Genomic DNA, 111447 nt, shown 5'->3' on the forward strand with positions numbered 1-111447 from the left:
CGGACCCGGCCGTCAAGGAGGCTCGCAGCGAGCCGTGCGTCGGGGAGGGTGTGCCGGACCGACTCGTGGGTAGGCTCAGTCGCCATGGAGCACCAGGTGTACGTCCCGGCCCCGGCCTCGCGGCTCAGGGAGGCGCTGGCCGACCCCGCGCGGGTCGCCCGGGCAGTCCCCGGCCTCCAGCAGGACGCGGGCGCCGACCCCGGCACCGGCCGCCTCAAGGTCCGCATCGGCAGCCACTCGATCACCTACCGGGGCTCCCTGCGCGTGACCGCCCACGACGACGGTTCCTACGCGGTCGACGGCGACGCCACCGAGGCCCGCGGCACCGGCACGGTGAAGCTGGCGCTGACCTTCCGCCTCGCGGAGACGGGCGAGGGGTGCACCGTCACGGTGACCGGTACGGCCTCCGCCGACGGGCGGGTCGCCGAGCTGCCGGCGGAGGCGGTTCAGGCGGCGGCGACGAGGCTGCTGAGCCGTTTCGCGGAGGGGCTGGGGGAGGCGCCCGCCGCCGAACCGGCCTCGATCTTCGAGACGGAGGTCCCGCCGCCGTCCCTGGCACCAGAGCCGGAACCGGTGGAGGAACCGGTGAGCGAGCCGGTGGTGGAGCCGCTGCCCGAGATCTTCGCCGAGGCGGCGCACGCGCGCCGGACGATGATCGGCCGCAGCGCGGAGGAGGTGGACCACGCGCCGCCGCGGGGGCGGTACGCGCCGGTCCCGGCGCCGCAGACGGTGGCCGGGAGCTCGGCGTTGCGATGGGCCGCACCGGCGGCGGCGCTGGCGCTGGCGTCCGCGATCGTGGTGACGAGGGCGTTGCGGCGCCGGCGGTGAGCTGTAAGGGGGGCGACTGCAGCGCCCCGTATGGGGCGCTGGGGGTACCCCCAGCCGAAGGCTGGGGGAGGAACTGCGCGAGCAACCCCCACCCACCCGCACCCGAAACCCGACGCCCTCCCCCAGTACTGTCATCCCGTGAGTAACGAAGACATCACGCTGACCGCAGGCGACGCCACCCTCCACCTGCACCCCGGCAACGGCGGCCGGATCGCCGGACTCCAGGTCGGATCCCTCGAACTCCTCCGGCAAGGCGACCGTTTCGGCTGCTTCCCGATGGTTCCCTGGTGCGGCCGGATCCGGGACGGCCGTTTCCTCGACGGCGCCAACGTCGTCCAGATGCCCCTCAACTCCCCGCCGCACGCCATCCACGGCACCGCCCGCGACGGCGCCTGGCGCACCGCGCGGGTCTCGGCGAGCGAGGCCGTGATCACGCGCGAACTCGGCGACCCCTGGCCGCACCCCGCGCGCGTCGCCCACGTCGTGCAGCTCGCCGAGGACTCGCTGACGCTGACCATGTCCGTGGAGACGTACGACGACTCCTTCCCGGCCCAGATCGGCTGGCACCCCTGGTTCAACCGGAACCTCGGCGGCCAGGACGCCCAGGACGTCCGGGTGGACTTCACCCCGGCCTGGCAGGAGGAGCGCGGCGCGGACCACCTGCCCACCGGCAACCGCATCGACCCGAAGCCCGGCCCCTGGGACGACTGCTTCGGCATGCCCGACGGTGTCGACGTCACCCTCACCTGGCCGGGGCAGCTGGAGCTGAAGGTCGCCAGCCGCGAACAGTGGGTCGTCGTCTACGACGAGCAGGCGGAGGCCGTCTGCGTGGAGCCGCAGACCGGACCGCCGAACGGGCTCAACACGCTGCCGAAGCTCGTCACCCCGCTGGAACCGCTGGAAGCCACGACCACCTGGACGTGGACGCGCCTCTAAGCTGGTCGGCATGACGGACGTACGCGCTGAGCTGCTGCAACAGATCAAGGACAAGGCCGTGGTGCACGGCAGGGTGACCCTGTCGTCGGGCAAGGAGGCCGACTACTACATCGACCTTCGCCGGATCACCCTGGACGGCGAGGCCGCGCCGCTGGTCGGTCAGGTCATGCTCGACCTGACCGCCGAGCTCGACTTCGAGGCCGTCGGCGGGCTCACCCTGGGCGCGGACCCGGTGGCCACGGCCATGCTGCACGCCTCCCATGCGCGCGGGAAGACGCTGGACGCCTTCGTGGTCCGCAAGGCGGGCAAGGCGCACGGCCTGCAGCGCCGTATCGAGGGAGCCGAGGTCAAGGGCCGCCGCGTGCTGGCCGTCGAGGACACCTCCACCACCGGCGGCTCCGTGCTGACCGCCGTGGAGGCCCTGCGCGAGGCCGGCGCGGAGGTCGTCGCCGTCGCCACCATCGTGGACCGGGCGACCGGGGCGGCCGAGGCGGTCGCCGAGCAGGCGGACGTGCCGTACCTGTTCGCCTTCTCGAAGGATGAACTGGGTCTGGACTGACACCGGGTTGACGACTGGGATTGACGACCGGGATTGACCCGGACTTGACCGACGCGTGGAGCATCGGTTCATGTCTGGAAAGATGGGGACGACGATGACGTCGCCCCCAAGGTCTAGGTCAGGGCCGTAAGAAAACAGCAGTACGCCGACCCGCACACTCAAGGAGCGGACAGATGCCCATCGCAACCCCCGAGGTCTACAACGAGATGCTCGACCGGGCGAAGGCAGGCAAGTTCGCCTACCCGGCCATCAACGTCACCTCGACCCAGACCCTGCACGCGGCGCTGCGCGGCTTCGCGGAGGCGGAGAGCGACGGCATCGTCCAGATCTCGACCGGCGGTGCCGAGTTCCTGGGCGGCCAGTACAAGAAGGACATGGTCTCCGGCTCGGTCGCGCTCGCCGAGTTCGCGCACGTCGTCGCCGAGAAGTACCCGGTGAACGTCGCGCTGCACACCGACCACTGCCCGAAGGACAAGCTCGACGGGTACGTGCGTCCGCTGCTCGCGATCTCCGAGGAGCGGGTGAAGAACGGCCGTAACCCGCTCTTCCAGTCGCACATGTGGGACGGCTCCGCCGAGACCCTCGCCGACAACCTGGCCATCGCGCAGGAGCTCCTGGAGCAGGCCCGCCGCGCCAACATCATCCTTGAGGTCGAGATCACCCCGACCGGTGGCGAGGAGGACGGCGTCTCCCACGAGATCAACGACTCCCTCTACACGACGGTCGACGACGCGATCCGTACCGCCGAGGCGCTGGGCCTCGGTGAGAAGGGCCGCTACCTGCTCGCCGCCTCCTTCGGCAACGTGCACGGCGTGTACAAGCCGGGCAACGTCGTGCTCCGCCCCGACCTGCTCAAGGAGCTGGCCGACGGCGTGGCCGCCAAGTTCGGCAAGCAGTCGCCGTTCGACTTCGTCTTCCACGGCGGCTCCGGCTCCACCGAGCAGGAGATCCGCACCGCGCTGGAGAACGGCGTCGTGAAGATGAACCTCGACACGGACACCCAGTACGCCTTCACCCGTCCGGTCGCCGACCACATGTTCAAGAACTACGACGGCGTCCTGAAGGTCGACGGCGAGGTCGGCTCCAAGAAGACCTACGACCCGCGCACCTGGGGCAAGCTGGCCGAGGCCGGCATGGCCGCGCGCGTCGTCGAGGCCACGCAGAACCTGCGCTCGGCGGGCAACAAGATCAAGTAAGCCGCATTACGGTCAGGACCCGGCGTTCGTCTGTCTACGGCGCCGGGTCCGCTGTATACCTGGAACCATGCCCGACGTCCGGATCGCCTCAGCCCAGGGCAAATGGATCCTGATCACCACGGTCCTCGGCTCCAGCATGGCGCTGCTGGACTCCACAGTCGTCAACGTCGCCCTGCCCCGCATCGGCGACGACCTGGGCGCGAGCCTGTCCGCGCTCCAGTGGACGATCAACGCGTACATGCTGACGCTGGCCGGCCTGATCCTGCTCGGCGGCTCGCTCGGCGACCAGTACGGCCGCCGGAAGATCTTCGTGATCGGGGTCGTCTGGTTCGCGGCCGCGTCCCTGATGTGCGGCCTGGCCCCCACCGACGCCGTACTGATCGGCGCCCGCGCCCTCCAGGGCATCGGCGGCGCCCTCCTCACCCCCGGCTCCCTGGCCCTCATCCAGGCCTCCTTCCACCCCGACGACCGGGCCCGCGCGGTCGGCCTGTGGTCCGGCTTCGGCGGCATCGGCGCGGCCATCGGACCGTTCCTGGGCGGCTGGCTGGTGGACGGGCCGGGCTGGCGCTGGGTCTTCCTCCTCAACGTCCCGCTGGCGCTGCTCTGCGTCCCCATCGCGCTGCGGCACGTCCCCGAGTCCGCCGACGGCCGGGTCCACGGCCGCTTCGACGCCCTCGGTGCGGTGCTGGGCGCGCTCGCGCTCGGCCTGGTGACGTTCGCGCTGATCGAGGCCGGGACCACCTCGCTGCTCGCCATCGCGGGCGTCGCGGCCGGCGTGGCCTTCGTGTACGTCGAGAAGCGCCGCCAGGACCCGATGCTCCCGCTGGACATCTTCGCGTCCCGCCAGTTCACGGCACTGAACATCGTCACCCTGTGCGTGTACGGCGCGTTCGGCGGCTACTTCTTCCTCACCGCGCTCCAACTCCAGGTGGTGGCGGGCTACTCTGCGCTGGCCGCGGGCACGGCCCTGCTCCCGACGACGGCCCTGATGCTCCTGTTCTCCGCCCGCTCGGGCGCCCTGGCCGACCGCATCGGCCCCCGCATCCCCCTCACGGTGGGCCCGCTGCTGTGCGCCACCGCGATGCTCCTGATGCTGCGCGTCGGCGAACACGCGAACTACCTGACCGACGTCCTCCCGGCGGTCCTGGTCCAGGGCGTCGGCATGGTCACCCTGGTGGCCCCGCTCACCGCCTCCGTCCTCGCCTCCGTGGACACGGCCCGGGCGGGCATCGCCAGCGGCATCAACAACGCGGCGGCCCGCGCCGCCAGCCTGATCGCGGTGGCGGCGCTGCCGCTGCTCGCGGGGATGGGCCCGGAGGCCTACCGGTCGCCCTCGGCGTTCGACGCGGCGTTCGACCGGGCCATGCCCATCTGCGCCGGTGTCCTGGTGGTCGGCGCGGCCCTGGCCTTCGCCCTGGTCCGCAGGCCGGCCCCGGGCTGCGTACGCCCGGAGTGCCGTACCCACGGGAACGTGACATCGCCGCCGATCGAGGCGAAGGGCCGCTAGAGGCTGGAGGCTACTGCCGGCGGCGGAGCAGGGCGGTCCGCAGGTCGTGCTCGGTGATCTGGTCGGCGGGCCGGTGGAGTGTCCAGCGGTGAGCCTCGCCGCCGTCCATGGGCACTACCTCGACGACGGTTTCCAGCGGTGGGCGGCCGCGTGCGGCACAGCCGAGTTGGCGGATCACGACGGCGGTGTCGTCGTCCAGGCCGAGCAGGACGCGCACGGTGTCCCTCAGCTCGCGCAGACGCGGGCTCGGCCAGGCGCTCCCTGGGCGTGGTTCCAGGCGCCGGGGAGGTGACCCTTGTCGTCCGGCCGCGGCCGCGGTCGTCCCGGCCGGCTGCCAGGCCGCGAGGAGCACCAGCGTGCCGGTTTCGGCGAGGAGACCGAGGCCGGCCTGCGGCGCGGGCTGCAGACCGTGTTCGGTGAACCCGAACACGCCGACCGTGCGCGAGGCCGCGAAGCCGCCGAGGGCGCCGAGTGCGACGGCGGCCGCGGCGGCCCTCAGCAGCAGGGGCGGCGGCCCCGCCGCGAGCAGGGCGGCGAGGGCGAAGGAGGCACTGGCCTGGAGGAGGAACAGGGGGCCGATGACGTGGACGAAGCGGTACCCGTCGACGTAGAGCTGGGCGTGGACGTATCCGCCGACGGCGAGGGTTCCGGCGGTCGCCCACCGCAGGGCGGGGGCCAGGAGTCGTCGGTTGTTCATGCCAGCCTCTGATCCTTGATGGCCAGTTCGCGGTCGCCCTGCCGGTAGCCGACGCTGCGGATGCCGAGTGCGTCCTTGAGCTGCCGGGCGGGGACGACCTGCGGGGTGGGGGCGGGGGCACGGCCCGGTCTGGGCAGCGGGTAGGCGGTGGTGGTGGCCGAGTGGAAGGTGATGTTGCCCTCGGTCTTGGTGAACAGCTGGTGGACGTGCCCGTTGAGACAGGTCACGGAGGAGAAGCGGCGCAGCAGGGCGATGACCTTGAGGGCGTCGTCGGTGCTCCAGCCCCACTGCGGGTACATGGCGAACAGCGGGATGTGACTGAAGACCACGACGGGGGTGTCCGAGGACAGGCCGGCGAGGTCCTTGCGGACGAAGTCGATCTGGCTGTTGCCGAGGTGGCCGAGCTTCTCCAGGCTCAGGGTGTTGACCAGGGCGATGAAGTGCACGCCGTGGGTGTCGAAGCTGTACCAGCCGTCGCCGAGCGTGCCCGTGCCGAAGGTCCGCCGGTAGGCGCGGCCCGCGTCGCCGATGGAGTCGTGCTCGCCCGGTACGGTGAAGACCCGGTCTGTCTTCAATCCGGACATCATGTGCTTGACCTGGTCGAACTGCCCGGCCATGGACAGGTGGGTCAGGTCGCCGCTGTGCATGACGAAGTCAGGCCTGAATCCGAGCGAGTTGACCTGGTTGACCGCTTCGGTGAAGGAGCCGGCCACGTCCGTGTTCGCCGGGCCCTGGAACCCGATGTGGCTGTCGGAGACCTGCACGAACCGCAGCGTGCCGCTTCCCGCGTCGTCGGTACCGGTGGCGGCCTCGGCGGTGGAGCCCCGGGGGTCGGCGATGTGGCTGATCACCTCTCCACCGGCCACGGTCAGCACCACCGCGCCGCCGAACCACCCGGCGTGCCGCATGAGTTGGCGACGCGTCATGCCGTGTTCCCGGTCGGCCTCGTGTGCCTGCGCTCCGTCGTGGCTGTCGTGGCTGTCGTAGTAGTCGTCGTAGTCGGTCATCGGGTCACCTCGACGGTGGCGGTCATGAACGGATGGATCGTGCAGAGGTAGGCGTAGGTGCCGGGTTCGGTGAACGTGTGGCTGTAGGTGCCGTGGGTGGCCAGGGCGGGGGAGTGCAACGGGCCGCCCGATCCGGTGCTGGTGACGGTGTGGGCGTCGGTGTCCTGGTTGGTCCAGGTCACCGTCGTACCCACCGGCACCTTCAGCGTGGCCGGCGAGAACGCGAAGTTCTTGATCGCGACGGCGGTCCCGGCCACCGGCGTGCCCGTGCCCGGGTGGCTTGAGGGCATGTTCATGCCGGGCATCGGGGACGCGCTGGGACGGCCGGGCGCGACGGCATCGGCTCCGATGGCCGAGGAGTGCGGTGACCGGCCGCATGAGGTGAGGAGCCCCAGCGTGCCGGCGGTGGCGAGGGCGGCGAGGGCCAGCCCGGCCGCGGCGCGTGAGCGTCGGCCTGGTGCGTGGAAGTTCGGGTGCTGTGTCTCGGTCACGTCCGATCAGTCCTTTGCCGTGTGGGGGGTCGATGAGGAACTGCGCGTGAGTCGGTTCCTGTCCGGCTCCACGGACGGCGAGGGCCCTGCGGTTCGGCACATATGCACTTTTATTGGACTTCTTGGCGGTGACACGGGGTGCCGCCTGTACCGCGCCGTGCGTTACAGGACAAAGAACTGCATGTGCGCGATGATCGACTTATGCCCCGGAGTTTCCGAAAGCGTGACCAAAGGGTTGATCCGGATCGCTCCGCGCGCCGTGTCTCCAGTAGAGGAACGCTTTCGACCGCGGACGAGGAGCTGCTGCGCACCCTGTACGCGGAGCACGCAGGGCCCCTGTTCCACTACGTGCTGCGACTGACATCAGGAGATCGGCAATGGGCGGAGGATGTGGTGCAGGAGACGCTGCTGCGGGCGTGGCAGCACCCCGCCGCGTTCGAGCCCGCACGCGGCCCGGCCCGGGCCTGGCTGTGCACGGTCGCCCGGCATCTGGTCATCGACGCCCACCGGGCCCGGCGGGCCAGGCCGGCCGAGACCGGTGGCGAGGCGCTGGAGCGCGCCGCCGAGCAGACACCGGGCGAGGACGAGATCGAGCAGGCACTGCAGAGCTGGGCGGTTACCGACGCCCTCCGGGCGCTGTCCCCGGATCACCGCGCGGTGCTGCTGGAGACCTACTACCGGGGGCGGACCATGGCGGAGGCCGCACAGGTGCTGGGCATTCCGCTGGGCACCGTGAAGTCACGGACGTACTACGCCTTGCACGCCCTGCGGCTGGCGCTCCAGGAGCGGGGGATCGAGCCATGACGGTGGGGTGCGGGAGGTGGCGACCGTGAGTGCGGAGCACGAGGCCCTCCGGCTGGCGCTGGGCGGATACGTCCTGGGCACACTGCCCGCGGCTGAGATGGAACAGATGCGCGTCCACCTCACGGAATGCGACGAGTGCCGGGCCGAACACGTCCGGCTGGCGGGACTGCCCGCGCTGCTGGCGACGGTGACCGAGGCCGAGGCCGAGGCGGCGGGCCGGACGATGCCGACGGCCGACGGCGACCTGGCCGACCGGCTGGTGGCCCAGGCGGCCGAGAGTACGCGGGTCTCCTCACCCGCACCGCCTGTGGCGGCGGCACCGCCACAGCCGGGTGTGCTGGAGAGCCTGCTGCAGCGGGCCGCGGCCCGGCGGCGCAGGAGCCGGCGTCTGCAACTGGCCGGTGCCGCCGCCTCCCTGACGTTCGTCGCGGCGGCGGTCGGCGGCACGTGGCTGGCGACTGTCGGATCCGTGAGCAGTCAGGCGACGCCGCCGGGGGCGACCGCGCCGACTGCCTGGCGCACGTTCTCCGGAAGCGATACCGCCACCGGCGTCTCCGCCTCGGTGCAGGTCTACCCCTCCGCCTGGGGCAGTGTCCTACAGGTCCACGCCAAGGGGGCGCCCGCCGGAATCACCTGCCGGCTCCAGGCCGTTGGGCCCGGCGGCGCCAGGGCGGACGGCGCCACCTGGCGGGCGGGCGCATACCCGCCCGGCACCACGGTCCCGGGTGCGGTCGCCATGTCCCCGGGGGACATCCAGCACTTCGAGATCCTCGCGGGCGACGGCCAGAAGCTGGTCACCATCGGATCGTGAGGCATTCCCCGATCGTGAGGCGTTCCCCGATCGTGCCGGGTTGTCCGCTGCCGGTGCTCTCCCGCGCCTGTGCCGGAGCTCGCGAGAATCATCACAAAAGGTGCGAACGGCTCGAACCATCGGGTGCGTGCCGTCCGTGGAACTGAATGAGCACGCCCACGCAGGACCGGTACAGCCGCCCCGACGCTTCGGCGGTCTCCCTCATCCCGGTCTCCGCACCTTCACGGAAGAGCCAGAAGACCATGTTCGTGACCGATTCGCCCCGCCCGAGTTCCCTGCCCGGCGAGCCCTGCCGCTACCAGGCGCTGCTCACCCTGCCCGCGCAGGAGGCACACGTCTCCGCCGCCCGCCACTTCGCGGCCGATCTGCTGGAGACCTGGAGCGTGCCCGCGAGCGAGCGGGACTCCGCCGTTCTCATCGTCGACGAACTCGCCGCCAACGCCGCCCAGTACGGCCGTGAGCACATGACCCTGTCGCTCGTCCTCGACCACGGCACTCTGCACATCGGGGTCACCGACTCCGGCATGACGGTCGAGCGCCGTCGCCGCGACACCGCTCCCGACGAACACGGCCGCGGCACCGGCATCGTCCAGTACCTCGCCCAGTCGACCGAGGTCCACCAGACCCGCGGCGGCCGCGAGGTCCGCGCCTGCCTGAGGTGTTCGGCATGACCGGCCCGGGCGAGCCGCGACGCCGGGGCGGACGACCCCGCGAGTGGGCCTTCGCGACCCACAAGCCGTGCCCCGTCGACGGCTGCCCGGGACCGGCCAGGGTTCCCATGCGGTCTACGGCGCATCCATCGGCCCTCGATCACGGCGAGCCCGGCGATCACGGCGAGCCCTGCGATCCCGGCCACGACACGGTGCCGTGCCGACGCTGCGGCACCGGTCCCCGCGCCTACGCGGATGCGCCCGATCTGCGCCGCGAGATGCACCGGCTGCTCGCGCTCGGGGCCGAACGCGACGGCCGCCGGGCCGGGCCGGTCACCGGCGCCACGGTCGACGCGACGGCCGCCGAACGGGCCTGGCTGCTGCGCAGGGCTGCCCTCATGGACCGGATGGCCCTGGGCGGCGGCTCCGGCCCGGCCGCGGCCGCCGCGGAAACCGCCGAGCGACTTGTCCGGTACGACCGCCGCCATCCCGACCTGGTGGCCGGCCCGTACCACCCCGACGCGATCACGCTCGCCCGCAGGCGCTCGCTCTACGTCCGCCAGGAGTACGCCGCCTGGACGGCCGCCGGGTGCCCCGGAACCTGAACCGCCCCCTGCTATCCGTGCAGCTCGGTGTACGCCTCCGCGCTGCTGTCCTTCAGGAACTGCCAGCAGCGCTCGTTCTCGTCCTTCTCGCCGATCTCACCGGCGGCGCGGGCGAGCGCGGCGAGGCAGCGCAGGAAGCCCCGGTTGGCCCGGTGCTCCCAGGGAACGGGGCCGTGCCCCTTCCACCCGGCGCGGCGCAGGGCGTCCAGCCCGCGGTGGTAGCCGGTGCGCGCGTAGGCGTACGACTCGACGACCGCGCCGCGCTCGAACGCCTCGTCGGCGAGCAGTGCCCAGGCCAGCGAGAAGGTCGGGAACTTCGCCGCGACCTCGACGGGAGCCAGCGACTCCTCGCCCAGCAGGCGGTACGCCTCTTCGTTCTCCGGCAGATACGTCGGCTCCGGGCCGCCGAGCAGGTTCGTGTGCGTCGTCATGGCGCAAGTCTGCCACCGCCGGGAGCCTCACCCCGCGTCCCGCCGGCTTCCGGAGGGCCGTCCCGGGGGAGGGTGTGGTCCGTCCGGCGGCGGGCGGCCTTGCCGTTTCCGGGTTACGTTGCGGAAGATGCCAGTGGGGACCGGGGCCCCCGTGTCGGCATCGGCAGGGGCGGACCGCTACCCGGAGTACAAAACAGGAGACAGCGATGTCCCAAGAGGCTCTCGAAAACCACGAGCCCGAGACCCCGCATCTCGACTTCGCCGGCACGACGCCGTACGAGGACTACGTCAAGGCGGACGTGCTCACCCACCTCCAGCACACCCTCTCCGACGATCCCGGAGAGATGGTCTTCCTGGTCACGACCCAGGTGATGGAGCTGTGGTTCACCGTCATCGTCCACGAGTGGGAGACGGCCGCGGCGGCGCTGCGCGGTGACGACATCCCCACCGCGATCGCCGCGCTGAAGCGTTCCACCCGCGAGCTGGAGGCGCTGAACGCCTCCTGGAAGCCGCTCGGCCAGCTCACCCCGGCGCAGTTCAACTCCTACCGTTCCGCCCTCGGCGAGGGCTCCGGCTTCCAGTCGGCGATGTACCGGCGGATGGAGTTCCTGCTCGGCGAGAAGTCCGCGTCCATGCTCGTCCCGCACCGCGGCGCCCCCCGTGTGCACGCGGAACTGGAGAAGGCGCTGCACGAGCCGAGCCTGTACGACGAGGTGGTGCGGCTGCTGGGGCGGCGGGGGTATCCGATCCCGGACGCGGTGCTGGTGGAACGTGACATATCACTGCCCTATACACCTTCCGCCGCCGTCGAGGCCGCCTGGACCGCCGTCTACTCCGGCGCCGAGGACGCCGACCTCGCCCGCCTCGGCGAGGCGCTGACCGACGTCGCCGAGCTCGTCTGGCGCTGGCGCAACGACCACCTGGTCGCCACCCGCCGCGCGATGGGCGCCAAGGCCGGCACCGGCGGCTCGGCCGGGGTCGCCTGGCTGGAGAAGCGCGCCCGCAAGAACGTCTTCCCGGAGCTGTGGACGGCGAGGTCCCATGTCTGACGCGGCCCTGCGGGCGGAGAAGCTCGACGCGTCGGACGACCTGGCCGGGCTCCGCTCCCGCTTCGTCCTCGACGACGTCGTCTACCTGGACGGCAATTCGCTGGGCGCCCTGCCCGCACACGTCCCCGGCCGCGTCGAGGACGTCGTCCGGCGGCAGTGGGGCGAGCTGCGGATCCGGTCCTGGGACGAGAGCGGCTGGTGGACGGCGCCGGAGCGGATCGGCGACCGGATCGCCCCGCTGGTCGGCGCGGCGGCCGGTCAGATCGTGGTCGGCGACTCGACAAGTGTCAACGTGTTCAAGGCACTTGTGGGCGCGGTACGGCTGGCGGGGGAGGGCCGCGACGAGATCCTGGTCGACGCGACGACCTTCCCCACGGACGGCTACATCGCCGAGTCGGCGGCCCGGCTGACCGGCTGCACCCTGCGCCCGCTCACGCCCGCCGAGGTCCCCGCGGCGCTCGGCGACCGTACCGCCGCCGTACTCCTCAACCACGTCGACTACCGCACCGGACGCCTCCACGACCTGCCCTCCCGCACCGCCGAGATCCACGCGGCCGGGGCCGTGTCCGTCTGGGACCTGTGCCACAGCGCGGGCGCGCTGCCGGTGGGCCTCGACGAGCACGGCGTCGACCTGGCGGTCGGCTGCACCTACAAGTACCTGAACGGCGGACCGGGCTCACCGGCGTACCTGTATGTACGACGGGAGTTGCAGGACCGCTTCGACTCCCCGCTCCCCGGCTGGAACTCCCATGCGGAGCCCTTCGGGATGCGCCCGGCGTACGAACCGGCGGCCGGGGCGGTACGCGGTCGCGTCGGCACCCCGGACATCCTCTCCATGCTCGCCCTGGAGGCGGCGCTGGAGGTGTGGGAGGGGGTGCCGGTGACGGCCGTACGGGCCAAGTCGCTCGCCCTGACGGACTTCTTCCTGGAGTGCGTCGAGGCGTACGTCCCGGCGGGCCGCGTCGAGTGCGTGACCCCGGTGGCCCACGAAGAGCGCGGCAGCCAGATCGCGCTGCGCTGTTCCGATGCCGGGGACGTCATGAAACGGCTGATCGAGCGGGGCGTGGTCGGCGACTTCCGGCACCCGGACGTGCTCCGCTTCGGCTTCACCCCGCTGTACGTCGGCTTCGCGGACGCGGAGCGGGCGGCGCGGGTGCTGGGAGAGGTGCTGCGGGAGGTGGCGGGAACGGCCCTCGCCTAGCGACATGACGACATAGTCATCCCCGGACAGGGGTCGGGACGGTACAGAACCGAGCAATCCTCACCGTGCGTGACATCGGCGTGTCCCCGCACGTCACGGGCCTGGTACCGTCCCGGCCAACGGCCGATTTCCCTACCTGGTCCGCCAACACCTCCCCCAGTGCCGAAAGCCTGGGAGGTGCCCCCATCGTCGCTGAGAGGTTGGAGCATGCCGGACGACGACGCAGCAGCCCGGGCCGCCGCCGAGGAGGAGTCGGCCTTCTCGCACCCGCACGTCGCGCCCGACGCCACGGCCGCCTACGGCGACCATCCCGACCAGGTGATCGACTTCTACGCCCCGCGTACCGAGGAGCCGCTGGTCCCGCTGGTGGTGGTCCTGCACGGGGGCGCGTGGCGTGCGCCGTACGACCGCGGCCACATCACCCCGTTCGCCGACTACCTGGCCCGGCGCGGTTTCGCGGTGGCCAACGTGGAGTACCGGCGCGGCGCGACGCTCCCCGCGCAGGGCGGCACGGCCCCGGTGGCAGGCCGCTGGCCGGACACCTTCGACGACGTGGCGGCGGCGCTGGACGCCCTGCCGGCCCTGGTCCGCGAGGCGGTACCGCGGGCGGACCTGCGCCGTACGGTCCTCTGCGGCCACTCGGCGGGCGGCCACCTGGCGCTGTGGGCGGCGGCACGGCACGTCCTCCCGGCGGACGCCAAGTGGCGCATCGCCGGCCCCGCACTCCTGCGGGGTGTCGTGGCCCTGGCCCCCATCGCGGACTTCGCGATGGCCGAGAAGCTGGACGTCTGCGGCAACGCGGCCCTCCAACTCCTCGGCGGCGAGGAGAAGTTCGCCGACCGCCAGCCCTACGCCGACCCGGCGCTCCTCCTCCCGACCGGCATCGCGACCACCCTGGTCCAGGGCCGCACGGACGTGGTCGTCCCGCAGGCGGTCGCCGAGTCCTACGCGGATGCGGCGGCCAAGGCGGGCGAGGTGGTGGGCCTGACGCTCCTGGAGGAGGTCGGCCACTTCCCCCTCATCGACCCGGCGGCGGACGCCTGCGCGGTGGTGGCGGAGGAGATCGCCCAACTGGCCTGGTGAGCCCAACTGGTCTGGTGAGCCCGACTGGCCTGGTGAGCCCGAATGGCCCGGTGAGAGCCCGCCCCCGAGTTGTCCCCGCATACCCGTAGTACCTGAGAGCTACCTCTCAGGTGAGCTCTCGGGCGGGACGCGAACGACACGATCCGCTCCGTAATTTCCCGATCAGAGCAGCCCGACGGCCGGGCGAACTGAGCGGGGGGACCGACCATGACGGCGGCGACGGGGGAGCGGCACGGGCAGGGGCCGAGGCAGGAGCAGGAGCAGGGACACAGGCCGGGTCGGAGGCATGGGCGGGGAAGGCTGCGCCGCACCCTTCTCGCCACCCTGCTCACCGCCGCCGTCGTCCTCCCCCTGTCCGCGGCCACCCGGCCCGAGATTCCCGCCCCGTCGCCCGCCGCTCTCCCTGCCCGCCTCACCCCGGCCGGCCTCGCCACCGCCTACCAGGCCAACCGCGAGAACGCCGCCGCGGCCGCCCGCATGGCCGCCGCCGACGGCGATCTCTCCCGCGCCGCCGCCGACCACGCCCTCGCGTCCCCCTCCCGTCACCTCCTCCGCTTCGACGCCCGAGGCGACGGCCAGGTCACCGAGGTCTTCGGCGACCTGGCGCACGCGACCCGCGTCGCCGTCCTGGTCCCCGGCTCGGACACCACTCTCGACACCTACGCCCGCTTCCACACGGCGGCCGAGTCCCTGTACCGACGCCTTACCCGCGAAACCCACGGGACCCACGGGACCCGCGCAACCCACGAGACCCACGCGCGGCGACGCACCCGGATCGCCGTCGTCGCCTGGCTCGGCTACCGGACCCCCGCCACGGTCAGCACCGCGGTCCTCACCCCGGGCCGGGCCGGCCAAGCCGCCCCCCACCTGCGCGAGTTCCTCCGCGAACTGCGCACCCTCACCGCACCCGGGCCGGCGACCGTCGCTCTCCTCTGCCACTCCTACGGCACGGTGGTCTGCGCCCGCGCCGCCCCCGCCCTCACCGGCCTCGGCGTCGCCGACATCGCCCTGGTCGGCAGTCCCGGCACCGGCGCCGACTCGGCCGCGGCCCTGCACACCTCCGCCCGCGTCTGGGCGGCCCGGGGAGCGGACGACTGGATAGCCGAGGTCCCGCACGTCCGCGCCGGCCTCTTCGGCACGACCGTCGGCTTCGGCACCGACCCCGTGTCCCCGGCCTTCGGCGCCCGCGTCTTCGCGGCGGGCCCCGGCGGCCACAGCGACTACTTCACCCCGGGCTCGGCCTCCCTGGCCAACCTCGCCCGGATCGTCCTCGGCGAGACAACGGAGGTCACCCGTGCGTAAGCCGCCGACACCCCGCCTCCCCGACCGCATACGCCAACGCCACCTCACGCACCGCATACGACACCGCACACAAAACAGCACACAAGACAGCACACGAAACCGCATACGACACCGCGTGCGAGACCTCACCCACCGCGTCGACACGGCCACCCCGCCCGGCCGGGACCGCGCCGTGGACGCCCTGCGCGCGGTCGCGGTCCTCGGCGTGGTCCTGGGCCACTGGCTGGTCACGGCACTGGTGGCGGACGGCGGCGAACTGCACACCAGCAGCCCCCTCCAGCACCTGCCGTGGCTGGCCCCGATCTCCTGGCTCTTCCAGACCCTCGCCCTGTTCTTCCTGGTCGGCGGCCACGTCGCCACCCGCAGCTATGCCACCGCCCAGGCCGAGGGCACCCCCTACCACCGCTGGCTGACGGCCCGTCTGTCCCGCCTGTTCACGCCGGTCGCCGGGCTCCTCGCCCTCTGGACGATCGTGACCACCGCCCTCCTCCTGTCCGGCACCGACTTCACCACCGTCCACACCCTCGCCAAACTCGCCCTGTCCCCTCTCTGGTTCCTCGTGGTCTTCGCGGTGCTGACGGCGGCGACCCCGCTCGTCGCCCGGCTCAACCCGCTGTGGCCGCTGGCCGTCGTCCTTCATGTGGACCTCCTCCGTTTCGGCTTCGACGCCCCGTCCGGCGTCGGCTGGGTGAACCTGGCGGCCGGCTGGCTGGTGCCGTACTCCCTGGGCGCCGCCTGGACCCGCGGCGAACTGGACCGCCCGCGCGCCGGGTGGGTCCTGCTCATCGGCGGTACGGCGGCGACGGCCGGCCTCGTCGCGTGGGCGGGTTACCCGGCGTCGATGGTCGGCGTCCCCGGCGCGTCCGTCTCCAATCTCGACCCGCCCACCCTGGCCGTCGTCACCTTCGGCCTGGCCCAGTGCGGCCTGGCCCTGCTGCTGCGCGAGCGGCTGCGTCGTACGATGCGCCGCCCCCTGGCCTGGGCGGCGGTGGCCTTCGTGAACCTCTCCGCGATGACGATCTTCCTGTGGCACCAGACGGCCCTGATGGCGACCACGGCCACCGGCCTCCTGCTCGGCCGCCTCCCCGGCCTCCACACACCCCCGGACGACCTCGCCTGGGTCGCGGCCCGCCTGCTCTGGCTGCCGGTCTTCGCCCTGACGCTCACCGTCTGCTGGGCGGCATTCCACACCTACGAGCGCGGCCGCCCCCGGATCCGCTCGCGCGTGGTCCGAAGCCACCCCTCGTCCGATCGGGCGACACCGACGGGAGCCCGCCATGTCTAGGCTGATCGCTGTGACGGAGACGGGGACCCGGCGGCCGGAGTGGATCGGGATCGGCCGCGTGCTGCGCTGGCTGCGGATGCTCCGCGACGACCTGTGCACCGTCCGCGTCGACCCGCTGCCCCCCTCCGTATGGCTGCGCTGGCTGCCGCACGGCGTGCTGTGCCTGGCGGCGCTCGGCATCACGCTCGGCGGCGTCGCCCAGCTCCAGGACGACGGGCATCTCGGTGCCGGTCTCGCCTTTCCGCTCGGGCTCGCGCAGGGCGGCGCCGTGCTCCTCGCGATGTGGCGGCCCGTGCCGGCCTGGTGGACGTCGGTGGGGGCCATGCTGGTGGGCGCCGTCGCGCTGCACGGCGAGCTGGGCAGGACACCGGAGGTTCTTTTCAGCTGGCCCTGGCCCGTGGCCGGGATCATCGCGCAGCTGCTGGTCCTGCTGCTGCTCGCACTGCGGGTCCGGGCCCGGGTGGCCGTCGAGGCACTGGCCGTGACGGCACTGCTCACCTGGCTCCTCGACGGCGTCTGGGGTGCGCCGCCGCACGAGTCCACCTCGGTGGTCACCGTCGTCCTGGCCACGATCGTCGTGGCGCTCGGCACCGCGCTGCGCGGCCGCCGCGAGGCCCGCGCGGAACTCGCCCGCCAGGCCTCGCTCACCGGGGAGGAGCGGGCCCGGCGCACCCTGCTGGAGGAGCGCAGCCGGATCGCGCGCGAACTGCACGACGTGGTCGCCCACCACATGTCGGTGATCTCCATCCAGGCGCAGGTCGCCCCGCACCTGGTGGAGAACCCGCCGGACGAGCTGCGCGAGAACCTCGACGGCATCCGGCACAACGCGCTGGAGGCGCTGACCGAACTGCGCAGAGTGCTGGGCGTCCTGCGCTCCGAGAGCCCCGACGAGGACGCGTCCGACGCCCCCGGCACCGGCCCGCACAGTCCGCAGCCCACCCTGGACCGGCTGGAGACGCTGGTCGAGAACACCAGGGCGGCCGGTCTGACCGTCACCACCCGGATCAACGGCGCGCGGCGCCCGATGCAGTCGGGCGTGGAGCTGTCGGCGTACCGGATCGTGCAGGAGGCGCTGAGCAACGTCCTGCGGCACGCGCCGGGAGCGACCGCCCATGTCGAGATCGAGTACATCCCCTACGGACTCCTGCTGTCCGTCGCGAACTCCCGGCCGACCCGGCCCGCGCCGCCGTCGCCGGGCGCCGGGCACGGACTGCTCGGCATGCGGGAGCGGGCCGCGATGCTCGGCGGGTCGCTGACGGCGGGCCCCCGGGCGGACGGCGGCTACCGGATCTTCGCGGAACTCCCGGCCACCGCGCCCGGCCTGGTATCCGGCCGGACCGCGGATCCCACCACCGGCACCACCCGTGCCCTCGACCCTAAGGACGACCGCGCATGACGACCAGCACCGGCAGCCCCATCCGCGTGGTCATCGCCGACGACCAGCAGATGGTCCGGCAGGGCTTCACCGTGCTGCTGAACGCCCAGCCCGGCATCGAGGTGGTCGGCCAGGCGGTGGACGGCCTGGACGCGGTGGCCAAGGTCGCCGAACTCACCCCGGACGTCGTCCTGATGGACATCCGCATGCCCGAACTGGGCGGCATCGAGGCCACCCGCCGGATCGTCGGTGCACACCCGCACATCAAGGTGCTGGTGCTCACCACCTTCGACCTGGACGAGTACGTGTACGAGGCGTTGCGTTCCGGCGCGTCCGGGTTCCTGCTCAAGGACGCGTCCGCGGACAAACTGGCGGAGGCGGTGCGGGTGGTGGCCGCCGGCGACGCACTGCTCGCGCCCGGCATCACCCGGCGGCTGATCACCCAGTTCTCCCAGCTGGACGGGGGCGGGGTACGCGCCCCGCTGAAGGCGCGGGTCGGCGAGCTGACCGAGCGCGAGACGGAGGTCCTCGCACTGATCGCGCAGGGCCTGTCGAACGCGGAGATCGCCGAACGGCTGGTCGTCGCCGAGCAGACCGTGAAGACGCACGTGGGCCGCATCCTGGTGAAGCTCGGCCTCAGGGACCGCACCCAGGCCGCCGTGTTCGCGTACGAGTCCGGGCTGGTACGGCCCTCCGGCTACTGACCGGCCTCCCGCTCAGCCCCGTAGTACCTGAGAGGGATGCCCACGGACCCTTCTCACTGGTGACGACGGTGACCCCGTCCTGCGCCTACGGTCGTGTACGTGACCGAGACGCCCCACACGCAGCCGATGCCGCCGGAGTCGCCGGACGGCGCGTTCGAGCCGTACAAGCCGCGCAGTCCGGAGTTCCGGGCGGCGATGGACGCCCTGCGCGGACTGCGGCAGGACCTGTTCCACGATGCCTTCGCCTACCGGCCGCTGCCCCCGGCGAGCACCGACGGCCCCCTCGCCCGCCGTCTCCCCGGCCGGCTGCGGGAGTACGCGGCCTGGGCGCCGCGCGCCCTGATCGGCGCGGGCGGCCTGATCGCGATGCTCATCGCCTCCGACAGCGACGTCATCGGCGCGGCGAGCAACCTGGGTCTTGGACTGCTCGCCCTGGTCCCGGTCCTGCTGACCATGGTGCGGCCCGTCGGCGCGTTCTGGCTGTCGATGGCGGCGACCCCGGTCGCGGCCGTCCTGGGAAGCGACTGGGACAGCGAGTGGCCCTGGCTGCCCGGCAGTTTCGCCTGCCACCTGTTCGTGCTCACCATCGTGGCGATACGCACCAGGCCGCGCACGGCGGCCTGGATGTGGGTGCTGACGGCGGTGTACGCCGTCATGGCGGAGACGGGCTTCCGCAGCGGCCACTACTTCGGCTCCGACACCATGGAGCTGCTGTTCCTGTCCGCGCTGTCCCTGCTGGGCGTGACTGTCTGGCACATACGCCGCGCGGCCCGGCAGGAGGTGACCGCCCAGCAGACGGTGACCGCGCACGAGCGGTCCCGGCGCACCCTCCTGGAGGAGCGCACGACGATCGCCCGCGAACTGCACGACGTGGTGGCCCACCACATGTCCGTGGTCGCCATCCAGGCGGAGGCCGCCCCCTACCGTGTCGAGAACCCGCCGCCGGAGCTGGAGAAGGCGTTCGTCACGATCCGGGAGAACGCGGTGGCGGCGCTCACCGAACTGCGCCGCGTGCTGGGCGTGGTCCGCGCGGAGGACTACGAGGCGCCGGACGCCCCGCAGCCCACCCTCGCAGACCTGGACGCCCTGCTCGACAACGTGCGGGAGGCGGGCCTCGCCGTCGACAAGGTGGTGACCGGTGCGGTCCGTGAACTCCCGCAGGGCGTGGAGCTGTCGGCGTACCGGATCGTCCAGGAGGCGCTGAGCAACACCCTGCGCCATGCGCCGGGAGCGGACGCCCGCGTCGAGATCGGCTATGTCATCGGCGGCCTGGGCCTGCGCGTGGTCAACGGCCCGCCGCCGCGGCCCGCCCTCGTCAAACCGTCCCCCGGCGCCGGCCACGGCATCACGGGCATGCGGGAGCGGGTCTCCATGCTGAACGGAGAGATGACGGCGACCCCGACGCCCGAGGGGGGCTACGAGGTGACGGTCTTCCTCCCCGTCGCCACCACCCCCGAAGGTGACGCATGACCATCGACACCATCCGCGTACTGATCGCCGACGACCAGATGATGGTGCGCGAGGGCTTCTCGGTCCTGCTGAACGCGATGCCGGACATCGAGGTCGTAGGCGAGGCGGTCAACGGCCGTCAGGCGGTGGACCGGGTCCGGGAACTCGCCCCCGACGTGGTCCTGATGGACATCCGCATGCCCGAGCTGAACGGCATCGAGGCGACCCGGGAGATAGTCGCCGCCGACACCTCGTCCAAGGTCCTGGTCCTGACCACCTTCGACCTCGACGAGTACGTCTACCAGGCCCTGCGCGCCGGAGCCTCCGGCTTCCTCCTCAAGGACGCCTCGGCCCGCCAACTCGCCGACGGTGTCCGGGTGGTGGCCGCCGGCGAGGCCCTCCTGGCCCCCTCGGTCACCAGGCGCCTGATCACGGAGTTCTCCAGACTCTCCGACACCCCGCGCCTGATGCCCACGGCCCACGCGGCCTACGGCGGCCTCACCGACCGCGAGACCGAGGTCCTGGTCCTCATCGCCCAGGGCCTGTCCAACGCGGAGATGGCGGAGCGCCTGGTGGTGGCCGAGTCGACTGTGAAGACCCATGTCAGCCGGATCCTGGTGAAGCTGGGCCTGCGGGACCGTACCCAGGCGGCGGTGTTCGCGTACGAGGCGCGGCTGGTGACGCCGGGGTAGCACAGGAAGCGCACATGCCATGCGCACAGTCGTTGTTGCGATTCGATCGCGGGCGGTACAGGTGTGGATACGGAGTGCTCAAGTTGTGTTTGGATGGTGAAGAAATCGGGCCAGGTGGCTGGTTTCAGCCGTCCCCCACTCCCGCCGTCCCCGTTTCGCGCGAAGAAAGTTGCCGCGATGACTGCTGACGTGTCCGAATTCCACTACGGCCTGATCACCCCGATAGCCGCTTATCTGATGGCATGCCTGGGCGCCGTGCTGGCCCTGCGCTGCACGACCCGTTCGATCGGCCGCGGCCGTGGAGAGAAACGATTCGGCTGGCTCGTCCTGGGTGCGGTGTCCCTCGGTTGCGGCATCTGGACCATGCACTTCATCGCGATGATCGGCTTCAGCGTGGACGGTGCCCTGGTCAGCTACGACGCCGGCCGGACGGTGCTGAGCCTCGTCGTCTGCATCGCGGTGGTCGCCGGCGGTGTCTTCCTGGTCGGCTTCCGGGGTTCGGGCCCCGTCACACTCGGCACCGCGGGCGTCCTCACCGGTCTCGGCGTCGCCGCGATGCACTACCTCGGCATGACCGCGGTGAACACCGGCGGCACCGTGCACTACGACACCGCGGTCGTCGTCCTCTCCGTGGTGATCGCCGTGGTCGCCGCGACCGCCGCGCTCTGGGCGGCGGTGTCGATCAGCGCGGTCTGGGCGACCGTCGGCGCCAGCCTGGTGATGGGCGCGGCCGTCGCGACCATGCACTACACCGGCATGGCCGCGGTGAGCGTCCACGTCGCCCAGGCACAGACGGGCGGCCAGCCCTCGACAAGCCTGCTCGCCTTCCTCCTGGTCATGCTGGCCGGCCCGGTGGCGGCCCTGATCCTGGCGGCGGCGATCGTCATGTTCGACCCGGAGGTCGTGGGCGGCCAACGCGACCGGACCGCCCCGGAAACCCTCGCCCCCACCGGTCGGCCCTGGCCTCCCGCCGACCGCCCGCAGCAGTCCCTGGCTGACCGGCGGTTCATGTCCTGACACCGAGCAGCGCTCAGAGTCCGGCGTCACCACCGGCGAAGCGCACCGGTGACACGAGAGCGATACGGATCAGGCCGGGTTCGGGGGAGGAGCGTCGTAGACATACGTGACGGTGAGCGCGGGGCGGACGCCGGTGCCCTCCAGCCGCGTCGTGTAGATCTTCATGCCCCCGACGGCACTCTGTGCTCGGCGGCCGAGTTCCGGGTTCTTCTCGAGTTCGGCTCGCAGTGCCTCGACGGCCGGCCGTCGCTCACCGGCCGCTTTCCCGGGTCTTGCGGATTCCGGCGACGGCCGCGGCAATGGCTGTGTCGAAGTCGGGGTCCTGGCGTGCGACGACGCGGCCGCGGAACTCCTCCACGACGCGGACCACCCCGGAGAGATCCGCGGGGTCGGCATGGTTGATCTCGCGCGCCAGCTCGGCCTCGAAGTCGTCGGTGTCGCCGGGAAAGCCGTAGCCCATGGTGAGTGCGGCACGGAGTTCCCCGATGGTGCGCATGGGGGGGAGCTGGGGCTGACCGGGCGCTTCCGGTTGGCTGGTCATGGCGTCGGCTCCGTTTCGCGATGTGACCTTCACCGTACCCGGCCGATTCCGTGAGCGGCGGAAGTCGGCAGGCGTCTCACACCGCGACAAGGTCGCACCACACGTACTTGCCCCGGTTCCCGAACCGAGACAGCGGCTGCCACCCCCACAGGTCGGAGCAGGCGCGGACGAGAGTGAGCCCTCTGCCGCCGTCCTCTTCGTCACCCTCGGCGGGCACCTCCAACTCGCCGGGAAAGACGGGAGGCTCGGGATCCGCGTCCCACGCGCCGACCCGCAGTACCCCGCCCGACCAGCGCACCCGCAGCGCCACCGGGCCCTTCGTGTGCCGTACAGCGTTGGTGAGCAGCTCGGTCGCGAGCAGTTCCGCCGTGTCGGCCAGCCTGATCAGGCCGTGCATGGTGAGGATCAGCCGCAGGGTACGGCGGCAGACCGGGACGGCTCGGGGGTCGTTGGGGACGTAGAGGGAGTACTCCCAGGAGTCGCTTTCGGGCATGCGTGAACTCCGTTCGAGGGGTGGGGGTGTGAGCACCGGCCGGTGGCATTGCCGCAGCCGCCGCGGCAGGGCGGAGCGGTGCGCTTCCGGGGGTCCGGGGTTCCGCAGCGTGTGCGTCGCGTCACCGACGGTATTTCCTAGTCTTAGGAAAGTGTAACCCGCTGCCGTATTCTGACCCTCGAACGAGGTGCGTCCACGGGGGAGTTGGAGTGAGGAGGCCCGGTTGCCGCCGAAGAGGCATCTCACGGCCCGACGGGTGAGGCTGGGCGCTGAACTGCGCAAACTGCGCGAGGCGACGGGTATGACGGCCAAGGAGGCGGCCGGGTTGCTGGAGTCCGACGCCGTCCAGATGAGCCAGATCGAGTCCGGCACCGTCGGCGTGAGCGCCAAGCGCGTGCGCCGCCTCGCAGCCAACTACGCCTGCACTGACGAGCCCTTGATCGAGGCGCTGGTTGCGATGGCGACCGATCGCACACGCGGCTGGTGGGAGGAGTACCGGGACGTCCTTCCCCAGGCGTTTCTGGACGGCGCCGAGGTCGAGCACCATGCGGCGTACCTGCGCGAGGTCGTGATCCATTACGTCCCGGGGCTGCTGCAGACCGCCGACTACGCCCGTGCGGTGTTCGGCTACACGAATCCGGGGCTGTCCGAGGAAGAGGTGGCGCTCCGGGCGGAGCTCCGAATGCAGCGCCGTGCTGTCATCGAACGCGATGACCCGACCCCGTACGAGACGATCGTCCACGAGTTCGGCCTGCGGGTGCACGTGTCCGACCGGCAGGCGTCGCTGACTCAACTCCGCTTCATCCTGGACAAGATCGAGGCGGGGCAGGCGACCGTGCGTGTCATTCCCGTCGAGCGCGAACACTTCGCGGGTGCCGGGGCCTCGATGCTGTATCTGGGCGGTCCGGTGCATCAGTTGGACACGGCACTCAGGGATGCCCCCACAGGCGTGCGGTACATCGACGAGCAGCCGCGACTGGAGCAGCTTCGTACGCTCTTCCGTAGGGTGCAGTCCGCGTCGCTGGATCCCACCGCGTCGCGCGACTTCATCCACCGACTGGTCAAGGAACTGCGATGAACTGGCGGAAGTCCACGTACTCCGGCGGAGGCGACGGCGACGCCTGTGTCCAGATCGCCACCTCCCCCACCCGCATAGCCATCCGCGACTCCAAAGCCCCCACCCGAGCCACCCTCACCTTCCCCGCCCCCGCCTTCGCCGCCCTCGTCGGGCATCTCAAGGCCGCCTCGGGCGGGTGAGCAGGTTCGGCAGGGCGCTCAGGGTCATGCCGGTCGCGCCGATCCACAGCGTGGCTGTCGCTCCGAAAAGCGTGCCCGAGGTGCCGCCGAGGAGGCCGCCCAGGGGGATGCCGCCCCAGGAGACGAAGCGGGCGGTCGCGCTCATCCGGCCCAGGAGCCGGTCCGGCGTCAGCGTCTGCTGCACGCTCGACTGGGCCACCACGCGGACGACCCCGCCCAGGGAGAGCGCCGCCAGTCCGGCCGCGGCCACGGTCACGCTCCAGCCGGGCCGGGCCAGCGGCATCAGCGCGGTCGGCGGGCACGTGGCCAGCGGGGCGAGCCAGATGACCGGTCCGGGGCCGAGCCGCCGCGCGGCCCCGGTCGCCAGCAGTGCGCCCAGCAGGGCACCGCACCCCATCCCCGACAGGACCAGGCCGATGCCGAAGGGCGATAGCCCGATCACCCGCTCCAGGTAGACCAGCAGCATGGCCTGGTACAGGACCAGGAAGAGGTTGAACATCGCGTCCCCGAGGACGATGGCACGCAGGGCGGCATGCCCGAGAACGAACCGCAGGCCCTCCTTGATGTCCCGCCCCAGCCGGGGGTGTTCGCCCGCCGCGGGCCGCTCTTCCGGCCTGCGGATGCCGGTCGCGAGCAGACCCGACAGGGCCATCCCCAGCGAACTCGCCAGCAGCGTCGCGGGGGCGCCGGCCAGCCCGATCAGCGGCCCCGCCACCGCCGGCCCGCCGATGCTGGTCACCGAGCGGACCGCCGAGAGCCGCGCGTTGCCCTCGACGAGACGGGCGCGGCCCACCAGGTGGGGCAGGTAACTGACGTGGGCGACGTCGAAGAAGACGGTCAGCACGCCGTGGACCAGGGCGACGGCACAGAGCCACCAGAAGGCGAGGCGGCCCGCCCACCAGGCCACCGGCACCGTCAGCAGGACCAGCGCCCGGGCGAGGTCGGCGGCGATCAGCACCGGCCGTTTCCGCATCCGGTCCACCCAGGCGCCCGCCGGCAGCCCGACCAGGAGCGAGCCGGCCGTGGTCGCCGCGGTCAGCAGCCCGACCCGGAACGCGGAGGCGTCCAGGGCCGTGATCGCGACCAGCGGAAACGCCAGGAAGAGGACGCGGTCGCCGAATTGACCGAGGGCGGTGGCGGTGAGGAGGCGGCGGAAGTCCGGGTCGTGCAGCAGCCCGGGCCGGGCGGACACTAGCGGTCCACTTCGAACTCGTAGACGACCTCTCGGCGGGTGTCCGGGATGACCATGTCCGCGGTCTCCACCGGACGGCCGTCGGTGTCGTAGATGGTCCGCTCGATCCGGAGGACGAGGTCGCCGGCGCCGATGCCGAGCAGGTTCGCCTGCGCCCGGGTGGCGCGGGCCGGGCGGGGCAGCTCGACCACCGTCGCGACCTCCACGCCGATGGACCGCATCCGCGCGACGACCCCCTGGCCGGCCAGCGGTCCCCGCTCGGGCAGTACGACCGGGGTGCCGCCCGTGAGGGCCAACGGCTCCCAGGACTCGGAGAGCTGGACGGGCCGGCCGTCGGCGAGGAACTCGTAGTGCGTGCGGACACAGGGGGCCCCGGGGGTGACGGCCAGCCGTTCGGCGATGTGCCGGGGGGCCGGGACCCGTACCTCGCTGTGTGCGTCCCAGGCGCCCGCCCGGCCCCGCTCCGTGCGGGCGGCGAGCGAGCGTTCGCGGCGCCGGGAGCGGACCATCCGCAGCCGCTCGCGCGGTGGGCGGACGTAGGTGCCCGAGCCCGCCCGGCCTTCCAGGAACCCCTCGGCGATCAGCAGGTCCACCGCCCGCTGCACGACGTTGCGCCCGACGCCGTACTCCTCGGCGAGCCGCGCCCGGGACGGCAGCCGCTCGCCGAGCCGCCACTCACCCGCGGCGAGCCGCGCGCGCAGCGCCTCGGCCGTGGCCAGATACGGCGCTTCCCGGGGCATAGGCGGCCTCCGCTCTGTGGTCCCGGACAGGTTCCGGGTTCGGAGTCGGCAAGCTACTGCCCCCGCCGAAAGCTGCTGGAGCAGAAACACGCTCCGTCGATCATCCCGGGCCCGGTGAAACCGCTCCGCCGATCGGGTGAAGGGCCTGCTCGCAGCCTGTTGCCGGGCCGGGCGCCCCCGCTACACCAAAGATCATGATCAAGCACCTGGAGCGCGGCCTCGCCGTGCTCGCGCTGACCGCTGTCCCCCTCCTCGTCACCGCCCTGCCCGTCCAGGCGACCGCGGTGCCGCAGTACTTCCAGATCACCACGCACCTCAACGGCAAGTGCCTCGCCTCCAACGGCGACAACGTCGAGGTGCAGACCTGCAACGCCGGTACCGGCAACCAACTCTGGTACTGGTCGGGCAAGAAGCTCGTCAACGGCGCCGAGCAGCACTGTCTCGACGTGAAGAACGGCGAGGTCAACGCCGCCGCCCAGGTGGTCGGCGACTGCCACGGGCTGGCCAACCAGCGCTGGTACAAGGACGGCGACCGGCTGCGCACCGAGGTCAACAACCAGTGCCTGAGCATCCAGAACAGCGGTGACCCGAGCGAGCACGCGGGTATCAACCTCCGCAACTGCGGCCCGTACGCCTGGCAGTACTGGACCCTGCCCAGCGCCTGAGCGCTGAGACACCCCTGGTCAGGAGAGGGACCGGCGGTCTAACGTCCGTCCATGGCAGCCTTCGACCCCTGGGACCCGGACTTCCTGGCCGACCCGTACCCCGCGTATGCCGAGCTCCGCGCCCGGGGCCGGGTGCGGTACTTCGAGCCCACGAACCAGTGGCTGGTTCCGCACCACGCCGACGTCTCGGCGCTGCTGCGGGACCGGCGGCTGGGGCGGACGTACCAGCACCGGTTCACGCACGAGGACTTCGGGCGGACCGAGCCCGCGCCGGAGCACGAGCCGTTCCACACGCTCAACGACCACGGCATGCTGGACCTCGAACCGCCGGACCACACCCGCATCCGCCGCCTGGTGTCGAAGGCGTTCACCCCGCGCACGGTCGAGCGGCTCAAGCCGTACGTGGCCCGGCTCGCCGGAGAACTCGTCGACGGGCTGGTGCGCAGCGGCGGCGGCGACCTGCTCGCCGACGTCGCCGAGCCCCTTCCCGTCGCCGTCATCGCCGAGATGCTGGGCATCCCGGAGGCGGACCGCGCGCCACTGCGCCCCTGGTCGGCGGACATCTGCGGAATGTACGAGCTGAACCCGTCCGAGGACACGGCCGCGAAGGCGGTCCGGGCCTCCGTGGAGTTCTCCGACTACCTGCGGGAGCTGATCGCCGAGCGGCGCAAGGAACCCGGCGACGACCTGATCTCCGGGCTCATCGAGGCGCACGACGAGGGCGACCGGCTCACCGAGCAGGAGATGATCTCCACCGCCGTGCTGCTCCTCAACGCCGGTCACGAGGCGACCGTCAACGCCACGGTCAACGGCTGGTACGCCCTCTTCCGCAACCCCGCCCAGCTCGCCGCCCTGCGCGCCGACCACTCCCTGGTCCCCACCGCGATCGAGGAGCTGATGCGCTACGACACCCCGCTCCAGCTCTTCGAACGCTGGGTGCTGGACGAGATCGAGATCGACGGCACGACCATCCCCCGGGGCGCGGAGATCGCCATGCTCTTCGGCTCCGCCAACCATGACCCCGACGTGTTCGACAGCCCTGAGCGACTCGACCTGACCCGCCGCGACAACCCGCACATCTCCTTCAGCGCCGGCATCCACTACTGCATCGGCGCCCCGCTGGCCCGCATCGAACTGGCGGCTTCCATGACGGCACTGCTGGAACGGGCGCCGACCCTGACCCTGGCGGCGGAACCGGGGCGGAAGCCGAACTTTGTGATCCGGGGGCTGGAGGGGTTGAGTGTCGGTGTGGAGTGATCACCCGTTCGGCTGATCACTGACCGATTCCCGTGGTCGGTCGTGAGTGACGAGTCAAGCTGGTGCCTGCCTGCGAAGGGAGGCACCATCACGGTTATGGCAGAGCGCACCTCGTCTCAGATGTCGGTAGACGTGTTCGATCGAATCGCGGAATTCGCCGAGCGTGTGGACGACACCGTCAGGCTCGAATTCATCGACGGACGGATCGGGGTCAAGAAGGCGACGAACGGCGACCACGGCTCGATCATCATGTGGTTGATCCGCCAGTGCATGCAGGCTCGGCCGGAGCTTGACCTCAACCCGACGCAGGGTCTGAAAGTGGAGGCGTACCGTCGGGGCCGGGCCCGCCCCGATGGTGCCCTCGCACCCGTGGGCCACTTCGCAGGGCAGGATGACTGGGCCGAAACCCGTGGGGTGTTGATGGTCGTCGAGGTGACGTCGTACGACTCGGACACCCACAACCGGGACCGGGTCGAGAAACCCCGCGCCTACGCCGAGGCAGGTATCCCGGTCTACTTGCTCATCGACCGCGACAACCTCACGGTCCTCGTGCACAGCAACCCCGACCTTGAGGACGGATACCGGGACATCCACGTGGTGAAGCTCGGCGGCAAGGTCACCCTCCCCGATCCCGTCGGCATCGAACTCGACACCGAGGAGCTCAAGCAGTACGTCGGCTGAGAGGCCGCCGTCAGCCGGTGAGATCCCGTCTCCGCAGCCCCACCAGCCCCACCCCCGCCAGCACCACCGCCAGCCCGGTCAGTGTCACCACCGGCCCCCATTCCATCCCCCCGCCCGGCAGCTTCGGCAGGTGGCCGAAGGGGGAGAGGTCCAGGACGAGCTGGGGGGCGTTCAGGGCCGGGCCCACCCAGCCGATCAGGAGGACCGCCACGGCCACGCCCCAGGCGGCCGGGGCCAGGCGGGGTGTGACGCCGTACAGGAGCAGCGTCAGGCCGCCGATCACCCACACCGCCGGGAGCTGCACCAGGCACGCGCCCAGGATCGGGCCCACCTGCCTGCCGTAGCCGACGGCGAAGCCCGCCCCGGCGAGGAGCATGATCAGGGCGGCGCCGGCGAAGGCGATCGTCAGGTGGCCGGCCGCCCAGCGCAGGCGGCTCACCGGGCCGGCGAGGAGGGGTTCGGCGCGGCCCGAGGTCTCCTCGCCGTTGAGGCGGAGGACCGACGCGACGACGTACAGCGCGGCGACCAGCCCCAGCATCCCGACCATCGAGGCGAGGAACGCGTCCGTCAGCCCGCTCTGGCCGCCCATCCGCTCGAAGATCTCACGGGCGTTGGCGTTGTCGCCGACCAGGTCGGCCGCGCCCTCCGTCAGGCCGCCGTAGACCACGCCGGCCAGGAAGAAGCCGAGCGACCAGCCGAGCACACCGCCCCGCTGGAGCCGCCAGGCGAGCGCGGCGGCGGAGCCGAGGCGGCCGGCGGCCGGGCCGGGGCGGGCCGGGAAGAAGCTCATGCCGAGGTCCCGGCGCCCGGCCAGGGCATAGGCCGCTGCGGCCTGCACCAGCACCGCCGCCGCGAAGAGCAGGAGCACCCACCAGCGTTCGGCGGCGAACGGGCGCAGGTTCTCCAGCCAGCCGAGCGGGGAGAGCCACGTCCACGGGGAGGAGCCTTCGCTCGTCGCCGAGTCGCCCGCGGCGCGGAGCACGAAGGCCGCGCCCAGGACCGCCGACGTCAGGCCCCTCGCCAGGCGGGCGCTCTCCGTGAGCTGGGCGACGATCGCCGCCGTCGTGGCGAAGACCATGCCGGTCGCGCCCAGGCCGAGGCCGAAGGAGAGCGCACCCGCCGTGCCCTGACCCGCCAGGCCCGCGGTGATGAGCAGGGCGAGTACGGCGTTCGCGACCGCCGCCGCCAGCAGGGCCGCGGTCAGGGACGCCCGGCGGCCCACCGCGCCCGACGCCACGAGTTCCGCGCGGCCGGCCTCCTCCTCGTCACGGGTGTGGCGTACGACGACGAGCAGGCTGGTCACGGCCGCGAGGAGCCCGGCGTACACGCCCACCCGCCACGCCGTCAGGCCGCCGAGCGAGGTGTCGTGGAGCGGGCCGATCAGGGCGCGGTAGGAGGCGTTGGTCTGCAACTGGCGTACCAGGTCGGTGCGTTCGGCGGCCGTGCCGTACAGGCTCTTCAGGGTGTTCGGCATGGAGAGGACCATCAGCGCGTTCACCGCGATCCACACCGGGGTGGTCACGCGGTCGCGGCGGAGCGCGAAGCGCAGCAGGGTGCCGGTGCCGGCGAGGGTGCTCATCGGGTGGCCGCCTCGTCCTGGTAGTGGCGCAGGAAGAGTTCCTCCAGGGTCGGGGGCGTGGAGGTGAGGGAGCGGACACCGGTCTCGGCGAGCGAGCGGAGTACGGCGGTGAGCTGGTCGGTGTCCACCTGGAGGCGGATCCGCCGGCCCTGGACGTCGAGGCCGTGGACGCCGGGCAGGTGCGCCAACCCGTTGGGCGGACCGGCGAGTTCGGCGGTCACGCTGGTCCGGGTGAGGTGGCGCAGGTCGGCGAGGGAGCCGGACTCGACGGTCCGGCCGGCCCGGATGATGCTGACGCGGTCGCAGAGTTCCTCGACCTCGCTGAGGATGTGCGAGGAGAGCAGGACCGTACGGCCCCGGTCCCGCTCCTCCTCCACGCAGCGCTGGAAGACCTCCTCCATCAGGGGGTCGAGGCCGGAGGTCGGCTCGTCGAGGATCAGCAGGTCGACGTCGGAGGCGAAGGCGGCCACCAGGGCGACCTTCTGCCGGTTGCCCTTGCTGTACGTGCGGCCCTTTTTCGTCGGGTCGAGTTCGAAGCGGTCGAGCAGGTCGGCGCGGCGGGTCCTGTCCAGGCCTCCGCGCAGGCGGCCGTAGAGGTCGATGACCTCGCCGCCGGAGAGGTTGCGCCAGAGGGTCACGTCGCCGGGGACGTAGGCGATCCGGCGGTGCACCTCCACGGCGTCCTTCCAGGGGTCGTGGCCGAGGATCTGGGCGGCGCCCGAGTCGGCGCGCAGCAGGCCGAGCAGGACCCGGATCGTGGTCGACTTCCCGGCGCCGTTGGGGCCGAGGAAGCCGTGCACCTCACCGGCCTCGACGGCCAGGTCGAGGCCGTCCAGGGCGTGGGTGCGGCCGAAGGACTTGTGGAGCCCGGCGACCGTGATTGCCTTCGTCATGGTTCAGAACGTACGCTGTCTTCAGAAAATTGTGAAGTTAAGGAAGTGTAGAAACTCCCGCTAGGCTGGTGAACATGACTACGGATGCGATGGGGCGCGATCAGGAGGCCGTCTCGAAGTTCGTCGAGAGCTTCGCGGCGCAGCTCGTCGAGGCCGGGATGCAGCGCATGCCGGCCCGGATCTTCGCGGCCCTGTTGTCGTCCGACTCGGGTGCCCTGACCTCGGCGGAACTGGGGGAGCAGTTGCAGGTCAGCCCGGCGGCGGTGTCCGGCGGGGTGCGCTATCTGGCCCAGCAGCACATGGTCGCGCGCGAGCGGGAGCCGGGCTCCCGGCGGGAGCGGTACCGGGTGCACAGCAACCAGTGGTACGAGGCCCTCACCAGCCGGGAGGCCGTGATCAAGCGGTGGGAGGGGGCGTTGCGGGAGGGCGTGAGCAGCCTCGGCCCCGACACCCCGGCGGGGCGGCGGATGGCGGAGACCCTGGCGTTCTTCGAGTTCGTCGACGACGAGATCGGGAAGATGATGGAGCGCTGGCGGATCCATCGCGATCAGCTCTTCGGCGAGGCGTGACGCCTCGCCGAAGACCGCTGAACCTGCCTACATCACGCCCGGTTCCGGCGCCTGACCAGGAGGACCAGCCCGCCGCCGAGCAGCAGCGCTGCCGCGCCGGCGGCAACGGCCACGGGTACGGTGCCGCTGCTGCCGGTGGAGGCGAGGGAACCGGAGCCGCCGGCCGCGGAGACCGTCTGTGTCCGGGGGGTGTTGCCGTCGGTGCCGGCGGCGGCCGTCGCCGACGGCGACGCGGAGGCGCTCGGCGTCGGAGTGGTCCCGCCCTCGACCTCGACCGTGACGGCCGCGGTGTCGTTGCCGTGCGTGTGGTCGAACGTCATGGTGTTGCCGTAGGCCGTGGTCGCGCGGGCCTCACCGGTGGTGGTCGCGGCGTTCGCGCGGATCCGCAGACCGAACTCGAAGGAGCGGGTGTCCCCGACGGTGAACTCGTTCGGGCTCGACTGGCAGATGTACTGCGCCGCGCCCGGCGTCTGCTCGCCGGTACCGGACTTCGCCTCGTCGTTCCACACGCTGCAGTGGGCGGGGATCTCCTCCGCCTTGGTGCCGGTGGGGACGGTCACCAAGAGCGCCGGCTGGTCGTCGCTGGCGTTGTAGCCGACCCAGCCCGGCCCCTCGTTGCTCAGGGAGACGGTCACGTGCACCAGGTCGCCCGGTGCGCCCTTCGCGGTGGCGCCGCCCGCGACCATGTCGGCGGTGTTGTCGGCGTCGATGTTCTGCCGGTCGATCGCCGTGCCGCCGGTCGCGGCGTCCCCGGCGGCGACGAGGGAGAGCACGGGACCGTCCCCCGGCTTCGGTGCGCTACCGGACAGGGGCAGGGCCTCGTGGCTGAAGTACTCGAACAGGGCCTGATCCGTCACGTCCAGCCCGACCGGCTGGTCCACCCGGTAGCTCTTGCCGGGCTCGACGACCGTGTCGAACGTGCACAGCGCCTGCTCCGTCAGGAAGTAGTCGTCCGCGCTGTCCTTGGAGTACACGCAGTTGGAGTAGTGCTTCGCGTACGAGAGCCCGATGGTGGTGCGCATCCGCAGCTGGACCCCGTCGGCGGCCAGGGTGCCGACGTTGCTGATCGTGACCGGGGTGTCGATCGTGGACCCTGGCTTGTCGCCCTTGCGGGCCGCCAGTTTGTTGACCTTCAGGTCGGTGGTGCCCACGGTCACCTTCGCCGTGGTGGAGACCACGGTGCCGTTGGCGGACGTGCCGCTGAGGGTCACCGTGCCGGTGGTGCCGAGCGGGGTGCCGGGCTTGGCGCTCAGGCCGATGAGCGAGCCGGCCGCCGCGCCCTCGGGGACGTCACGGGTGGGCCAGGTGTAGATGTGGTCGGCGGGCACGGGCGAGTCCGTGGTGACCCAGCCGATGACATTGCTCAGGTCCGCGCTGATGGTGACGTCCTTGGCGGTGCCGGGGCCGTCGTTGTGCAGGCCCCAGTTCACCATCGTCGGGTCGCCCGTCGTCGGCGGCAGGGGCAGTCCCAGGGTGTCGTCCTGGAGCTGGATGTGCACCACCGGGCCGTCGGCGGCCTGGGCGGACGTGACGGGCAGCCATGCGGCGACCGCGGCCGCGAAGACTGTCAGCGCGACCCCGATTCGGTCCCGGCGGTTGGTCATGGTGGTCCCCTCCCGGCGGGGCGGACCTCGCCCCTGCCACACCACTGAGACACCTGATGAATGCCAATGGTTGTCCGGGAGTTCACCATGCGGTCGGTTCGAGCCGGTCGGTTCGAACCGGTCGGCGGCCTCCCGCGCCTACCGCTCCCGCGTCTCCTCCAGCACCGTCCGCCCCAGCAGCGCATACCGCTCCGGTGCCCGGTGCTTGAGGTACTGCGCGTAGCCGATGCCCGTCGCCGCCACCAGTGCCACCAGCCACGGCGTCGCCTTCAGCAGCAGTGAGCCGGACTCGGTGCCGGCCGCGACGCCCATGTTGGACACCAACAGGACGACCACGGCGAGCATCGCGACGCCACCGATGAGCGGGGCGGCGAAGGTCTTGAACCAGTGCCGGCTCTCGGGGTGGTTCTTGCGGAAGTAGACCAGCACCGCGAACGAGCAGACCGCCTGCACGACCAGGATCGCCATCGTGCCGAGGATGGCGAGGAGGACGTAGAGGGCGTTGTACGGGTCCTTGCCCGCGATCCAGAACGCGGCGATCAGGACGGCGGAGATCACCGTCTGGACCAGGCCCGCGACGTGCGGGGAGCCGTGCCTGTGGTGGGTGCGGCCGATGGTGTTCTGCAGCTTCGGCAGGACGCCCTCGCGGCCCAGCGCGTACATGTAGCGGGCGGCGCAGTTGTGGAAGGCCATGCCGCAGGCCAGCGAGCCGGTGATCATCAGCCACTGCATGAGGACGACCGCCCAGTGGCCGACGTAGTGCTCGGTCGGGTTGAAGAAGAGCGCGAGGGGGTTCGCGGAGGAGGCTGCCTTCACGGCTTCCGTCTCGCCGTTGCCGGTGATGGCCATCCAGGAGACGAAGACGTAGAAGACACCGACGCCGAGGACCGAGATCATCGTCGCCTTGGGGATGATCTTCTTCGGGTCGCGGGACTCCTCGCCGTACATCGCCGTCGACTCGAAGCCGACCCAGGACCAGAAGGCGAAGAACAGGCCGAGACCGGCCGAGGTGCCCTTGAAGGCGTTGACCGGGTTGACCGGGCCGAAGGTGAAGCCGTGCGGGCCGCCGCCGTGCAGGGCGACCGAGATCGCCATCGCCGCGAGGACGGTCACCTCGGTGCCGAGGAGGACGACGAGCAGCTTCTCGGCGACGCTGACGCCGAACCAGGTGCCGGTCGCGTTGATCGCGAGCATCAGGATCGCGAACGCCCACCACGGGACGTCCAGGCCGGTCTGGTCCTTGAGCGTCGTGTTGGCGAAGACCGAGAAGATGCCGATCAGCGCCGGTTCGAAGACGGCGTACGCGAAGGTGGCGAGCAGCCCCGAGGCCAGGCCCGCGGTGCGGCCGAGACCGTAGGAGATGAAGCCGTAGAAGGCGCCCGTCGAGGTGATGTGCTTCGCCATCGACGTGAAGCCGACGGAAAAGATTGCCAGGACGACCATTGCGACGAGATAGCTCGCCGGGGCGCCGATGCCGTTGCCCGACGACACCATGAAGGGCACGTTGCCGGTCATCGCGGTGATCGGCGCGGCGGTCGCGACGGCCATGAAGACCACCCCGAGCAGGCCGATCGCGTTCGGCTTGAGCCGGTGGACCGCGCCCTCGCCGCCTGATTCCGTCGCCGGGGCGACTCCCTCGTCCACTGCCATCGGGGTGGCCCCTCTCCTGCTGTTCGCTGGCTGTACCGGACCGGAACTCTGTAGGCCGAATGAGTCCGTTGAGGGTCTCGGTGCGTTAAATGTTTGTCAACCAGACCTTTAGAAATCTGACGCAATCTGTCGGCAACACCCGGCTCGTACGGTCGCCGCCATGAGCACGTACACGGCCACCCTCGGTGGCGAACGCCACCGCTTCGGCTCCCTGGCCCGCCTGCTGGCCGCCGCGAGCCCCGAACGCTCCGGCGACCGGCTGGCCGGCCTCGCCGCCGCGAGCGCGCGGGAACGGGTCGCGGCCCGCTGGGCGCTGGCGGAAGTGCCGCTCGCCACCTTCCTGACCGAGCCGGTGATCCCGTACGAGGACGACGACGTGACCCGGCTGATCCTGGACACGCACGACACGGCCGCCTTCGCGCCCGTCGCCGGGTTGACGGTCGGTGAGTTCCGCGAGTGGCTGCTGGCCGCGGACACCGGGGCGCTGGCCGCGGTGGCGCCGGGGATCACACCGGAGATGGCCGCCGCCGTGTCCAAGCTGATGGGGAACGCGGACCTGGTCGCCGTCGCCCGCAAGGTCCGGGTGGTCACCGCGTTCCGCTCGACGATCGGCCTGCCGGGGCGGCTCGCGACGCGGTTGCAGCCCAACCACCCCACCGACGACCCGGCCGGCGTGGCGGCCGCCCTCCTCGACGGCCTCCTCCTCGGCTCCGGCGACGCGGTCATCGGCATCAACCCGGCGACCGACAGCCCGAAGGCGGTCCGCGACCTGCTGGACCTCCTGGACGGCGTGCTCACCCGCTACGCCATCCCCACCCAGTCCTGCGTGCTCTGCCACGTCACGACCAGCGTGGACCTCATGGAGCGCGGCGCCCCGGTCGACCTGGTCTTCCAGTCCATCGCCGGCACCCAGGCCGCGAACGCCTCCTTCGGCGTGACCCTCGGCCTGCTCGACGAGGCCTACGAGGCGGCGCTCGCGCTCGGCCGCGGAACCGTCGGCGACAACGTCATGTACTTCGAGACCGGGCAGGGCAGCGCCCTGTCGGCGGACGCGCACCACGGGGTGGACCAGCAGACGGTGGAGGCGAGGGCGTACGCCGTGGCCCGCCGCTACCGGCCCCTCCTGGTGAACACCGTCGTCGGCTTCATCGGCCCCGAGTACCTCTACGACGGCCGGCAGATCCTCCGGGCCGCCCTGGAGGACCACTTCTGCGGCAAGCTCCTCGGCCTGCCCATGGGCCTGGACATCTGCTACACGAACCACGCCGACGCCGATGACGACGACATCGCCACCATGCTGACCATGCTCGCCGTCGCGGGCGCGTCCTTCGTGATCTGCACGCCGGGCGGCGACGACATCATGCTCAACTACCAGTCGGCCTCCTACCACGACGCGTTGTACCTGCGCGAGGTGCTGGGCCTGCGCCCGGCACCGGAGTTCGAGGCGTGGCTGGAGTCGATCGGCCTGCTGGCCGAGGACGGCGGCGTACGCGAGGTCGGCGGCCACCCGTTGGCGGCGATCGGAAGGGAACTGGCCGCATGACCGAGGTGACGACGCCCACCGGACTCGACGAACTCTGGCCGCTGCTGCGCCGCCACACCCAGGCCCGGATCGGCCTCGGCCGCTCCGGCTCCGCCCTGCCCACCCGGCACCGCCTGGGCCTCCAGTCCGCGCACGCGGCGGCCCGGGACGCGGTGCACTCGCCGTTCGAGCCGGACACCGTGACGGCCGGGCTGCCGGGGATGCCGACGGTACGGGTGCGCAGCGCGGCCGGTGACCGGCTGACGTATCTCCAGCGGCCCGACCTGGGGCGCCGCCTCGACCCCGTGGACCGCGCCCACCTCCCGACCGGCGACTGGGACGTCGTCTTCGTCGTCGCCGACGGGCTGTCCAGCCGGGCCGTGCACGAGCACGCGGCGGCGGTGGTCCGGGCGACGGCGGCGCGGCTCACGGGGTGGAGCGTCGCGCCCGTGGTGCTGGCGGAGCAGGCCCGGGTGGCCCTCGGCGACGACATCGCGTCGGCGATGGGCACACCGATGACGGTCGTCCTCATCGGCGAACGCCCCGGCATGTCGGCAGCGGACTCTCTGGGCGCGTACCTGACGTACCGCCCGGTCCCGGGCGTGACGACGGACGCGGACCGGAACTGTTTGAGCAACATCCGCCCGCCGCGAGGCCTCGCGTATGAGGCGGCGGCGGGGAAGCTGGCGGGGCTGATGGGGAGGGGGCGGGAGCTGGGGCGGACGGGGGTGGAGCTGAAGGACGAAAGCGATCACGGAGAGGTGACGGGTCGGATACTCTGAGTGGTGTCTGGTCTGCATCACGGGGAGGGCGCATCATGACGTTGATGACTGTGCGACCGACGATAAGCGGCACTGAGCCCGACAGCTTCGAGGATCGGCTGGACATCCTCGACGAGTTGGATGTGCCCGGCTACAGGGCTGAGATCGTCAGGGGGAGCATCGTCTCGTCGCCGTGGTCGAAGTCCTATTACGAGGACGTCATGGAGCTGGTCTGTGATCAGCTGCGGTCGCATCTCCCCGACGGACAGCGCATCAGCATCGGCCCGTTTCTCTACGTCTTCCCAGCAGAGGAACGCGCATACGGACCGGATATCCACGTAGCGCCCCGACGAATCTCCCAGACGACCAGTAACCGCCGGGACGGCGAGGCCCTGCTCCTGGCGTGTGAGCTGACATCCACGTCCACCCGAGACGACGATCTGACGGACAAGGTCATCGTCTATGGGAGGGCCGGGGTTCCTGTCTACCTGGTTCTCGACATGCAGGAGGAGCAGGCCACAGTCTTCTCGACCCCCTCCGCCAAGGGATACGAGTCGCACTGCACGGTGCCGTTCGGCGGGAAGCTGCCCATCCCCTCCCCCTTCGACTGCACCCTCGACACCACAGGCTTCCACGCCCCCACTAAGACGCCCCCGGCACCGTAAGCCCCCATCCCCCCTCCACCACCCGCCAGGTCCGCCGCCGTACCGGCCCCGCCAGGCCGCCGTCGGCCCGGTAGCGGAAGTCCGCCCCCGCCACCGTCACCGTCCGGCCCAGGGCCCGTACCGGGGTGGCCTCCGCGCCCACCGACAGCGGCCGTACCTCCACCTCGGCCAGTCCGTCGGGCCCGCCCGGGGCCACCGAGACGCCCTCCACCGGCTGGTCCAGGTCCACCACGGTCTCCCCGTCGACCTCCACCCGCAGCCGTGCGGGCGGACCGGGCACCGCCGGGACCGGGGCCGGGCGCGCGGACAGGGAGCGTACGAGGTGCTGGTACGGCCGCAGCCACCCCCGGGCCGGCACCGGTTCCGGGGCCTTGGCCGCCGCAATCGCCAGCGGCGGGATCCGCAGCGCGCCCAGCACCACCCCGTCGCTGTCGTCGACGAGGAGGTCCATCCGGCGCTCCACCCCGTCCAGGACCGCCCGGGCCGCCGCCACCGCACCGGCGGGCACCCCCAGCGCGTGCGTGACGCCCAGCGCGCCCCCGACCGGGACCATGGACAGCACGCAGTCGGCCAGCTCCCGCCTGCGGTGCAGGAGGGTCACCGCACGGATCAGGGCGCCGTCGTCGCCCACGACCACCGGCCGCCGCGAGCCCCTGCGGGACAGCACGCGGGCGAATTCCTCGGGCCCGTCAGGCATGCACACCTTCGCGGCCGCACCCGCGCTGAGCACGTCTTTCGCGATCCGGACGGATTCGCCGTCCGTTTCCCACGCCGCCGGATCGATGATCACCAGCAGCTGATCGGACCTCGCGAATGTCGCCACCTCGGTCGTGCCTCGCTTCCTCGGGTAGCATCACTGTGCAAGAGCCCCTTGCGCTATTGCGCCAGGGGCTTCGTCTATTCCGGGGCATCCGGTCCGACGGTTGTGCGGCCAACGACGGTCGCGGTGGTACGCGGCGACGAACCTTACGCGTACGCCCCTGACCTTGGACATGCCCCGCCCGGAAGGGGTGTACGCGCGTGCCCGCACTTGTGCTGCTCGGTGCTCAGTGGGGTGACGAAGGCAAGGGAAAGGCGACGGACCTGCTAGGCGGCTCCGTCGACTATGTGGTGCGCTACCAGGGCGGCAACAACGCCGGTCACACGGTTGTCGTCGGCGACCAGAAGTATGCGCTCCATCTCCTCCCTTCCGGAATCCTCTCGCCCACGTGTGTCCCGGTCATCGGCAACGGTGTCGTCGTCGACCCGTCGGTCCTGCTCTCCGAGCTGAGCGGTCTGAACGAGCGTGGCGTAGACACGTCCAAGCTCCTCATCAGCGGTAACGCGCACATCATCACGCCGTATCACGTGACCGTCGACAAGGTGACGGAACGCTTCCTCGGGAAGCGGAAGATCGGTACGACGGGGCGCGGTATCGGCCCGACCTACGCCGACAAGATCAACCGGGTCGGCATCCGGGTCCAGGACCTGTACGACGAGTCGATCCTGACCCAGAAGGTCGAGGCGGCCCTCGACGTCAAGAACCAGATGCTCACCAAGCTCTACAACCGGCGCGCCATCGCCGTGGAGCAGGTCGTCGAGGAGCTGCTGGGCTACGCGGAGAAGCTCGCTCCGTTCGTCGCCGACACGGTTCTGGTCCTCAACCAGGCACTGGAGGACGACAAGGTCGTGCTCTTCGAGGGCGGCCAGGGCACGCTCCTCGACATCGACCACGGCACGTATCCGTTCGTGACGTCCTCGAACCCGACCGCGGGTGGTGCCTGCACCGGCTCCGGCGTCGGCCCGACGAAGATCACTCGTGTCATCGGCATCCTCAAGGCGTACACGACCCGCGTCGGCGCCGGCCCGTTCCCGACCGAGCTCTTCGACGAGGACGGCGACGCGCTGCGCCGGATCGGCGGCGAGCGGGGCGTGACGACCGGCCGGGACCGCCGCTGCGGCTGGTTCGACGCGGTCATCGCCCGCTACGCGACCCGCGTGAACGGTCTGACCGACTTCTTCCTCACCAAGCTCGACGTGCTGACCGGCTGGGAGCAGATCCCGGTCTGCGTCGCGTACGAGATCGACGGCAAGCGGGTCGAGGAACTCCCGTACTCCCAGACCGACTTCCACCACGCGAAGCCGGTCTACGAGACGCTGCCCGGCTGGTCCGAGGACATCACCAAGGCCAAGTCCTTCGCGGACCTGCCGAAGAACGCGCAGAACTACGTCAAGGCGCTGGAGGAGATGTCCGGCGCCCCGATCTCCGCGATCGGCGTGGGCCCCGGCCGGGACGAGACGATCGAGATCAACTCGTTCCTGTAGGGCCGCGGTTGGACGACGCACTTGGGCCGGTCTTGGCAATCCTTGACCGGCCCTTGGGCTTTCCGTGGTTACGCCGGTAACGGGCGACGGTCAGCATCTACGCGGGTAGCCCGCCGCCTCCCGCATGCCACACCCGTCCTCTCCGCCATTCCAGGAGCCCTGAATGCCCGTCAATCCCATGAACCGCCGTGAGTTCGTGCAGAAGTCGGCCGTCACCGGCGCTGCCGTGGCCGTCGCGGGAACGGTCGGTACCGGCAGCGCCGAGGCCGCCGAGGCCGGCCACGGCCACGCCAAGCCGCCGAAGGCGCCCAAGACCTGGAGCTTCTCCATCCTGGGCACCACCGACCTGCACAGCCACGTCTTCAACTGGGACTACTACACCAACGCCGCCCCGGTGGACTCCAAGGGCAACACCTACGGCATCGCGCGCATCGCCACCCTGGTGAAGAACATCCGCAAGGAGAAGGGCGCGGACCGGGTCCTCCTCGTCGACGCCGGCGACATCATCCAGGGCACCTCCCTCGCCTCCTACTTCGCGAGCGTCGACCCGATCACCGGCAAGGACGGCAAGCGCGGCCCCAAGCACCCCATGGCGATCGCCATGAACGAGATGCGCTACGACGCGGCGGCCCTCGGCAACCACGAGTTCAACTACGGCATCGAGACGATCCGCACCTTCGAGAAGCAGTGCGACTTCCCGCTGCTCGGTGCCAACGCCCTGGACGCCAAGACGCTGCGGCCCGCCTTCCGGCCCTACACCGTCAAGCACATCAAGGTCCCGCACGGCCCGGACATCAAGGTCGGCATCCTCGGTCTCACCAACCCGGGCATCGCCCTGTGGGACAAGGACAACGTCTCCGGGAAGATGGCCTTCACGGGCCTGGTCGAGCAGGCGAAGAAGTACGTGCCGCGGCTGCGTGCCCTCGGCTGTGACGTCGTCTTCCTCACCGACCACTCGGGCCTGGACGGCTCGACCTCGTGGGGCGACGAACTCCCCTACGTGGAGAACGCGTCGAACCTGGTCGCCGAGCAGGTCCCCGGCATCGACGCGATCCTCGTCGGCCACACCCACGTCGACGTCCCGACGTACACGGTGAAGAACGCGGAGACCGGCGAGGAAGTCCTCCTCTCCGAGCCGTACTGCTACGGCTACCGCCTCTCCCGCTTCGACTTCGAGCTGGAGCTGGTGAACCACTCCTGGAAGATCACCAAGAAGACCGCCACCACCCTGAACAGCAACACGGTCGCCGAGGACCCGCGGATCACCGAACTCCTCACCGCCGACCACCAGCTGGTCGTCAAGTACGTCAACACGGCGATCGGCACCAGCACCCAGGCGATGACGACGGCGGAGGCCTGCTGGAAGGACGTCCCCGCCATCGACTTCATCCAGCAGGTCCAGATGGACGCGGTGAAGGCCGGGCTCTCGGCGGCCGACGCCGCGCTCCCGCTGATCTCGGTGGCCGCGTGCTTCAGCCGTACGGCCACCATCCCGGCCGGTGACGTCACGATCCGCGACGTCGCGGGCCTGTACGTCTACGAGAACACCCTGTACGGCAAGAAGCTCACCGGTGCCCAGCTCAAGGACTACCTGGAGTACGCGGCGAAGTACTACCACCAGGTCCCGGCCGGCACGAAGGTGGACACCGCCACCCTCACCAACGCCAACAGCTTCTGGGACTACATGTACGACATGGCGGCCGGCGTCGACTACGAGATCGACATCGCGGCGGCCGAGGGCTCGCGCATCAAGAACCTCACCTACAACGGCACCGCGGTCGCCGACGACCAGGTCTTCGTCGTCGCCGTCAACAACTACCGCGCCAACGGCGGCTCCGGCTACCCGCACATCGCCGCCGCGGAGATCGCCTACAGCTCCACCAACCAGGTCCGGGACCTGATGGTCGCCTACGCCACGGCCAAGGGCACCATCGACCCGGCGGCCTTCGCGGCCACCAACTGGAAGCTGACGCAGGGCGGCACGCCCGTCTTCTAGTACCTCACAGCTCCACGTGTGGTGGCCCCACCCCTCGGGTGGGGCCACCACTTTTTCTTTTTCCCGGACAGGAGAGACCTGTCGATTTCATTTGTGGATTTCATTGTTTCTGTGAATCCTGAAAATCTTGCACCGACTGTAATCCGAAACTGCTATTCGGCCGGGTTTTCGCATTGAGTGTCAACAATGTTGTTGGTAGCGTCCGCCGTGCGTTCCCCAGATCTCCCGACCAGGCCAACGGGTGTGCCCGTATGGCTAGTTCGGCATGCCGAAGGAGTAGTTCGTGAGCAAAGAGAGAACCCGTCTGGTCCGCTCCAGGCGGACTCGTAGGGCCGTACTCGGAGCCGCCACCGCCCTGGTTCTTGTCGGTGGTGGATTCGCCGTGGCAAATGCGGCCACGGCCGGCAGTGAGAAATCCGCCGCAGGTGTCCAGCGCCCGGTCGACAAGCAGGCCAAGGGCACCGCGGCCGTGGTCAGCGCCGCCAACGCCTTCCTGAACACCCTGACGTCCGACCAGCAGGCCTCGACCCTGCTGGACCTCACCCAGACGAACGCGACCGCCTGGTCGAACCTGCCCTGTGGCGGGACCTGCCGCCCCGGCATCCAGTTCAGCACCCTGTCGGACGACCAGCTGGCCGCCGCCGAGCACGTGCTGAAGCTGGCCCTGGGCACCGGCAAGGACACCGGCTACGAGCACGTCCTGCAGACCCTCAAGGCCGACGACGTGCTCGCCTCGGCCGAGAGCACCAGCTCCGCCTCCGCCGGCCCGACGGACGCGCCCACGGCGACCGATTCGGCCTCCGCCACGCCCACCGACTCGGCCTCCGCCACCGCCACCGACTCGGCGTCCGCCGCCGCCCCGACCGGCGCCCCGCCCTCCGGCGGCACCGGTGGCGGCCCCGGCGGGTTCTCGTACGGCAGCGGCTACTACTACCTGGCGTTCCTCGGCACCCCGTCCAAGACCGGCACCTGGCAGCTGCACTTCGGCGGCCACCACCTCGCCGTGAACATCACGTACAAGGACGGCAAGGTCTCCGGCGCCAGCCCCTTCTTCACCGGCGTCGAGCCGACGAGCTGGACCGCGGACGACGGCACGACGTACGCGCCGCTGGCGAAGTTCCGCGACGGCCTGCTGAAGCTGACCGGCAGCCTGAGCACCTCGCAGCTGGCCGAGGCCAAGCTGTCGGAGTCGTTCAGCGACGTACTGCTCGGCCCCGGCAAGGACGGCGACTTCCCGGAGACCAAGGAAGGCATCAAGGCCGGCGAGCTGTCGCCGAAGCAGAAGAAGCTGGTCCTGGCGGCGATCCACCCGTGGATCGCGGACGTGGACGACGCCACCGCCGACCGGCTGATGAAGACGTACGCGAAGGAACTCGACCAGACCTACGTCGCCTACTCCGGCGGCACCGGCCTGGACACCCAGGGCGACTACGTGCGCATCGACGGTCCCAGCGTGTGGGTCGAGTTCGTCTGCCAGAACGGTGTCGTGTTCCAGAACCAGATCCACTACCACACCGTGTACCGCGACCACACCCGCGACTACGGGAACGAGTTCTCCTTCTCATGACCGGACCGCGAAACTGGCTGACCACCGCCCTGACACGCCTGGTTGCCGGGATCGCGATCGTGGTGCCGGCGGCGCTCCTGCTCGGGGCGTCGCCGGCCGCCGCGCATCCGATGCCGCACTCGGTGGTGCAGCTGGACGTGTACCGGTCCTCGGTGTCCGCGCGCCTGGAACTGCCCGTCTCCGACTTCTCCCGGGCCGGCGGCATCGACCTGGACGACGTCACCGGCAAGGCCGTCCCGGCCGCGCGGGCGAAGACGATCCGCACCTACCTGACCGAGCACATCCACCCGACCACGACCGGCGGCAAGGCCTGGCAGGTCGGCATCGGCGCGATGCACCTGACCGCCACCCAGCAGACGTCCACCGGCCCGTACCGGGAACTGGTCGTCGCCGCGGTCCTCACCCCGCCCGCCAGCGCCGACGTACGCCACTTCACCTTCCACTACGACGTGATCGTCCACCAGGTCGTCACCCACGTCACCCTCGTGACGGTCCGCCAGGACTGGGCGAACGGGCAGGTCGACGGCAAGGGCACCACCCAGGTCGGCACGATCGAACTCGACATCCGGCACATGAAGGTCCCGGCCCTCAAGGTCGACCTCGGCGCGGGCAGCGCCTGGCGCGGCTTCGTCGCGATGGTCGAACTGGGCGGCAACCACATCCTCACCGGCACGGATCACCTGCTGTTCCTGCTGATCCTGCTCCTCCCGGCCCCCCTCGCCGCGACCGGCGGCCGCTGGACCGGCCTGGTGGGCCCCCGCAAGGCACTGGCCCGGATCGGCGGCATCACCCTCGCCTTCACCGCGGGCCACTCGGTCGCCCTGGCCGCCACCGCCCTGGGCCGCCTGCAGATCCCGTCCTGGCCCGTGGAGGCGTTCATCGCCGCGAGCATCCTGGTCGGCGCGATCCACGCGATCCGCCCGCTCTTCCCCGGGCGGGAAGCGGTCGTGGCCGGCGTCTTCGGCCTGGGCCACGGCATGGCGTTCTCGTTCGTACTCGCCGAAATGCACCTGTCCACCGGCCAGTTGGTCACCAGCCTCCTCGGCTTCAACCTCGGCATCGAACTGGTCCAGCTGCTGCTGGTCTGCCTCGCGCTGCCCTCGCTCCTGGTCCTGGCCCGGCTGCGTATCCAGCCCGTTCTCCGGCTGACCGGCGCGGTGCTCACCGGCGTCGCGGCCCTCGGCTGGCTGGTCGACCGCCTCGGCCTGCCCAACCCGGTCGCCCGCGCGGCCGACAGCGCGGGCTCCCACACCACGCTGCTGCTGATCGTCCTGACGCCGGCCGCGCTCACCAGCACGGCGTGGTCCCTGGCCGCCCGCATACGCAGCGCACCGCGGGGCGGACTCAGGCCGCCCCGATGGCGTGCAACCCCGGACCGGTCATGAGCCTGCGCAGGGCGGCCTCCGCCGCCGGGTCCGCCGGGGTGACGGCGATCAGACACTGGTCCGAGTCGTCGAGGGTGGCCAGCGTGTCGTAGCAGAGGGCCAGTTCGCCGACGACCGGATGCCGGACGCGTTTACGGCCGTGGGCGCGGCGCCGCACCGTGTGGTCGTCCCACCAGGCGGCGAACTCCGGGCTGCGGTCCCGCAGTTCGGCGATCACCTCGCGGAGCCGGGCATCGTCCGGGTGGCGGGCCAGGTTCGCCCGCAGGTTGCCGACGGTCTCGCGGGCCACCCGCGCCCAGTCCAGCTGGATCACGCGCATCTCCGGCTCCAGGAACAGCACTCGTGCGGTGTTGCCGGTGAGTTCCCCGGCGGTGCCGAAGTCCGTGCCGAGCAGGGCCGTCGCGGCGGCGTTGTGGGCCAGCACGTCGAAGCGGAAGTCGACGACGTAGGCGGGGATCAACGGCATGCCCGCCAGCAGTACGCGCAGTGAGTCGCCGACCGGGGCGGACAGGTGCCGGGACATCGGGGTCTCGTCCCGCGCGATCAGGTGCAGATGGTGCCGCTCGGACGGTGACAGCCGCAACGCCCGGGCCACCGCGTCCAGCACGGCGGCGCCCGGCGTGCCGACCCGGCCCTGCTCCAGCCTGATGTACCAGTCGATGCTGACGGCGGCGAGCTGAGCCACCTCCTGCCGCCGCAGCCCCGGCGTCCGCCGCCGGCCCGCGTCCGGCAGCCCGACGTCCCCGGGCCGCAGCCGCGCCCGCATGACGCGCAGGAACTCCGCCAGTTCCGCGCGCTGAGGTGACCGCCGACTCGCCATACCCCTCATGATCCTGACCCCGGCCGCGCCCTGTCGACCCCGGACCCTGGTATCCCGAATGCCAGCAACCGGAGAGCCTTCCTGCCAGTGCCCCGCTCCTTGATCGTGGAGTCACCGCAGACACCTCACTCCACTCAGGAGGGCACCATGAGAACGTCGTTCCGCACCGCCGCCGCACTGACCGCGGTCGTCGCCGCCGTCACCACCGGCGTGACCACGGCCACCGCCGACACCCACACCGGCCGCGCGGACGACGGTGGTTACGGCTACACCAAGGTCCGCAAGGGCGTCCCCGACTCCGCCGCCCACTTCAAGGTCACCAGCCCCGACGTCCGCAACGGCGGCGCCTTCCCGGCCGACGCCTACGCCGACTCCTTCGGCTGCTCCGGCGCCAACCAGCAGATACGGCTGTCCTGGCACGGCGCCCCGAAGGACACCCGCAGCTACGCGGTCACCATGTTCGACCCCGACGCTCCCACCGGCTCCGGCTTCTGGCACTGGCTGACCTGGGACATCCCCGCCACCAGCACCGAACTGGGCTCTGCCCTGCCGACCGGCGCGGTGGCCGGCACGAACGACGCCGGCCAGACCGGTTACACGGGCCCCTGCCCGCCGAGCGGCGACATCACCCACCACTACCGCATCACGGTCTACGCCCTGGACACGGCCGGCCTGCAACTGCCCGCGGCGACCCCCGCCGCGGTCACCCGCTTCACCATGTCGACCCACGTGATCGGCACGGCGACCATCACGGCGACGGCGCGCAGGTCCTAGCGCCGCGCTCTTCGAAGAAGGACGCCCGCTGGGGAACCCTCACAGCGGCGCGGGGATACCCGGCCGCCTCAGGCAGGTGCTCGGCGCCCTCGCCAGGCGTCGGGGCCTCCACGGCCTGAGCCCCGTGACCCCGGCACGCTCCGGGCCGCCGACCTCATGGTGCGAGCCACGACCACCTGCTCGTATCGTGAAAAGACAGCGAGCAGCGGGGCGAGCAAGGAAGATCATGGCTGGACCGGCGGTCGACTACGCGGCGGTGTTCCAGGCCCTTCCCGGGGCCGCGGCGCTGGTGACCCCGCAGCTGATCTTCGCGGACGCCAACGCGGAGTTCCTGCGCCTCCGGGGCCTCCCCCGCGAGCAGGTGATCGGGCGCTTCCTGCCCGAGGACAATCCCGAGAACGTCTCCGCCGAGCCTCTCCTGCTCAGGGTTCTGGCGTCACTGCGCCGGGCGGCGGCCACCGGTGAGCGCAGTGTCGTGGCGCTGCAGCGCGTCGACATGGAGGACCCCGACCAGCCCGGGGTGTGGCACGAGCGGTATTTCAACGTGACCAACATTCCCGTGTTCGGAGCCGACGGGCGGGTGACGCTGCTGTTGCACCGGCTGGAGGACGTCACCGAGCTCATCCGCGCCCGTGAGGTCGCGCTGACCTTGCAGGAAGCCATGCTGCCCGCCCCTCGCCGGGTCGGCAGGCACCCGGCGGCCGTCCGCTACCGGCCGGCCGCCGAAGCCCTCAACGTGGCCGGCGACTGGTACGACCTGGTCGACCTGCCCGGCGATCGCATCGCCGTCGCCGTCGGCGACGTCGTCGGCCACGGTCTGCCCGCGGCCGGTGTCATGGGGCAACTGCGCAGCGCCCTCACCGCCGCCTCCCTCGTCCCCGAAGGCCCCGCCCGCGCCCTGGAGGTCCTCGGGCAGTACGCCCGCACCGTCGACGGCGCCGAGAACACCACCGTGGCCACGGCATTCATCGACTGGGAGAGCGGCACCATCACCTACAGCTGCGCCGGCCACCCCCCACCGCTACTCCTGCAGCCGGACGGGACCGTCGAGTTCCTGGACCAGGCCACCGACCCGCCACTGGCCGCCCGCCCTCAGCACGGCCCCCGGACCCAGGCCGTCGCGGCCTTCCGCGAGGGCGCGGTCCTCGTGCTCTACACCGACGGCCTGATCGAACGCCGCGGCGAGGACATCGACAAGGGCCTCGCCCGGCTCGCCGACTCCCTGGTCCGCCACCGGACCACCCCATGCGAAGCTCTCGCCGACGCCGTGCTCACCGACCTGCTCCCACCCGGTGACGCCACCGACGACACCGCCCTGGTCATCGTGCGCCTGTGAACCTTCGGTCAGGGGGCCGAGGCGTCACCCGCCAGGAAGGCGGCCCAGGAGGCCGGGGAGAGCCGCGCCTGACGACGGTTCCCCGAGCTCAGAGCCGCGTGGCGGCTCGGACCAGCCCGGCGACGGCCCGGGAGCGGCTGTGCGGCGGCCACGCGATCACGGTGGTGACCGGCGGCGCGTCCACCACCGGTACGGCGGCCAGATCCTCGCGCAACTGGGACCGGACGGACTCCGGCACGACACAGCAGGCGCGGCCCAGCGCGATCAGCTGGTACAGCTGGGCCTGGTCCCGGACCTCCGGACCGGGCCCCTCCGGGTACCTGCCGTCGCGGCCTCGCCAGCGCGCCAGGGGCAGGCCGGCCAGCTCGGTGGCCCCGGCCGTCCGCACCTGCTCGCGGACGGCGAGAGGATGCCCGGCCGGCACCACCAGCACCTGGCCCTCCGTCAGCAGTTCCTCGGTGTCGAAGCCCGCCGCGGAGTCGAACGGCAGATGCAGCAGCGCCACGTCGGCCCGTCCGTCGCGCAGCATCCGCTCCTGCTCGCCGACCCCGCACAGCAGCAGATCGACGGTGACCGCGCCCGGTTCGGCGGCGTAGGCGTCGAGCATCTTCGCCAGCAGTTCGCCGGACGCGCCCGCCTTCGTGGCCAGCACCACGCCCGGCCGGCCGGACGCGGCGAGCGCCGCGCGCCGGGTGCGCTGCTCGGCGGCCGCCACCGCGTCCAGCACCGCCCGCGCCTCCCGCAGCAGCACCGAACCGGCCTCGGTCAGGGTGACCGCACGGCTGGTGCGTTCCAGCAGCGTCGCCCCGAGCCGCCGTTCCAGCCGGCTGATCGCCCGCGACAGCGGCGGCTGCGCCATCCCGAGCCGCTGGGCCGCCCGCCCGAAGTGCAGCTCCTCGGCGACGGCCACGAAGTACCGCAACTCCCGCGTCTCCACATCCCTATTTTACTGACCCGGCCGGTATCGATACCCGTGCGGTATCGATGCCTACCCGATCGGTGTTGGCCTCCCCGACCCGGTCCCGGACAGGATCGAAACATGACCGAACAGCAGAAGACCGCGCTGGTCACCGGCGCGAACAAGGGGATCGGGTACGAGATCGCGGCCGGCCTCGGCGCCCTCGGCTGGCGCGTCGGAGTCGGCGCCCGGGACGAGGAACGCCGGGAGACCGCCGTGGCCAAGCTGCGGGCGGCCGGTGTCGACGCGTTCGGCGTACCGCTCGACGTCACCGACGACGCGAGCGTGCAGGCTGCCACCGCGCTGGTCGAGGACCGCGCCGGACACCTCGACGCACTCGTCAACAACGCCGGCATCACCGGCGGCATGGCACAGACGCCGACCACCGCCGACCTCGCGACGGTACGGGAGGCCGTCGAGACCAACGTCATCGGCGTCATCCGCGTCACCAACGCGATGCTGCCGCTGCTGCGCCGCTCGCCGTCCCCGCGGATCGTCAACGTCTCCAGCAGCGTCGGCTCCCTCACCCGGCAGACCGCGCCCGGCGCCGAAATGGGCCCGATCGCCCTCGCCTACTCACCGTCCAAGACGTTCCTCAACGGCGTCACCGTCCAGTACGCCAGGGAACTCCACGGCACGAACATCCTGATCAACCTCGCCTGCCCCGGCTACTGCGCCACCGACCTCAACGGCTTCCGGGGCCACCGCACCCCGCAGCAGGGCGCGGCGACCGCGATCCGCCTCGCCACCCTGCCCGACGACGGCCCGACCGGCCGCTTCTTCGACGACGACGGGGAGGTGCCCTGGTGACTCACCCCGGTTGAGCAGCTGTACTCAGGCGGGGACACGCGGCCGGGCCCGCGGTCGCCCTGTTCACCGTCTTCGGCTGAGCGTTGTCGAGTGCGGCGCCGTTGGGGCTGGTCGCGCCCACGCGGCGGAGCCGCATATTGATACAGCCCCGCGCCCCTTACGGGGCGTTGTGCCCCAGGAAGGCGGCCCAGGAGGCCGGGGAGACGGTGAGGTGGGGGCCGTCGGGGCCGGTTTTGGAGTCGCGGATGTGGATGGTGTGGGGGCAGGGGGATATTTCGAGGCACTGCCCGGTGGCGCTGCTGTAGGAGGACTTGCGCCAGGTGTAGGCGGTTTCGAGGCACTGGCCGCCACTGTCATCGCTGTAGCTCGACTTGAACCACCGCAGGGTGCTGGTCATGTCCGGTCTTCTCCCGCCAACTTCCGGATGAGGCTTAGTGAGTCATCCGAACTCAGGGCCTGCGTTCGGATCTTTGCATACCGGTGGGTGAGGCGAGCGACCTTCGTTGGATCGCTGACCAGGAGACTTTCCTCCTCGATCTCCAGGTAGACCACGTCGTGGTGTTCCTTGGTTTTCACCAGGACCATGTTGCCGCGTGCTCCTGCGTGGCCGACCCTCAACCCCCGCTCCATCGGCAGCACTTGGATGCTCACATTGTCCCTCTCCGCGTCCTCCGCGAGCGAGCGCAATTGGCCGTGCAGCACCTCCCAGTCGCCGAACGGCCTCCGCAGTACCGACTCCTCCAGGATGAGCTCGATCATGGCCGTCGGATCCACCCGGTCGAACAGCGCCCGCCGTGCCACCCGCGCCTCGACCAGTTCCTCCACCTTCTCCTCCGGCAGCTTCGGGAAGCCGCCGCCGATCAACGCCCGCGCGTACTCCGGTGTCTGGAACAGACCGTCGACCACGAACGTCTGGTACGACGACAGCGTCACCGCCTCCTGCTCCACCAGCGCGAAGTTCTTGAACTGAGGCGGATACTTGTCCAGCAGCACGAACCTGCGTGCCTTCTCGAAGATCCCCAGCCCGCCGCCGATCGCCTCCTCCAGCTTGGCGAGCATCTTGTCGCTGGCGGGCTGTGATCCCGTCTCCATCGCGCTGATCGCGGACCCGGTGTAGCCGATGCGCTTCCCCAACTCCTCTTGCGTCAACTCCTGTTGCTCGCGGAAGGCCTTCGCGAGGGCGGCCAGGAGCTGTGCCGTGCTGCCCGCCTCCGCCTTGTTCTCAGCCCGCGCCATTGCGGTCACCCCCGAACTCAACCGAACTCAAACGGTCACAACCACCGGACCCCGAATTCCCAGAGTTTGCGGCTCTTGACTCAGAGTTATGGAGAAGGTAGCCGCAGGTGCCGAAACTGATCCCATGAACTCGCAAATCGACCCCTTAAACCTCGGCTGGCTCCCCGCCTCCGGCGTGCAACTTCGCAAAGCCGGTGTGCAGTTCGACGCCGTGCGGGTGGACGACGGGGAGTGGGGGCGGCGGCTCGCCGACCGGCTCGCGGAGCTGACCGGGGGAGACCCCGGTCCCGTCATCGAGGTCGCCAGTGGGCGGCGGTGTGTGTACTTCCTGGTCCCGGCCGGGAGCACGGACCACCTGCCCTGGCCTGCGCAGGTGACCAGGCTGACCGCCGTTCCGGCTCGGGTGTCGTACATCCCGATTCCCGCGCTGGACGACATGACCTGGCCGTTGTCGTGGCGCTACCGGCCGACCGCGCACGGCCGTTTCGTGCACACGCGACTGCTGCGCTCCGCGCTTCACTCGCCGGAGTGAAAATCGTCAACACAGCGCCGGGAAAAAGGGATTCTGGCTTGCGTCCGCCGCTTTGCGGGGCCCTAAAGTCACGATCAACAGATTGCCCCCGCGGTGCGCCAACACCCGGGGGCTCGACACCAGGAGACAGCCCTCCGATGCGCGTTCATCGTATGGCGCCCATGCGCGCCTTCGCAGCCCTTGCCCGCTCCCGTTTCGGGGACCGACGCCTGTCCTGGGGAGCGGTAGGCGTACTGACGTACCTCCTGGGGCTGCCGAACGGCGCCTGGATCACGGAGCGCATCCTCGCGGCACAGCGCGGGGAAGGGTGCATGTCGATCGTCGCCTCCCTGCGTGAGCTGGAGGAACGGCGTTATCTGCGGCGGGTGGTGTCGCGGGACCCGGTGACCCGGCAGTACTCGACGGTCTGCGAGGTGTTCGAGAGGCCGTACGAATCCGCGACACCGGCGGGTGAAATGCAAAAAGTTCGCCTCGTGGCGGCTTAGGAAGCAGAGAAAGAGACGCAGTGACTGTCTTGCTTGAACGGCCCGAGACGGTATACCGGAGGTATACTTGCGTCATGGCTGACACCACCGTCAAGGTCGACCCCGCTGTCCGTGACCGCCTCATGGTGCTCGCCCGGGAGCGCGGGATGACCATGCGTGATCTGATCGCCGAGCTCGCGGGGGCCACGCCCACGCAGGAAGAGCTGCGCAAGCGCTACGAGGAGACGAAGGCGTACTGCGAGACGCACTTCGGGGTGACCTTCACCGACGAGGAGCACGACCGGGTGGAGAAGATCTGGCAGGACCTTGAGGCCGGTCGGCCGGTGGGCAGCCTGTGAGCGCGATGAGGACCGGTTCCACCGGTGTCGTCTTCGACGAGTCCGCCCTGCTGGCCCTGGACTCGGGGAACTCACTGGCCTCCCACTTCGTGGCGAACACAGAGCATGGGTCGACCCGGCACGTCTACGTCCCCGCGCTCTGTCTGGCCGCCGCCGACGGTATGCGCAAGGGGCTCGCGGAGCATGTCGGTGCGCTTCCGGCCGTCGAGATCGTGGAGTTGGACTTCGCGGGTGCCTCCACGGTCGGCGCGCTGCTGCGTGACGGCGTGGAGTGGCGGCTCGGGCACGCGGTCCACTTGTCCCGGCCCACACTTGACTGGCCCGACGGTCGTCATGTCGTGACTGTCGAACCCGACCGCTACGCCGACATGCCCCTCGTGCGCACCATCAGGCTGCCGCAACAGAGCTGATTCCGGCTCGTACACCCCAAGGCTCCGGACCGAGGACGGTCCGGAGCCTTTTTCACTCACACAGAGATGAATACGCGGCGCATGGCCGGATCAGTGGTGCGTGACGGCCTACCAGCCGCCGCGACCGCAGTCGGAACCGAGGTCGGTGATCTGCGCGCCCGGGCTGCCCTCGCCGTTGATGAGGTTGCTGAGGGCCCCGTTGAGGATGCCCACCTCGCCGAGGACGTCGAGGTTCAGGTCGTGGGACCGGCAGCCACCGCCACCGCCGCCGCCGTACCCGTGCTGCTGCGCCGGCAGGGCGGTGGCCGGGACGGCGCCCATGAAGCCGACGCCACCGATGATGGCGATCACGGCGGCCGCCTTGTGAAGCTTGCGCATGTTCTCCTCCTTGAGCCGAATGGGAGCGCGGTGGTCATACGATCTGATAAGCGCTCATTTCGGAGACTAGATCGACATCTCCCACCGCGCTCTTCGGAGGAGCCATCCGGGGACACCGGCATCCGGGTGACCGGTCGTCACCATGACCTGTCGTCAGCGTGACCCCCTGTCAGCGTGATCGGCCGTCAGCTGAAGACGATCATCGAACCCTGGGCCAGGCTGCGGGTCGCCGCCGCGTGCAGACCCAGCCATACGTGCCGTTCCCGTGCGAACGGGCTCGGGTCGTAGGGCGCCGGGACCGCCGGTTCCTCCAAGTCGGTGGGGGCGGCCGGGGGTTGGGGCGGGGCCGGGGGGTTCGCCGGGTCGATGCCGATCGACGGGGCGACGTACTCCAGCTCGCGCAGCAGGGCGTGGGAGGAGCCCAGCGGACCGCCGCTGGCGAGGAGTTCGTCACTGGAGAGCGGTCGCGGGAAGTCGACCGGGACATAGGCGCCCGCGTGGTCGTAGTGCCAGACCAGGTGGGACTGCTGGGCCGTCGACTCGAACATCTCCAGGAGCTGCTCGTAGTCGCCGCCGAGGTCGTCCACGGGGGAGACGGGCAGACCGCAGACCTGGAGGAGGTAGGCGCGGCGCAGGAAGTGGAGTGCGTCGTAGTCGAAGCCGGCCACGGGTGCGACCTCGCCGGACAGGCCCGGCATGTACTGGTACACCGGCACCGGGGGCAGCCCGGCCTCGGCGAGCACCTTGTTGTATTGCGCGAGTTCCTCGGCGAACGGATTGTCGGGGGTGTGGCACAACACGTCGACGAGCGGTACCAGCCAGAGGTCACAGGCCAAAGAGGGCTCCTAGTATCAGCGCGTTCACAGCAAGTGCTCAGCCAGGTGGTCAGGGAAGAGTAATCCGTGCGGCGCCGGTCAGCTCCCCTCGTGCAGGTCCCATACCCAGACCCCACCGGTCCACTTACCGGGTTTTCCGGTCAGGGCCTCCACCGCCTGTCGTAGTTTCTCGCCATTGGGTTGCGGGGCGACCACCAGGGCCCCCGCCTTCCAGTACGCGAAGTCCTTCTTGGCCTGCGCCCGCCAGTTCTTGCCGATCACCGGCACCTTCCCGGTGTAGCGGACGTCCCGCAGCATGCTGGAGGTGTAGCGCGGGACGGCGCCGTAGATGCCGATGCGGTCCGCGCCGTAGGGGCCGTTGAAGTATCCGCCGGGGAGCTTGAAGCCGAGGTGGGCGCTGGTCTGCCAGTGCAGGGCCTCCGCGTAGCCGGGGTCCGGGAGCGGGAGGGGGACGAGGGACTCGCCCTTGCCCAGGTACGACTTCCACATCCCGCTGCTGATGAACTCCGGGACCGCCTCCCGCTGCTCGGACTTGAGCGGGGCGGGGACGATCGGGAGCAGGGCCAGGGCGACGGCCAGCAGGCCGAAGTACTGGGCGCCGATGCGGCGGGTGGCGAGGATCTTCTCCAGGGCCAGCGCGAACAGGATGCCCAGCGCGGGGGCGCAGATCATCGCGACCCGGCCCTCGATGACGGACTCGAAGAGCGGGAACTTCCGCACCAGCGCCCAGGGCCCCGGATACACCGTCTCCGTCAGCGGGATGCGGATCTTCGGGCCCATGGACAGCACGGCCGCCGCCACGGACGTGAACGCCAGCGCCCTGACCAGCGGCCGCTCCCACAGTCGTACGACGATCCCGAAGGCGACCAGGACCAGCGGCCAGCCGTAGAAGGCGTTCTGCTCGGTGGGGTTGAGGGAGAGCTCGTTGGCGCGGCCCGCGTTGCCGTAGAGCAGCGAGCGTTCGGCGAAGGCGAGCAGGGAGAGGGGGCTGTTTCCGGCGTTGTCGCCGTGCAGGACGCTGTGGTAGCTCTGCGGGCCCGTGAACTGCCAGTGGAGCGGGAAGGCGACGAGGGGCAGGCTGATCGCCCCGGCGATCAGCAGGCCCTTGCCCAGCGGGCGCCAGGCCACCCTCGCCACCTGTGGCCGTACGACCGCGTAGGCGAGGGCGAACAACGTCATCCCCAGCGCCGCCAGCAGGAACGGCTCCTCGCCCAGGAAGACCTGGTACGCCGCCATCAGCCCGAGCACGATCCCGTCCCGTCGCACCCGGGAGCCGGTGGCGAGGCGCAGGGCCCGGTCGATGATCAGCGGGATCATGAACAGGATCACGAAGTTGGGGTGCGCGTTGGCGTGGCTGACCATCGGTGGCGCGAAGGCCGCGAGGGCCGCGCCGACGAAGGCGGCACCCCGGTGCCGTACCACCCGCTTCACGATCAGCCAGTACCAGGCGACGGCGGTCGCGGCGAGCCCCAGTGCCATGCAGACGGAGAGCGAGACCGCCGGACCGGCTATGAGGGTGAGCGGGGCGAAGGGGACCGACAGGCCCAGCATGACCGTGTTGGCCATGAGGTTGACGCCGTCGGGGAAGTTCTGGAAGTCGGAGAAGAGCGGGTTGCGCAGGTGCGCGAGGTTGTCCGCGGTCACCGCGAAGAACCACTCCCACTGGTTCTGGTCCTGGAGGGAGTCGACGAGATAGCGGTGGTCCGGGTCGAAGAAGCGTCCCGAGTAGAGGGCGATGGAGAGGGCGAGGAAGAGGACGGGGACCAGGAGGTCGGCCGGGCGCAGCCGGCGGGCGCGGAGGCGGGCCAGGTCGGCGAGGACCTTCGGGTAGTCCAGCGGGCCCACCTTCGAGCCGGGCTGGTGGCTCCAGCGGACCGGGACCTCGGTGATCGGGTGGCCGGTGCGGTGCAGGTGCTGGAGGACCTCGACGTCGATGCCCCAGCCGTCGAGCCGGGAGTCGGCGAAGGCCTCGCGGGCCAGGTCGCCGTCGAAGAGCTTGAACCCGCACTGGGTGTCCTTGAGACCCGGCACGGCGGTGGCGCGTATCACCAGGTTCCCGGCGCGGCCGAGCAGCTCGCGCAGCCGGTGCTGGTGGTCGGCTATCTCCGCGCCCGGCACCGCACGCGAACCGATCGCCGCCGCACCGCCCTCGCTGAGCGCCTTGTCCAGCCGCTCCAGCTCCTCGATCGGCGCCGCGAGGTCGGCGTCGGTGACCAGCACGCGGCTGCCGACGGTCGCGGCCACGCCGAGTCGCAGGGCGTTGCCCTTGCCCCGGTTGCGGTCGGCGGCGACCAGCCGGACGTGCGGGTGCTGTAAGGCCACCACCTCGCGCGTCCCGTCCGTCGAGCCGTCGTCGGAGACGATCACTTCCCAGGAGCCGAAGCGGCTCTCGTTGTCGGTGAGGTAGCGGGTGACGGCATCGAGCGTCGGCCCGAGCCGCTCCTCCTCGTTGTACGCCGGGATGACGACGGAAAGGTCGACGGTCTCCCTGTGCTCCGAGGGCTCCGTGGCCCCCGGGGCCTCCGTGGACGCGGTCATCCGTCCTTCTCCGCCAGTCGCTCGATCAGGGCGAGGGAGTGCGTGTTGTACGCGGCGACGATCCCCCGGGCGGCCTCCGTGTCCCGGCGGGACAGCGCGTCGACCAACTCGGTGTGCCGGGACCACAGATACCCGCGTAGATCGGGCAGCCGGCGCAGATGCCGTACCGCGCACACCCAGGACTGCACGCGCAGCCGGTGCAGGAAGTCGGCGAGGTAGGGGTTGCCGAAGAGGGCGGACAGCTCCCGCCAGAACCGGAGGTCGTAGCCGATGAGGACGGTCAGGTCACCGGCGGTCGCGGCGCGCTGAGCCTCCTCGCCGCGCCGCCGGACCGCCGCCAGGGCGGCCGCGACCCGCGGTTCCTCGGGGTCCTTGAAGGCGGGGTGGAGGCCGTCGGCGAGGGCCTGGAACATGCCGTCGGTGACCAGGCTGCGGGCCTCGATCATGCCCCGGTAGTCGGCGAGCGCGTACTCCGGCACCCGGAAGCCGCGGTGCTGGTCGGCTTCGAGGATGCCCTGCGCGGACAGGTCGACGAGCGCCTCGCGGACCGGCGTGGCGGAGACCCCGTACTGTTCGGCGATCTCCTTGACCGTGAACTCCCGGCCCGGCTGGAGCCGCCCGGCGAGCACCTCGTCACGGAGCGCGTCCGCGATCTGCTGGCGCAGGGTACTGCGCGTCACAGCGCCGTTGCCGGGCATCGTGGGGTGCCTCTCCTCACGCGTTCGGGTGACGTGCTCGCTTACACGTACATGTACGAGCACGCCACCTTACGCGTTCGGGTTCCGCGTGTACTCCTTCCGGATCCGCGAAGCTACCCGTGGGTCGTTTCTACGGATCCTGTGAGTCACCTGTGAGAAGCGGTGGTGCGGCGCCCCTACACCGTGTACTCGTCGGCCACGCTCAGCGCAGCGTCCAGCGCAGCGAACCCCTCCTTCAACTCCGCCTCACTCACATTGCACGGCGGCACGACATGCGTCCGGTTCATGTTCACGAACGGCCACAGCCCCTGCTTCTTCGCCGCGGCGCCGAACGCGGCCATCGCCGCGTTGGCCTCCCCGGCCGCGTTGTACGGCACCAGCGGCTCCCGGGTCTCCCGGTTCTTCACCAGGTCGAGCGCCCAGAACATGCCGACGCCGCGGACCTCGCCGACGCTCGGGTGCCGCTCGGCGAGCGAGGCGAGCGCGGGTCCGACCACCTCGGCCCCCAGCCGCTTCGCGTTCTCGACGACCCCTTCCTCCGCCATCACGTTGATGGTGGCGACGGCGGCGGCACAGGCCAGCGGATGCCCGGAGTAGGTCAGCCCGCCCGGGTAGGGCCGCTTGCCGAAGGTCTCGGCGATCTTCTCGCTGATGGCCACGCCGCCGAGCGGCACGTACCCGCTGTTCACGCCCTTGGCGAAGGTCATCAGATCGGGTACGACCCCGAACAGGTCCGCGGCGAACCACTCACCGGTCCGCCCGAACCCGGCCATCACCTCGTCCAGGACGAAGACGATCCCGTACTTGTCGCAGATCTCCCGGACACCGGCGAGATACCCGGCCGGCGGCACCATGATCCCGGCGGTCCCGGGGATGGTCTCCAGCACGATGGCCGCGACCGTGCCCGGCCCCTCGAAGGCGATGGTCGTCTCCAGGTGCTCCAGCGCCCGCGCGGTCTCCTGCTCCTCGGTCTCCGCGTAGAAACGGGAGCGGTAGAGGAAGGGCGCCCAGAAGTGCACGACCCCGGCGGCGGCACCGTCGGAGGCCCAGCGGCGCGGGTCGCCGGTGATGTTGATCGCCTGCTGGGTACCGCCGTGGTAGGAGCGGTAGGCGGACAGCACCTTCGGGCGCCCGGTGTGCAGCCGGGCCATCCGCACGGCGTGCTCGATGGCGTCCGCGCCCCCGTTGGTGAAGAAGATCTTGTCGAGGTCCCCGGGCGTCCGCTCGGCGATCAGCCGGGCCGCCTCCGACCGCGCCTCCACGGCGAAGGCGGGCGCGAAGGTCGTCATCCTCGCGGCCTGCTCCTGGACGGCGGCGACGACCTTCGGGTGCTGGTACCCGATGTTGGTGAAGACGAGCCCGCTGGTGAAGTCCAGGTAGCGCCGGCCGTCGTAGTCCCAGAAGTACGACCCTTCGGCGCCGGCCACGGCAAGCGGGTCGATGAGGTCCTGGGCGGACCAGGAGTGGAAGACATGCGCACGATCGGCCGCCTTCACGGCGGCGCCGGCCTGGGGATTGGGCTGAGGGGTCATGCGGGGGAGCGTAGGAGCGACCGGTACGGGAGCGGTATCGGCGACATGTTCCGTGGTCACGGGGATTCCGCGACAGGTTGTCCACAGCCTGGGGACATGGCCTGCGGTCGGTCCTTGTTACGCAACCGTAGACATGGCACTGCGCGATCTCCGGAACGGCCGCATTATTCTCGGCTCGATCACAAGTGTGAGCGAGGGGCGGATCTGCCATGGAGAAGCTGGGGCCGGGGGATCCGCAGCACATCGGGAACTATCGGCTGCTGGCGCGGCTGGGCGCGGGTGGGATGGGGCATGTGTTCCTCGCCCGGTCGGAGCGCGGTCGTACCGTCGCCGTGAAGCTGGTGCGGGCGGAGCTCGCCGAGCACGAGGAGTTCCGGGAGCGCTTCCGGCAGGAGGTCCGCAACGCGCAGCGGGTCGGCGGGTTCTGGACCGCGCCGGTGCTCGACGCCGACACCGAGGCCGCCGTGCCCTGGGTGGCCACCGGTTACGTCGCCGGGCCGAGCCTCCACCGGGTCGTCGAGCACGACCACGGGCCGCTGCCCGAGCGGTCCGTGCGCATCCTCGCCGCCGGCCTCGCGCACGCGCTGGGCAACATCCACGCGGCCGGGATCGTCCACCGGGACCTCAAGCCGTCCAACGTGATGCTCACCATAGAGGGACCCCGGGTCATCGACTTCGGCATCGCCCGGGCGCTGGAGACACTGCCCGGCGAACGGCTCACCCAGACCGGCTCCCTCCTCGGCTCGCCCGGGTTCATGGCCCCCGAGCAGGTGCGCGGCGACCGGATCACCCCGGCCTGCGACGTCTTCTGCCTCGGCTCGGTACTCGCCTACGCGGCCACCGGCCGGCTTCCCTTCGGCTCCACGGAGGGCGGCGCACACGCCCTGATGTTCCGGATCGCCCAGGAGGACCCCGACCTCTCCGGCCTCCCCGAGGACATCGCCGACGTGGTCCGCGACTGCCTGCGCAAGGACCCGGCGGCGCGCCCCTCCCTGGACGCGATCCTGGCCCGGACGGGAGCGGGCGACACGGTCTGGGAGGGCCGGTCGAAGGACCCGTGGCTGCCGGGGGCGCTGGTGGCCCAACTGGGACGGCATGCCGTGGAGCTGCTGGAGGTGGAGGATCCGACGGTCTACGGGGCGTTGCAGGATGCGCCGGCGGCGGGGTCCCAAAGAGGGGCGACGAAACAGTGGGTGCAGGGGCCGACTCCCCAAGGGGCGCGGGGCGGTGTTGAATCTGCGGCTGCCGCCGCGGGGGCGCGACCGGCCCCCACCGAACCGCAGTCGCCCCACAACGCTTCGTCCCCCGAACACGCTCCCGCCCACCCGGCCTACGGTTATCCCCAACCGCACCCGCAATCGTCCCCGTACAACCCGTACACCACCATCGCTCCCACCCCCGACCCCACCCAGATCTACCCACCCGTCCCCCCGCCCCCGCTGTACGACCCCCTCCCCGCCGACGAGCCCGGCCGCACCACCCGCTCCACCGCCCTCCTCGTCACCATCGCCCTGATCGTGCTGCTGGCCGCGGGCGGCTCGGTCTACGGGCTCATGAACAGCGGGGGCGGCGACGGCGCGGACGACAAGGCGGCCGGCCAGGTCACCCCCACCCCGTCGGCCACCGCCCCGACCACCTCCGCGGAGTCGACGCCCACCCGGTCGCCGTCCTCTTCGGCCGCCCCGAAGGGCACCGTTCCGAGTGGCTTCCTCGGCACCTGGGCCACCGCGATAGACAACGACACCGGCCACAACACCCGCGAACTGACCATCCGCCAGGGTGCCGTGGGCGACACGGTCCTCACCCTGGTCGCGGACGGCCCCGGCTACCACTGCGAGTTCGCGGCGAAGCTCGCCGGAAAGCCGGGCTCGGACGGCCCGTTGGAGATCGGCCCCTCCACGGTCACGGCGGGCAAGCCGCGTTCGTCGTGCACCGCCGGAGAGGCCACCGAGGTGACCCTGCTCTCGGGCGGCAAGCTGAAGCGCGTGACGAAGAACGGCGACGAGAGCCTGACCTACAGCAAGGAGTGAACTCACGCTCCGTATGAGGTAGTTGAACGTTCGGCGAACAAAAGTGTGGGTGGTCGATATGTCCCTTCATATCCTCGCCCCGCCCCTTACGGTGACCCCACCATCCGACTCCGGGGAGTGGCGGGGGCACCCACATGGAGTGGCTGAGCACGGAGAACATCGTCGCCGTGGGCACCGCGGTGCTCGGCATCGTCGCGTCCGCGGGCATCTTCTGGTACGAGCGCCGCGTCCCGCGCCGTAAACGCATCGGCTACCGCGTGCAGATGGACAACCCGATCGGCGACGACGCCCGTTCGGGCCGTATCGGCAGACGCCTGGGCCTCTTCGACGAGGCCCCGGACATGGCCGACGCCACCCTGGTCCTGCTGCGCATCGAGAACGACGGCTCCCAGGGCATCGGCCGCGACGACTACACCAGTCCCGAACTGCACGGTCTCACCGCGGTGTTCACCGACCGCATCATCCGCGGCGTCTCGGTCACCCAGCCGACCGACACCGACCACCTCATGCCGCACTTCACCCCGGACCGCGGCTTCGGCTACTCGGGCAACACCCTGCGCATCCCGCGGGTCCCCCTCAACCACGGCGAGCACTTCAAGCTGCTTGTGCTGCTGTCCGGCGGTGACGTCGGCCGGGAGATCAGGATCGTCGGCGGGCTCCACGACGGCGAGGTGCACCCCAATCGCAGCGCCACCCCGGACGACGCCACGCCCCTGTTCAGCCGCGCCTCCCGGCTGATCACCATCATGCTGACGCTCAGCGTCCTCACCCTCGCCACCATCGTCGTGGCCCGTGACGACACCCCGCCGCCGATCGGCTGCGCGAAGGGCTCGCTGCGGGTCATCGGCTCGACCGCCTTCGCCCCCGTGATGGAGGACGCGGCGAAGAAGTACGAGAAGGAGTGCGAGGGCGCGTCGATCACGGTGGACGCGCACGGCTCGACCGCCGGGATCAGGGAGCTGAACGACGCCGGGAAGGACACGAAGAAGGGCTCCCCGCCGGTCCTGGCCCTCTCCGACGGCCCCAAGCCCACCGACATGTCCCAGCTGAAGGAGAACCGGGTCGCCCTGGTGGTCTTCGCGCTGGTCGTGAACGACGACGTGCCGCTGCGGAACCTCACCACGGCCGACGTACGACGGCTGTACCGGGGCGAGATCACCAACTGGAAGCAGCTGGGCGGCCCCGACCGGCCGGTGGTGCTGGTCAGCCGGGACGCCAACTCCGGGACCCGGCAGGTGTTCCAGCGGCGGATACTGAAGCGCGGCGAGATCGCCAACTCCTCCGTGGACTGCATGCACAAGGACGACCCGACGGCGAAGGTGATCCGCTGCGAGCTGGACTCGACCGACCAGGTGCTGTCGCAGGTGGCCGAGCTGAAGGGCGCGGTCGGCTATGCCGAGCTGAACGTGGCGGAGGGCGCGAAGGGCCTGCACATCCTCTCCCTGGACGCCAACGCCCCGTCGGTGGACGCGATCGAGCGCGGCGTCAGCCCGTACCCGTACCGCGAGATCGAGTACGCGTACACCTACGGCCGGCCGGCGGCCACCTCACTGGCGTCGAGCTTCCTGACGTACGTCGAGCGGGGGAACGGCCAGGACGTGATCCGCTCGCACGGGCATGTGGCCTGCTACGCGCCGGTGAGCATGAAACTCTGCGCGTGACGCCCGCCGCCCGCCCCGGTCAGCCGAGGCTCACCCAGGTTCCCTGCGCGGCAGAGCGGCTCATCGCGTCGAGGGCGGTCGCGCTGTGCACGGCGTCCTCCAGCGTCGGGCCGTAGGCGGTGTCCTCGGCGACGGACCGCAGGAAGTTGTGGGCCTCGATCACCTTGAGGTCGTCGTAGCCCATGGCGTTGGCGGCGCCGGGCTGGAAGGCGCCGTACTCGCCGTGGCCGGGGCCGACGAAGACCGTGGAGACGGGCTGGTCCTGGTAGGAGGTGCCGAGGCTGACGCCCAGCTCGCCCATCCGCCGGTAGTCCCAGAAGACGGCGCCCTTGGTGCCGTGCACCTCGAAGCCGTAGTTGTTCTGCTCGCCGACCGAGACCCGGCTGGCCTCCAGGACACCGCGGGCGCCGGAGGCGAAGCGCAGCAGGCAGTTGACGTAGTCCTCGTTCTCGACCGGGCCCAGCTCGCCGCCGGTGGCGAGGGTGTGGCCGGCGGTGGCGCCGGTGGGCCGGGCGCGCTCCGGGATGAACACGGCCGTGTCGGCGGCCAGCGACTCGATGTCACCGAGCAGGAAGCGGGCCAGGTCCACGCCGTGCGAGGCGAGGTCGCCCAGCACCCCGCCCCCGCCCCGGGCCCGCTCGTACCGCCAGGTCAGGGCGCCGTCAGGATGCGCGGCATAGTCGCTGAACAGCCGGACGCGGACATGCGTGACGGTCCCCAGCTCACCGGAGGTGATCAGCTCACGGGCGTGGGCGACGGCGGGCGCGTTGCGGTAGTTGAAACCGACCGTCCCCCGCACTCCGGCCTTCGCCACCGCCTCCGCCACCGCGCGGGCATCCTCCGCGGTCAGCCCGACCGGCTTCTCGATCCATATGTGCTTGCCGGCCTCCGCCATGGCGACGCCGATCTCGCGGTGCAGGAAGTTCGGCGCGGTGATGCTGACGGCGTGCACCCGCGGGTCGACCGCCACGTCCCGCCAGTCCCGGGTGGTGCCCGCGAACCCGAACTGCGCGGCGGCCTCCTCCGCCCGCCCCGGCACCTCCTCGGCAACGGCCACCAGCTCGGGCCGCACGCCCAGGTGCGGGAAGTGGTGGCCCACCCGCTGGTAGGCCTGGGAGTGCACCCGCCCCATCCAGCCGAATCCGACGACGGCGACGCCGAGCGTACGCACCATGGGGCTGCCCCTCCTTGGACCGTCCAGAGCCTGCGTGCTCACGATGCGGCGCCCCTTCAGGAGATGTCAAGACATTCAGCCGTCCTGACAATCACCGAGGCTCCGGCGGCCTCTGCCTGGGCATGTTCGGCCGAGCTCCGTTGGGCCCCGGCGGCAGCGGAAACCGCCCGTTCAGATGCCCCGCATCGGCCCGCGGCCCCGCCGTCACCGTCGCCTGCATGCCCAGCGGCGCCGGCCCCGTCCGGAACTGCACCATCCAGTCGGCCGTCTCCGTACGGACCAGCTCGGTCACGTCCTCCGAGAACCTCCGCAGCACCCCCAGGCACCGCTCGGCCGCCTCGCTCGCCGTACCCTCCGCCGGTCCCAGCACCTCCCGCACACTCTCCGACGCCCAGTCGAACTGCAGCACCTGCAACCGCCGCTGCACGGCCTGCGCGGTCGCCATGTCCCTTATCCACCCGGACGTCACCCCGAAGAACCGGTCGATGCCGACACAGGACACCGCCAGCAGCAGCGCGAGATACCCCCAGGGCGCGACCCCGCTCACCACCCCGGTGAGATCGAGCAGCGGCAGCGCCGCCCCGAGCGTCGCCCCCACGGCCGCCCCGCACCGCAGCGCCCGCGCCCCGCGCCGCTTCCAGACCCGGTCCGCCAGATACCATGCGGCCGTCTCCAGTGCCCCGCGCTCCACCCACCGGTACAGCTCGTCGAGCCGCTCGGCCGGCTCACCCCAGTCCCCGAGCGGGAACGCCCGCCCGGTCAGATCGCCCGGCCGCAGTCCGGCCGCGCCCTCGCCGCCCCGCCCGTCCTGAGGCGGTCCCTCGGGCTGCATCTCCGGCTGACCCACCCGGCACTCCCTAACTGATCCCGACCGATCACGTTCCGTGACATCGGAGCCGACATCGGACCTGACGTTGGGCCTGGCACTGGCCCCGGCACTGGACCTGACAATGAATGCTGACGACGGGAACCCTTCCTACCGCCCAATGGGTGGCGAAGGCTGTGCTTTCATCTCTTTTCCGCCCGGAAGTGTGTCTTGATCAGGTATAGGGCCACCGGGATTCTCACTCGAAAGAGTGGCGGGGCGATGGCTGCGTCAACCACGTAGGCTCATCCACAACAGAGAATGTCCGGACCCGACCCAGGAGCTGATCGTGATCCCCGGTGGTGGCCAGCCCAACATGCAGCAGCTGCTCCAGCAGGCCCAGAAGATGCAGCAGGACCTGGCACGGGCCCAGGAGGAACTGGCGAGCACGGAGGTCGACGGACAGGCGGGCGGGGGCCTGGTGCGGGCCACCGTGACCGGTTCCGGCGAGCTGCGCGCGCTGAAGATCGACCCGAAGGCGGTGGACCCGGAGGACACCGAGACCCTCGCCGACCTGATCATCGCGGCGGTCCAGGCGGCCAACGAGAACGCCCAGGCGCTCCAGCAGCAGAAGCTCGGCCCGCTGGCGCAGGGCCTGGGCGGCGGCAGCGGCATCCCCGGCCTGCCGTTCTGATGTTCGTCGCCCGCACGACACCCGCACCGCCTTCCTAGGACAGGCGGCAGCCAACTACCGTACGTACCGAAAGACTCCAGGAAGGGCAGTCCGTTGTACGAAGGCGTGGTCCAGGACCTCATCGACGAACTGGGGCGGCTGCCCGGCGTCGGTCCCAAGAGCGCGCAGCGGATCGCCTTCCACATCCTGCAGGCGGAGCCGACGGACGTACGGCGTCTCGCGCAGGCTCTCCTGGAGGTGAAGGCGAAGGTCCGCTTCTGTGCGACCTGCGGCAACGTGGCACAGGAGGAACTGTGCAACATCTGCCGCGACACCCGCCGCGACCCGACGGTGATCTGTGTCGTGGAGGAGCCGAAGGACGTCGTCGCGATCGAGCGCACGCGTGAGTTCCGCGGCCGGTACCACGTGCTCGGCGGCGCGATCAGCCCGATCGAGGGCGTCGGCCCCGACGACCTGCGCATAAGGGAGCTGCTGGCCCGTCTGGCCGACGGCACGGTCACCGAGCTGATCCTCGCCACGGACCCGAACCTGGAGGGCGAGGCGACTGCCACCTACCTCGCCCGCATGATCAAACCCATGGGCCTGAAGGTCACCCGCCTGGCCAGCGGCCTCCCGGTGGGTGGCGACCTGGAATACGCGGACGAGGTCACGCTCGGCCGCGCCTTCGAGGGGAGACGACTCCTAGATGTCTGACGCCACGCTGCACGCGACCGCGCAGAACCCCGACGACTTCGCGGTCCAGATCGCCGACCAGGTGGAGAGTTTCCTGGTGGCCGTCATGGAGGTGTCGAAGGGCGACGAGCCGGACTCGGCGGTCCCCTTCCTCCTCCTGGAGGTCTCCCAGCTGCTGCTGGCCGGCGGCCGTCTCGGCGCGCACGAGGACATCGTCCCCGACGAGCGCTACGAGCCGGACCTGGGCCCGGAGCCGGACGTCGACCAGCTCCGCGAGAACTTCGGTCGCCTCCTTGAGCCCGTCGACGTCTACTCCGAGGTCTTCGACCCCTACGAGCCCCGCAAGGCGCCCGTCCCGGCCCGGATCTCGGACGACCTGGCCGACATCATCACCGACCTCCGCCACGGCATGGCCCACTACCGCGCGGGCCGCACCACGGAGGCCCTGTGGTGGTGGCAGTTCTCCTACTTCTCCAACTGGGGCCCCACGGCGTCCGCCGTCCTGCGCGCCCTGCAGTCCGTCCTGATCCACGTCCGCCTCAACCAGCCCCTGGAGGAGCTGGACGGCCTGGACACCGACCAGGCGACGATGGGCGACGAGACCCTGGAGTTCGAGGCGGGCCAGGTCATGCAGCAGGAGATCGGCGGCTCGCTGGGCGTGCGGTCGGTCAAGTAGCCGTCTTCGGGAATCGTCCCACCTGTCCCAGCAGGGCGAAGAGCTCCGTCGGGGACTGCGTGACGCCGGTGCCCCCGGCGGCGGCCACCTGGTCCTGTCGGGCCATCGCGCCGGCGCCTCCGTAGATGAACACGGGGATCGCGGCGTCGGTCTCACGGATCTTCCGGATCAGCTTGAGGCCGGCGTCGGGGTCGAATCCGCCCGCCTCCGGGCGGCCCATGTCGGAGATCACGGCGTCGAAGGACTGCTGTGCCCCTTGCAGAGCCCGCAGGCCGTCGTTCGTCGATTCGGCCTGTACGACCTCCACCCCCATCGCCTGCAACTGCCCGGTTTGGTAGGCGTTGTTGGAAGGCGTGTCATCGACCCACAGGATTCTGTGCAGGACGCGCTGCGGTCGCGGTGCCTGTTCTTGCCCGGCCCGGCTCTGACCGGCCTGGGCCGTGATCTGCTGCTGGAGTTCCGCGGTGCTCTCCACGACCTGGTCCGTGAACTGCTGGACCGTCAGTTCGTTGTTGCCGACCTTGAGGCTGAAGCCGCGCTTCTCCATGATGTGCCGGATTTCCGGAAGCAGCCTCCACACCACCCAAGCGGCGAACACCGGCCAGGCCAGCCCGGTCAGCGCCCGGATCAACTCCGTCGCGTCTTTCACTACAGGTCCAATCCTCCGTCCGGACCGTCCGGTTCATCGGGCCTGCGTGGGTTGTTGCGATCATTCAGGTCCGTTGTGTCGGGCGCCCCACCCAGATCATCCCGTGTGTCCGGATCCAGGTCCCGATCCCAGGGGTCTCTCAGCTGGTCCGCGACATCCGTCGTGGGCCGTCTGGTCGGCCGGTCCAGGTCCGGGTCGTCCGGCGGCACCATCTCCTTGCCGAGATCCAGGGGCACCAGGGCGACGGCGGGCAGTTCGGTGGTGTCCAGCAGGTCCTGCATCCGGGCTCGGCCGAAGTGCCGTACGCCCATCGCCATCGTGCCGATCACGTCCAGGTCTGCCACGTCGATCGGGGCCGCTCCGTTGAACCAGGTCAGGGTGTTGGCCATGGCAAGGTCGACCGTCCTGGCGTAGGTACGGGACAGTCCGGTGAGCGTGTCGGCGTACGTGCGGGCGGCCGGTCCGTCATCGGGGGAGAGCATGTTCAGCGCCAGGCCCCAGAAAGTCCGCACCGGCATCCCCATCGACCCCATGGGGACGACGCCGTCCCGGTGTGGTGACCGGGTCGCGAAGGACCTGAGTTCTGCCGCCTGTTCGCTCCTGGGTGCGGTGAGCGCGGCGCAGGCCAGCAGCAGGTAGGTCTGCTGCTGGACGTGACCGAGAAACCTGTCCGACCGGAGTTCCTCGAACGCGGGCCCGGCTGCGCTCTGTGGGCGTCCGGCGGTGCGCAGGAGCTGGGCCGTCCAGGCATCGCGGCGGTCGCGAACCCTGACCGGTGCCAGTGAGGCTTCGAGGTAGGCGCCGTACATGAGCCCGGCCCGGGAGTACAGCGAGGCGGCGCGGAGCAGCAGAGCGATTCCGCCCTTGCGGTCGACCAGTAATCGCCACTGGCCCGCGAGGCGGTAAGCCGACGCGGCCTCGATGAGGGCGGCCTCGGCGTCGCCGTCCTCCGCCTCCACGTTGCCCATCACGAAGTGCGCGTATGCCTCGTGGAAGTCGGCCGCGTTCCGCACCTGGCCGGCATCGAGTTGCAGCGGGTCGGGCGATGGAGAGGTCATCTCAGAGCATCTCCCTGACGTTGCTCAGCGCTTCGGGCCGCACGAAATGGGGGTTCGGGTGAGTCCACGCCTGCCGGATCGACTTGCTCTCGCGGTTCCATTCCCATCTCTCGCATCGGCTGATCTGGTTCGCCGGCACGAGGATCTTCGCGGCCACCTCGCCCTCGACCTGGTAGGACGAGTATCTGCGATAGGTGTTCAGGTCCCGGACCTCCTCGGCGACGCCCTGTACGGCCACCGCGGAGCGGGGGGCCAGGATGACCCAGCAGAAGTAGAGATAGGCGACCGGCTCCCGGCCGAAGCGGGTTCCGAACCACAGGGCGGTGTGCCTGGCGGTGTGCACGAAGTTGGTCTTCGCCGCCGTGTCCCGCTCCACCGTCCCGCACGACAGGGAGATGAACGGGGTTTCCTCGCAGAACGGCAGCCCCGTGGCCGGGTCGGTGCTCTCGAAATGGTTCACGTGCAGATTGAGGTTCTGAGCGGTCAGTTTCGAGGCGATCTCGCCGTGCGGCAGGGGATCGATCCGCTGCCACCAGCGGCAGGAGATCCCGAACCTGTTGTCGATCATTTCCCTGGCGACGTCGTCGTCGGGGAGCGCCATACCCTTCACACACCACTGCACGATCACGGTCATCCCCCGATGTCACGCGCGTACCGGACCCATCAGCGTAGGGCAACCCTCCGCACTGGGGGCGGAGTTGGCGTCACAACCCCCAAATTCCGGGGTTGTGCAGGCCGCTGCCGCGCAGAGGGAGAACCGTCGCCGCCGGGCGTAACCGGCGCCGGCCGCCCACCAGACGCGAGGCCCGGCTCCCGTATGCCGTCAGCCATCTAGGACAGCGACAGTCCTAGGCGGCCCCTACGGTCGTCGGCGACATCCGACACCGGCGAGGAGACGCCATGCCCGAACAGACCGGCATCGCACCGGACGGCTACACCACGGTCGCGCCCTGGGCCGTCACCGATGACACGGGCGCGTTCCTGGACTTCGTCACTCAGGCGTTCGGGGGCGAGGAACTGGGGCGGGTGCGCACCGAGGACGGTCTGATCGGGCACGCCGAGATCCGGATCGGCGACACCGTCGTCCTGGCCTTCGACCGGCACGCGGACTGGCCCGTCATGCCGAGTCTGCTGCGCGTGTTCGTCGCCGACGCGGACGCCACGTTCGACCGGGCCGTGGCGGCCGGTGGTCGGGTCGTCACGGCCCTGGCCGACAACGCCTTCGGACAGCGCGGCGGGCGCATCAAGGACCCCTTCGGCAACATTTGGTGGGTGGTCGGCCACGTCGAGGACGTGGCCGAAGAGGAGATGTGGCACCGACTGCGGGAGCCGACCTACGCCGAGGCCATGCGGGTCGCCCAGGAGACTCTCGATGCCGAACTCAGCGGCCGTCGGCAGGGCCGCAGCAGCGCGCCCGTGCAGGTCGATTGAGCCGTTCATGGTCACATGAGGCTGATGCGTCGCTGCATTCGGTAGCGGAGGTGGATGCCGTGTCCGGTGCCAACAGCAACCAGCCGCGCGCGGCCCGGCGCTACAGCGGCGACCAGTTGAAGCGCTGGCGTACGCGGGCCGACGTCACCCGGGAGAAGCCGGCCTCCGCCGCCAACTACTCCCCGGAGACCATCGCCTCGATGGAGCGCGGGTGCGCAGGCCGACCTCGCGGGTGCTGGACGTGGCGGACGAACTATGCGCCGCGCAGGGGATGTTGAGCGCGGCGTAGGAGTTCCTCGGCCGGGAGCGGTTCCGGGCGCGGGAGAAGGAGGCGACGAGCCTGTGGTGGTAGGAAGTCGCGCTCGTCCCGGGCTGCTGCAGACGCAGGCGTACGTACGTGCGCTCATCGACAACCGCAGGCTCTCAGCCCCGCTGAGTCGGCCGGTTTCATCGAGCGGATGGTGGATCGGTCGTAAGTGATCAGCTGAAGTGGTTCAAGTCCAGCTACAGCGACAACGAGGGCGGCGCCTGCGTCGAAGTCGCCCTCTCCCTCTCCGCCGCCGTCCACATCCGTGGCTCCAAGGCCGCCGCGGGCCCCGAGCTCCATGTTGCCGCCGCTGCTTGGGCGGCGTTCGTTTCCGCAGTTCGGCCCGGGGCTTGAGCCTCGGGCTTCGAGCTCTTCCCTTTGGGTTTTGGGCTGGTTTGAACCGACCCAACCAACCGAGTCTGTAGGTGAGTTGAAGCCGCCTACCTCGAAAGAGTGACGTTCCGTGATCGGCTTGCGTCGGAACGTAAAGGGCCTCTAGGTTCGCGGCAAATAGATCGGCCCCGGTCGGTGCTGGAACACCGGCTCCGGGGCCTGGACCTACGTATCGAGGTACCTCGATACCCTAGAAACCGAGGAGCCTCGCCGTGGCTTGCAGCCACCCTAGCCCTGCCCTGCCGTCCCCGTCGCACCCCATGGCCAAAACGGGTTACGGGAAGCGCTCCGCGGGTGACGAAGCCCCGCACGCCGATGCGGACTTCGCACACCTGAGCCCCCGCGACCGCGACCTCGCCGTCTTCATCGACCATCTCCACGAGGGTCACGCGATGGGCTACAAGGCGCTCGCCGCCGAGCACCCCCGCTACGGCCAGCAGGCCTGCCGCACCTCGCTGCGCCGGATCACGCTCGCCGGCCATCTGCGCTGGATCAAGGAGCACATCACCGTCGAGGACAACTCGATGCGGTGGGTGACCCGGACGTACTGGTCGCGTACCCGCAGGTCGGCCGAGTGGTGGGCGGAGTTCGCGCGGAAGCTGGACGGCAAGGACGTCACCGAGGACTACCAGCTGGGGCTGGCCCGCGTCGAAGAGGCCCAGGCAGCCCAGGCAGCCGAGGACATCGATGTCGTGGACGCCGAGCCGGAACCCGACACCGCCCATCAGGTCCTCGCCGAACTGCGCGCCGCCGACTCCCGTATGGCCCTGTCCGACGCCGACTGCCGTTCCCTCGCGTCCCTGACCGAGGAGTGGCTGTCCCGTGGCGCGACCCCGAACGACATCACCGAGGCCCTGACCGACGGGCTCCCGTCCGTGGTCACCAACCCGGGCGGACTCGCCCGCAACCGACTGGAGAGCAAGATGCCCCCGAAGAAGTCCAAGGCGAAGATCCGGCAGAAGGCCGCCCGCCGGGCTTACGTCAGCCGCGTGATCATGGCCTGTGGTCTGTGCGACGCGGACGAGCGGACGACCGAGATCGTGAGTGGGTTGTGCCGCGAGTGCCTTGAGGGCATCGAGGAGGACGAGTACACGGACGGCTACGTCCCTGAGACTTTCCTCCCCGGTCAGCGCGTCGGCGGCGACCTGCCAGGCGCCGACGAGGTCATTGACGTCACCGAGCGCGTCGAGGCCCTGCGGCGCGCGGCGGGGCTGCGGTGAGCGTGCAGGAGGTGCCGGTCGGGGCAGTATGGGGTCGAGGAGGCGACGCCATGACCCCCAGGACCGAGCACCGGCCGCAGATGTCCGTCGAGGAGTTCGAGGAGTTGGAACGCCATGCCCCGGAGACCGTGTGGCTGGAGTTCATCAACGGAAGGGTCGTGGTCAAGCCCATGGGCGATGGCAACCATCGCGAGATGATCGCGTGGCTGCAGCGGTCGTGTATGCAGCATCGTCCGGATCTGTGGCTGCACGCCGAAAGCGGTCTGAAGACCGAGCGATACCGCAAGGGGCGCGCTCGTGCTGACGGAGTGCTCGTCAAGGTGGGCGGACTCAAGGGCCACGGGGAGTGGTCCGAATCCGAGGGGGCGCTGATGGCCGTCGAGGTCACGTCGTACGACTCCGACACCAACAAGCGCGACCGCGTCGAGAAGCCCGACGGCTACGCCGCAGCCGGCATTCCCATCTACCTCCTCATCGACCGTGACGACTGCTCGGTCGTCGTTTTCAACCAGCCCGAGGGCGGCCGTTACCGGCACGAGGAGAAGCTGCCGTTCGGAGCGGCGGTGAAGCTTCCGGAACCGGTGAACATCACCCTCGACACAGAGACTCTGAAGGAGTTCGCTGACTGAGTCGGCGTACGGGGATGGTCACAGCGTCCAGACCCCCTTCGCCACCGCGGTGACCCCGCCCGTCAGGGCGAGGAGGAGGACCAGGCGGCGGGCGTGGTGTTCGGGTATGCGGTCGGCCACCGCGCTGCCCATCACCCCGCCCACCAGCATCGCGCCGCCCGCTGCCGTCCACTCCGCCGCGCTCAGCCCCGGTACGCCGTTCGCCGTCACCGAGAAGGCGTTGACGACCACGCCGTAGAACTGGGCGTTGGGGACGAACTCCCGTACCGTCCAGCCCGCGTTGAGGGCGTAGAGGGAGACCGGCGGGCCGCCCACGCCCGCCGCCGAGTTCATGAAGCCGCCCACCGCGCCGGCCGTCAGCGCGCCGCCCCGGCCGCCGAGGGCGGGGAGCCGGGCGCCCCGCATCACCAGGAGCACGGCCGCCGTCACCAGGGCTCCCATCGTCAAGAGAAGTAATGGCGGGGGGAGTTGGCGGGTCAGCCAGGTGCCCGCCGGGACCGTGCAGGCCGCCGCCGCGCACAGCGGGACCATCGCGGCCGGGCGGACCCGGCGCCAGCCGCCCGCCAGGCCCACCACACTGATCGCGCCGGCCGCGCAGTTGGCGAGCGCGACGCCCTCGGCGGGGCCGAGGAGGAGGATCAGGGCCGGTACGGAGACCAGCGCGAAACCCATGCCGGTCAGCCACTGCACGCTCGCGCCCAGCAGCACGATGCCGGAGAGAAGGATCAACGCCGTCATGGTGTACCTGCCTACACCAACGGTTCGGGAGTACGCCTCCTCGTTGCGGTCCCCGCGGGACGGGATTGTTGATCTCGCCAGGTCAGCCGACCCGAGACAGAAGGATTCCCGCCGTGCAGCCCTTGCTCTCCTCCCGCCCCGTCCTGTGGTTCCTCTTCCTCTTCAACCTCGTGGTCGCCGCCGTCGCGCCCTTCGTCGTCGACGGCACGCAGGGGGTGATGACCGCGGTCGGGATGGGGGCCGTCTCGCTCGGCGCCGGAGTGAGTCTGCTCCGGCGCGGAACCACGCGCACTCCCCGTGCCTAGCTCTGGAAACTTCATTCGAAGGGCGGATGTGAGGCAGGGCACTTTCCGCGTGGTCTGCTGTTCGCTGGGCAGGTTCCGGTCGCGAGCGGCGAGGATCCGCCGGTCTCACCATGCGGGAGCAGGCTGGTGGAATTCGGACGCTCGTTAAACTGAGCCGACACAACAAACCGAGCGAGGAGCGCACGTGGGCCTTGTCGTGCAGAAGTACGGAGGCTCCTCCGTTGCCGATGCCGAGGGCATCAAGCGCGTCGCCAAGCGAATCGTGGAAGCGAAGAAGAACGGCAACCAGGTGGTTGTCGTCGTTTCCGCGATGGGCGACACGACGGACGAGCTGATCGATCTCGCCGAGCAGGTATCGCCGATGCCTGCCGGGCGTGAGTTCGACATGCTGCTGACCGCCGGAGAGCGTATCTCCATGGCACTGCTGGCCATGGCGATCAAAAACCTGGGCCACGAGGCCCAGTCGTTCACCGGCAGCCAGGCAGGCGTCATCACCGACTCGGTCCACAACAAAGCCCGGATCATCGACGTCACGCCGGGGCGGATCAGGACGGCGCTGGACGAGGGCAACATCGCGATCGTGGCCGGGTTCCAGGGCGTCAGCGCGGACAAGAAGGACATCACCACGCTGGGGCGCGGCGGGTCCGACACGACCGCCGTGGCGCTTGCCGCCGCGCTGGACGCCGAGGTCTGCGAGATCTACACCGACGTCGACGGTGTGTTCACCGCCGACCCGCGCGTGGTGAAGAAGGCGCGGAAGATCGACTGGATCTCCTTCGAGGACATGCTGGAGCTCGCCGCCTCCGGTTCCAAGGTGCTGCTCCACCGCTGTGTGGAGTACGCGCGCCGCTACAACATCCCGATCCACGTCCGGTCCAGCTTCAGCGGACTGCAGGGCACGTGGGTCAGCAGCAAGCCGATTGGGGACAAGAAGGTGGAACAGGCCATCATCTCCGGTGTCGCGCACGACACCTCCGAGGCCAAGGTCACGGTCGTCGGGGTGCCCGACAAGCCGGGCGAGGCCGCCGCCATCTTCCGGACCATCGCCGATGCCGAGATCAACATCGACATGGTCGTGCAGAACGTGTCCGCCGCCGCCACCGGCCTGACGGACATCTCCTTCACGCTCCCGAAGACCGAGGGCCGCAAGGCCATCGACGCGCTGGAGCGCAACCGGCCGGGCATCGGCTTCGACTCGCTGCGCTACGACGACCAGATCGGCAAGATCTCGCTGGTCGGCGCGGGCATGAAGACCAACCCGGGGGTCACGGCCTCGTTCTTCGAGGCGCTCAGCGACGCCGGGGTCAACATCGAGCTGATCTCGACCTCGGAGATCCGCATCTCGGTCGTCACCCGGGCCGACGACGTGCCGGAGGCCGTGCGCGCCGTGCACACCGCCTTCGGGCTGGACTCCGACACCGACGAGGCCGTCGTCTACGGAGGCACCGGCCGATGACCGGCAAGCCGGCGCTCGCGGTCGTGGGTGCGACCGGGGCCGTCGGCACGGTGATGCTCCAGATCCTGTCCCAGCGGGCGGACGTCTGGGGCGAGATCCGCCTGATCGCCACCCCGCGCTCGGCCGGCCGCAAGCTGACCGTGCGCGGGGCCGAGGTCGAGGTCGTCGCGCTGTCGGAGGAGGCCTTCGACGGGATCGACGTCGCGATGTTCGACGTGCCCGACGAGGTGTCCGCGCGCTGGGCGCCGATCGCCGCGGCCAAGGGCGTCGTCGTGGTGGACAACTCCGGCGCCTTCCGGATGGACCCGGAGGTGCCGCTGGTCGTCCCCGAGATCAATCCGCACTGCGCCCGCAACCGGCCGCGCGGGATCGTCGCCAACCCCAACTGCACCACCCTGTCGATGATCGTCGCCCTGGGCGCGCTGCACGCCGAGTTCGGGCTGCGCGAGCTGGTGGTGTCGTCGTACCAGGCGGTGAGCGGGGCCGGGCGGGCCGGCGTGGAGACGCTGCGGGCCCAGCTCTCGATGGTCGCCGGCACGGAGCTGGGCACCAAGCCCGGTGACGTACGGCGGGCGGTCGGGGACCTGACCGGGCCGTTCCCGGAGCCGGTCGCGCTCAACGTCGTACCGTGGGCCGGGTCGCTGCGGGAGGACGGCTGGTCGTCGGAGGAGATGAAGGTGCGGGACGAGTCCCGCAAGATCCTCGGGCTGCCGAAGCTGCCGGTCGCGGTGACATGCGTGCGGGTGCCGGTGGTCACCACCCACTCCCTGACGGTGCACGCCAGGTTCCAGGGCGCGGTCACGGTCGACGGGGCCCGGGAGATCCTCGACACGGCTCCGGGTGTCGTCCTCTTCGACAACCCGGCCGCCGGGGAGTTCCCGACGCCCGCCGACGTGGTGGGCACCGACCCGACCTGGGTCGGGCGGGTGCGGCGGGCGCTCGACGACCCGACCGCGCTGGAACTCTTCGTGTGCGGGGACAACCTTCGCAAGGGGGCCGCGCTGAACACCGCGCAGATCGCCGAGCTGGTGGCGGCGGAACTGACCGGCCGTTCAGGTGTGGCGGATTTTGCGTGAACACCGGGTGACCACGGCAAACGCCCTGGACGCACCCTGGGTGGGAGCGGGCCCATGGGGAGGTTCCGGGTAGGAAATGTGTCCCGGAGCATGGTCCAAACCACTTGTACCCGGACCCCTCCGCGTTCGAAGATTTTCCTCCCCGTCATCCGCAACCATGCGGGCGGCGGGGAGCGTCTTTGCGGTCGCCCACTTACCGGGCGCTTACGCAACCGGGCCTTGGGGGCGCGGGGACGCATGATCCTGGCGTGGGGACGCCGTGATCGGGGCGTGGGGACGCCCGTTCATAATGGGACATAAGGGAAGAGCGGGACGCATGGCGGCAATTGACGCACCGTCGGGTGTGCTGCCGGACGCGCACAGAACGGTGCCGACCGTGTTGGCCGGCCCACCCGGCGTGCGCGCGACCGGGGGCCTCGGCGTGTGCGCGACCGGCGGAGCCGACGTGCGCCCGTCCGGCGGACCTGGCATGTGCCTGTCCGGCGGCCTCGGCACGCGCCTGTCCGGCACGCCCGATGTAAAAGTGATGCCCGGCACGTACAACCCCACCGGGGGTAGACGTGTCCAACTGACGTGGCAGAGGTACTCGAACTCAGTGCGCCCCGCGGCGCGACGGCCCTGCGGCCGCCCCGCGCCGGTCTGCGCCCCCGCATGCCCGGCGCGCCCGGCGGCATGCCGGTGATCGCGCCCATGCCCGCAGCGCGGCCCACCCGCATACCCAGCCAGCGCGACGGCGCAGAGGAGACGACGGCGGCGGCCGGTACCACCGTCGACCACCTCACCGAGACCTACCGGGCGCACTACCGTTCGCTTCTCGGCCTCGCCGCGCTCCTCCTCGACGACACCGCCTCCTGCGAGGACGTCGTCCAGGAGGCGTTCATCCGCGTCCACTCCGCCCGCAAACGCGTCCGGGACCCGGAGAAGACCCTGGCCTACCTGCGCCAGACGGTCGTCAACCTCTCCCGCTCCGCGCTGCGCCGCCGCATCCTCGGCCTCAAGCTCCTCTCCAAGCCGATGCCGGACGCGGCCAGCGCCGAGGAAGGCGCCTACGACCAGCTGGAGCGGCGCGACCTGATCAAGGCGATGAAGGGCCTGCAGCGCCGCCAGCGCGAGGTCCTCGTCCTGCGCTACTTCGCCGACATGACCGAGGCCCAGGTCGCCGAGACGCTCGGCATCTCGCTGGGCTCGGTGAAGGCGTACGGGTCGCGCGGCATCGCCGCGCTACGGGTGGCGATGGAGTCGGCGGCATGACGGACAGCCCCCAGGGAGGCGACTCACATGATCGCCACGAGCCCTACGCTTGGCACGAGCCGACACGTGATCACGAGCCCGGTTCGGGGTCCGGTTCGGGGGAGCCGGCGGGGCGGTCCGGTTCGGGGGAACCGGCGGGGCGGTCCGGTTCGGGGGAGCCGACGCCACGACAGCACGAGCAAGAGCACACGCAATCGCACGCTGGGAACGGAACTGTGAACCACGGCCCCGACGAAAAGGGCCCCGAGGGCCTGGAACAGGGCCCTGAAGGGCTCGGGAGCGGGCTCGGTCCCGGCTTCGGAGCCGGGACCGACGGCCCCGAAGCCCTGGACGGGCTCGACACGGACGAGCTGGCCCTGCGCCGGCTGCTGCACTCCGCGGTCGACGACCTCGCGCCGCGCGACGGCAGCCTCGACCACCTGCGCCGCGCGGTGCCGGCCCGCCGGGCCCGCAAGCGGCAGGCCGCCGTCGGCATGGCCGCCGCGGCCCTGTTCATCGGCACCGCGATCCCCGCCCTCATACACGTCTCCAACTCGGGCGGCAGCGACCCCAACACCTCCATGGCCGGCCAGGCCTCCCAGGCGCAGGGCGGCGCCACCGGCGGCAAGAACCCCGACGGCGGCGCCGGCACCGCGGGCGGCAGCGGCGGCCAGGCCGCCGACCAGAGCCCCGGCGGCACCAAGGACGGCGGCAAGACCGAGAGCACCGGAGCCGTCTCCGGCACCAAGGTCGTCCCCACCGCCAGCGCCGCCAGCAGCGCCCCCGTCTGCACCTCGGCACAGCTCGGCACCCCGACCTCCAGCGTCGACGCCCCCGACTCGACGGGCGTCGTCTACGGCACCTTCCGCGTCGTCAACGTCTCGACGACGAGCTGTACCGTCGGCGGCCCCGGCAGCGTGGGCGTCCTCGCGCAGGGCGCGGCCGACTCCACCAAGGTCGCCGCCGTCCGGCACATCTCCGGCGACGCGGCGGCCGGGCTGCCCGACCCGACCACCGAGCTCACCGGGCTGGTCCTGGCGCCCGGCGCGGCCTACGCGGAGAAGTTCGGCTTCGTCCCCTCGGAGACCTGCCCGACCACCGGCTCCAGCACCGGCGGCTCCACCGACACCGGCGGCACCGACGGCGGCACGGCCTCGCCGAGCCCCTCCGACGGTGCCAGCAGCAGCGCCGGCACGACCACGTCCGGGACGTCGGACGGCACCACCACCCAGCTGCTCACCGAGGACGGCGGTACGGCCGACGGGAGCGTCGCGGTCTCGTACACCCCGCAGGCCGGATCCCCGACCGGCTCGGCGACGGTGACGAACGCGTGCGCCGGGATGGTCTACTGGACCGGGGTCCTGGCCGCCGAGTGACCGGCAGGACCGGCAGGGGCCGTCAGACGGCGGTCGGCTGCTGGGCTTCCTCTTCCGGGTCCGGGACCAGGCCGAGCGCCGCGTCCCGGGCGAACTCCGCCTCGCGGCGCAGCAGCCGGAACCACATGAACACCACGAACCCCGCGAACACGAACCACTCACCGGTGTAGCCGAGGTTCTGGAACGCCTTCAGGTCGAGCCCCGAGTTGTCCGGCGCGGTCGCCGGTACGGCCGTCATCCCCGGGTCGGCCTTCTCCAGGGTGATCCACGCGTCGTACACCGGGTACGGCACCAGGTTCACCAGTGAGGCCGCGCTGATCGCCGCCGTCTGCCCCGACGGCAGCCCGCCCTGGTTGCTGACGCCGTTGTCCCCAGGAGTCTCGGACGCCTGCAGCGCGCCGGTGACGGTGACCTCGCCGGTGGGCGGGGCCGGCACCTTGGCGGCATCCGCCTTGCCGGGCAGCCAGCCGCGTACGACGGGCAGGGCCTTGCCGGAGTCGGTGCGCAGCAGGGTCAGGACGTAGAAGCCGTTCCTGCCGTCGACCTGGCGGTCGGGCACGAGCAGCTGCTTGGCGTACCGGCCGGTGACGGTGGCCCGCTTGCCGGAGGTCGACTGGTCGACGGGCAGCAGGTCGGCCAGCGGCCGGGCCGCCTCCGTCTTCGCCGTCTCGACCTGCTCGTCGGCGCTGCGGTGCGCCTCGACCCGCGCCTCGAAGCGGCTCAGCTGCCACGACCCCATGAAGATGCAGAACGGGATGGCGAGCAGCACGAAGACGTTGATGCCCCACCAGCGGGGTGTCAGCAGAAAGCGGTACACGCCGTCCACGGTACGGGGCGGTTCATGACGGTTTACGGGCGGGGTGGGCGCGTGCCTACGGCTTTGCAGACCGGTCTGCCGACTGGTCTGCCGGCTGGTCTGCCGGGTGGTCTGCCGGGTGGTCTGCCGGGTGGGTGTCGGCCCGGACGTCCACCTGGAGGTTCGCAAAGTTATCCACAGGCCGTGGACTCTCCTCGACGCATTGTGGGCGGGGACGGGCAGTATGGGGCCATGACTGCGGCCATGAGTGAGAGCGACATGCCGGACTGGGAGAAGCGCTTCCGCGCCCCTCGGGTCTCCCTTCCGGACTGGGCGGAGGACGCCCCCGACCGTTCCCTGTTCGTGTCGAACGCGACGGGGACGTACGAGCTGTACGCCTGGGACCGCGCGAGCGGAGAGCAGCGCCAGGCGACGAACCGGCCGAACGGCACGACGGACGGGCTGCTCTCCCCGGACGGCGCGTGGATCTGGTGGTTCGACGACAAGGACGGCGACGAGTTCGGCGTCTGGCGCCGCCAGCCCTTCGGCGGCGGCGCGGACGAGGAGGCGACGCCGGGTCTGGAGCCGTCGTACCCCTCGGGTCTGGCGCTGGGCCGGGACGGCCGCACGGCGGTCGTGGGCCGCTCGACGGACGACGAGGGTACGACGATCTACCTGGTCAGAGCGGGGGAAGAGCCGCTGGAGATCTACCGGCACGCCGAGTCGGCGGGGGTCGGCGACCTCTCCCACGACGGTTCGCTGATCGCCATCGAGCACACCGAGCACGGCGACGCGATGCACTCGGCGCTGCGCGTGGTCCGTCCGGACGGTTCGAGGGTCGCCGAGCTCGACGACACCGACGGCGGCACCGAGGAACTGGGCCTGGAGGTGCTGGGCTTCGCCCCTGTGGAAGGCGACCCGCGCCTGCTCATCGGCCACCAGCGGCGGGGCCGCTGGGAGCCCCTGGTCTGGGACGTCTTCTCCGGCGCGCAGACGGACCTGACCCTCGACCTGCCGGGCGACGTGAGCGCGGAGTGGTACCCGGACGGCAGCGCGCTGCTCATCGCGCACAGCCACAGGGCCCGCAGCGACCTGTTCCGCTACGACCTGGCCACCCGCGAGCTGACGCGCATCCCGACCCCGCCGGGCTCCGTCTCCGGGGCCACGGCCCGCCCCGACGGCACCGTCGAGTACCTCTGGTCGTCGGCCGCCGAGCCGCCGGTGGTCCGCTCGACGACCGGCGAGGTGGTCCTGGACCCGCCCGGCATGAGGTGCCCGCCGTCGGTCCCGGTCTCGGACGCCTGGGTGGAGGGCCCCGGCGGCCTCATCCACGCCCTGATCCAGAAGCCGGCCGGCGCCGTCGGCCCCCTCCCCACCGTCTTCGACCTGCACGGCGGCCCGACCTGGCACGACAGCGACAGCTTCGCGGCGGGCCCGGCGGCCTGGGTGGACCACGGGTACGCGGTGGTCCGCATCAACTACCGCGGCTCCACGGGCTACGGCCGGGCCTGGACGGACGCGCTGAAGCACCGGGTGGGCCTGATCGAGCTGGAGGACGTGGCGGCGGTCCGGGACTGGGCGGTCGAGTCCGGCCTCGCCGACCCCGACCGTCTCGTCCTGACCGGCGGCTCCTGGGGCGGCTACCTCACGCTCCTCGGCCTGGGCACCCAGCCCGCCTCCTGGGCGGTGGGCATCGCGGTCGTCCCGGTCGCCGACTACGTCACGGCGTACCACGACGAGATGGAGTCCCTGAAGGCGATGGACCGCACGCTGCTGGGCGGCACGCCGGAAGAGGTCCCCGACCGTTTCGCCGCCTCCTCCCCCCTCACCTACGTGGACGACGTCAAGGCCCCCGTCTACATCTCGGCCGGCCTCAACGACCCCCGCTGCCCCATCCGCCAGATCGACAACTACGTCAACCGCCTCGCCGCCCGCTCGGCCCCCCACGAGGTCTACCGCTACGACGCCGGCCACGGCTCCCTGGTGGTCGACGAACGCATCAAGCAACTCCGCCTGGAAATGGAGTTCGCCGAGCGCCACCTCACGCCTACGGCGACAGCACCGACGGACTGACCGCGCTCTCCCACCCACCCACCCACCCACCCGACTCGGTTCACCAAGGAGCGAGGCCCTCACTCACGCTGGGGTATGAATGGGGGCGCGGGGCATTGCGGAGCACGCGGCAGTCATGCGCCCCGTCAGGGGGGCGGGGCATTGCGGAGCACGCGGCAGTCATGCGCCCCGTAAGGGGCGCGGGGAACTGCGCGAGCAACCACGACGGCGCGGCACCGCATCACGGCGCGGTGTGCCCCGTCAGGGGCGCGGGGCTGTATCTGATGTGCGGCTCCGCCGCGTGGGCGCGATCAGCCACAGCGCACCCGCAGGTACGCACGGCACCGCAACCCACCCACCCCCGCCCCTCAACCGAGCGAGTCGGGTGGGTGGGTGGGCGAGGGCCGGCGGCCGGACAGCTCCGCCAGCCCCCTCCGGGTGGCGACCACCACCACCCGGTCCCCACCCCGCAACACGTACTCCCCCGCCGCAACGCCCTGCCCGCCCACGAGCGCCAGCACCCGCCACGCCCCCACCCGAAACGCCCCCGCCACCGTCCGCCCTTCCAACTGGGGATGCCCGCCGACCTCCACCACCGCCACCAGCAACACCTTCCGCTCCACCGGGATCGCCCCGAGGATCTGCCGCCCCAGCATCGCCCCCGCGAAGGACGGCGCCGCCAGGTACGAGACACTCCGGCTTCGGGTGATCGCCTGCGGATGGGCCGCCCGCAGCGTCCGGTACACGGCGGTCGCGAAGTCGTCGTCGTACAGCCGCAGCACCGCCGTCAGATCGGGCCGCACGGACCGCGCGTACAGCACGGCCTCCAGATTCGTCGTGTCCGCGCTGGTCACCGCGAGCAGCGCCTGCGCCCGATGGATCTTGGCGGCCTCCAGGACCCCTTCCTGGGTCACGTCCCCGAGCACCACCGGCACCCGGAGCCGCCGCGCCACCGCCAGCCCGCGTGCCTCGGGATCGGCCTCGACGCACACCACGGGCACGTGCAGCTCCCGCAACCGGGTCAGCACGCGCGTTCCGATCTTCCCCAGCCCGAGGAGCACCACATGACCGCCCAGCCCCCGCGGCGGCTTGCGCAGCGCGGAAGCGGTGCGGAAGGTGCCGAGCGCCTCCAGCACCGCCGCCAGCAGCACCGGCAGCAGCAGCAACCCGACCAGCCCCGACAGCAACTGCAGGATCTGCCGGCCGAGCGACGCCCCGATCGCGGGATTGTCGATGGCGAACAGGTCGAGGAGCGTGTAGTAGAAGGCCCGTACCGGATGCATGTGCGTCACCACCGACAACGCGACCGCGAGCGCGACCACGCACCCCACGATCCCGGCCAGCGACCACCTGAGCCGCCGCGAGAACAGCGAGGCGAGCGGCGGTACGACCCCGACCCCGCGTCCGGCCGGCTCCGCCGACCCCGCCGACGACGACACGTGCTCCAGCACCATCACGCCACGCTCGCCCGCGGACGCCCGTACCTGCTCCCCGTCCGGCAGCAGCAGCGGCCCCCGCTCCCGGCCGCCCTCGGCCGGTTCGGGCCCGGTGCCGTTCGGGGAGAGCAGTGCCAGCGGGAACAGCCCCCGTTCGGCGGCGTCCTGACCCGCCTCGGCACCCGGCGGCAGGTCCACCGCCCGCAGCACCAGGCCGTCCGTGTGGATGACCTTGCCGCGCCCGGCGAGCGCGGTGGCGGCGAGTGCCGGCGCCGCGGTGTCGGCGTCGGACAGCACGATCGTGGAGGCGTCCCCCACCGCACCGCCGCTGCCGTCCGCGTCCCCGATCGCCAATGCGGCAGCCTGGTCGAGGAGTTCCTCGATGTGCTGCCCCAACCGCCGGTTGTACAGCCGCAGCACGAGCCGCAGCCGCGGATTCAGCCGGCGGGCGGTGAGGGCGGCCCGGATGTTGGTCTCGTCGTCGTCGTACACGAGCGCGAGCGCGGCGGCCCGCTCCACCCCCGCCTCGGCGAGCACCGCCTCACTGGCCTCGTCGGCCTCCAGGACCCGCTCCCCACGCGGCCCTTCCCCGGAGCCGGTGACCGTCCCGGCGCCGCCGGAACCACCGGCACCGCCTCCGCCACCGTTCCCGCCCGTCCGCCCCACGGTCGCACTGACCACCCGGTCGAACAGCGCGACCGAGGCGGCCCGGGCCCGTCCGACGACCGGCGGCCGGGCGATGCGCACGTTCGGAGGTACGACAAGGGTGACCTGTTCGCCGTAGACCGTGCGCAACTCGGCGGCCAGCCGGTGCGCGAGCCCGTCGTCCCCGCACACCACCATGGGCGCCGGGGACCCACCACCTTGATACGGAACGCTCGCCACGAGGGAAAAGAGTGCCTCAACAGGACGCATGGTTCCAGCAACGAGGTGAACAGCCGCCCCTGACCGCCCGTAGGGAAGGGATAGGGAGCATAATCCCGGATCTGACCGAAGTGCCGGAGGTATCCGACCCGTGGCCATCACCGAGAAAGCCGCCCCGCCCGGCGCCGTGCCCGAGGACGGGACCCCCGGCGCCGACGGCACCGGCACCCCGCCCGACCGGGAGGGCTGGCACCTCAACTCCCCGCTGGCCCTGACCCTGCTCCTGCTCCTGGTCGTGGTGTTCCAGGGCCCGGTGCGCGGCGCGCTGTCGACGCCGGTGATGCAGAGCTGGATGACGGTGTTCGTGGCGGTGGTCGTCCAGGCGCTCCCGTTCCTCGTCCTCGGCGTGCTGCTCTCCGCGGCGATCGCGGTCTTCGTCCCGCCCTCCTTCTTCGCCCGCGCCCTGCCCGGCCACCCCGCCCTGGCGGTACCCGTCGCGGGGCTGGCCGGGGTGATCCTGCCGGGCTGCGAGTGCGCGTCGGTGCCGGTGGCCGGCGCCCTGGTCCGCCGGGGTGTCACCCCGGCCGCGGCGATCGCCTTCCTGCTCTCCGCCCCCGCGATCAACCCGATCGTGCTGACGGCGACGGCGGTGGCGTTCCCGCGCAACCCCGAGATGGTCGTGGGCCGGTTCGCCGGCAGCCTGCTGGTGGCGTGCGCGATGGGCTGGCTGTGGCAGCGGGTCGGCCGCACCGACTGGCTGCGGCTGCCGGCGCACGCGCACCACGAGGGCGAGACCAAGGGGGAGGCGTTCTGGTCCTCGGTCCGCCACGACACCATGCAGGCGGGCGGCTTCCTGGTGCTCGGCGCGATGGCCGCGGCGACGCTGAAGGCGGTGGCCCCGGCGGAGTGGCTGCGCACGGCGGCCGCCAACCCGGTGGTCGCGATCCTCGCCCTGTCGGTCCTGGCCGTACTGCTGTCCATCTGCTCGGAGGCGGACGCGTTCGTGGCGGCTTCCCTCACCCAGTTCTCGCTCACCGCGAAGCTGGCCTTCCTGATCGTGGGCCCGATGATCGACCTCAAGCTCTTCGCGATGCAGGCCGGCACCTTCGGCCGCGGCTTCGCCCTGCGCTTCGCCCCGGCCACCTTCGCGGCGGCGATCGCGGGCGCGGTCCTGACCGGGGCGGTGCTGCTTTGAACCGGCAGGCGCAGGCGGCGGTGATGTTCCTGGTGGGCGCGGCACTGCTGCACGCGGGCATGACCGACCTCTATCTCCGTTACGTCAAGGCGGGTCTGCAGCCGTTGCTGCTGGCGGCGGGCGCGGTCCTGATCGTCTCGGCGCTGGCGACGGCGTGGTACGAGTGGAAGCGCGCCCGCACCCGCAAGGAGGCCGCGCAGGAGGCCGCGCAGGAAGCGGTGCAGGAGGCCGCGCCCGAGGCGCAGTCAGTGGCACACCCCGAGGTGCAGCCCGAGGGACACGTCCACCGCGAACCTCGCATCTCCTGGCTGCTGGTCCTCCCCCTGCTCGCCCTGATCCTCATCGCCCCGCCCGCACTCGGCTCGTACAGCGCGATGCGCACCGGTACGGCCCTGCAACAGCCGTACGGCTACAACACGTTGCCCAAGTCCGACCCGATACCGCTGAACCTGGTCGACTACGCGGGCCGCGCGGTGTACGACCACGGGCGTTCGCTGGCCGGCCACCAGGTCCGGATCGCCGGCTTCGTGGCCGTCGACTCGGCCGGCACCCCGTATCTCGTCCGGATGGCGCTGAACTGCTGCGCGGCGGACGCCCAGCCGGTGAAGGTGGCCCTGACCGGGAAGATCCCCCCGGTTCTGCAGCCGGACGCCTGGCTCCAGGTGACGGGCACGTACACCGCCCGCGAGACCCACGACCCGGTGAACAACGGCCCGATCCCGTACCTCCAGGTCACCGCCGCCAAGCCGATCCCGACCCCGGCCGACCCGTACGACGAGACCTGGAACAACTGACACCCGGAGCCGCGCCGGTGTGCCGCTACCGCTTCCCGAAGAACGCGGCCAGTTTCGCGACGGCCGGGGTGACGTACTCGTCCCGGTCGTAGAGGCCGACGTGCGTGGCGCCGTCGATCCAGAAGAGCTCCCTGGGGCCGGTGACCCGCTGGAACGCGGCCACGCTCATCCAGGAGGTCACCGCCTCCCGGCCGACGATCATCAACAGCGGGCGCGGGGCGAGCAGTTCGAGGGCATGGAAGGCGTCGAAGCCGGCGATGCGGTCGACGCTGTCCCAGGTGAACTCCTCGGCCGCGCGGGGGTGCCGGGCGCGGGCCGTGCGGTAGTACTCCCAGCCCTCGTGCGCGTGCGGCCCGGCGGCGCGTGCCTCGTCCCCGGTCGCGGGGAAGAGCGGGAAGGTCCGCACGCCCGCGCCGCGGGCCTCAGCGGTACGCGCCGCCGCGGCCGCGGCCAGCATGCCCTGGAGGACGGCGGGGTCCTGGCCGCCGTCGGCGCCGTGCCGGAACTGGCGGGCGATGTCGACGGCGCTGACGGTGGCGACGGCCCCGATCCGCGGGTCGGTCGCGGCGGCGGCGAGGGCGTAGCCGCCGGAGGCGCAGATCCCGAGCGCCGAGATCCGGTCGGGGTCCGCCTCCGGCCGGGTGGTGAGGAAGGAGACGGCGGCCCTGAGGTCCTCGACCCGCTGGGCCGGGTCCTCCAGACCGCGCGGCTCGCCCTCGCTCTCGCCCTGGTGGGCGGCGTCGAAGGCCAGGGTGACGAACCCGTGCCCGGCGAGGCGCCGCGCGTACTCCCCGGCGGCCTGCTCCTTCACCCCGGAGCCCGGGTGCCCGACGACGACGGCGGGCCGCGGCCCGGCGGCCCCGCCGTCGGGCGTGTACAGGTGACCGGCGATCTTCAGGCCGGCGCTGGGGAAGGTGACGTGAGTCTTCATGGCCCCCACCGTCGCGCCGCCCGCACCCGGGTACCAGGGAGGGCTTTGCCTGTGCGACCCGTGCCTGTGCGACCCGTGCCTGTGCAGCCCGTGCCTATGCAACCCAGTACCAGGCACCGGGCGCCGTGGCGACGGACACTGGCCGCATGACCCCCGACGCCCCGGTCCCCGACGCCCCGGCCCCCGGCAACGAACTGGGTGAGTTCCTGCGCGCCCGCCGTGCCGCCCTGTCCCCGCTCCAGGCAGGTCTGCCGGACGACGGCCGGCCGCGCCGGGTCCCGGGCCTGCGCCGCGAGGAACTGGCCCAGCTGGCACACGTGAGCATCGACTACGTGGTCCGCCTGGAGCAGGGCCGCACCCGCAGGGTCTCCCGCCCGGTCCTGGACGCCCTGGCCGACGCCCTGCACCTCGCCCCGGACGAACGGGACTATCTCCTCACCCTGGCCGACGTGGCCCCCGCCGCTCCCCGGCGCCGCCCGGGCCGCCCGGACGTGGCCCCCGGCCTGCGGCAGCTGCTGGCGACGATGCCTGACGTCCCGGCGATGATCCTGAACCGTCGCATGGACGTGCTGGCCTGGAACGTCGGGGCGGCCGCCCTCCTCACCGACTTCGCGGCGCTGCCGCCGTCCGCCCGCAACCTCATCCGCCTCACCTTCCTGGACAAGGACGTCCGCGCGCTGTACGCGGACTGGCCGCGCGCGGCCCGGGAATGCGTGGCGGTCCTGCGCATGGAGGCGGGCCGGTCGCCCCGCGACCCCGCCCTGACCGCCCTCATCACCGAACTGACCACCCACGACGAGGACTTCCGCACCTGGTGGTCCACCCACCAGGTCCGCGGCCCCCGCCGGCTGACCAAGACCTACCACCACCCCCTGGCCGGCCCCCTCACCCTCGACGTCCACCAGTTCTCCGTGGACACCCACCCCGACCAGCAACTCATCGCCTACACCCCACCCCCCGACTCCCCGTCCCAGGAGGCCCTGCGCTTCCTGCTGCAGTGGTCGACCACAGCCCGTCTTTAAGTGACATCCATTCGGTCAATTCCGGCTGTGAAGCGAGAAAAACAGGCCACATGCTGTCATGTCTGTCGGTCGCTACACCCCTCGACGGCAGCATGGTCGGGCGCTTGAACAGGGCGCCGCGGCACGGAGTGGGATCGTCGGGGGTTGCTGGTGAATCACGCGTGGGCGCCGTCCACTTTTCTCGGCCGGTTACGGGACACGACACGTGCGGAACTGCTCGCGCAGGGCACTCCCATCACCTACCCGGCCCATCGCAACCTGCTGCAACAGGGCGACGAGAGCCGGCACGTCCTGCTGATCACCAGTGGTGTCGTGAAGGTCGTCGCCAGCGCGGAGAGCGGATACGACATGCTGCTCGCCGTCCGCATAGCGGGTGACCTGGTCGGCGAGATGGCGGCCTTCGAGGAGCGCCCCCGCTCCGGCACCGTGATCGCCTGCAGCGACGTGACCGCGCACATCGTCCAGGTGCGGACGCTGGAGAACTTCCTCAGCCGCCACCCGGACGCCATGCGGGCGATCCTGCACATGCTCTGCGCCCGGCTGCGCTGGGCCAACGGGCGCCGGATCGACTTCCAGGCCTACGACTCCCTGACCCGGCTGGCCCGGGTGCTGGCCGAGCTGAGCCGGGCCTACGCGCAGCCCACGCCGGACGGCGACGGCAAGCGGTGCGACCTCGGGGTGACCCTCACCCAGACGGAACTCGCGTCATTGGCCGGCCTCCGGCTCACCACGGCCGAAAAGAATCTGGCAACTCTGACGGCCATGGGACTGGTGGAGCGCAGTTACCGCAACATAACCATCTGTGACGTTCCGAAACTGCTTGAATTCGCCAAAGTCGTTGCCGACAACCCGTAGTGGTACGGGATCACCTCGCGCGCTCTCTCCTAGCCTCTCGGACAGCACTTCGTGGGCAGTGTCCGCCCATGTCCTGCCCAGAGAGGAAATGATCGGGTGGCTGAGTGGCCCGGGTTCTGTCCCTGCACCTGCATAGCCGTGGACGCACAGGCCTACGGCAGCAAGAACGATCGCAATCAGTCCGAACTCCAGCATGACCTGCCACGGCTTCTGGACCGCGCCGCGAAGCGCGCGGGCCTGGACCGCTCCGAGTGGCAGATTCAGCGCACCGGCGACGAGCAGCTCGCGGTGCGCCCCCAGGACGGCAGCGAGCCGCGGCTGGTCGACGACTACGTCCGCCACCTCGCCGCCGAGCTGCGCCACCACAACGCCCAGCGGGTGCCCGAAGCCCGGATGCGGTTGCGCGCCGTGATCCACCAGGGGCTGGTGGAGCTGGCCGAAAACGGCTTCGCGGGTTCGGCCGTGGTGGCCACGGCCCGGCTGCTGACCGCGCGCCCGCTCTACGACGCCCTGGCCGCGCACCCGGACGCGGACCTCGCGCTGCTGCTGTCCGACGACGTCTACCGGTCCGTGGTGGCCGGTGGCCACACCACCCTGACCACCGAGGACTTCACCCAGGTCACCGTCCGGGTGAAGGAGTACGAGGCCTCGGCCTGGCTGCGCGTGCCCACGCTCGGCACCACGGCCGCCGGCGCCTCGCAGGAACCCGGAACCGCGGGAACGGGGAAGCCCGCGGCTCCGGTGCCGGGGGAGCCCGCGGCGGACCGGCCCCGTCCGTCCGCCGCGGGCACAGCAGCCGGCGGCATCACCCAGGAGTACCGGGCGCACCAGGTCAACGTCACCAACGTGGCCGGCTCCGTGGACGCCCGGGGCGCGGTCTTCGGCTTCGGGAGCGCCGGTGGCTGACGTGTCCGGCCCGGACGACGCCCCTGCCGTACCGCCCGTCGACGAGGACGGCGCGGGCGGCGCGGGCGGCACGCCGGAGGCGGCGGAGGAGCCGCTCCGCCCGGACCCCGGTGCGGACGACGCGGCCGCCGAGCGGCGCAGGGAGCAGCACGAGCGGGAGGAGGACGAGCAGGGCTATGACGACCTGCGCCGCGTCCAGCAGCTCGTCAACAACAACTTCTACGGCGTCGTCGAGGCCTCGGGGGCCGCGTTCGGCTTCGGCGCCGCAGCTGCCCCCGGCCTCGCGCCCGGCACCGTCGAGCCCGAGGAGGCGGACCGCGTCCTGCGGTTCTACCTCCCGCCGCAGCCCTGCTTCGACGACGCGCTCGGCACCTTGCGCGAGAACGCCCTCGTGGTGCTGACCGGCCAGGACAACTGCGGCCGCGGCGCGGGTGCCCTCGCCCTGCTCAGGACGGTCCTCGGCGCGGAGGCCGGGCTGCGCAGCCTGTCGCCCGCCGACGCCCTCGCCGAACTGGCCACTTCACGGGAGCTCAGGCCGGGGCAGGGGTACGTCATCCTCGACTACGTGGGCGAGCTGCGCCCCGAGGCCGTGCAGACGTACGAGATCGGGCGGCTGAGCGAGGAACTCGCCCGCAAGGGGTCGTACCTGGTGATCACGGCCGGCGACGCGGCCCGACGGCGGCTGGCGCTGCGGGACCACTGCGTGCCGTGGCAGGCCCCCGACCCCGGGGAGCTGTTCGAGCACTGCCGGGCGCTGCTGCCGCACGCCGGCCTCGCGCCGGACACCGAGAAGGAACTGCTGGAGCGGGTCGGCGAACAGCGCCGCCCGGCGGACGTCGTCGCGGCCGCCGTGGCCCTGTCCGAGGGAGGCGCCGAGGCGGCGCTGGACATCCTGCGCGACCGGCACCGGGAGCAGGTCCGGGAGTGGTTCCGCGGGCGGCCGGACGCCGACGACCTGCTCGCGCTCGCGGCCCTGGCGTTCCTGGAGGGCATCCCGGAGCGGATGCTGGAGAAGGAGTGCGCCGCGCTCGCCGCCCATGTGCGCAGCTGGGAGCAGAGCGGCGAGACCCCGGCCGCGGAGCCGGCCGGCCCGGCCGGGGCGCCGCTGACCGGCGCGGTGGCCCGGCAGTCCCGGGCCCGCTGGCGGGAACGGGCGGTGGGTCTCGTGACCACCGAGTTCCGGCTCAGACCGAGCCGGGGCGCCGGTCGCAGCGAGCGGTGCCTGGTCTTCACCTCACCGCGGATCCGCGAGCTCGTCATCGCGGAGCTGTACGACCTCTACGGCTACGAACTCTGGTACCCGCTCCGCCAGTGGCTGGGCGACCTGGCCCTGCACGGCGACCTGGACACCCGGACCGAGGTCGCCCGGGGCGTCGCGCTCCTGGCCCGGTACGCGCTGGTCGAGGTCGACGAGAACCTGCTGACGGTGTGGTCCGACGGCATCACCAGCCAGCGGGTGACCGCCGCGCTGACCCTCCAGTTCATGTGCGACGTCGAGCATCTCGCCCCGCAGGCCCTGAGCACCGTCGTCAGCTGGGTGGACAACCGGGGCGCGGGCCGGGCGGTGACGGCGGCCATGGCGCTGACCGGCAGGCTGGGCTCGCTCTACCGCCTGCAGGCACTCAACTGGCTGTGGTTCCTGACCAACCGCGGCGAACGGGTCGCGTTCTCGGCCCGCCGCTCCCTGGTCCTGCTGCTGCAGACCGCCGAAGCCGACCCCGAGCGGGCCCTGCTGATCCTCCGGTTCGTACGCACCGTCATCGCGAGGTCCGCGCCGGGCTCCCGGGAGCGTTCGATCGCCCTCAGGGCCGCCGTCCAGCTCCTGGAGGCGAGCCGGCTGGAGGCCGCCGAGCCCGTCACCGCGGCACTGCTGCGTACCGTCCCGGACAGCGTCCGGCATCTCGGATCACTGTGGGCGGACGTCCTGCACAGCAGCAACCGGAGCCGGGCGGTCACCGCGCTGTGCCGGACCCTGGTGCAGCTGCGGGACGACCCGTCCGTCACCGGGGCCGTACGCGAACTCGGCGAAGCCATGCGGAACTCCATGACTCCGCGGCAGTGGGCGGCACTGGGCGGGAACCTGTCCATCGCGCTCCGCCACCCCGACTACGCGATCCCCGGTGCCCACCAGCTGGCGCAGGTGCTCATCGGCTCACTGCGCGGCCGGACCCCGGGCGACTCCCGGCGCGCCACCGCGTCCCTCAGGTCCACCGATCCCCTTTCTTCCGCTCAAGGAGGCCGAAGCAAGTGAACTACCCGGTCATAGCCGAGCACATCCTGGCCACGGTCCAGGGCACCTGGTGGTCTCGGCGCCGCCACCGCGACGACGTGCCACCGCTGCCGCCGGGCGCGGTCCACGTCTTCAGGGTCGGCGGGAACTACCGCACCTTCCCCGAGGGCATGGTCTTCGACCCGTCCCACCCGGACGTGCTCGACGCCTCCTCCGTCAGCATCGTCGACACCCGGGCCCGCCTGGTCGACGTGGAGCGCCCGCTGCCCTCGGTCAGCGAGGCGGACAACTTCACGATGCGGGCGTCCTTCACCTGCCAGGTGACCGACCCGACCGTCATCGCCCGGCAGGGCATCATCGACGTCACCGTCCCGCTGCGCGCCTATCTGATGGGGGACAGCGACCTGCCGAGAGTGAGCGCCGGGCACCGCGTGGAGGAGATCAACGCGGTACGCACCGAGGCCGGTCACCGGATGACCGCCTACAGCGCCATCGTGCCGCCGCGGGTCGCGGGCATGAGCGTCGAGTTCGTCAACGCCGAGGTGTACGCCTCGGACGATCTGCGGGACTGGGAGCAGAAGCTCCGCGACGAGCGGCGCTCCTGGGAACTGCGCAAGGGGCAGCGCGACTTCGAGACGCAGGACGCCCGCCGGATCGCGGAACTGCTCTCCCAGGGATCCGACCACGTGGACGCCTTCGGCATCGCCCGTCAGGAGATCGACGTCACGGAGGCGGCGGCCCGCATCCACCGGGCCGGCGCGGAGGAGTCGGCCCGCCGTCACCAGGCGGAGGCGGAGGAGCGGGCCCACGCGCGGTTGCTGGAGACGACGGACGCGCAGCTCCGCCGCGAGATGCTGCTGACCCTGCTGCGGCAGTCGGCCGGCAGCGAGTACGTCGACTACCACCAGATGCTGGACCAGGTCCTGCGGGAGCTGGGCGGCCAGGCCGCACCCGGCATCGGAGCCGCCGCGGACACCACCCGCATGGTCGAGTCGGGCCGGGCACGCCCCGGCCGCCCGGCGGCGGGCCGGGAAGGCGCACACGACCCGCTGGGGGGTTTCGTCAAGGACGAGGACGATCTCGTTGACTGACTTCCCGACGAACCGCATCGGCGTCGACGCCGCACGCGGGCTGCGGACCCTGACCGGCGTCGACGAGGAACTGCTGTCCCGGGTCCGGTACGAGCGGAGCAAGTACACGGCACTGGGCGGGGTGGTGCTCGGCACCGCCGTCATCGCGGCGTTCTCCATGTGGAACTTCGCGACCGAGGCGCTCGGCAGGATCTCCGTCGTGGCCCTGCTGCCGACGGTCATCTGGATGCTGTTCGTGCTCAACCTGGACCGCTGGCTGGTCACCCCGCAGCCGAACGCACGGCGTCGGCTCGGCCCCCTCCTGACGCGTCTGCTGGTCGCCCTGATGCTCGGCGCGGTGATCGCCGAACCGTTGGTGCTGCGCATCTTCCAGACGGCCATCGAGGAACGCGTCCAGGACGAACGCACCGACACCGTCGACGAGTTGCGCACGAACCTGGTGCGCTGCAACCCCGTGCCGTCCACGACGCGGACGGTCGCCCCCGAGGGCTGCGGCACGAGGTACGTCCTCTCCTTCCGAGCGACGCCCGGCGACCGGGTCGACGAACTGACCGCCCTGCGCTCGGACGCCGCCACCCTGCAGAAGCGGGTGGACCAGGACACCACCAGGCTGGAGGCGATCGACTCCGAGGTACGGGACGAGTGCCGGCGGCTGGTCCGGATCGCCGCGACCGGCCTGTACCAGCGGACGTCCGAATGCCTGCGGCTGCGCGCCAAGGCACAGGACTACCGGACCACCCACCGCACCGCCCAGAACGAGCAGCGGCTCGCCGGCATGAACACCCGCATCTCGAAGATCGAGACCCAACTGACCTCGTCCCGGAGCGCGTTCCTCAAGGCACGGGCCGACGGCATCGCACAGCGGCTGGCCGAGGAACGCGCCAAGCAGAAGGAGATCGGGGTCCTCGAACGCATCCGGGCGCTCGACGAGCTCGCGAGCGGGAACCCGGTGCTGTTCGTGGGCATCTGGCTGGTCCGCCTGCTGTTCGTCCTCCTCGACGTGCTTCCCGTACTGGTGAAGTACCTGACCGGCGAGACCGCGTACGACCGGATGCTCACCGGCGAGAGCAACAGCGCGGTCAAGATCCACGGTGAACAGGTGCGGCTCGCCGAGCGCCGGGCACTCGCGGACCTGGAGATCGCCCAGGACACCATCGAGCAGGAGGTCCGTCGTCACCGCGCCGAGTCGGAGGCGGCCTTCCGGGAACACTCGGCGGCGATGAACATCAGGGTCCGCCAGGCGGTGAACGCGCTGGAGGACGAGATCCGCCGCTCGTCGACGGTCTGACGCACCCGCATCGGGTACCCGGTACCGCGGCCGCCCCGCCCACCGGGGCGGCCGCGGTACCGACCGAACAGGACCGACCGAACAGGACCGACCGAACAGGACCGACGGAACAGGACCGACCGAACAGAAGGGGGACCATGACCACATCCGCGGGCGGCAGCACCGGCCCGGACCCGGACACCGGCACCGCGACCACCGACCGCGGGGCACAACTCGCCAGAGTCCTGCTGTCCGAGGCACGCGAGGAACTCGTACGGGCCGACAACAAGGCAGGCCTGCTCCTGGCGTCCCTGGGCGCGGCCCTGACCGCCCTGCTGGGCGCGATCGGCAGCGGCATCATCGCCCCACGCCTCTACCCGGTCGTCCCCCAGCTGCTCATCTGGGTGGGCTCCGCCGCCTGCGTACCGGCACTCGTGCTGCTGGGCCTGGCCGTGGCCCCACGGCTGGGCAGTCCCCGCTACGCCCGCACCCACTACTTCGGTGACGTGCGGCTGGCGAGGTCCGCGACACACCTGGAACTGACCGTCCGCCGCACCGACCCCCTCGCCCGGGACCTGACCCAGCTGGCGGCCCTGTCCCGGATCACCTGGACCAAATACCGCTGCATACGCCTGGCGCTGGCCTGGGGCACGGCCTTCTTCACGCTCACCCTGCTGGGGATAGTGGCCGGGGCCTCGACCTAGTCGGCTCAGTCGGCTCAGGGGCGGGCGACCGCATGCCCCCGGTCACGTCCGGCCGACCGTGTCCTGGTCGTCGACCGGGGTGGCCGGGGCCGGCATCGGGAGAGGGGGTGCGGTGCTCGTCCGGCCGGTGAGGCGGCGGGCCAGTGGCTCGGTGTAGCGGGCGGTGAGGGGGCCCACGACGACGAGGATCAGGACGTAGGCCGTGGCCAGGGGGCCCAGGGAGGGTTCGATGCCGGCGGTGACGGCGAGGCCGGCGATGACGATGGAGAACTCGCCGCGGGCGACCAGGGTGCCGCCGGCCCGCCAGCGGCCCTTGGACGGGATCCCGGCGCGTTTCGCGGCCCAGTAGCCGGTGGCGATCTTCGTCAGCGTGGTGACGGCCGCCAGGGCGAGCGCGGGCAGCAGCACCGGCGGGATGCTCGACGGGTCGGTGTGCAGGCCGAAGAAGACGAAGAAGACGGCGGCGAACAGGTCACGAAGGGGAGCGAGCAGGTGGTGGGCACCCTCGGCGACCTCGCCGGAAAGGGCGATGCCGACCAGGAACGCGCCCACCGCGGCGGAGACCTGCAGCTTCTGTGCGATGCCCGCGACCAGCAGGGTCAGGCCCAGCACCACCAGGAGCAGCTTCTCCGAGTCGTCGCTGGAGACGAAACGGGAGATGTGCCTGCCGTAACGGACGGCGATCAGCAGGACCAGCCCGGCGACCCCGAGCGCGACCGCCAGCGTGAGGCTGCCCGCCGCCAGGCCGGCGCCGGCCAGCAGCGCGGTGATGATCGGCAGGTAGACGGCCATGGAGAGGTCCTCCAGGACCAGGATGCTCAGTATCACCGGGGTCTCCCGGTTGCCTAGCCGCCCCAGGTCCCCGAGCACCTTCGCGATCACCCCGGACGAGGAGATCCAGGTGACGCCGGCCAGCACCACGGCCGCCACCGGGCCCCAGCCCAGCAGCAGGGCCATCGCGGCACCGGGCAGCGCGTTCAGCGCGGCGTCCACCAGGCCCGCCGGGTACTGCGTCTTGAGGTTGGAGACGAGATCGCTGGCGGTGTACTCCAGGCCCAGCATGAGGAGCAGGAGTACGACGCCGATCTCGGCGCCGATCGCGACGAACTCCTCGCTGGTGCCGAGCGGGTAGAGCCCGCCCTCGCCGAAGGCGAGCCCGGACAGCAGGTAGAGGGGGATGGGCGAGAAGCGGAGGCGTCCGGCGAGCCGGCCCAGCAGGCCGAGGCCGAGGATGATCGCACCGAACTCGATCAGGAACACGGCGGAGTCGTGCACGGCTGCCTCACTCCCGCCCGAGTATGGAGGCGGCCGCGTCGACGCCCTCGCGGGTGCCGATGACGATGAGCGTGTCGCCGCCCGCGAGGCGGAAACCGGGCGTGGGGGAGGGCACCGCCTCGGCGCGGCGCAGCACGGCGACGATGGAGACGCCGGTGTCGGTCCGCATCCGGGTCTCGGCAAGGAGCCGGCCGTTCCAGTACGACGTGGCGGACAGCTCGATCCGCTCGGCCACCAGCCCCAGGTCGGTGGTGGACAGCAGGTTCGGGCTGTGGTGCGTCGGCATCAGCGCGTCGATGAGCGCCGCCGACTCCCCCGAGGACAGCCTGAGCGACAGGGCGCAGGCGTCGGGGTCGTCCCGGTGGTAGGCGCTCAGGATCCGCGAACCGTCCCGGTGCGCGACCACGGACACCCGGCCCTGCTCCCGCGTGGCGAGGTCGTAACGCACCCCGATTCCCGGCAACGGCGTCCTGCTCAGGCGTGGAGCCCCCAAGGCTGTCTCCCCTGTCTCGTCGTCTCGTCCCGCTGGTTCTTTGCTCTTTCTTTAACAACACCCTAACGGGAGAGCGGGAAAGCGGGAGAGACGGCCTGGGGAGGCGGCTCAGGACGGGTAGGGGACGTAGCAGTCCAGGGCCGGGTGGTACAGCACGTGCCAGGTGCGGCCCTCGACGACTCCGCTCGCCGGCAGGCCGTGGCAGGTCTGGATCCACTCGATCTTGCTCTGCATGGCCGTGCCGTAGACCCCGTCGGGCGCGAGCCGGGGCGGCTGCCCGCCCCACGCGTTGCTGAGGCACTGCGCCTGGCTGACCGCGGCTCCGGTGTCGCCGTACGCGAGCGTCGGCTGGTAGCCCGATGCCACGTACGAGCAGCTCCGGCCGGAGGCGGCCGCCGCGGTGTGGGGCAGCGCCGGGCCCAGGACGACGGCCGCGCCCAGTACCGCGGCCGAGGTGAGCAGTCGGTTCCGTCTCATGCCCGCTCCTTAAGGGGGCGACTCGACTTCTGCCCATGGTCGCGCGGGAGCGGTGACCCCCGCGAGTCGGGAGCCCCCGGTCACCTGGGGCCCGGGACGCCCGCCATCTCCTCCGCCGCTGCCGTCTCCGCCACCACGGGGCGTGCCGAGCGCCGCTCGCGTACGGCGGTGAGCGTGCCGAGCAGGGCCATGGCCAGGCAGCCGAGCAGGATGACGGTGGACGACGCCTTCAGCATCGACAGCCCGGAGCCGGTGAGCAGCACGACCAGGGCCCAGCGCACCGCGGATCCCGAGACCCGGCTGGAGACCAGGGAGCCGAGCACGACCCCCGGAACGGCGCCGATCAGGAGCGTCGCCGCGAGCCCCAGGTCGGCGTCGCCGACGAGCAGGTGGCCCAGGGCGGCCGCGGCCACCATGGGGATGGCCTGCACCAGGTCCGTGCCGACGAGATGGTTGGCCCTGAGCCGCGGGTGGGCCAGCATCAGCATCACGATGATCAGGGAGCCCGAGCCGACCGAGGTCATCCCGACGATCACCCCGCCCACCAGCCCGATGAGCAGCGTGGCCACCGGCCGTACGGGGACCCGGGCGTCCTCCTCGGACTCCCCGTACTCCCCGGACTCCCCGGCCTCGCCGTCCGCGGCGGTGCGGCGGCGGTCGAGCCACATGCGGGCCAGCATGCCGACGACGGCGAGCATCAGCGCCGTGCCGACGACGTACTTGACGCGCTGCTCCAGGTCGTCGCCGTCGCCGAGCGCCCGGAGCAGGAACACACCGCCGAAGGCGGCCGGGACGGCGGTCGGCAGCAGCCAGCGCACGATGTCCCAGCGCACGGTCCCGGCCCGCTGGTGGACCAGCGCGCCGAACGGCTTCATGAACACGGACGCGGCCAGGTCGCTGCCGATGGCCGCGGTGGGATTCACCCCGAACACCATCACCATGATCGGCGTCATGAGCGCTCCGCCGCCCATGCCGGTGAGCCCCACGGCGAAGCCGACCAGGGCTCCCGCGATGACGATCGGAACGGTGGAATCCATGGTGGGGGACCTTAACCACCATTCCTATGGGAAATGTATGGAACGCTTCCGGTTTCAGCGCTCCGAAGCCGTCCCGCCCGGCTGAAACCGGGCTGAAGCCAGGCTGAACCGCCGCGGCCGCACGCTCTGCGGCATGACGACGAACGAACACGAGCACGGACGCGAACTCGCCATCGCGGCCACCGGGCTGCGCAAGGCCTACGGGGACAAGACCGTCCTCGACGGCATCGACATCCGGGTGCCGGCCGGCACGGTCTTCTCGCTCCTCGGGCCGAACGGCGCGGGCAAGACCACGGCGGTCAACATCCTGTCCACCCTGATCTCCGCCGACGGCGGCACCGCCCGGATCGCCGGGCACGACCTGACCGCCCAGGCCCAGAAGGTACGGGCCGCCATCGGGGTCACCGGCCAGTTCTCCGCCGTGGACGGACTGATCACCGGCGAGGAGAACATGCTCCTCATGGCCGACCTGCACCACCTCTCCAAGCGGGAGGGACGGCAGGTCACCGCCGACCTGCTGGAGCGCTTCGACCTCATCGAGGCCGCGAAGAAGCCCGCCTCCACCTACTCCGGCGGCATGAAGCGCCGGCTCGACATCGCCATGACCCTGGTCGGCCGCCCGCGGATCATCTTCCTCGACGAGCCGACCACCGGACTCGACCCGCGCTCCCGCCACACCATGTGGCAGATCATCCGCGAGCTGGTCTCCGGCGGCACCACCGTCTTCCTCACCACCCAGTACCTGGACGAGGCCGACCAGCTCGCCGACCGCATCGCGGTCCTCGACGGCGGCCGGCTCGTCGCCGAGGGCAGCGCCGAGGAGCTGAAGCGACTGGTGCCCGGCGGTCACGTACGGCTGCGGTTCTCCGACCCGGCGGCCTACGAGCGGGCGGCGACCGAACTGCGCGAGACCACCCGGGACGACGAGGCCCTCGCCCTGCAGATCCCCAGCGGCGGCACCCAGCGCGAGCTGCGCGCCATCCTCGACTGGCTCGACGCCGCCGGCATCGAGGCCGACGAGCTCTCCGTGCACACCCCCGACCTGGACGACGTCTTCTTCGCCCTGACCGCCACCACCGGCAACGACAGCACCGCCGACACCGACAAGAAGGAGACCGTCCGATGAGCACCGCCGGCTACGCGTTCCGCGACAACCTCACCATGCTGCGGCGCAACCTCCTGCACGCCCGCCGCTACCCCTCCCTCACCCTGAACCTCCTGCTCACCCCGGTCATCCTGCTGCTCCTGTTCGTCTACGTCTTCGGCAACGTGATGAGCGCCGGCATCACCGGCGGCCACGCCGACCGGTCCGAGTACGTCGCCTACCTCGTCCCCGGCATCCTCTTCCTGACCGTGGCCATGACCTCGCTCGGCACCGCGGTGGCCGTGTGCACCGACATGACCGAGGGCATCATGGCCCGCTTCCGCACCATGGCGATCTCCCGCGCCTCGGTGCTGATCGGACACGTGGTCGGCAGCGTGATCCAGACGATGATGGCCCTGGTCGTGGTCCTGGGCATCGGATTCGCCATCGGGTTCCGGTCCGACGCGTCGCCGGTGGAGTGGCTCGCGGCGGCCGGGCTGCTGGCCCTGGTCAGCCTCGCGCTCACCTGGCTCGCGGTCGGCATCGGTCTGATCAGCCCCAACCCCGAAGGCGCCAGCAACATCGGGACGCCGCTGGTGATGCTGCCGTTCCTGTCCAGCGCGTTCGTGCCCGTGGACGCCATGCCGGGCTGGTTCCGCTGGTTCGCCGAGTACCAGCCGTTCTCGCCCTTCATCGAGACCCTGCGCGGTCTGCTGCTGGGCAGCGAGATCGGCACGAAGAACGCGCTGCTGGCCCTCGGCTGGGGCCTCGGGCTGACCGTGCTCGGCTACCTGTGGTCCAAGGCCCGGTTCAGCCGTGAGCCCCGGCAGTGACCTCGTGCAGCGCCTGCCGGGCCGCCGCCCGCAGCTGATCCCGCCCCAGGGCCGCGTACCCCGACCTCGCGTCGGCGTACGCGGCCCGGTCCGCGTTCTCGGCCGCCTCCCGGGACCGGGCCGAGGAGAGCGTGGGCAGGTCCCGCATCACCGGCAGCACCTCCGCCAGCGCCAGCAGCCGTACCGCCGCCGTGTCGCCGCGGGCCAGCCCGGCGTGGCCGAGCGCGAGCAGCACCGAGCCGTAGACCGGCAGTTCCAGCAGGTCCCCGGCGCCGGAGGCGTCGCCGGACAGCATCCCGAGCAGCCGTTCCCGCAGCTGCCCGGCGAGCTCCGCCACCGGCTCCAGCCGGCCGTGCTGCGCGTGCGCGGCGAGCGCGGCCGCCTGCACCTGGAGCGACCACGAGTCCAGGAAGGGGTCGTCCGGGGCCAGCGCACCGGCCTCCCGGATCCCGGCCGCCGCCTGCCGCCACAGGCCGAGGCCGACCTCGGTCAGCCCCCGGGCCAGCGCTATCTCCGCCCGGGCCTGCAGCAGTTCGGGGCTGAAGGCCTGGGCGGGGTCCGGCTGCCGGTCCGGGGCGGCGCGGCCCAGCCAGTACTCCGCCTCCTCGATCTCGCCGCGCTGCAGACAGGCGGAGACCAGCCCGTAGCGGACGCCGATCGCGTCCGACCAGGTACCGGCCTCGCCGAGCGCGTCGGCGGCCCGGAGATGGTCGTACGCCTCCGCGCCGCGCTCCGTCTTGAGGCACAGCTCGCCGATCCGCCCGTGGCTGAGCAGCGTCGTGATCGGATTGCCGAGCGGCCCCACCGCGGCGAGCATCCGGCGCGCGTACCGCAGCGCGCGTTCCGTCTCGTACGCGGACTCCCACAGGTAGCTGGCGACGCCCGCCGCGAGGCCCGCCAGCAGCGGCTCGCCGGCCTCGCACAGCTCCTCCAGCCGCGCGTACTCCGGCGGGCGCATGTCCGGGACCGCGCACAGCACGGCGGCCAGCGCCCGCGGCACGGTGTCCGCCGGGGCGGGCGGCAGGCGGCGCAGCGTGACGAGCTGGCGTACGGCGTGCGGGCCGTAGCCCATGAAGAGGCCGGCCGCGCACACCGCCGCCGCGCTCCGGGCCGTCTCCGCGTCCTCGGGGTGCTCCGGTCCCGGGCGGAAGTGGGACAGCGGGCCGCCGGTCTCGGCGGCGAGGGTGACGAACCGGGTGTAGCTGTTGCCGACGGACCACAGGGAGGCCAGTACGGCGGTGACGGCGGCGGTGGCCGGACCGTCGGCGCGGGCCAGGGCGTGCCGCAGCGCGAGGACCAGGTTGTCCTGCTCGGCACGGACGCGGTCGAAGGAGGCCGGCGCGTCGGTGCCGTACATCCCGGCGTGGTGGGCCCGGCCGAAGTCCCGGGCCCAGGCGAGGAACCGGACCGTCACGGCCTCGTCCTCGCCCGCCTCCGCCCGCCGGGCGCCACCGAACTCCCGCAGCGTCTCCAGCATGTGGAAACGCACCCCGGCGTCGCTCTCGCCCACCTTGACGAGGGACTGACCGGCCAGCGCCTCCAGCAGCTCCATCGCGTCCCGGCCGTCACCTTCGGTCTCGCCGAGCACGTACTCCGCCGCGTCCGCGGCGAAGCCCCCCGGGAACACCGACAGCGCGCGCAGGGCCGCCCGCCCCTCCGGCTCCAGCAGGTTCCAGCTCCACTCGACCACGGCCCGCAGCGTGCGGTGCCGTTCGGGGGCGTCCCGGGCGCCACCGCGCAGCAGCGCGAAACGGTCCCGCAGCCGGTGCGCGATGTCGGCCACGGAGAGCACCCGCACCCGGGCCGCGGCCAGCTCCACGGCCAGCGGCAGCCCGTCCAGGTGCCGGCAGATCTCGGCGACCCGGTCCGCGGGCAGCTCCACGCCGGGCCGGGCGGCCCGCGCCCGCTGCCCGAAGAGCAAGACGGAGGTCGCCAGGGACAGCTCCGGCAGGGCGTACACGGACTCCGAGGTCAGCCCGAGCGGGGCCCGGCTGGTGGCCAGGACCCGCAGCTCCTTCGACCGCGACACCAGTGTCTGGACGAGAGCGGACGCGCCGGCGATCACGTGCTCGCAGTTGTCGAGGACCAGCAGCGCAGGACCCGGACCCAGCGCGGCGACGATCCCGCTCACCGCGTCCTTGCCGCCGCCCGGGAGCTGGCGGCCCTCCCCGCCGCCGACGGCCGAGGCGACCTCGTCGGCCACGTCCTCGTCGGTGACACCGGCCAGGGCGACGAAGTGGACGACGGGCTGTTCGGCCGCCCGGCTCACCGCGTGCGAGAGCCGGGTCTTGCCGAGCCCGCCGGGGCCGACGACGGTGACCACCCGGGCGCCGCGCAGCAGCCCGGTCACGGCGGCGACGTCGGTGTCCCGGCCCAGCAGCGGGTTCGGCTCGTGCGGCACCCCGTGCCGGACCGGCGCCGCGTCCGCGCTCAGCAACTCCTGGTGCACGGCCCTGAGCCGGGCCCCCGGATCACTGCCCAGCTCGTCCCGGAGCCGGCGCCGGTAGCCGTCGTACCGGGTCAGCGCCGCGGCCCGCCCCGCGCCGGCGGCCTCGCAGCGCAGCAGCTCCGCCAGGACTTCCTCGTCCCGGGGCAGCTCCCGGTTCAGCTCGGCGAGCGGCGCGGTGGCCTCGGCCCGCCGGCCCAGCCGGGCGAGCGCGAGGGCGTGGGAGCGCACCAGCGCCCGGTACGCCCGCAGCCGCTCGGCCCGCAGCGCCGCCACCGGGTCGTGCAGCTCCTCGTCCGCCCCGGCGCCCACGCTCCCGTCCCACAGCGCCAGCCCCGCCTCGGCCCGCGCCAGGGCACCCTCGTGATCCCCCGCCCGCGCCCGCTCGGCGCTCGCCGCCTCGTGCACGAGGAGCGCGGAAGCGTCGACCTGCGTCTCGTCCAGCCCCAGCCGGTACCCGGTCGGCGTGCTCACGACCAGCTCGGCACCCAGCTGCGACCTGAGCCGGGACACCAGGATCTGCACCGCCTTGCCCGGCCGCTCGGGCAGCTCGTCCGGCCACAGCCCCTCCACCAGCCGCCCGGTGCTGCAACCGGTGCGCAGGTCCGCGGCGAGCAGCGCCAGCAGCCCGCGCAGCCGCGGCGCGGTGATCTCCCTGCCCCGGCAGGCGACTCGGGGCAGCAGGGTGAGCTCGGGGGTGTCGGTCACCCGTGCAGACTAAGACGTCGTCCCACATCGTGCCGGAGTGGGTTTTTGGACGAGAAGAGCGAGCCGGCTGCCCACCGCGAGCGGTTTCGGGCGGTGGGGACAGCGGCACGGGCAGTCCGGCTCGGGAGCGTCCCGGCGGTGTTCGGCCCCGCTGGGAACACCGGAACGAAAACCGGCGCCAAGTCCGCATCGCTGCTGGTGGGCACCTGACGGGTCGTCGGCGCCGGGGCGGTCGTGAAGGCGTCTGCGCTGAGCTCGGGCCCGGCCCGGCGCGGCCCCGTCCAGGGCAGCACCGCCGTCCACGTGGGGACGTCCGTCGGCTGCCCTCACGAAGACCGCGGATCTTTTTCGCGGATCACGACAACCTCGGGTGGGGCCGCACGTCTGGTGGGGTGAAAGACGGTTTCCGGGACGGGATTTCGGTCCCGGCGCTGTCCGACCTGTCAGCGTTGTCCCTGAACTCTTTGGAGTCGTTTCCTATGCGGCATACCCGCGCCAAGAAGTCGAACCGTTCCCTGCGCACCTGGGTGCTGGGGTCGGCTGCCGGTCTCGCCCTGGTAGTGGGCGGCGGCATCGCCGCCCAGGCGGCCACCGCCGGCCACGCCCGCGCGACCGAGTCGGGCACGTCGGCACCGGCCGACCCGAAGCCCGTGCCGTCCACTCCGGGGAAGCACACCTCCGGCGACACCGAGCCGACTCCGGTACCGGGTGACGAGAACGGCAAGCCCTACCCGAAGCCCGTGCCGTCCACTCAGGGGAAGCACACCTCCGGCGACACCGAGCCGACTCCGGTACCGGGTGACGAGAACGGCAAGCCCTACCCGAAGCCCGTGCCGTCCACCTCGGGGAAGCACACCTCCGGCGACACCGAGCCGACTCCGGTACCGGGTGACGAGAACGGCAAGCCCTACCCGAGGTAACACCGGCCGCTGAGCCGCCGACCATCGGTGTGGCGGGGCCGGACCGGAGCCGGCCCCGCCGTACCCCTGATGTGAACGAGGACGATGCAGCTCACCCTTGCCCTGCCCTGGTGGGCCCGGCTCATGCGCCGTGCCCGGACCACCCCCTCTCCGGCGTCGGGCGCGCCGCACCCCGGCCGACGATTCCGGCACCTGCGTTCGGTGGCGGACCGGGACGGCGAGAAGGATGCCCCCACACTCGCCGATCTGTACCGGACCCGGCGGCTCGACATGGTGCGCCTGGCGGCCTTCCTGGTGGACGACCTGCACTCCGCCGAGGACGTCGTCCAGGATGCCTTCGCCGCCGTCTGCCGTCGGCACGGCGAACGGCTGGACGACCTCCAGGACGCGCATGCCTACCTCCACACCGCGGTGGTCAACGCCGCCCGCTCGGTGCTGCGTCGGCGGCGCACCGCGCGCGCGTACACCCCGCCGTACCAGGGCCCGGGGGTGCCGGTCGACGAGCTGTTGTTGCTCGCCGAGGAGCACCGGCAGGTCTTCGACGCGCTGGCCCAACTCACCGCGCGCCAGCGCGAGGTGCTGGTCCTGCGTTACTGGTCCGACCTGACCGAGGCACAGATCGCCGAGACCCTCGGGGTGTCCCGTGGCACCGTCAAGTCGACCGCGAGCCGCGCGCTCGCCACTCTGGAGAAGCTTTTGGAGGTGGACCGATGAGCAATCGGGCGCCGCTCGAGGAGCGGCTGCGCGCTGCGCTGGAAGCGCGTGGGCAGCTCATCAGTGCCCACGACCTGTCACCGGCCCGCCCGCCCGCCGGAAGTACCTGGGGCACACGACGGATTCGGCGGGTGCTGTCCATCGCCGTCGCCGCCACAGCGGCGGCCGCAGCCGCCGTCATCCTCGTGCTGTCCGCCAACACCCCGGACCGCCCCCGCCCGGTACCACCCGCACAGCATTCCAGCCCCACCGCCGCTCCTACCTCCACCGTCCCGCACCCGGTGCCCTCCGCCGTGCCGTCCACCACTCGCTAGGTGGCGGACGGGACGACCGTGTCGACCGCGTCCCGCCGCCGCGGGTCAACGGCCAGATGACCGGAGCAAAACCCCTCTGAGCGGGTCCGGCGAAATCCGCTGCGGTTCGGCAGCGCCCCGTCAGGGGCGCGGGGCTGTTTCGATGTGCGGCTCCGCCGCGTGGGCGCGACCGGCCACGACGGCGCCGCAGCCGACACACGGCGTATCGCGGCACTCCGCTCACGGCCGTGCGCCGGCCCTCGCGGCGGTCCGCTCGAACGACACCGACGCGGCCTCCTCACGCCACTGCACCGCGGCCTTCGCGCTAGCGTCGAGCAGCGCCCGGCACTCCGCGCCCGGCGCACGCCCGCTGCCGGGGAGCTGCCCGGCGCAGGCGGCGACCGGACGGTAGCCGTCACGGGTGGGGTTGCCCTGCCACAGGCTGCCGCCGGGGAGGAAGGCGTACTGCAGCGAGGCCCGGGCCAGATCCTTGAGCTCCGGGTACGTGAGGCCGTAGGTCTCGGCGGCGTACTGGTACTCGCGGCTGATGTCGGTGCGAGAGACACCCGGGTCGTCGGTGGCCAGGACGACCGGTACCCCGTACGCCCGGTAGGTGTCGAAGGGGTGCGCGGCGCCGCGCACGCCGAGGACCTGCGCGTTGCTGGTGAAGGGCACCTCGACGGCGGTCTGCCGGGCGGCCATCGTGCGGGCCGTCCGCTGCCAGTCGTCCTCGTGACGGAGGTCGACGCCGTGGCCGACGCGCTCCGCGCCGGCGATGTCCACGGCCTCCCGGATGTGGAACCGCAGGTCCTCGGGGTCGACCAGGCCGGGCCGCAACTCGCCCGCGTGCAGGGTGACATGGGCCCTCGGGTAGACCGAGTGCAGGAACCTCACCATGCGCATCTGCACGGTGTAGTCGGCCAGCGCGACGGGCCCGTCCTCGGGCTGGACGAGGTTGACGGCGAGGAAGCGGGGGTCGGTCTCGGCGAGCCGCATGCCGAGGGCCAGCTCGGTGAAGACGCGCTCGTGGGACTCGCCGCGGAAGGCCTGGTAGACGTAGCGCACGGCGAGCCGGCAGCCGGGGCGGGGCCGGTCGGTGCCGCAGCGGCCGGCGGCCCGGAACTCTGCCTCGGTGTCGTCCGTCGCCCGGCGCGCCTCGGCGACCACCTCGTCGAGCCGGCCGCCCGCCACGAGCCTCGCGTACAACTCGGGGAGGTCGGGGTCCCAGCCGACCTCGTCGGCCAGCTGCTCGGCGCGGTCGGAGGCCGGGTTGACCATGGTCTCCAGATAGAACTGGTGCTGCGCCGCCACCGAGTCGGCGACCTCGGCGAGCACCCTGCCCGGGTGCAGCGCGGGTACCAGCCCGAACTTGTCGAACGTGGCGAAGAAGTGGTCGTGGCCGCTCCGGTCCGGCGGGAAGCCGTACATGGACCAGGCCCGCAGGATCGCCTCGCGGAAGTCACGGTCGCCGCGGGCGTCGGCGGCCGGCCGGGTGCCGGGACCGCAGGGCGGTACGACGGCGGTCAGCGTCGCCGTCCCGATGCACAGCCCGTCCTCGCCGGCGAGCGCGATCAGGTACTCGGTCCTGACCGCCCCGAAGAGGTGGTTGTGCAGGTCGCCGCCCTTGGGCAGCTTCAGGAAGAACCTGCGCAGGGCCCGGGGGCGGTCCGGGGCTGCCGTCCGCAGCGATGCCAGGTACGCGTCCGTGCGGGCTTCGGCATCCGTCGTGGGGCGTGGGACGGCTCGGGGGTGGGGGAGCGCGGCTGCGGGGGGCGCGGCCGACAGGCAGGTCAGCAGGGAGCAGCAGAGCAGGATCAGGGCCGCGGCGAGGGTGCGGGCGGGGGTGCGGGCGAGGCCCTGGCGCAGGGAGGCGGCTGCGACGGCGGGCGCCGTGCGGCGTGGGTGGCCGGCGGTGCGAGCGCCGTCGTAGGTCGTCACGGACCGATGATCATCAAGTCGGCCCGGCCGCGGCCGGACAGCCACGCGGCACGCACCACAGAGCCACCCGAGCGGGCGCAGCCCTGTGCGGGGCCGCCGCGCCGGTCAGGCTTCGGTCTGCGGGCGGTCCGCCGTGACGACGTAGTAGTCCAGCAGGCCGTCGCGATAGGCCGGCAGGAAGTTGCGCGGCCACTGCACGGGCAGGTCGATGCCGGCGAGGAATCGGTCCAGGCCCGGCCAGACCTGGTCGCCGATCGACTCGGCCCGTACGCCGGTCAGGCCGGCGCTGCCGAGGGCGTCGAGCAGGGACCCCAGCGGGTGGGCCACGTCCAGGCCGGACGCGAAGCTCTCCAGCCGCGCGGCCAGTTCCCCGCCCGCGTCCTCGGCGCCGGCCGGCAGGAAGAAGCTGGTGACGGCCAGCCGGCCGCCGGGGCGCAGTACGCGGGCGGCCTCCCGGGCGAACGCGGTCAGGTCGCGGAAGTGCTGGGCGGCCTCCACCGAGTACAGCCGGTCGAAGCGGCCGTCCTCGAACGGCATCCGCTCCGCCGCCCCGTGCGCGAAACCGAGCCGTCCCGGCGCCCGGGCGAGCAGGTCGGCGTTGGCCCGGCGGGCCCGTTCCACCTGCTCGGGGTGGATGTCCAGGCCGGTCACGGCGGCGAAACCGAACTCCTCCAGCGCGAGCGCGGCGCCGACCCCCAGCCCGCAGCCGACCTCGACGGCACGGGCGTCCGCCCCGCCGAGGGCGCCGAGCACGTGACGGTAGAGGTCGCGCTGGCTGCGGACCCGGTCCTCGGCGGTCAGCGGACGGTCGAGCGGGATCCCGGCCCAGTGCCCGAAGTTGATGAACCCGCCCGCGAACGCCGGTGCGGAGCTGAGGTCCTGCGGCCCGTAGACGGCACGCACGGCGGGCGAGACGGCGAGGTCGCGGCTGCGGTCCACGTGATCTCCTTCTCCACGGTGAATGTGCGGTGCATGTCCGGTGCATGGGCCCGGCCCGGAGGTTCTCCCCCCTTCCCCGGCCGCTCAGTCCGCGTCGCCTCGCCCAGGGTGCTCGCCGTGCAGGTGAGCGTGGCCGTGCCCCTCCTGCCGCTCACCCTGCTCCGCGCCGTCCGGCGAACCGCCCATCATCCGCAGCATCGCCGGGCCGCCGGTGCGCAGGAACCGTACGACCAGCGCGGCGGCCAGCAGCAGGAAGGCGATGTTGAGGTACGTGGTGTAGTTCCAGCTGATCCCTTCGTCGGGGATCTTCGCGTCGGCCTGGTCGGGGATCAGCCCGAGGCCCCCGAAGACGAGTTCCACGACATAGCCGGCCACCACCATCGAGGCGTAGAAGGTGCCGAGCAGGAAGGCGGCCGTCCGGGCGCCGTAGTACTTCCGGTAGATGTTGAGGATCGGCAGGATCAGCAGGTCGGCGTAGATGAAGGCGATGACGCCGCCGAAACTGATGCCGCCCTTCCAGAGCACCACGGCCAGCGGCACGTTGCCGATGGAGCAGACGAACGACACGATGGCCACCACCGGACCGATCAGCGGCCCGGTCAGCTTGGCCGCGAGCGGATGGCCGGCCAGGAAGAAGCTCTGCCAGAAGTCGTCCGGCACCCAGGCGGCGATCGCCCCGGCGATCAGCAGCCCCGCCACCAGGTCGCGCAGGATCGCCGCCCACTCCATGACGAAGATGTGGGAGACGGACGTGAACCCGTCCCGGGAGAACAGCCGGCGGACGAAACCGCCCTCGCCGCCCACGGACATGTCCATCGCCGCGTGCCCCTCCATCGAGCCCGCCAGCCCGCGCTCGGCCTGCTCCCGTGCCTGGCGGAGCAGCCGCTCGCGCAGCAGGACGCGGAAGAGCACGGCGAGGACGACGATCATGACCGGGCCGCCGACGAACTCCGCCGCCGTGAACTGCCACCCCATCAGCAGGGCCAGGATCACGCCCAGTTCGATCACGAGGTTGGTGGAGGCGATCTCGAAGGCCATGGCCGCGGTGAAGTCGGCGCCCTTGCGGAACAGGGAGCGGGCGAGCGCGACGGCGGCGTAGGAACAGGACGAGGAGGCGGCGCCGAACCCCGCGGAGAGCGCGAGCGTACGGGGCCGGTCGTCCCCGAGCAGCCGTACGACCGTCTCGCGGCGCACCACCGCCTGCACCACCGCGGAGAGCGTGAAACCGAGGATCAGCGCCCAGGTGATCTCCCAGGTCATCGACCCGGCGATGGAGAGCGCGTGCCCGACCGCATGCATGGTGTCCGCCCTTCGCTGCCGATCGCGACCATCCGTTTATATACCCCCGGAGGGTATGCAGGCCAGTGGTGCCACGGTATCCGGGTGGTGGCGTCGGCGGCAGTAGACTCCGCCTCGGTCGCGAGGGACTCAGGGGGAGCGGCATGGTCTGGTCACGGTTGCGCCGCAGGCGGACGGCCCCCCGGCTGCCGCTGCCCGGCCCGTGCTGGCACCGGCGGCACACCCTGCGCACGGAGCGCCTCCTGCTCTACACCCCGGAGACCACGCTGGACCTCGCCGCCGCGGCGGCCGCCGCCTCGGACCCCGAGGCCCAGCGATGGCTCGGCTGGGGCGACCGCGTCGTCGCCGACGCGGACGTCCGCGAAGGCATACTCAGGCTGCTTCCCGGCGACACCGAGACCCTACGGAGGTCCCGGTTCCTCAGGAACCTGCTGGCCCAGCCCTATGAACCCCACTCCGACGAGGAGGAGTTGCTGGTCGGCGTACGCCTGGACGACGGCAGGTACGCCGGCTGCACGATGCTGCACCTCGGCACCGGGGAGATCGGCGGATGGCTGGCGCCCGAGGCCCGCGGCCAGGGACTCGGCACGGAACTGTTCCGGGCCGCCGCGGTCCTCGGCCACGCCCACCTGGGACTGCGGACCGTGCGAGCGGGACACGAACCGGCGAACACCGCGAGCGGCCGGGCCCTGGCGAAGGCCGGCTTCGTGGCGGCCGACGGACCGCCACGCCACACCCTCCCCGACGGCCGCGAGATCGATGCCCGCTGGCTCCAGCGCACGACGACGGCCCCGCTCACCCGCTGCCCCGGCGCCGCCCCGCTACCTGCGTGAGCCGCACCCCGGGCAGAAGGCCGCCCCGTCCGGCACGACCGCGGAGCAGGACGAACACTGCTGCGACTGGGCCAGTCGGTAGCCGCAGCCCGAGCAGAACGCGGCGCCGTGCGTCTCGGTCCGGCACTGCGGGCAGACCAGCTGGCGGGGCGTGGTGGGGTCGTAGCCCTGCCCGGCCTGCTGCCCCGCCGCGTACGCCCGCTGCGAGGCCATGTCGTTGAGGCCGCGCTGCTGGGCCGCCATGGCCTCGGCCGCCGTGTCCGGAGCGCACCGCAGACACAGGCCCTGGGCCGCGTTCCAGCAGCGCCCGCACACGTAGTCGGTGCAGCGCGCGCAGCGGTTGAAGTGCCCCTGCGTGTTGTTGATCGCCCGCTGGAACGCCTCGTCGCGGGCGCGCCCGTAGCCGGCCCCCGCCAGCCCGTCGGCCGCCGACGTCAGCCCGGTGCCGGTACGGCCGAGCAGCCCCCAGGCCACGTCGACCCCCTTGTGGAGCCAGGTGGCGGCCCGCTCCCCGGTGTACGGCTCGAACGGCGAGCGCCAGGTGTCGTAACACCGCGAGCAGGAGAACTCGAACTGGAACCCGGCACCGGTCCCGTTCCGCTCGCACAGGTCCCGGTAGTTGTTGCTGAAGTAGATCTCGGCGCTCATGTGGTCCCCCCACAGGTCAGGCCATCGGCACACATGCCGTACGACGCGGGGGAAACGGTACTGGTTCTGGCCAAAGCCGCCGAGTTCAGGCCATGGCCTGAGACGGTTGCCTCAGGCCATGGCCCTTCTCGGATCGGCTACCAGCCGACGGCCACCAGGAGCCACTGCGGGTCGGCGTGGGAGATGAAGGAGGACTGGCCCGCCACGTCGTCGTACGGGAAGCCGTAGGCGAGGTGGTTGATGGCGTTGTCGTGCCAGAACTTGGCGTAGTAGTTCGCCGGCGCCGCCGTGTAGAACTGGGCCGGGTCGGACTGCTGGGAGGCCGGCAGGGTCGCGACGTGCCGGTTGAGGGCGGCGCATGTGTTCGGGTCGGACGCCAGGGAGGCCGCGCAGCCGAAGATGTCGGAGGTGGCCGCGTTCACTCCCACCGACTGGGCGTACGAGGTGAAGTAGGTGGCGTTGGCGCCGCCCGCGCGGAAGCTCGGGTCGCTGCCGGGCGCGATGATCCGGTACGGGGCCTGGGTCTGGGCCAGCACGTCGAACTGGGACGGCACCGCGTCGATGAACCGCTGGAACGTGGTGGCGCGGTCCTCGGCGAAGGTCTGCCGGTTCTCGCCGACCTCGGTGTCGTAACCGTCCTTGCTGTGCAGCCGCATGGCCAGCTTCAGGCCGAAGGCGTCGACCCGGGTGGTGTTGCCGTTGAAGACGTTGTTCCCGACCGTGAACTCGATGAAGTCGTAGTACGAGCTGGTGGGCGAGCCCAGGTAGAAGTACATGCGGCCCGCGGAGTTGGCCGGCATGTCCAGGTAGGGCTGCTCGGCGATGGAGTGCGTCTGGCCGTTGAAGCTCCAGTACACCTGGCTGTCGGGGTACTTGCCGTTGGTGCGGTTGAGGATCTTCACCTCGACGGCGTTGTTCGCCGCGGGGATGTCGCTGGTGCTGCCCCAGAAGTCGTCCGGCGGGGTGGTGGACCCGGGGCCGTAGACCTGGAACTCCCACAGGGAGTAGCCGTACGGGGTGCCCCGCGCGGTGCCGTAGAGGCGGACGTAGCGCCCGCTGCCGGTGATGGTGAGGTTCTGGGTCCCGCCGGTGGCCGTGGTCGTCGA

At 71.5% G+C, this 111447-nt stretch carries 111 protein-coding genes (1 of these 111 cut by a window edge); 70 read left to right on the forward strand and 41 right to left on the reverse strand.

Annotation, left to right across the window (positions count from 1 at the left end; translation table 11 throughout):
- Positions 1–84: 84 nt before the first annotated feature.
- The 5 genes from ABT137_RS27370 to ABT137_RS27390 all read left to right on the forward strand — a co-directional run bounded on the left by ABT137_RS27370 (position 85) and on the right by ABT137_RS27390 (position 5026).
- On the forward strand, positions 85–828 hold the full coding sequence (locus tag ABT137_RS27370) for an SRPBCC family protein (RefSeq protein ID WP_351713388.1): 744 nt from the start codon (positions 85–87) through the stop codon (positions 826–828).
- 138 nt (positions 829–966) lie between these two features.
- Complete coding sequence (locus ABT137_RS27375) at positions 967–1764, forward strand: aldose epimerase family protein (protein WP_351713390.1); 798 nt, start codon at positions 967–969, stop codon at positions 1762–1764.
- Positions 1765–1774: 10 nt separating this feature from the next.
- On the forward strand, positions 1775–2323 hold the full coding sequence (gene pyrE, locus ABT137_RS27380) for an orotate phosphoribosyltransferase (protein ID WP_351713392.1): 549 nt from the start codon (positions 1775–1777) through the stop codon (positions 2321–2323).
- A 173-nt stretch (positions 2324–2496) separates the two neighbouring features.
- Positions 2497–3519 (forward strand): class II fructose-bisphosphate aldolase, encoded by a 1023-nt coding sequence (gene fbaA / locus ABT137_RS27385; protein WP_351713394.1) that lies wholly within the window; start codon positions 2497–2499, stop codon positions 3517–3519.
- Positions 3520–3586: 67 nt separating this feature from the next.
- Entirely contained in the window at positions 3587–5026 is a 1440-nt protein-coding gene (locus ABT137_RS27390) for an MFS transporter (RefSeq protein WP_351713396.1), read from the forward strand.
- 10 nt (positions 5027–5036) lie between these two features.
- Here the strand turns inward: ABT137_RS27390 and ABT137_RS27395 are convergent, their stop codons facing one another.
- Genes ABT137_RS27395 through ABT137_RS27405 form a run of 3 tightly spaced genes read right to left on the reverse strand, consistent with a single transcriptional unit; the run spans position 5037 to position 7221 of the window.
- The gene (locus ABT137_RS27395) at positions 5037–5723 is read right to left on the reverse strand and encodes a hypothetical protein (protein WP_351713398.1); all 687 of its coding nucleotides are present in this window, start codon (positions 5721–5723) and stop codon (positions 5037–5039) included.
- The gene (locus tag ABT137_RS27400; protein ID WP_351713400.1) at positions 5720–6730 is read right to left on the reverse strand and encodes a metallophosphoesterase family protein; all 1011 of its coding nucleotides are present in this window, start codon (positions 6728–6730) and stop codon (positions 5720–5722) included. The genes ABT137_RS27395 and ABT137_RS27400 overlap by 4 nt, the downstream gene beginning before the upstream one ends.
- A complete protein-coding gene (locus ABT137_RS27405) occupies positions 6727–7221 on the reverse strand; it encodes a cupredoxin domain-containing protein (protein ID WP_351713402.1) in 495 nt (164 codons plus the stop codon). Before ABT137_RS27405 ends, ABT137_RS27400 begins: the two co-directional genes overlap by 4 nt.
- 201 nt (positions 7222–7422) lie before the next feature.
- Between ABT137_RS27405 and ABT137_RS27410 the strand changes: the two genes are divergently transcribed.
- The 4 genes from ABT137_RS27410 to ABT137_RS27425 all read left to right on the forward strand — a co-directional run bounded on the left by ABT137_RS27410 (position 7423) and on the right by ABT137_RS27425 (position 10091).
- The gene (locus ABT137_RS27410) at positions 7423–8025 is read left to right on the forward strand and encodes a sigma-70 family RNA polymerase sigma factor (protein ID WP_351713404.1); all 603 of its coding nucleotides are present in this window, start codon (positions 7423–7425) and stop codon (positions 8023–8025) included.
- 25 nt (positions 8026–8050) lie between these two features.
- On the forward strand, positions 8051–8836 hold the full coding sequence (locus ABT137_RS27415) for a zf-HC2 domain-containing protein (protein WP_351713406.1): 786 nt from the start codon (positions 8051–8053) through the stop codon (positions 8834–8836).
- A 146-nt stretch (positions 8837–8982) separates the two neighbouring features.
- On the forward strand, positions 8983–9507 hold the full coding sequence (locus tag ABT137_RS27420; RefSeq protein WP_351713408.1) for an ATP-binding protein: 525 nt from the start codon (positions 8983–8985) through the stop codon (positions 9505–9507).
- On the forward strand, positions 9504–10091 hold the full coding sequence (locus ABT137_RS27425; RefSeq protein WP_351713410.1) for a hypothetical protein: 588 nt from the start codon (positions 9504–9506) through the stop codon (positions 10089–10091). Before ABT137_RS27420 ends, ABT137_RS27425 begins: the two co-directional genes overlap by 4 nt.
- A gap of 11 nt (positions 10092–10102) precedes the next feature.
- Here ABT137_RS27425 and ABT137_RS27430 read toward each other — a convergent pair whose 3' ends face one another.
- On the reverse strand, positions 10103–10522 hold the full coding sequence (locus ABT137_RS27430; RefSeq protein WP_351713412.1) for a DUF3151 domain-containing protein: 420 nt from the start codon (positions 10520–10522) through the stop codon (positions 10103–10105).
- Positions 10523–10728: 206 nt separating this feature from the next.
- Between ABT137_RS27430 and ABT137_RS27435 the strand changes: the two genes are divergently transcribed.
- The 10 genes from ABT137_RS27435 (at position 10729) to ABT137_RS27480 (ending at position 21679) form a co-directional block, all read left to right on the forward strand.
- A complete protein-coding gene (locus tag ABT137_RS27435; RefSeq protein ID WP_351713414.1) occupies positions 10729–11571 on the forward strand; it encodes a tryptophan 2,3-dioxygenase family protein in 843 nt (280 codons plus the stop codon).
- Positions 11564–12772 (forward strand): kynureninase, encoded by a 1209-nt coding sequence (gene kynU, locus ABT137_RS27440; protein ID WP_351713415.1) that lies wholly within the window; start codon positions 11564–11566, stop codon positions 12770–12772. Before ABT137_RS27435 ends, kynU begins: the two co-directional genes overlap by 8 nt.
- A gap of 207 nt (positions 12773–12979) precedes the next feature.
- Positions 12980–13855 carry an alpha/beta hydrolase gene (locus tag ABT137_RS27445; protein ID WP_351713417.1) on the forward strand — a complete coding sequence of 292 codons (876 nt, stop codon included), beginning with the start codon at positions 12980–12982 and terminating at the stop codon, positions 13853–13855.
- A 207-nt stretch (positions 13856–14062) separates the two neighbouring features.
- Positions 14063–15157, forward strand: a complete 1095-nt coding sequence (locus ABT137_RS27450) for an alpha/beta hydrolase (protein WP_351713419.1) — start codon at positions 14063–14065, stop codon at positions 15155–15157.
- Positions 15158–15272: 115 nt separating this feature from the next.
- Positions 15273–16442, forward strand: a complete 1170-nt coding sequence (locus tag ABT137_RS27455) for an acyltransferase family protein (RefSeq protein ID WP_351713421.1) — start codon at positions 15273–15275, stop codon at positions 16440–16442.
- Positions 16435–17838 carry a sensor histidine kinase gene (locus ABT137_RS27460; RefSeq protein ID WP_351713423.1) on the forward strand — a complete coding sequence of 468 codons (1404 nt, stop codon included), beginning with the start codon at positions 16435–16437 and terminating at the stop codon, positions 17836–17838. The genes ABT137_RS27455 and ABT137_RS27460 overlap by 8 nt, the downstream gene beginning before the upstream one ends.
- Positions 17835–18521 (forward strand): response regulator, encoded by a 687-nt coding sequence (locus ABT137_RS27465; protein WP_351713425.1) that lies wholly within the window; start codon positions 17835–17837, stop codon positions 18519–18521. Before ABT137_RS27460 ends, ABT137_RS27465 begins: the two co-directional genes overlap by 4 nt.
- A gap of 99 nt (positions 18522–18620) precedes the next feature.
- The gene (locus ABT137_RS27470) at positions 18621–19991 is read left to right on the forward strand and encodes a sensor histidine kinase (protein ID WP_502984584.1); all 1371 of its coding nucleotides are present in this window, start codon (positions 18621–18623) and stop codon (positions 19989–19991) included.
- Positions 19988–20662, forward strand: a complete 675-nt coding sequence (locus tag ABT137_RS27475) for a response regulator (protein WP_351713427.1) — start codon at positions 19988–19990, stop codon at positions 20660–20662. The genes ABT137_RS27470 and ABT137_RS27475 overlap by 4 nt, the downstream gene beginning before the upstream one ends.
- Before the next feature lie 177 nt (positions 20663–20839).
- Positions 20840–21679, forward strand: a complete 840-nt coding sequence (locus tag ABT137_RS27480) for an MHYT domain-containing protein (protein WP_351713429.1) — start codon at positions 20840–20842, stop codon at positions 21677–21679.
- Between the two features lie 250 nt (positions 21680–21929).
- Here the strand turns inward: ABT137_RS27480 and ABT137_RS27485 are convergent, their stop codons facing one another.
- Both ABT137_RS27485 and ABT137_RS27490 read right to left on the reverse strand, forming a co-directional pair.
- Positions 21930–22220 (reverse strand): hypothetical protein, encoded by a 291-nt coding sequence (locus ABT137_RS27485; protein ID WP_351713431.1) that lies wholly within the window; start codon positions 22218–22220, stop codon positions 21930–21932.
- Positions 22221–22296: 76 nt separating this feature from the next.
- A complete protein-coding gene (locus ABT137_RS27490) occupies positions 22297–22713 on the reverse strand; it encodes an ATP-binding protein (protein WP_351713433.1) in 417 nt (138 codons plus the stop codon).
- Between the two features lie 223 nt (positions 22714–22936).
- On the opposite strand from ABT137_RS27490, the gene ABT137_RS27495 reads away from it, so the two are divergent.
- Complete coding sequence (locus tag ABT137_RS27495; RefSeq protein ID WP_351713435.1) at positions 22937–23791, forward strand: helix-turn-helix domain-containing protein; 855 nt, start codon at positions 22937–22939, stop codon at positions 23789–23791.
- Positions 23788–23970, forward strand: a complete 183-nt coding sequence (locus tag ABT137_RS27500) for a DUF397 domain-containing protein (RefSeq protein ID WP_351713437.1) — start codon at positions 23788–23790, stop codon at positions 23968–23970. The genes ABT137_RS27495 and ABT137_RS27500 overlap by 4 nt, the downstream gene beginning before the upstream one ends.
- On the opposite strand, the gene ABT137_RS27505 is transcribed toward ABT137_RS27500, so the two are convergent.
- Both ABT137_RS27505 and ABT137_RS27510 read right to left on the reverse strand, forming a co-directional pair.
- Complete coding sequence (locus ABT137_RS27505; protein ID WP_351713439.1) at positions 23948–25162, reverse strand: MFS transporter; 1215 nt, start codon at positions 25160–25162, stop codon at positions 23948–23950. The genes ABT137_RS27500 and ABT137_RS27505 overlap by 23 nt on opposite strands.
- On the reverse strand, positions 25162–25902 hold the full coding sequence (locus ABT137_RS27510) for a GntR family transcriptional regulator (protein ID WP_351713441.1): 741 nt from the start codon (positions 25900–25902) through the stop codon (positions 25162–25164). Before ABT137_RS27510 ends, ABT137_RS27505 begins: the two co-directional genes overlap by 1 nt.
- Positions 25903–26096: 194 nt before the next feature.
- Between ABT137_RS27510 and ABT137_RS27515 the strand changes: the two genes are divergently transcribed.
- The 3 genes from ABT137_RS27515 to ABT137_RS27525 all read left to right on the forward strand — a co-directional run bounded on the left by ABT137_RS27515 (position 26097) and on the right by ABT137_RS27525 (position 28505).
- On the forward strand, positions 26097–26567 hold the full coding sequence (locus ABT137_RS27515; protein ID WP_351713443.1) for an RICIN domain-containing protein: 471 nt from the start codon (positions 26097–26099) through the stop codon (positions 26565–26567).
- 51 nt (positions 26568–26618) lie between these two features.
- Positions 26619–27824, forward strand: coding sequence for a cytochrome P450 (locus tag ABT137_RS27520; RefSeq protein ID WP_351713445.1), 1206 nt, complete (start codon positions 26619–26621; stop codon positions 27822–27824).
- 87 nt (positions 27825–27911) lie between these two features.
- On the forward strand, positions 27912–28505 hold the full coding sequence (locus ABT137_RS27525) for a Uma2 family endonuclease (protein WP_351713623.1): 594 nt from the start codon (positions 27912–27914) through the stop codon (positions 28503–28505).
- A 10-nt stretch (positions 28506–28515) separates the two neighbouring features.
- On the opposite strand, the gene ABT137_RS27530 is transcribed toward ABT137_RS27525, so the two are convergent.
- Positions 28516–30084, reverse strand: coding sequence for an ABC transporter permease (locus ABT137_RS27530; RefSeq protein WP_351713447.1), 1569 nt, complete (start codon positions 30082–30084; stop codon positions 28516–28518).
- On the reverse strand, positions 30081–30977 hold the full coding sequence (locus ABT137_RS27535; protein WP_351713449.1) for an ABC transporter ATP-binding protein: 897 nt from the start codon (positions 30975–30977) through the stop codon (positions 30081–30083). Before ABT137_RS27535 ends, ABT137_RS27530 begins: the two co-directional genes overlap by 4 nt.
- Positions 30978–31051: 74 nt before the next feature.
- Here ABT137_RS27535 and ABT137_RS27540 point away from each other — a divergent pair, with 74 nt between their 5' ends.
- Positions 31052–31546 (forward strand): GbsR/MarR family transcriptional regulator, encoded by a 495-nt coding sequence (locus ABT137_RS27540; protein WP_351713451.1) that lies wholly within the window; start codon positions 31052–31054, stop codon positions 31544–31546.
- Positions 31547–31578: 32 nt separating this feature from the next.
- Here the strand turns inward: ABT137_RS27540 and ABT137_RS27545 are convergent, their stop codons facing one another.
- Both ABT137_RS27545 and ABT137_RS27550 read right to left on the reverse strand, forming a co-directional pair.
- Positions 31579–33150 carry an LAVTG motif-containing sortase-dependent surface protein gene (locus ABT137_RS27545; RefSeq protein ID WP_351713453.1) on the reverse strand — a complete coding sequence of 524 codons (1572 nt, stop codon included), beginning with the start codon at positions 33148–33150 and terminating at the stop codon, positions 31579–31581.
- Positions 33151–33288: 138 nt separating this feature from the next.
- Positions 33289–34800: an APC family permease gene (locus ABT137_RS27550; RefSeq protein WP_351713455.1), complete on the reverse strand. Its 1512-nt coding sequence runs from the start codon at positions 34798–34800 to the stop codon at positions 33289–33291.
- Positions 34801–34960: 160 nt separating this feature from the next.
- On the opposite strand from ABT137_RS27550, the gene ABT137_RS27555 reads away from it, so the two are divergent.
- The 3 genes from ABT137_RS27555 to ABT137_RS27565 are packed head-to-tail and all read left to right on the forward strand — an operon-like array spanning position 34961 to position 37748.
- The gene (locus tag ABT137_RS27555; protein ID WP_351713457.1) at positions 34961–36343 is read left to right on the forward strand and encodes an ethanolamine ammonia-lyase subunit EutB; all 1383 of its coding nucleotides are present in this window, start codon (positions 34961–34963) and stop codon (positions 36341–36343) included.
- Positions 36340–37104: an ethanolamine ammonia-lyase subunit EutC gene (eutC, locus tag ABT137_RS27560; protein WP_351713459.1), complete on the forward strand. Its 765-nt coding sequence runs from the start codon at positions 36340–36342 to the stop codon at positions 37102–37104. The genes ABT137_RS27555 and eutC overlap by 4 nt, the downstream gene beginning before the upstream one ends.
- Positions 37105–37139: 35 nt before the next feature.
- A complete protein-coding gene (locus tag ABT137_RS27565) occupies positions 37140–37748 on the forward strand; it encodes a Uma2 family endonuclease (RefSeq protein WP_351713461.1) in 609 nt (202 codons plus the stop codon).
- Here ABT137_RS27565 and ABT137_RS27570 read toward each other — a convergent pair.
- Complete coding sequence (locus ABT137_RS27570) at positions 37726–38571, reverse strand: diacylglycerol kinase (protein ID WP_351713463.1); 846 nt, start codon at positions 38569–38571, stop codon at positions 37726–37728. The genes ABT137_RS27565 and ABT137_RS27570 overlap by 23 nt on opposite strands.
- Positions 38572–38768: 197 nt before the next feature.
- On the opposite strand from ABT137_RS27570, the gene ABT137_RS27575 reads away from it, so the two are divergent.
- From ABT137_RS27575 to ABT137_RS27590, 4 genes are all read left to right on the forward strand, one after another.
- Positions 38769–40052 (forward strand): adenylosuccinate synthase, encoded by a 1284-nt coding sequence (locus ABT137_RS27575; RefSeq protein ID WP_351713465.1) that lies wholly within the window; start codon positions 38769–38771, stop codon positions 40050–40052.
- A gap of 163 nt (positions 40053–40215) precedes the next feature.
- Entirely contained in the window at positions 40216–42048 is a 1833-nt protein-coding gene (locus ABT137_RS27580) for a bifunctional metallophosphatase/5'-nucleotidase (RefSeq protein ID WP_351713467.1), read from the forward strand.
- A 283-nt stretch (positions 42049–42331) separates the two neighbouring features.
- The gene (locus tag ABT137_RS27585; RefSeq protein ID WP_351713469.1) at positions 42332–43615 is read left to right on the forward strand and encodes a DUF3500 domain-containing protein; all 1284 of its coding nucleotides are present in this window, start codon (positions 42332–42334) and stop codon (positions 43613–43615) included.
- Positions 43612–45000, forward strand: coding sequence for a HupE/UreJ family protein (locus ABT137_RS27590; protein ID WP_351713471.1), 1389 nt, complete (start codon positions 43612–43614; stop codon positions 44998–45000). The genes ABT137_RS27585 and ABT137_RS27590 overlap by 4 nt, the downstream gene beginning before the upstream one ends.
- Here the strand turns inward: ABT137_RS27590 and ABT137_RS27595 are convergent.
- Positions 44960–45820 (reverse strand): helix-turn-helix transcriptional regulator, encoded by an 861-nt coding sequence (locus ABT137_RS27595; RefSeq protein ID WP_351713473.1) that lies wholly within the window; start codon positions 45818–45820, stop codon positions 44960–44962. The two genes, ABT137_RS27590 and ABT137_RS27595, sit on opposite strands and share 41 nt — an antisense overlap.
- 147 nt (positions 45821–45967) lie before the next feature.
- Here ABT137_RS27595 and ABT137_RS27600 point away from each other — a divergent pair, with 147 nt between their 5' ends.
- Together ABT137_RS27600 and ABT137_RS27605 are read left to right on the forward strand one after the other, a co-directional pair.
- Complete coding sequence (locus ABT137_RS27600; protein ID WP_351713475.1) at positions 45968–46594, forward strand: YbhB/YbcL family Raf kinase inhibitor-like protein; 627 nt, start codon at positions 45968–45970, stop codon at positions 46592–46594.
- Between the two features lie 226 nt (positions 46595–46820).
- Complete coding sequence (locus ABT137_RS27605; protein WP_351713477.1) at positions 46821–47930, forward strand: PP2C family protein-serine/threonine phosphatase; 1110 nt, start codon at positions 46821–46823, stop codon at positions 47928–47930.
- An 88-nt stretch (positions 47931–48018) separates the two neighbouring features.
- On the opposite strand, the gene ABT137_RS27610 is transcribed toward ABT137_RS27605, so the two are convergent.
- Positions 48019–48867, reverse strand: coding sequence for a LysR family transcriptional regulator (locus tag ABT137_RS27610; protein WP_351713479.1), 849 nt, complete (start codon positions 48865–48867; stop codon positions 48019–48021).
- Positions 48868–48969: 102 nt separating this feature from the next.
- On the opposite strand from ABT137_RS27610, the gene ABT137_RS27615 reads away from it, so the two are divergent.
- The gene (locus ABT137_RS27615; protein WP_351713481.1) at positions 48970–49698 is read left to right on the forward strand and encodes an SDR family oxidoreductase; all 729 of its coding nucleotides are present in this window, start codon (positions 48970–48972) and stop codon (positions 49696–49698) included.
- Positions 49699–49855: 157 nt separating this feature from the next.
- Here the strand turns inward: ABT137_RS27615 and ABT137_RS27620 are convergent, their stop codons facing one another.
- On the reverse strand, positions 49856–50095 hold the full coding sequence (locus ABT137_RS27620) for a DUF397 domain-containing protein (RefSeq protein WP_351713483.1): 240 nt from the start codon (positions 50093–50095) through the stop codon (positions 49856–49858).
- Positions 50092–50943, reverse strand: a complete 852-nt coding sequence (locus ABT137_RS27625) for a helix-turn-helix domain-containing protein (protein WP_502984585.1) — start codon at positions 50941–50943, stop codon at positions 50092–50094. Before ABT137_RS27625 ends, ABT137_RS27620 begins: the two co-directional genes overlap by 4 nt.
- A gap of 115 nt (positions 50944–51058) precedes the next feature.
- Between ABT137_RS27625 and ABT137_RS27630 the strand changes: the two genes are divergently transcribed.
- The 4 genes from ABT137_RS27630 to ABT137_RS27645 all read left to right on the forward strand — a co-directional run bounded on the left by ABT137_RS27630 (position 51059) and on the right by ABT137_RS27645 (position 52699).
- Positions 51059–51466: a hypothetical protein gene (locus ABT137_RS27630; protein WP_351713485.1), complete on the forward strand. Its 408-nt coding sequence runs from the start codon at positions 51059–51061 to the stop codon at positions 51464–51466.
- Between the two features lie 137 nt (positions 51467–51603).
- Positions 51604–51951: a hypothetical protein gene (locus ABT137_RS27635; protein ID WP_351713486.1), complete on the forward strand. Its 348-nt coding sequence runs from the start codon at positions 51604–51606 to the stop codon at positions 51949–51951.
- Positions 51952–52025: 74 nt separating this feature from the next.
- Complete coding sequence (locus ABT137_RS27640) at positions 52026–52289, forward strand: hypothetical protein (RefSeq protein ID WP_351713488.1); 264 nt, start codon at positions 52026–52028, stop codon at positions 52287–52289.
- Between the two features lie 5 nt (positions 52290–52294).
- Complete coding sequence (locus ABT137_RS27645; RefSeq protein WP_351713490.1) at positions 52295–52699, forward strand: PIN domain-containing protein; 405 nt, start codon at positions 52295–52297, stop codon at positions 52697–52699.
- Positions 52700–52807: 108 nt separating this feature from the next.
- On the opposite strand, the gene ABT137_RS27650 is transcribed toward ABT137_RS27645, so the two are convergent.
- The 5 genes from ABT137_RS27650 to ABT137_RS27670 all read right to left on the reverse strand — a co-directional run bounded on the left by ABT137_RS27650 (position 52808) and on the right by ABT137_RS27670 (position 58681).
- On the reverse strand, positions 52808–53077 hold the full coding sequence (locus tag ABT137_RS27650; protein ID WP_351713492.1) for a hypothetical protein: 270 nt from the start codon (positions 53075–53077) through the stop codon (positions 52808–52810).
- Positions 53078–53262: 185 nt separating this feature from the next.
- Positions 53263–53913, reverse strand: a complete 651-nt coding sequence (locus ABT137_RS27655) for a putative DNA-mimic protein (RefSeq protein ID WP_294002930.1) — start codon at positions 53911–53913, stop codon at positions 53263–53265.
- A 78-nt stretch (positions 53914–53991) separates the two neighbouring features.
- On the reverse strand, positions 53992–56451 hold the full coding sequence (locus tag ABT137_RS27660) for a dolichyl-phosphate beta-glucosyltransferase (RefSeq protein ID WP_351713494.1): 2460 nt from the start codon (positions 56449–56451) through the stop codon (positions 53992–53994).
- Positions 56448–57149, reverse strand: coding sequence for a GntR family transcriptional regulator (locus ABT137_RS27665; RefSeq protein ID WP_351713496.1), 702 nt, complete (start codon positions 57147–57149; stop codon positions 56448–56450). The genes ABT137_RS27660 and ABT137_RS27665 overlap by 4 nt, the downstream gene beginning before the upstream one ends.
- 176 nt (positions 57150–57325) lie before the next feature.
- On the reverse strand, positions 57326–58681 hold the full coding sequence (locus ABT137_RS27670; protein ID WP_351713498.1) for an aspartate aminotransferase family protein: 1356 nt from the start codon (positions 58679–58681) through the stop codon (positions 57326–57328).
- 209 nt (positions 58682–58890) lie between these two features.
- Here ABT137_RS27670 and ABT137_RS27675 point away from each other — a divergent pair, with 209 nt between their 5' ends.
- Positions 58891–60711, forward strand: a complete 1821-nt coding sequence (locus ABT137_RS27675; RefSeq protein ID WP_351713500.1) for a serine/threonine protein kinase — start codon at positions 58891–58893, stop codon at positions 60709–60711.
- Between the two features lie 134 nt (positions 60712–60845).
- Positions 60846–62372 (forward strand): substrate-binding domain-containing protein, encoded by a 1527-nt coding sequence (locus tag ABT137_RS27680; RefSeq protein WP_351713502.1) that lies wholly within the window; start codon positions 60846–60848, stop codon positions 62370–62372.
- A 19-nt stretch (positions 62373–62391) separates the two neighbouring features.
- Here the strand turns inward: ABT137_RS27680 and ABT137_RS27685 are convergent, their stop codons facing one another.
- Both ABT137_RS27685 and ABT137_RS27690 read right to left on the reverse strand, forming a co-directional pair.
- Positions 62392–63546 (reverse strand): Gfo/Idh/MocA family protein, encoded by a 1155-nt coding sequence (locus ABT137_RS27685; RefSeq protein ID WP_351713504.1) that lies wholly within the window; start codon positions 63544–63546, stop codon positions 62392–62394.
- Positions 63547–63637: 91 nt separating this feature from the next.
- The gene (locus ABT137_RS27690; protein ID WP_351713506.1) at positions 63638–64393 is read right to left on the reverse strand and encodes an SLATT domain-containing protein; all 756 of its coding nucleotides are present in this window, start codon (positions 64391–64393) and stop codon (positions 63638–63640) included.
- Positions 64394–64700: 307 nt separating this feature from the next.
- On the opposite strand from ABT137_RS27690, the gene ABT137_RS27695 reads away from it, so the two are divergent.
- The 3 genes from ABT137_RS27695 (at position 64701) to ABT137_RS27705 (ending at position 66393) form a co-directional block, all read left to right on the forward strand.
- Positions 64701–65045 (forward strand): YbaB/EbfC family nucleoid-associated protein, encoded by a 345-nt coding sequence (locus ABT137_RS27695; protein WP_351713508.1) that lies wholly within the window; start codon positions 64701–64703, stop codon positions 65043–65045.
- 93 nt (positions 65046–65138) lie between these two features.
- Complete coding sequence (recR, locus tag ABT137_RS27700) at positions 65139–65738, forward strand: recombination mediator RecR (RefSeq protein ID WP_093500254.1); 600 nt, start codon at positions 65139–65141, stop codon at positions 65736–65738.
- Positions 65731–66393 (forward strand): DUF5063 domain-containing protein, encoded by a 663-nt coding sequence (locus ABT137_RS27705; protein WP_351713510.1) that lies wholly within the window; start codon positions 65731–65733, stop codon positions 66391–66393. The genes recR and ABT137_RS27705 overlap by 8 nt, the downstream gene beginning before the upstream one ends.
- Here ABT137_RS27705 and ABT137_RS27710 read toward each other — a convergent pair.
- From ABT137_RS27710 to ABT137_RS27720, 3 genes are read right to left on the reverse strand one after another with little or no spacing between them, the layout of a single operon-like run.
- Entirely contained in the window at positions 66386–67042 is a 657-nt protein-coding gene (locus tag ABT137_RS27710; RefSeq protein ID WP_351713512.1) for a response regulator, read from the reverse strand. The genes ABT137_RS27705 and ABT137_RS27710 overlap by 8 nt on opposite strands.
- Positions 67042–68100 (reverse strand): hypothetical protein, encoded by a 1059-nt coding sequence (locus ABT137_RS27715; protein ID WP_351713514.1) that lies wholly within the window; start codon positions 68098–68100, stop codon positions 67042–67044. The genes ABT137_RS27710 and ABT137_RS27715 overlap by 1 nt, the downstream gene beginning before the upstream one ends.
- A gap of 1 nt (position 68101) precedes the next feature.
- Positions 68102–68734, reverse strand: a complete 633-nt coding sequence (locus tag ABT137_RS27720) for a hypothetical protein (RefSeq protein ID WP_351713516.1) — start codon at positions 68732–68734, stop codon at positions 68102–68104.
- 266 nt (positions 68735–69000) lie between these two features.
- Here ABT137_RS27720 and ABT137_RS27725 point away from each other — a divergent pair, with 266 nt between their 5' ends.
- The 5 genes from ABT137_RS27725 (at position 69001) to ABT137_RS27745 (ending at position 72080) form a co-directional block, all read left to right on the forward strand.
- Complete coding sequence (locus ABT137_RS27725) at positions 69001–69531, forward strand: VOC family protein (protein WP_351713518.1); 531 nt, start codon at positions 69001–69003, stop codon at positions 69529–69531.
- A gap of 59 nt (positions 69532–69590) precedes the next feature.
- Positions 69591–69809, forward strand: a complete 219-nt coding sequence (locus tag ABT137_RS27730; protein WP_351713520.1) for a helix-turn-helix domain-containing protein — start codon at positions 69591–69593, stop codon at positions 69807–69809.
- 206 nt (positions 69810–70015) lie between these two features.
- Positions 70016–70192 carry a DUF397 domain-containing protein gene (locus ABT137_RS27735; RefSeq protein ID WP_351713627.1) on the forward strand — a complete coding sequence of 59 codons (177 nt, stop codon included), beginning with the start codon at positions 70016–70018 and terminating at the stop codon, positions 70190–70192.
- Positions 70193–70491: 299 nt separating this feature from the next.
- On the forward strand, positions 70492–71451 hold the full coding sequence (locus ABT137_RS27740) for a hypothetical protein (RefSeq protein WP_351713522.1): 960 nt from the start codon (positions 70492–70494) through the stop codon (positions 71449–71451).
- Positions 71452–71501: 50 nt separating this feature from the next.
- Positions 71502–72080 carry a Uma2 family endonuclease gene (locus ABT137_RS27745; protein WP_351713524.1) on the forward strand — a complete coding sequence of 193 codons (579 nt, stop codon included), beginning with the start codon at positions 71502–71504 and terminating at the stop codon, positions 72078–72080.
- Between the two features lie 18 nt (positions 72081–72098).
- Here the strand turns inward: ABT137_RS27745 and ABT137_RS27750 are convergent, their stop codons facing one another.
- Positions 72099–72818 carry a TSUP family transporter gene (locus ABT137_RS27750; protein ID WP_351713526.1) on the reverse strand — a complete coding sequence of 240 codons (720 nt, stop codon included), beginning with the start codon at positions 72816–72818 and terminating at the stop codon, positions 72099–72101.
- 113 nt (positions 72819–72931) lie between these two features.
- Between ABT137_RS27750 and ABT137_RS27755 the strand changes: the two genes are divergently transcribed.
- The 5 genes from ABT137_RS27755 (at position 72932) to ABT137_RS27775 (ending at position 78261) form a co-directional block, all read left to right on the forward strand.
- The gene (locus ABT137_RS27755; protein ID WP_351713528.1) at positions 72932–73123 is read left to right on the forward strand and encodes a hypothetical protein; all 192 of its coding nucleotides are present in this window, start codon (positions 72932–72934) and stop codon (positions 73121–73123) included.
- A 184-nt stretch (positions 73124–73307) separates the two neighbouring features.
- Positions 73308–74579, forward strand: coding sequence for an aspartate kinase (locus tag ABT137_RS27760; RefSeq protein WP_351713530.1), 1272 nt, complete (start codon positions 73308–73310; stop codon positions 74577–74579).
- Positions 74576–75655 carry an aspartate-semialdehyde dehydrogenase gene (locus ABT137_RS27765; RefSeq protein WP_351713532.1) on the forward strand — a complete coding sequence of 360 codons (1080 nt, stop codon included), beginning with the start codon at positions 74576–74578 and terminating at the stop codon, positions 75653–75655. The genes ABT137_RS27760 and ABT137_RS27765 overlap by 4 nt, the downstream gene beginning before the upstream one ends.
- A gap of 573 nt (positions 75656–76228) precedes the next feature.
- Positions 76229–76906 (forward strand): SigE family RNA polymerase sigma factor, encoded by a 678-nt coding sequence (locus ABT137_RS27770; RefSeq protein ID WP_351713534.1) that lies wholly within the window; start codon positions 76229–76231, stop codon positions 76904–76906.
- Positions 76907–77121: 215 nt separating this feature from the next.
- Entirely contained in the window at positions 77122–78261 is a 1140-nt protein-coding gene (locus tag ABT137_RS27775) for a hypothetical protein (protein ID WP_351713536.1), read from the forward strand.
- A gap of 22 nt (positions 78262–78283) precedes the next feature.
- Here the strand turns inward: ABT137_RS27775 and ABT137_RS27780 are convergent, their stop codons facing one another.
- Positions 78284–79078 (reverse strand): SURF1 family protein, encoded by a 795-nt coding sequence (locus ABT137_RS27780; protein WP_351713538.1) that lies wholly within the window; start codon positions 79076–79078, stop codon positions 78284–78286.
- 243 nt (positions 79079–79321) lie between these two features.
- Between ABT137_RS27780 and ABT137_RS27785 the strand changes: the two genes are divergently transcribed.
- Positions 79322–81130 carry a S9 family peptidase gene (locus ABT137_RS27785; RefSeq protein WP_351713540.1) on the forward strand — a complete coding sequence of 603 codons (1809 nt, stop codon included), beginning with the start codon at positions 79322–79324 and terminating at the stop codon, positions 81128–81130.
- 347 nt (positions 81131–81477) lie between these two features.
- On the opposite strand, the gene ABT137_RS27790 is transcribed toward ABT137_RS27785, so the two are convergent.
- A complete protein-coding gene (locus tag ABT137_RS27790) occupies positions 81478–83388 on the reverse strand; it encodes an NAD-binding protein (protein ID WP_351713628.1) in 1911 nt (636 codons plus the stop codon).
- Between the two features lie 172 nt (positions 83389–83560).
- On the opposite strand from ABT137_RS27790, the gene ABT137_RS27795 reads away from it, so the two are divergent.
- Together ABT137_RS27795 and ABT137_RS27800 are read left to right on the forward strand one after the other, a co-directional pair.
- Positions 83561–84604: a permease gene (locus ABT137_RS27795; protein WP_502984586.1), complete on the forward strand. Its 1044-nt coding sequence runs from the start codon at positions 83561–83563 to the stop codon at positions 84602–84604.
- Positions 84601–85398 carry a TIGR03943 family putative permease subunit gene (locus ABT137_RS27800; protein WP_351713542.1) on the forward strand — a complete coding sequence of 266 codons (798 nt, stop codon included), beginning with the start codon at positions 84601–84603 and terminating at the stop codon, positions 85396–85398. Before ABT137_RS27795 ends, ABT137_RS27800 begins: the two co-directional genes overlap by 4 nt.
- 25 nt (positions 85399–85423) lie before the next feature.
- Here the strand turns inward: ABT137_RS27800 and ABT137_RS27805 are convergent, their stop codons facing one another.
- Positions 85424–86329: an alpha/beta hydrolase gene (locus tag ABT137_RS27805; protein ID WP_351713544.1), complete on the reverse strand. Its 906-nt coding sequence runs from the start codon at positions 86327–86329 to the stop codon at positions 85424–85426.
- Positions 86330–86475: 146 nt separating this feature from the next.
- Between ABT137_RS27805 and ABT137_RS27810 the strand changes: the two genes are divergently transcribed.
- From ABT137_RS27810 to ABT137_RS27840, 7 genes are all read left to right on the forward strand, one after another.
- On the forward strand, positions 86476–87351 hold the full coding sequence (locus tag ABT137_RS27810) for a helix-turn-helix transcriptional regulator (protein WP_351713546.1): 876 nt from the start codon (positions 86476–86478) through the stop codon (positions 87349–87351).
- Between the two features lie 150 nt (positions 87352–87501).
- Positions 87502–88206, forward strand: a complete 705-nt coding sequence (locus tag ABT137_RS27815; RefSeq protein ID WP_351713632.1) for a Crp/Fnr family transcriptional regulator — start codon at positions 87502–87504, stop codon at positions 88204–88206.
- A 96-nt stretch (positions 88207–88302) separates the two neighbouring features.
- Positions 88303–89112: an NADH-quinone oxidoreductase subunit E gene (locus ABT137_RS27820; protein ID WP_351713547.1), complete on the forward strand. Its 810-nt coding sequence runs from the start codon at positions 88303–88305 to the stop codon at positions 89110–89112.
- Positions 89105–91363, forward strand: coding sequence for a hypothetical protein (locus ABT137_RS27825; protein ID WP_351713549.1), 2259 nt, complete (start codon positions 89105–89107; stop codon positions 91361–91363). The genes ABT137_RS27820 and ABT137_RS27825 overlap by 8 nt, the downstream gene beginning before the upstream one ends.
- Complete coding sequence (locus tag ABT137_RS27830) at positions 91360–92433, forward strand: hypothetical protein (protein ID WP_351713551.1); 1074 nt, start codon at positions 91360–91362, stop codon at positions 92431–92433. The genes ABT137_RS27825 and ABT137_RS27830 overlap by 4 nt, the downstream gene beginning before the upstream one ends.
- Positions 92426–93721, forward strand: coding sequence for a DUF4407 domain-containing protein (locus ABT137_RS27835; protein WP_351713553.1), 1296 nt, complete (start codon positions 92426–92428; stop codon positions 93719–93721). The genes ABT137_RS27830 and ABT137_RS27835 overlap by 8 nt, the downstream gene beginning before the upstream one ends.
- Positions 93722–93858: 137 nt before the next feature.
- The gene (locus ABT137_RS27840; protein WP_351713555.1) at positions 93859–94404 is read left to right on the forward strand and encodes a Pycsar system effector family protein; all 546 of its coding nucleotides are present in this window, start codon (positions 93859–93861) and stop codon (positions 94402–94404) included.
- Between the two features lie 42 nt (positions 94405–94446).
- On the opposite strand, the gene ABT137_RS27845 is transcribed toward ABT137_RS27840, so the two are convergent.
- From ABT137_RS27845 to ABT137_RS27860, 4 genes are all read right to left on the reverse strand, one after another.
- Positions 94447–95679, reverse strand: a complete 1233-nt coding sequence (locus tag ABT137_RS27845; RefSeq protein WP_351713557.1) for a cation:proton antiporter — start codon at positions 95677–95679, stop codon at positions 94447–94449.
- A gap of 7 nt (positions 95680–95686) precedes the next feature.
- Entirely contained in the window at positions 95687–96157 is a 471-nt protein-coding gene (locus ABT137_RS27850; RefSeq protein WP_502984587.1) for a cation:proton antiporter regulatory subunit, read from the reverse strand.
- Between the two features lie 123 nt (positions 96158–96280).
- Complete coding sequence (locus ABT137_RS27855; protein ID WP_351713561.1) at positions 96281–96649, reverse strand: peptidoglycan-binding domain-containing protein; 369 nt, start codon at positions 96647–96649, stop codon at positions 96281–96283.
- 80 nt (positions 96650–96729) lie between these two features.
- Positions 96730–97686 carry a sulfite exporter TauE/SafE family protein gene (locus ABT137_RS27860; RefSeq protein ID WP_351713563.1) on the reverse strand — a complete coding sequence of 319 codons (957 nt, stop codon included), beginning with the start codon at positions 97684–97686 and terminating at the stop codon, positions 96730–96732.
- A gap of 133 nt (positions 97687–97819) precedes the next feature.
- On the opposite strand from ABT137_RS27860, the gene ABT137_RS27865 reads away from it, so the two are divergent.
- The gene (locus tag ABT137_RS27865; RefSeq protein ID WP_351713565.1) at positions 97820–98812 is read left to right on the forward strand and encodes an ATP-binding cassette domain-containing protein; all 993 of its coding nucleotides are present in this window, start codon (positions 97820–97822) and stop codon (positions 98810–98812) included.
- Positions 98809–99603, forward strand: coding sequence for an ABC transporter permease (locus ABT137_RS27870; RefSeq protein ID WP_351713567.1), 795 nt, complete (start codon positions 98809–98811; stop codon positions 99601–99603). The genes ABT137_RS27865 and ABT137_RS27870 overlap by 4 nt, the downstream gene beginning before the upstream one ends.
- Here the strand turns inward: ABT137_RS27870 and ABT137_RS27875 are convergent.
- On the reverse strand, positions 99581–102757 hold the full coding sequence (locus tag ABT137_RS27875) for an ATP-binding protein (RefSeq protein WP_351713569.1): 3177 nt from the start codon (positions 102755–102757) through the stop codon (positions 99581–99583). The genes ABT137_RS27870 and ABT137_RS27875 overlap by 23 nt on opposite strands.
- A 479-nt stretch (positions 102758–103236) precedes the next feature.
- Between ABT137_RS27875 and ABT137_RS27880 the strand changes: the two genes are divergently transcribed.
- The 3 genes from ABT137_RS27880 (at position 103237) to ABT137_RS27890 (ending at position 104705) form a co-directional block, all read left to right on the forward strand.
- Entirely contained in the window at positions 103237–103677 is a 441-nt protein-coding gene (locus ABT137_RS27880; RefSeq protein ID WP_351713572.1) for a hypothetical protein, read from the forward strand.
- 84 nt (positions 103678–103761) lie between these two features.
- Complete coding sequence (locus ABT137_RS27885) at positions 103762–104391, forward strand: SigE family RNA polymerase sigma factor (RefSeq protein WP_351713574.1); 630 nt, start codon at positions 103762–103764, stop codon at positions 104389–104391.
- Positions 104388–104705: a hypothetical protein gene (locus ABT137_RS27890; protein WP_351713575.1), complete on the forward strand. Its 318-nt coding sequence runs from the start codon at positions 104388–104390 to the stop codon at positions 104703–104705. Before ABT137_RS27885 ends, ABT137_RS27890 begins: the two co-directional genes overlap by 4 nt.
- Before the next feature lie 219 nt (positions 104706–104924).
- On the opposite strand, the gene ABT137_RS27895 is transcribed toward ABT137_RS27890, so the two are convergent.
- The 3 genes from ABT137_RS27895 to ABT137_RS27905 form a co-directional block, all read right to left on the reverse strand.
- Positions 104925–106496, reverse strand: coding sequence for an adenosine deaminase family protein (locus tag ABT137_RS27895; protein ID WP_502984588.1), 1572 nt, complete (start codon positions 106494–106496; stop codon positions 104925–104927).
- A gap of 231 nt (positions 106497–106727) precedes the next feature.
- Positions 106728–107561, reverse strand: a complete 834-nt coding sequence (locus tag ABT137_RS27900) for a class I SAM-dependent methyltransferase (RefSeq protein WP_351713576.1) — start codon at positions 107559–107561, stop codon at positions 106728–106730.
- Positions 107562–107645: 84 nt separating this feature from the next.
- A complete protein-coding gene (locus ABT137_RS27905; RefSeq protein WP_351713578.1) occupies positions 107646–108860 on the reverse strand; it encodes a permease in 1215 nt (404 codons plus the stop codon).
- Positions 108861–109003: 143 nt separating this feature from the next.
- Between ABT137_RS27905 and ABT137_RS27910 the strand changes: the two genes are divergently transcribed.
- Positions 109004–109693: a GNAT family N-acetyltransferase gene (locus ABT137_RS27910; protein WP_351713580.1), complete on the forward strand. Its 690-nt coding sequence runs from the start codon at positions 109004–109006 to the stop codon at positions 109691–109693.
- Here ABT137_RS27910 and ABT137_RS27915 read toward each other — a convergent pair.
- Both ABT137_RS27915 and ABT137_RS27920 read right to left on the reverse strand, forming a co-directional pair.
- Entirely contained in the window at positions 109682–110341 is a 660-nt protein-coding gene (locus tag ABT137_RS27915) for a zinc ribbon domain-containing protein (protein WP_351713582.1), read from the reverse strand. The genes ABT137_RS27910 and ABT137_RS27915 overlap by 12 nt on opposite strands.
- A gap of 137 nt (positions 110342–110478) precedes the next feature.
- A protein-coding gene (locus tag ABT137_RS27920) for a beta-1,3-glucanase family protein (RefSeq protein ID WP_351713584.1) crosses the window boundary here: on the reverse strand, positions 110479–111447 show its 3' portion. It continues 387 nt past the right edge of the window; only the last 969 of its 1356 coding nucleotides appear in the window; the start codon falls outside the window, past its right edge; it ends in the stop codon at positions 110479–110481.

The sequence above is a fragment of the Streptomyces sp. NPDC001980 genome, assembly GCF_040296885.1.
In the GTDB taxonomy this organism is placed as follows: domain Bacteria; phylum Actinomycetota; class Actinomycetes; order Streptomycetales; family Streptomycetaceae; genus Streptomyces.

What these genes read in the sequence shown, in the direction of transcription:
- ABT137_RS27750 (WP_351713526.1), bottom strand. Translation starts at nt 72,818, where the DNA reads ATGACGGCGTTGATCCTTCTCTCCGGCATCGTGCTGCTGGGCGCGAGC.
- ABT137_RS27605 (WP_351713477.1), top strand. Translation starts at nt 46,821, where the DNA reads ATGGCTGGACCGGCGGTCGACTACGCGGCGGTGTTCCAGGCCCTTCCC.
- fbaA (WP_351713394.1), top strand. Translation starts at nt 2,497, where the DNA reads ATGCCCATCGCAACCCCCGAGGTCTACAACGAGATGCTCGACCGGGCG.
- ABT137_RS27425 (WP_351713410.1), top strand. Translation starts at nt 9,504, where the DNA reads ATGACCGGCCCGGGCGAGCCGCGACGCCGGGGCGGACGACCCCGCGAG.
- ABT137_RS27715 (WP_351713514.1), bottom strand. Translation starts at nt 68,100, where the DNA reads ATGACCTCTCCATCGCCCGACCCGCTGCAACTCGATGCCGGCCAGGTG.
- ABT137_RS27665 (WP_351713496.1), bottom strand. Translation starts at nt 57,149, where the DNA reads ATGCCCGGCAACGGCGCTGTGACGCGCAGTACCCTGCGCCAGCAGATC.
- ABT137_RS27600 (WP_351713475.1), top strand. Translation starts at nt 45,968, where the DNA reads ATGAGAACGTCGTTCCGCACCGCCGCCGCACTGACCGCGGTCGTCGCC.
- ABT137_RS27635 (WP_351713486.1), top strand. Translation starts at nt 51,604, where the DNA reads ATGCGCGTTCATCGTATGGCGCCCATGCGCGCCTTCGCAGCCCTTGCC.
- ABT137_RS27450 (WP_351713419.1), top strand. Translation starts at nt 14,063, where the DNA reads ATGACGGCGGCGACGGGGGAGCGGCACGGGCAGGGGCCGAGGCAGGAG.
- ABT137_RS27510 (WP_351713441.1), bottom strand. Translation starts at nt 25,902, where the DNA reads ATGCCCCGGGAAGCGCCGTATCTGGCCACGGCCGAGGCGCTGCGCGCG.
- ABT137_RS27630 (WP_351713485.1), top strand. Translation starts at nt 51,059, where the DNA reads ATGAACTCGCAAATCGACCCCTTAAACCTCGGCTGGCTCCCCGCCTCC.
- ABT137_RS27720 (WP_351713516.1), bottom strand. Translation starts at nt 68,734, where the DNA reads ATGACCGTGATCGTGCAGTGGTGTGTGAAGGGTATGGCGCTCCCCGAC.
- ABT137_RS27555 (WP_351713457.1), top strand. Translation starts at nt 34,961, where the DNA reads ATGAGCACGTACACGGCCACCCTCGGTGGCGAACGCCACCGCTTCGGC.
- ABT137_RS27530 (WP_351713447.1), bottom strand. Translation starts at nt 30,084, where the DNA reads ATGAGCACCCTCGCCGGCACCGGCACCCTGCTGCGCTTCGCGCTCCGC.
- ABT137_RS27515 (WP_351713443.1), top strand. Translation starts at nt 26,097, where the DNA reads ATGATCAAGCACCTGGAGCGCGGCCTCGCCGTGCTCGCGCTGACCGCT.
- ABT137_RS27855 (WP_351713561.1), bottom strand. Translation starts at nt 96,649, where the DNA reads ATGAGACGGAACCGACTGCTCACCTCGGCCGCGGTACTGGGCGCGGCC.
- ABT137_RS27685 (WP_351713504.1), bottom strand. Translation starts at nt 63,546, where the DNA reads ATGGTGCGTACGCTCGGCGTCGCCGTCGTCGGATTCGGCTGGATGGGG.
- ABT137_RS27890 (WP_351713575.1), top strand. Translation starts at nt 104,388, where the DNA reads ATGAGCAATCGGGCGCCGCTCGAGGAGCGGCTGCGCGCTGCGCTGGAA.
- ABT137_RS27565 (WP_351713461.1), top strand. Translation starts at nt 37,140, where the DNA reads ATGACGTTGATGACTGTGCGACCGACGATAAGCGGCACTGAGCCCGAC.
- ABT137_RS27640 (WP_351713488.1), top strand. Translation starts at nt 52,026, where the DNA reads ATGGCTGACACCACCGTCAAGGTCGACCCCGCTGTCCGTGACCGCCTC.
- ABT137_RS27680 (WP_351713502.1), top strand. Translation starts at nt 60,846, where the DNA reads ATGGAGTGGCTGAGCACGGAGAACATCGTCGCCGTGGGCACCGCGGTG.
- ABT137_RS27590 (WP_351713471.1), top strand. Translation starts at nt 43,612, where the DNA reads ATGACCGGACCGCGAAACTGGCTGACCACCGCCCTGACACGCCTGGTT.
- ABT137_RS27550 (WP_351713455.1), bottom strand. Translation starts at nt 34,800, where the DNA reads ATGGCAGTGGACGAGGGAGTCGCCCCGGCGACGGAATCAGGCGGCGAG.
- ABT137_RS27910 (WP_351713580.1), top strand. Translation starts at nt 109,004, where the DNA reads ATGGTCTGGTCACGGTTGCGCCGCAGGCGGACGGCCCCCCGGCTGCCG.
- ABT137_RS27580 (WP_351713467.1), top strand. Translation starts at nt 40,216, where the DNA reads ATGCCCGTCAATCCCATGAACCGCCGTGAGTTCGTGCAGAAGTCGGCC.
- ABT137_RS27535 (WP_351713449.1), bottom strand. Translation starts at nt 30,977, where the DNA reads ATGACGAAGGCAATCACGGTCGCCGGGCTCCACAAGTCCTTCGGCCGC.
- ABT137_RS27870 (WP_351713567.1), top strand. Translation starts at nt 98,809, where the DNA reads ATGAGCACCGCCGGCTACGCGTTCCGCGACAACCTCACCATGCTGCGG.
- ABT137_RS27460 (WP_351713423.1), top strand. Translation starts at nt 16,435, where the DNA reads ATGTCTAGGCTGATCGCTGTGACGGAGACGGGGACCCGGCGGCCGGAG.
- ABT137_RS27740 (WP_351713522.1), top strand. Translation starts at nt 70,492, where the DNA reads ATGGCCAAAACGGGTTACGGGAAGCGCTCCGCGGGTGACGAAGCCCCG.
- ABT137_RS27445 (WP_351713417.1), top strand. Translation starts at nt 12,980, where the DNA reads ATGCCGGACGACGACGCAGCAGCCCGGGCCGCCGCCGAGGAGGAGTCG.
- ABT137_RS27435 (WP_351713414.1), top strand. Translation starts at nt 10,729, where the DNA reads ATGTCCCAAGAGGCTCTCGAAAACCACGAGCCCGAGACCCCGCATCTC.
- kynU (WP_351713415.1), top strand. Translation starts at nt 11,564, where the DNA reads ATGTCTGACGCGGCCCTGCGGGCGGAGAAGCTCGACGCGTCGGACGAC.
- ABT137_RS27915 (WP_351713582.1), bottom strand. Translation starts at nt 110,341, where the DNA reads ATGAGCGCCGAGATCTACTTCAGCAACAACTACCGGGACCTGTGCGAG.
- ABT137_RS27390 (WP_351713396.1), top strand. Translation starts at nt 3,587, where the DNA reads ATGCCCGACGTCCGGATCGCCTCAGCCCAGGGCAAATGGATCCTGATC.
- ABT137_RS27650 (WP_351713492.1), bottom strand. Translation starts at nt 53,077, where the DNA reads ATGCGCAAGCTTCACAAGGCGGCCGCCGTGATCGCCATCATCGGTGGC.
- ABT137_RS27485 (WP_351713431.1), bottom strand. Translation starts at nt 22,220, where the DNA reads ATGACCAGCCAACCGGAAGCGCCCGGTCAGCCCCAGCTCCCCCCCATG.
- ABT137_RS27615 (WP_351713481.1), top strand. Translation starts at nt 48,970, where the DNA reads ATGACCGAACAGCAGAAGACCGCGCTGGTCACCGGCGCGAACAAGGGG.
- ABT137_RS27905 (WP_351713578.1), bottom strand. Translation starts at nt 108,860, where the DNA reads ATGCATGCGGTCGGGCACGCGCTCTCCATCGCCGGGTCGATGACCTGG.
- ABT137_RS27725 (WP_351713518.1), top strand. Translation starts at nt 69,001, where the DNA reads ATGCCCGAACAGACCGGCATCGCACCGGACGGCTACACCACGGTCGCG.
- ABT137_RS27705 (WP_351713510.1), top strand. Translation starts at nt 65,731, where the DNA reads ATGTCTGACGCCACGCTGCACGCGACCGCGCAGAACCCCGACGACTTC.
- ABT137_RS27785 (WP_351713540.1), top strand. Translation starts at nt 79,322, where the DNA reads ATGAGTGAGAGCGACATGCCGGACTGGGAGAAGCGCTTCCGCGCCCCT.
- ABT137_RS27765 (WP_351713532.1), top strand. Translation starts at nt 74,576, where the DNA reads ATGACCGGCAAGCCGGCGCTCGCGGTCGTGGGTGCGACCGGGGCCGTC.
- ABT137_RS27840 (WP_351713555.1), top strand. Translation starts at nt 93,859, where the DNA reads ATGACCACATCCGCGGGCGGCAGCACCGGCCCGGACCCGGACACCGGC.
- ABT137_RS27645 (WP_351713490.1), top strand. Translation starts at nt 52,295, where the DNA reads ATGAGGACCGGTTCCACCGGTGTCGTCTTCGACGAGTCCGCCCTGCTG.
- ABT137_RS27860 (WP_351713563.1), bottom strand. Translation starts at nt 97,686, where the DNA reads ATGGATTCCACCGTTCCGATCGTCATCGCGGGAGCCCTGGTCGGCTTC.
- ABT137_RS27400 (WP_351713400.1), bottom strand. Translation starts at nt 6,730, where the DNA reads ATGACCGACTACGACGACTACTACGACAGCCACGACAGCCACGACGGA.
- ABT137_RS27540 (WP_351713451.1), top strand. Translation starts at nt 31,052, where the DNA reads ATGACTACGGATGCGATGGGGCGCGATCAGGAGGCCGTCTCGAAGTTC.
- ABT137_RS27865 (WP_351713565.1), top strand. Translation starts at nt 97,820, where the DNA reads ATGACGACGAACGAACACGAGCACGGACGCGAACTCGCCATCGCGGCC.
- ABT137_RS27810 (WP_351713546.1), top strand. Translation starts at nt 86,476, where the DNA reads ATGACCCCCGACGCCCCGGTCCCCGACGCCCCGGCCCCCGGCAACGAA.
- ABT137_RS27490 (WP_351713433.1), bottom strand. Translation starts at nt 22,713, where the DNA reads ATGCCCGAAAGCGACTCCTGGGAGTACTCCCTCTACGTCCCCAACGAC.
- ABT137_RS27675 (WP_351713500.1), top strand. Translation starts at nt 58,891, where the DNA reads ATGGAGAAGCTGGGGCCGGGGGATCCGCAGCACATCGGGAACTATCGG.
- ABT137_RS27465 (WP_351713425.1), top strand. Translation starts at nt 17,835, where the DNA reads ATGACGACCAGCACCGGCAGCCCCATCCGCGTGGTCATCGCCGACGAC.
- ABT137_RS27410 (WP_351713404.1), top strand. Translation starts at nt 7,423, where the DNA reads ATGCCCCGGAGTTTCCGAAAGCGTGACCAAAGGGTTGATCCGGATCGC.
- ABT137_RS27520 (WP_351713445.1), top strand. Translation starts at nt 26,619, where the DNA reads ATGGCAGCCTTCGACCCCTGGGACCCGGACTTCCTGGCCGACCCGTAC.
- ABT137_RS27670 (WP_351713498.1), bottom strand. Translation starts at nt 58,681, where the DNA reads ATGACCCCTCAGCCCAATCCCCAGGCCGGCGCCGCCGTGAAGGCGGCC.
- ABT137_RS27370 (WP_351713388.1), top strand. Translation starts at nt 85, where the DNA reads ATGGAGCACCAGGTGTACGTCCCGGCCCCGGCCTCGCGGCTCAGGGAG.
- ABT137_RS27545 (WP_351713453.1), bottom strand. Translation starts at nt 33,150, where the DNA reads ATGACCAACCGCCGGGACCGAATCGGGGTCGCGCTGACAGTCTTCGCG.
- ABT137_RS27480 (WP_351713429.1), top strand. Translation starts at nt 20,840, where the DNA reads ATGACTGCTGACGTGTCCGAATTCCACTACGGCCTGATCACCCCGATA.
- ABT137_RS27430 (WP_351713412.1), bottom strand. Translation starts at nt 10,522, where the DNA reads ATGACGACGCACACGAACCTGCTCGGCGGCCCGGAGCCGACGTATCTG.
- ABT137_RS27885 (WP_351713574.1), top strand. Translation starts at nt 103,762, where the DNA reads ATGCAGCTCACCCTTGCCCTGCCCTGGTGGGCCCGGCTCATGCGCCGT.
- ABT137_RS27420 (WP_351713408.1), top strand. Translation starts at nt 8,983, where the DNA reads ATGAGCACGCCCACGCAGGACCGGTACAGCCGCCCCGACGCTTCGGCG.
- ABT137_RS27500 (WP_351713437.1), top strand. Translation starts at nt 23,788, where the DNA reads ATGAACTGGCGGAAGTCCACGTACTCCGGCGGAGGCGACGGCGACGCC.
- ABT137_RS27880 (WP_351713572.1), top strand. Translation starts at nt 103,237, where the DNA reads ATGCGGCATACCCGCGCCAAGAAGTCGAACCGTTCCCTGCGCACCTGG.
- ABT137_RS27395 (WP_351713398.1), bottom strand. Translation starts at nt 5,723, where the DNA reads ATGAACAACCGACGACTCCTGGCCCCCGCCCTGCGGTGGGCGACCGCC.
- pyrE (WP_351713392.1), top strand. Translation starts at nt 1,775, where the DNA reads ATGACGGACGTACGCGCTGAGCTGCTGCAACAGATCAAGGACAAGGCC.
- ABT137_RS27805 (WP_351713544.1), bottom strand. Translation starts at nt 86,329, where the DNA reads ATGAAGACTCACGTCACCTTCCCCAGCGCCGGCCTGAAGATCGCCGGT.
- ABT137_RS27475 (WP_351713427.1), top strand. Translation starts at nt 19,988, where the DNA reads ATGACCATCGACACCATCCGCGTACTGATCGCCGACGACCAGATGATG.
- eutC (WP_351713459.1), top strand. Translation starts at nt 36,340, where the DNA reads ATGACCGAGGTGACGACGCCCACCGGACTCGACGAACTCTGGCCGCTG.
- ABT137_RS27745 (WP_351713524.1), top strand. Translation starts at nt 71,502, where the DNA reads ATGACCCCCAGGACCGAGCACCGGCCGCAGATGTCCGTCGAGGAGTTC.
- ABT137_RS27620 (WP_351713483.1), bottom strand. Translation starts at nt 50,095, where the DNA reads ATGACCAGCACCCTGCGGTGGTTCAAGTCGAGCTACAGCGATGACAGT.
- ABT137_RS27660 (WP_351713494.1), bottom strand. Translation starts at nt 56,451, where the DNA reads ATGACCGCGTCCACGGAGGCCCCGGGGGCCACGGAGCCCTCGGAGCAC.
- ABT137_RS27790 (WP_351713628.1), bottom strand. Translation starts at nt 83,388, where the DNA reads ATGGTGGTGTGCGGGGACGACGGGCTCGCGCACCGGCTGGCCGCCGAG.
- ABT137_RS27595 (WP_351713473.1), bottom strand. Translation starts at nt 45,820, where the DNA reads ATGGCGAGTCGGCGGTCACCTCAGCGCGCGGAACTGGCGGAGTTCCTG.